Source organism: Marinobacter sp. F4218 (assembly GCF_019443085.1).
Lineage (GTDB): Bacteria > Pseudomonadota > Gammaproteobacteria > Pseudomonadales > Oleiphilaceae > Marinobacter > Marinobacter albus.
The window spans coordinates 114318-229660 of sequence record NZ_JAHZIL010000002.1 but is presented as its reverse complement, the minus strand read 5'-3'; the positions used below and the strand labels follow the sequence as shown (position 1 = coordinate 229660).

Sequence of the window (115343 nt, the reverse complement as noted above, 5' to 3'; positions counted from 1 at the left end):
GACCAGATTAATGTCCTGCTCCTTGCCGAGGTCCAGATCGCCGCGATTACCACCGGTAAGCCCTGGCACACCACGCATGATAATCCCCTGGCGCGCCTTGTTGCTGGTATCTTCCAGGGCGAGCCAGGAAGGTGCGTTAGTCAGGGAATAATCGAGAATTGTTTCGCCGCCGTAGGCACCGAAATTGTAGTAGTACTCCACCCCCAGATACGCGGTAGATGGAGGAATGCCCAGGATTGTAGGCTGGTCGGCGGGCTTCTCGGTTTTGCACGCGACTAGTCCGAGGGCAATCAGCATCACAAGGCTAAGGCGGTTGGCGGAAACAATGCGTGAGGTAAAATCGGCGCGCATGAAAAAGTCCGTTGAAACGTTGTTGTTATGGCAGTGCCTGGGCTTTCGCACAAAAGCCGGATTACACACCGTTACAGAACAACGCCATGGTAGCCAATTTAGAGTAGCTGCGATCTGCGCGAGTTCTCAGATTCATCTGCCAACGGGAGTCCCTCCCCGCCCGACCACGGAATGAACGTTATCAGGACTGACTAGTTTTCCAGCCCGTGATCCTTAAGGAGAGCCAACAAGCCGGGCTCATCAAGAATCGGGACGTCGAGCTGTTCCGCTTTTGCAAGCTTGGAGCCCGCTGCCTCGCCAGCCACCACGCAGGCTGTCTTTTTGGACACGCTGCCGGCCACCTTGGCACCAAGACTTTCCAGCTTTTCCCTGGCTTCGTCCCTGGTCATTTCCGAGAGAGTCCCGGTCAGCACCCAGGTCTGCCCCTCCAACGGCTTGTCGCCTTCCGTCACCTCTTCCTGCTGCCACACGACCCCTGCGTCCTTCAGCGCGGCCAGCGTCTCCTGATTATGGGGCTGATTGAAGAAACTTCGGATGTGGCCGGCAACAATCGGCCCTACATCTGGCACCTGTTGCAGGGAATCCTCGTCTGCGGCAGCAATGGCCTCCAGACTACCGAAATGGGAGGCCAGGGATTTCGCGGTCGCCTCGCCGACCTCCCGTATACCCAGTGCATAGAGAAAACGCCAGAGCACTGGCGTACGGGACTTATCAATCGCGGCAATCAGGTTACTCGCTGATTTGTCGCCCATTCGCTCGAGACCTGTCAGGTCCTGCTTTTTCAACCGGTACAGGTCCGCGACCGTCTCCACAAGCTCGTGACCAACCAGAATGTCGATCCATTTATCCCCGAGGCCTTCAATGTCCAGCGCCTTTCTGGACGCGTAATGGCGGATCGCCTCCTTTCGCTGAGCCGGGCAGTAAAGTCCCCCGGAGCATCGGGCAACGGCTTCACCGTCAATCTGAATGACATCGGAATTACACACCGGACAGTGTTCCGGCAACTCTACTTCCCGAGCGTCGGCCGGTCGCTTCTCCGGGACCACCTTCACCACCTGGGGAATGACATCGCCTGCCCGACGGATGAATACGGTATCGCCGATACGGGCATCCAGCCGTCGGATTTCATCCATATTGTGCAAGGTGGCATTGCTTACGGTAACCCCACCAACGAAAACCGGCTTCAGACGTGCGACAGGGGTGACCGCCCCGGTCCGCCCGACCTGAAACTCCACGTCCTCAATGACGGTCAGCTCTTCCTGGGCAGGAAACTTATGCGCGATCGCCCAACGGGGTGCCCGCGACACAAACCCCAGCCTGTTCTGCTGTTCCAGGCTATTGACCTTGAAAACAATACCGTCGATTTCGTAGGGCAGAGAGTCCCGTTTTTCCATCAGCTCCCGGTAGGCCGCCAGACACTCCTCAACCCCTGAGGCCATGCGCATTTCCGGATTGATGCGGAATCCCCAGCTTTTGACCTGCTGCAGGCCCGCCCAGTGATTGTCGGGCAACAAGGTTTCGTCCGTCACAGCCACACTGTAGGCGCACATCTCCAGCGGGCGCTTGGCAGTAACCGTGGATTTTTTCTGACGCAGGCTTCCCGCGGCCGCATTTCGAGGATTCACGAACGTTTTTTCGCCCCGCTCGGACAACCGCCGATTAAGCTCCTCGAAACCAGCTTTAGGCATATACACTTCGCCTCTCACTTCAACCAGCTCTGGTATGTCATCGCCACGGAGTTTGAGCGGCACGGAAGGAATGGTCCGGATATTGGCTGTTATATCTTCCCCGGCATAGCCGTCGCCGCGGGTGGCCGCCGTCCGCAGAGCCCCATACTCGTAATGCAGGCTGACCGCCAGTCCATCCAGCTTGGGTTCGCAGACATACTGGATGTCCTCATCGGTTCCCAAGCGTTCGCGAACCCGACGGTCAAAGTCACGCAGCTCCTCTTCACTGAATGCATTATCCAGCGACAGCATCGGAATCCGGTGAACCACTTCGTCGAAACTGGTTTCAACGCTGCTGCCAACCCGCCGGGTTGGTGAGTCGTCGGAGGCCAGTCCCGGATAATTGGTTTCCAGTGCCTGGAGTTCCCGAAACAGCCGGTCATATTCCGCGTCGGGGATACGGGGATCATCGAGCACGTAATAGTGGTAGTTGTGATCCTCAATCAAAGACCGGAGTTCTTCGACACGCTGAACAATCTCGGGCGTGGCTTTGCTCATGGATATGCGCTCTCACCTGTCAAAAAAATGCCCGGAACAATCCGGGCATCGTTCGTCGATTTCTCGCTCTGGCGTCACACCCGCTGCGACCGCTGTTTGCGGTCAAATTCCCGGATACGTTGACGGCAATGCTCAATGGTTTGCGGGGTCATCACACTGCGACGCTCGTCTTTCAGTTCACCCCCCAGGTTTCGTACCACACATTGGGCGGTTTCGAGCATGAACTCAAAGGCCTGAAGCGCATTCGACGGGCCCGGCAGACTCATGAAGAAGCTGATACCCGGCGTCGTCAATCGGGGCATATCTGCCGGCTTGAACGTCCCCGGTTCAACAGCATTGGCAACACTGAACTGAACGGGACTGGTGGTATCTGCCGCTTCATGTCGGTGATAAATATCCATATCACCGTACTGAAGGCCGCAGGCTTCAAACAACTTCTTCAGGGCTACTCCGCTGAAATCCTCACCAGTGCGGGCAAGTACGTTGATCACAACCACTTCTCGAGCCTCCGGCCGGTTCGCGCCGGCAAGTGGCTGCCCCCCCTTAGGTTCGAAAGGATCACGGCGCGCCGTGTCTTCCTCAACTTCAGTGGTTACTGTTGGCGGCACCGCGCTCTCAGCAGGATCATCAGGCACCTCGACCGTGTCCTCATAGGTATCCGGAATATCACTGGCAGAAACCGTCCGGCGCTCTCCAAGAATACCGTCACCGGCCCCCTGATCCTCATCGGACGCCGTCCAGCCGGAGTCGGGCTCAGGGTACGCGTCATCGTGGGCCGAGAAACCCGATTCCCAGGGTGCCTCCTCCGATTCTGGCGCCGGCTCAGCAGGCCCTTCCGGCTGCTTCGGGCTGTGGTTGGCTGCCGTAACCGGGCGCGTCGGCTTGGGTTTCGGCGTTCCGAAACGGTCGGACCTTTCCCGCTTTACGTACCCCCGCTCTACCAGAGTGTCACGGGAGATTGTCCGGGCTCCGCCATTCGGCAGCTCCGGGTTGTAGTGGTCATCCAGTGGCGATTCCTTAAGTTCATCCGCCCCCATACCGGATGAGATAGCCATGGATTCCTTACGGGCACGACGGACACGGCGGATCCCGTCAATGACAATACCAATGATAACGAGGGTACCGATGGCGATTAACCATTCCCTAAGTGACATAGTCCTGCTGTCCTGTTTGCGGATCGGGTAACAGTGTTACTCTAAGAAAAGCCCGTAATGAATACAACGCGCAGCCGGGCCAGATGGCGTTATTGTCATCCTTGATGCTTTTATGCGCAGCACAAATACTCAGGCCTCCGCCAGCGCTGCAGCCTCCTCCACATCTACCGATACGAGGCGGGAACAGCCCGGCTCGTGCATAGTAACCCCCATAAGTTGATCGGCCAGTTCCATGGCGATCTTGTTGTGGGTAATGTAGATGAATTGAACCTGTTTCGACATTTCCTTGACCATGTTGGCATAACGCCCAACGTTGGCGTCATCCAGCGGCGCATCTACCTCGTCCAGCATACAGAACGGGGCGGGATTGAGCTGGAAAATGGAAAAGACCAGGGCAATGGCGGTCAACGCCTTCTCTCCACCGGAAAGCAGATGGATCGTGCTGTTTTTCTTGCCCGGCGGACGGGCCATGATCGCAACACCCGTTTCCAGCAAATCCTCTCCGGTCAGCTCAAGGTAAGCATTACCGCCTCCGAATACCTTCGGAAAGAGGGCCTGTAGGCCTCCGTTAACCTGGTCGAAGGTTTCCTTGAAGCGCTGACGGGTTTCCCGGTCAATCTTGCGGATCGCATTGTCCAGGGTCTCCAGCGCTTCCATCAGGTCGTCATTCTGACTGTCCAGGTAAGTTTTTCGTTCACTCTGAACCTGGTATTCCTCAATCGCGGCCAGGTTTATAGCGCCAAGCCTCTGAATCCGGCTGCCTATTTTTTCCAGCTCGTCCGCCCAGTCCTTTTCGTTTGCACCTTCCGGCAACTGCTCCAGGACTTCCTGGAGCTTAACGTCCAGCTCCTGGAGCTGCTCGATGTGATTGCCAGATCGAATTTCCAGCGCCTGGGACTCCATTTTGAGCTTTTCCAGTTTTGACCGTACTTCCTGTATCTCGTGGTCAATCCGGCTGCGGCCCTGCTCTTTCTCCCGCACCTCGCGATCAATCTCTTCGAGCGCGTCCCGGGCCGCGCCGAGCTTGTCCTCCTCCGCCAGGCGCCGGTCCAACAGACCTTCGAGCTGCATCTGGAGGTCTTCGATGGGTTCTTCCGCACTTTCCCGGGATTCCCGCAGAATCTCCAGGCGCTCCTCAATCCTTTCTTTCTGCAACTGCATGCGCTCGATAGTCTGTTTTAGACCATCCCGCTGACTGTTCAAGGACTGCAACTGGAGCTGTAACTGGTGGGCATGATCCCGATCATGGCGGGCATCGTGCCTGAGGCGATCAAGGTTTTCCCGCAGGCCGTCCCGCTGTTCCAGCAGCTGTTCCTTCTCCTCATCGCTGTCTTCGGTGGAGGCCAGCGCCTGCTGCCACTCTTCCCGGGCTTCCCGCAAGCTCTCTTCCTGGCTCTCGAGGTTGAGAGAAACGTCCGACAGATCTTCACGAATACTCTGCAAGCGGGCATTAATCTGTTCCGCCCGCGCCCTGAGCCCGCTGATTCTCGAAGACAACCCGCTCAGCTCCCGCTCGGCATCACTGAGACTTGCCTGAGCATCATCGCGGGCCGACTCGGCCCGTTCAACCCGCTCCTGGAGACCGTCCAGCCGTTCGCTGGCCAGGGCCAGGGACTCTTCAGCCCGGGCAAGCTGCGAGTCCAATTCACTCACCTTTTTCTGGCGTTCGATAACACCAACCTGACCAGCATCGGAATCAGGCATCAGCACCCAGTCACGGGACACCCAGACCCCGTCCGGCGTGATAACGCTTTCGCACTCCTCCAGTTCTGAGCGCATGCCCAGCGCATCCGAGAGAGTCTCAACCGCACGGATACCCGCCATGAGAGCCGCCACGGCCGGAACGCCAGATACCTTGGCTGCCAGGCCACTGCTCGTGGAGACGCTGACCGGTTCACCGCCGGCATCAACCAGGGCCAGACCTTTCGGTGCAGAACCCATGGCCCCTGAAAGATGATCGATTCCCGGCAACGACAGACCGTGTGTGAATCGTCCAATCACCTGCTCCACGGCAAATTCCCAGCCGTTCTCAATGCGTAACTGGCTGGCGACACGAGGTGTATCCGTCAACCCATGTTCGGACAACCAGCTCTGTAGCGCATCGTCCTGACCGCCAAGCTGTTCATCCAGCAGGGCCTGCTGCGACTCCAGTGATGCCCGAAGGCTTTGAACCCGCTGGCGCTCCTCACCTGCAGCCTGTTCCGCCTCACGCTGCTCCTGTCTCGCTTCGTACAAGTCTTCCTGGATGCTCGCAATACGCTCCGACGCTTCCTCCCTCTGCAACTCCAGGGTTTCCTGCTGTTCCTGCAGTTCCTCAAGTTCAGCCCGGTCCATCTGGCCATCCAGCAACGCCTGTTCATCCTCCAGCTTTCGATAGCGGCCCCGAAGCTGTTCGATAGCATCTTCCAGCGACCGGATGCGGGATTGGGACAACTCGGCCTGACGCCGCGCATCCGAAGACCGGCTGCTGAAATCTTCCCATTTCTGCTGCCACTCACTCATGGCCTCTTCCGCCATTTGCAGTTTTTCGCCGGATTCCTCCGATCGCAATGCCAGCGCTTCCTGCTCCGGTTCCATCATGTTGAGCTCTTCCTGGATCCCGGACAGCTTGTCCTCGTCCTGCTCAAGTTCCCGGGCCAGTTCGCGTTGATTGGCCATGGCCTGATCAAGCTCGGCGGCAGTCTGGCGACTTCGCTCGCGCTGGTGCTCCAGGCTCTGTTCTATTCGGGCAATGTCCGCGCCCGCTTCGTAGTAACGGGCCTGGGCCTTATTGAAATGCTCGGTCCGGTCAAGGTGATTCTCTCGCAGGGACTCCAGCGAGGTCTCGAGATTCACCCGCTCGGTCAGCCGTTTTTCAAGCTCCAGCTCTGTGTCCCGGATTCTGGCCCGCCACGTTTGCAGGTCATTATCGAGCGATTGCCAGCGCAGAACCGTGAGTTCCGCTTTCTTCTGACGTTCCTCATGCTTGTACGCCTTATATTTCTCAGCGGCGGCTGCCTGGCGCTCAAGGTGCTGAAGTTGCCGGCCCAGCTCATCGCGAAGGTCCGTAAGGCGTTCGAGGTTCTCCTGGGTACGGCGGATCCGGTTTTCGGTTTCCCGGCGGCGCTCCTTGTACTTTGAAATACCGGCCGCTTCTTCAATGTAAATCCGAAGCTCTTCTGGCTTTGCCTCGATCAGCCGGGAAATCATGCCCTGCTCAATGATGGCGTAGCTGCGGGGCCCGAGACCGGTGCCGAGGAAAAGATCCGTGATATCCCGACGGCGGCACTTGGACCCGTTCAGGAAATACTCCGACTGCCCTTCTCGGGAGACCCTACGGCGCACGGAGATCTCATTAAAACGAACAAATTCGCCGGGCGCGGATCCGTCGCTGTTATCGAAAACCAGCTCGATCGAGGCCTGACCGACCGGTTTCCGAGCGCTGGACCCGTTGAAAATAACGTCAGTCATGGATTCGCCGCGCAGGTATTTTGCGGAGCTTTCGCCCATAACCCAGCGAACGGCGTCAATGATATTGGATTTGCCACAACCGTTGGGACCGACGACCGCAGTCATGTTGGAAGGGAACGGCACGGTTGTCGGATCAACGAACGATTTGAAACCGGATAATTTGATGGACTTCAGGCGCATATCAGGCGCTCGCCTCCTCCCTGAGAATGGTCAAAACCTGTTGCCGCTGATGCTCGCCAAACGCCTGGATCACCGATTGCAGTCGAGCCGAATCGTCACTGACTGCAGCGTCGGCAAGTTGCCTGAAAAACGTCGCGGTTTCAGCAATTTCATCCCGGAAATTTTCGAGCGCAACGAAATAGGTCCGACTGATGGCCGGCCGGAAATTTTCGAGAGTTTCTTCCAGAAACGGGTTATCGACCAGACCGTAGGCATAGCGCATGACTCCGAAGCCTGCATCAATTACCTTTTCGGCGGCATCTGCGCCGGTGGAATTGAGCGCATCAATGACGGCCTGGAGCTCCTTCACCTGGCCCATGACACCCCCGAGATCGGCACCTGACCATCGCTCAAGGACCTTTCGTCCGAGCATGCATAGCAGATCAATGTAGATGTCGTAGAGGCTGTTGACGCTTTCTGGTGTCAGCTTGGAGACAACAGCGCCGCGCCGGGGAAATATCTCAATCAGGTGCCGCCGCTCAAGAATCAGCAGCGCTTCACGAACAGAGCCACGGCTGACATTGAGCTCGCCGGCCACCTTGAGTTCCTGAATTCGTTCACCAGGCTTCAGATCCCGGGTAACGATCCGCTGGCCAAGGTGCTGGGCAATTTGTTCAGACAGACTTTCCGGGGCCTGAAACCTCATAAATCGGGTCGCTCACTTCTGCAGACGGCGTAGGTACAAGCGCAAGAGTTTACCACAGGCATCCGTCAGCCCAATCCCTTTCCCGACATTTGCGCACGCTATCGCAAGTGGGCGGCAAATGCCTGCCGCTAAATTGACAGAGAGCACGCTCGCCCGGCCTTTGTTTTCACGTTATTTACAGACCAAAACGGGAGGCAATTGTTTTTTATATCTTTTTATAGGACGGCACGTTTAGTGCTTAATTGCGTGGGGTGCACGGTAACGCCCTAAATCTTAACGACAGAGTGAGCTTAGTGAAACACATTCCTTCCCTTCAACGACCTGTCTCGCAGCCCCGTAAACTTGCCGCGCTTCGGCAGGCCCGGGAGGATTGGCACAATCCTTCGGATGTTCTCACGAGACTCGCCCGCCGTCTGTCTACAACACTCTCGCTCGAGACCCAGCTTGGCATTCTGGCAGAGGAACTGGCAGATATCGTGCCTTTCGATTCTCTCCACTACCGGCACCGAATTGCCCGTGAGGACTTCGTCTTCGCCACTGGCCTGGGCGGGCAGCACCGGTGCGAATACCGGCTGAATCTGGAAGGCGTTTCCTACGGCGTGCTCACCCTGTATCGCCGGAAGAAGTTCGCTGACGAGGAACTGGAGGGCGTCGAAACCATTCTGGGCACCGCAATCTGCCCTCTGCGCAATGCCTGCCAGTACATCACCATCGAAAAGGCCTCCCTGACTGACGCGCTGACCGGAATCCCCAATAAGCGGGCGCTGGACGAAGCCCTGCTCCGTTCAAGCCAGCTGTCCGACAGACACAGTGACGAGTACTCGCTCGTCCTCTGCGATCTGGATCACTTCAAGTCGGTCAACGACAACCATGGCCACGTGGTGGGCGATCACCTGTTGCAGATGGCCGCGGAGTGTCTCGAACGGTCAGTTCGAACCTCTGACAGCGTCTACCGTTTCGGCGGGGAGGAGTTTGCGGTCCTGCTCCCCCATACCGGAGAGCAAGGTGCGAAAGATGTGGCAGAGAGGATCAGGGAAGCAATCACCGGGATTGTTGTTGATTGCGGGGATGCGAAGCTTTCCGTAACTACAAGCTGTGGCGTTGCCATGCACCTCAAGGGGGAAGCGCCCGGGCAATGGCTGGCCCGGGCAGATGACGCGCTCTATCAGGCGAAACGTCAGGGTCGAAATTGCACGCAAGTCTTCGCTGCCATCCGTTAGAAACTACTTTCGCGGCCCTCTCTTCTTGCCAGCGGCATCCTTTCCGGATGCTTTCGGCGGGCCAGAATCGCTGACCTGCCAGCGGCTACCACTGCGTTTCTGGCTCCGGCCGGGGCTTTTCCTGCGCTGACGATCCTGCGCAGCCTTCTCGTTTGGTGTCTTCTGGGGAATCTCGACCGGGGCCAGATCCACAGTCCGGCTGAGGATATCGACAGCTTTCTGGTCAAGCTCTTCCCACTTACCCAGGGTCAACCGACTGGGCAGAAAAATCGGGCCGTAACGCACGCGCTTCAGGCGACTGACCCGCACGCCCTGGGACTCCCAAAGTCGGCGAACCTCCCGATTACGCCCTTCAAGAAGAGTCACGTGAAACCAGCGGTTCATGCCGCTACCACCCGCGGGACTGATGTCCGTGAATTTCGCCATGCCGTCTTCAAGGAGAACACCCTCCATCAGGCGCTCAAGCATGGCGTCATCGACTTCCCCGAAAATACGAACCGCGTACTCCCGGTCGATCTGGCGGGATGGATGCATCAGCCGGTTGGCCAGTTCACCGTCGGTGGTGAACATAACGAGTCCGGTGGTGTTGATATCCAGCCGGCCTATGGAAATCCAGCGATGGTCCTTCAGACGAGGCAGGCGGTCGAAAACCGTTGGCCGACCCTCCGGATCCTTACGCGTCGTCACCTCGCCTTCAGGCTTGTTGTATATCAACACCCGGCGAACAACCTCGGCTGCACCGGAGACATCCAGCCGCTTTCCATCCAGCTCAAACCGGTCTTCAGGCGTCGCCTTTTGTCCGGGCGAGACCGCGTGCCCATTAACCGTAAGGCGCCCCGCTTCCATCCAGCCTTCTATTTCACGCCGGGAACCGGCTCCCACGCGGGCCAGGAGTTTCTGTATGCGCTCCGGACCACCTTCGCTGGCTTTCTCCACGACCGGTCTGGCCGCCTTTTTCGGGCGTTCTGAACCCATTGATAAATCCTTAGTAACTGCCTGAGACCTTGATGGTTTCAGTGAAGTGTCTGCTCATCCGAGTCGCCGGAAGCCGGGGACTCGAATTCAATTTCCGCCTGCATATTCTTTTCAATCTCACGGCCGATCTCTTCCAGATCCCGCACTTCCGACAGTGGCGGCAACTGGTCCAGTCCAACGAGGTTGAAATAGTCCAGAAACTGTTTGGTTGTGGCGTACATGGCCGGGCGGCCCGGCACATCCCGATGCCCCACAACGCGCACCCACTCTCGCTCAAGAAGTGTTCGGATGATATTGCTGCTTACCGTGACACCCCGAATGTCCTCGATCTCGCCGCGCGTGATTGGTTGCCGGTACGCAATGAGCGCCAGGGTCTCTAACAGGGCGCGGGAGTAGCGCTGCGGTTTTTCCTCGAACAGCCGGCCGACCCAGGGGGCGTATTCCTCCCTAACCTGGAGGCGATAGCCACTGGCAACTTTTTTCAGCTCGAAGCCCCTGCCCTCGCAGGCGGACTCGAGAAGCATCATCACATGTTCCATAACCTGCCGGGCCGGACGCTCGTCCTCGGCAAACAGTTCGCGCAGCTGTTCGAGGGAAAGCGGCTTTCCGGCAGTCAGCAGCGCCGCTTCGGTGATGGCCTGAATACGTAAAAGATGCTCTTCATTCATAACGGTTATCCGCTTCCCCCACTGCTGTCGTTACCGGCCGGAGGCCACAATTAACTGACCGCCCGGGCCCGAACATGAATCGGCCCCAGAACTTCCGCCTGCACCACCTCTATCAACTGCTCCTTGACCAGCTCCAGGGCTGCCAGGAAGGTCACCACCACGCCCAGCTTGCCCTCCTCCGGCGTGAACAGACTTTCGAACGATACGAAATGATCGTCCTGAAGCGCTGACAGGATGGCCGACATCCGCTCACGGGTGGACAACCTCTCCCGCTCCACGTGGTGGCTCGTGAACAGGTCCGCGCGCTGCAAGACCCCCTGTAGCGCCAGCAGCATCTCCCGGAGATCCACATCCGGATGTGGCTGGCTGGAAGGCAGCTTGGGCAACGCCACGGAGGCCAAAAAGTTGTCCCGCTCCAGGCGGGGAATCTCGTCAATATCTTCGGCAGCTTTCTTGAACCGTTCGTACTGCTGCAACCGGCGAATCAATTCAGCCCGCGGATCAATTTCCTCCTCGTCGTCACTCTCCTGGCGCGGCAACAGCATGCGCGATTTGATCTCGGCCAGCGTCGCTGCCATCACCAGGTATTCAGCGGCGAGTTCAAAGCGCATGGCTTCAACCGCCCCGATGTAATCCATGTACTGACGGGTAATTTCACTGACATCAATGTCCAGAATGTTCATATTCTGGCGGCGGATGAGATAAAGCAACAGATCCAGGGGCCCCTCGAAGGCTTCGAGGAACACCGCCAGCGCATCGGGTGGGATGTAAAGATCCTTCGGCAGATCAACAACCGGTTTCCCCGAGACGCGGGCGAGGGCCGCCGAGTCTGCGGCTCCCTCCTCTGTACCTGGCACGGCCGTGCCGGTCGACTCATCCGTCATACGCTTCTCCTCGGAAACCGATCGCTGGCCTCACATCCACACTCTCTGAGCCAGACTAGCGGTAATGCAGCCCCATCGCAGCGCGCACTTCCTCCAGGGTATCCCGGGCCGCGTCACGCGCATGTTCCCGCCCTTCCTGCAGGATTGAATGGACCAGGTCGGGATTGCCCTCATACTCACGAGCACGCTCATGCAGGGGCCGCTGTTCCTCGACGATGGCATCAATAAGAGGCTTTTTACAGTCAAGGCAGCCAATCCCGGCACTCCGACAGCCGTGCTGCACCCAATCCTGGGTATCGGCATCGGAGTAGATCTTGTGCATGTCCCAGACCGGACACTTGTCGGGATCACCGGGATCGGTCCGGCGCACCCGCTGTGGATCCGTCTGCATGGTCCGGATTTTCTGGGCCACGCTGTCCGGTTCTTCACGCAGACCTATGTAGTTGTTGTAAGACTTGGACATCTTCTGGCCATCCAGACCCGGCATCTTGGACTCGGGCGTGAGCAGCGGCTGGGGTTCCGGCAGAATGACCTTACCGCCACCCTCGATGTAACCATACAGGCGCTCGCGGTCACCCAGAGAGATGTTTTGCTGCTCTTTCAGCAGCGCCCGGGCCGTCTCGAGAGCCTCAAGATCGCCCTCCTCCTGATATCGCTTCTTGAGGGTCCGGTAGAGCTTCGCGTTCTTCTTGCCCATCTTCACGATGGCGCCTTCGGCCTGCTCTTCGAAGCCGGGCTCACGACCGTAGAGGTGGTTGAAGCGACGGGCAATTTCCCGAGTGATCTCTACGTGGGACACCTGATCGGCGCCAACCGGCACCTTACCGGCGCGATACACCAGGATATCGGCGCTCTGCAGCAACGGATAACCCAGAAAACCGTAGGTCGCGAGGTCTTTTTCGCGGAGCTTCTCCTGCTGGTCCTTGAAGGTGGGCACCCGCTCCAGCCAGCCCAGCGGCGTAATCATCGACAGCAACAGGTGGAGCTCGGCATGCTCGGGCACCTGGGACTGGATAAACATGGTCGATGACCCGGGATTGACGCCGGCAGCAAGCCAGTCGATCACCATATCCCAGACGCTCTGCTCAATCCCGGAGGGATCGTCGTAATCAGTGGTGAGCGCGTGCCAATCGGCGACGAAGAAAAAGCACTCGAACTCGTGCTGGAGTTTCACCCAGTTTTTCAGCACACCGTGGTAGTGACCAAGGTGAAGCTTGCCGGTCGGACGCATGCCGGACAGAACCCTTTGCTGGGAATCTACAGAACTCAAAGCACGAACTCCTTATTTTGAATGGGAACCGCCATCATAGTTCAGGCGACCCGGCATTATAAATAAAAAACCCCCGCTCTGCAGGGCAGAAACGGGGGTTTCCTGAAAGAAGACCGACTTACCAGCCAGTTGCTTCCTTCAAAGCCTTGCCGATTTCGGCCAGGCTGCGCACGGTTTTAACACCGGCATCGTTCAGGGCGGCAAACTTCTCGTCGGCCGTGCCCTTACCACCAGAGATGATGGCGCCGGCGTGACCCATACGCTTGCCTGGAGGCGCAGTTACACCGGCGATGTAGGAAACCACCGGCTTCGTTACGTTCTCCTTGATGAAAGCGGCCGCTTCCTCTTCCGCGGTACCGCCGATCTCACCGATCATGACGATAGCTTCGGTCTGCGGATCGTCCTGCAACAGCTTCAGGATATCGATGAAGTTGGAGCCCGGGATCGGGTCGCCACCGATACCGATGCAGGTGGACTGACCATAACCGAAGTCTGTGGTCTGCTTGACCGCTTCGTAAGTCAGCGTACCGGAACGGGACACGATGCCCACTTTGCCCGGCTTGTGAATGTGACCGGGCATGATGCCGATCTTGCACTCACCCGGAGTGATCACACCCGGACAGTTCGGACCGATCATACGAACGCCTTTACGATCAACGTATTCTTTGGCGTACAGCATGTCGATGGTCGGGATGCCCTCGGTGATGCAGACAATCAGCTGGATGCCAGCGTCAGCAGCTTCGATGATCGCATCCTTACAGAACGGAGCCGGTACATAGATAACGGTAGCTTCTGCGCCGGTCTTCTCGACCGCCTCACGGACCGTGTTGAACACGGGCAGGCCCAAATGCTCGGTACCGCCCTTGCCCGGGCTTACGCCGCCAACCATCTTGGTGCCGTATTCAATCGCCTGCTCGGAGTGGAAGGTACCCTGTGCGCCGGTAAAGCCCTGGCAGATAACCTTGGTGTCTTTGTTGATCAGGATGCTCATTATTTACCCCCTGCGGCTTTAACGACTTGCTCTGCGGCGTTAGCCAGGCTGGTAGCCGCGATGATGTTCAGGCCACTTTCCTGGAGTACCTGCGTGCCCTTCTCGGCGTTGTTGCCTTCAAGACGAACAACAACCGGCACTTTGACACCCACTTCCTTGACCGCACCGATGATGCCCTCTGCGATCATGTCGCAGCGAACGATGCCGCCGAAGATATTAACCAGAACGGCCTGTACGTTGTCGTCAGACAGGATGATCTTGAACGCTTCGGATACGCGCTCTTTGGTCGCACCGCCGCCAACGTCCAGGAAGTTGGCAGGCTGGCCGCCGGACAGCTTGATGATGTCCATGGTACCCATGGCAAGGCCCGCACCGTTGACCATGCAGCCGATGTTACCTTCCAGTGCCACGTAGTTGAGTTCCCACCTGGCGGCTTCGGCTTCCCGGGAATCTTCCTGGGACGGATCGTGCATTTCATGGATTTTCTTCTGACGGTACAGCGCATTGCCGTCTACGCCGATCTTGGCGTCGAGGCAGTGCAAATCACCGGCCGGGGTAATAACCAGCGGGTTGATCTCGAGCAGAGCCAGGTCGCGCTCCTCGAAAAGCTTCGCCAGACCCAGGAAGATCTTGGTGAACTGACCGATCTGCTTGCCTTCGAGCCCCAGTTTGAATGCCAGCTCACGGCCCTGGTACGGCTGTGCGCCAACCAGCGGATCGATTTCGGCCTTGAGGATCTTTTCCGGCGTTTCTTCGGCAACCTGCTCAATCTCGACCCCACCTTCAGTGGAAGCCATGAACACGATGCGACGGGTGCCACGATCGACAACGGCGCCCAGGTAAAGCTCCTGGTCGATGTCAGTGAGGGATTCAACCAGAATCTTGCTGACCGGCTGGCCGTGCTCGTCGGTCTGGTAGGTTACCAGGTTCTTGCCCAGCCACTTCTCGGCAAACTCACGAATCTCGTCTTTGCTTTTGACCAGCTTTACGCCGCCAGCCTTACCACGTCCACCCGCGTGAACCTGTGCTTTGACTACCCATGCGTCACCGCCGATTTCGGTAGCGGCCGCTACGGCCTCTTGAGGGGTATCACAGGCAACGCCCTCGGATACTGGCAGGCCATACTCAGCGAAAAGCTGTTTGCCCTGATATTCATGCAAATTCATAGTTAATGTCCCGCTTATTGATGGAGGATAACCACATACGGAAATGAACCCGCGCAAGTCCCTGTCGGGAGCTGCTGTTGCGAATTCGATTTGGCGGATCGGGGATCACCTCAACCCGCCTTGAGCGCAACCGGAAACCAGCCGTTTTATGGCAGTGGGGCGCCGTCATTGGCGCCCCTGTTTCCTGGCTTGCGTTACTTCTTTTTGCGGCGGTTGGCGACGTGAATCGCGCCACCGGCAACGGCCAGGGCCGCCTCGTGCACGGACTCGGACAGAGTCGGATGCGCAAAGCAGGTCAAGGCCAGATCTTCGGCGCTGGAGCCAAACTCCATGGCAATCACGCCCTGAGCGACAATCTCTGACGCCTGGGGACCGACCACATGAAAACCGAGAATACGGTCTGTTTTCGCGTCAGCGATGATCTTGACCAGTCCAGAAGCCGAGTTGGCAGCCATGGCCCGACCGTTCGCAGCAAACGGGAAGGTGCCGACGTTGTAGTCCTCACCTTCGGCCTTGAGCTGTTCTTCGGTCATGCCTACCCAAGCCACTTCCGGCGCAGTGTAGATGACGTTCGGAATGCAATCGTAATTGACCTGAGGCTTGTGCCCGGCAATACGCTCCGCAACCATCACGCCCTCTTCAGAGGCCTTGTGTGCCAGCATCGGGCCACGAACAACGTCACCGACCGCCCAGACGCCCGGCGCTTCGGTCTTGCAGTTGTCATCGACAAAGATGAAACCACGCTCATCCATCTGAACGCCCGCGTCCTCGGACAGCAGGTTGTCGGTGTAGGGACGACGACCAACCGCGACAATCAACTTGTCAAACTTGGCCTCGTGCTTCCCCTTGGAATCTTCGTAGGTCACGTTTACCAGCTTACGCTTGACCTCGGCACCCGTCATCCGGGCACCCATGACGATGTCCAGCCCCTGCTTCTTGAACTGCTTCATCGCGTCCTTGGCGACCTGCTGATCAACGGCAGGCAGGAAGGTGTCCTGGGCTTCCAGGACCGTTACCTCGGAACCCAGGCGCGCCCAGACACTGCCCAGTTCCAGGCCGATCACGCCAGCACCAATCACACCCAGGCGCTTCGGCACTTCGGTAAATTCCAGCGCGCCCTCGGAGTCGACGATGTACTCGCCGTCGAACGGCGCAGGCGGAATCTGGATCGGCTTGGAGCCGGATGCCAGGATGACGTTCTCGGCCTCATAAGTCGTGGCCTTGCCATCCTTGTCGGTAACCTCAACCTTGCGGTTGGCCAGCAGTTTGCCGTGACCGTGGATGGACGTAACGCCATTGGCCTTGAACAGACCGGCAATACCGCCGGTAAGCTGCTTAACGATGCCGCTCTTGCGCTCCATCATCTTCGCGATGTCCATTTTGACATCCTTGGCGATGATGCCCTGCATCTCGTAATCGTGGGTGGTCTCCTCAAACTTGTGAGAAATCTCCAGCAGCGCCTTCGAGGGAATACAGCCCACGTTCAGACAGGTGCCACCAAGCACCTGGCTCTTGCCATCGGTCGATGTCCATGATTCAACACAAGCTGTTTTCAGGCCCAGCTGAGCGGCCTTGATGGCGGCCACATAACCACCCGGGCCCGCGCCAATGACAATTACGTCGTACTTATCAGACATATTTGATCCCGTTTTCTGATTCGTTAAGTGTCAGCTCAGACGTCCAGCAGAATACGCGCCGGGTCCTCAAGCATTTCCTTAATAGCTACAAGGAACTGCACCGCTTCCTTACCATCGATCATCCGGTGGTCATAGGACAGCGCCAGATACATCATCGGCAGGATTTCCACCTTGCCATTGACCGCCATCGGGCGTTCCTGGATCTTGTGCATGCCCAGAATCGCCGTCTGCGGCGGATTCAGGATAGGCGTTGAAATCAGGGAGCCAAAAATACCGCCATTGGTGATCGTGAAGGTACCGCCGGTCATCTCTTCAATGCCCAGCTTGCCCTCTTTCGCCTTGGTGCCGTACTCAACAATCTTCTTCTCGATATCTGCGAGTCCCATGGCGTCGGAGTCGCGGAGAACCGGAACCACCAGCCCTCGGTCCGTGGATACTGCGACACCGATATCCTGGTATCCGTGGTAGACCATATCGTTGCCGTCGATAGAGGCGTTCACGGCCGGGAAACGCTTAAGAGCCTCGGTTGCGGCCTTGGTAAAGAAGGACATGAAGCCAAGCTTGATGCCATGGCGCTTTTCGAAGCTTTCCTTATACTGCTTGCGCAACTCCATGATCGGCGCCATGTTCACCTCGTTAAAGGTGGTCAGCATGGCAGCGCTTTGCTGGGCATTCACCAGACGCTTGGCAATGCTTGCACGCAGACGGGTCATCGGTACGCGCTTCTCAGGACGCTCACCAGAGGCCACGTTTACTTCGGGCATCTGCGCAGCCGGCTGCGGTGCAGCAGAACCGCCAGACGGCTTGTTGTCGACGTGGTTCTGCACGTCTTCCTTGGTGACCCGACCGTCTTTCCCGGTGCCCTTGATGGCATTGGGATCGATATTGTTTTCCTCAGCCAGCTTGCGTGCCGCGGGGCTCAGGATCGCATCACCGGACGCCGCTGCTTCAGCTTTCGGGGCTTCGGCTGCTGGTGCTTCTTCCTTTTTGGTCTCGGCAGGCTTGGACTCGCCCGCAGCCCCTTCCTTGAATTTGCCGATGACTTCACCGCTCTCGACTGTATCGCCTTCGCCCTTGACGATCTCCTCGATCACGCCGTCTGCCGGGGCAACAACTTCCAGTACAACCTTATCGGTTTCAATATCGACAATCAGTTCATCACGTGAACAGGCTTCGCCCGGCTGCTTGTGCCAGGTCGCAACGGTACCTTCTGCGACCGACTCCGGGAAAACGGGGGCTTTAATCTCAGTTGACATTACGGATCCTTAGTTCGGTAGCTCGTCAGATTTCAAACGCGTCGTTTACCAGCTTCTTCTGCTCTTCGATGTGGACAGACATGTGTCCACAAGCGGGAGCAGCCGAGGCATCGCGACCAGCATACTGGAGGTACAGTTTTGGATTCAGGCGCTGAAGCGCATTTCTCATGTGATGCTGGCTTGGATACCAGGCACCCTGGTTCATGGGCTCTTCCTGGCACCACACCACATTTTTGAGTTTGGTGTACTGGCCGATAAGTGCGTCCAGATCGTCCCCGGGGAACGGATACAGCTGCTCGATGCGCAGAATGGCCACATCCTCTCGCTCATCCGTTTTCTTCTTCTCCAGCAGGTCGAAGTACACCTTGCCACTGCACATGATCAGGCGGGTGACCTTCTTGGGATCGGAAGGTTCCTTCTCCGGCAGTACCGTCTGGAATGTGCCCGAGGTCAGGTCATCAAGATCGGACGTCGCCTCTTTGTGACGCAGCAGACTCTTCGGAGTGATCGCCACCAGTGGCTTGCGCAGCGGGCGCTTCACCTGACGACGCAGCATATGGAAAACCTGGGACGGCGTCGTGGGTACGCACACCTGAATATTGTGCTCGGCGCACAATTGCAGGAAACGCTCCAGACGGGCCGAACTGTGCTCCGGTCCCTGCCCTTCGTAGCCGTGAGGCAGCAGCAGAGTCAGACCACACAGACGACCCCACTTATGTTCGCCACTGGTCAGGAACTGATCGATAACGACCTGGGCACCGTTGGCGAAATCACCGAACTGGGCTTCCCAGACAATGAGGCCGCTCGGAGCCGTGGTGGCATACCCGTACTCGAACGCCATTACCGCTTCTTCGGACAGCAGCGAATCGTAGATTTCAAATTTCGGCTGGTCGTCGGACAGTTCCTCAAGAGCAATGTGCGTCGAGCCGCCCTTCTGGTTATGCAGCACCGCGTGGCGATGGGAGAACGTACCCCGCCCAACGTCCTGTCCGGTAATCCGGATCGGATGGCCTTCGTCCAGCAAAGTGGCGTACGCCATGACTTCACCGTAGCCCCAGTTGATCGGCAGAGCCCCGGCCGTCATCTTCTCTCGATCAGAGACGATCTTGGAAACCTGCCGCTGAATGCTGAACCCTTCCGGAACAGAGGTCAGCTTCTTGCCGAGCCTCTGGATCGTTTTCAGGCTGACGCTGGACTTACACTTGGCTGTCCACTCGTGACCCAGGTACGGCGTCCAGTCAACGTAGAGCTCCTTGTTCGGCTCCTTGACCAGGGATTTGACCACGTGCTCGCCGTCATCCAGCGCGTCACGGTAATCGTTTTCCATCTGCTTGCCTTCTTCCTCGGTGATCACACCGGCGGCAACCAGTTGCTCGGCATACAGGTTTCGGGTGGTCTTGAGCTTGCGGATTTTTTCGTACATCACCGGCTGGGTTGCTGCCGGCTCATCCGCCTCGTTGTGGCCGCGGCGGCGGTAGCACACCAGGTCAATAACCACGTCGTTCTTGAATTCGTTGCGATAGTCCATCGCCATCTGGGTGGCGAACATCACCGCGTCCGGATCGTCGGCGTTAACGTGCAGGATCGGCGCCTGGACCATCTTGGCCACGTCGGTGCAATACTCGGTGGAGCGAGCGTCTTCCTGTTTGCTGGTGGTGAAACCAACCTGGTTATTGATGACGATATGGATGGTGCCGCCTACACCGTAGCCCCGGGTCTGGGACATCTGGAAGGTTTCCATCACCACACCCTGCCCGGCGAACGCTGCGTCACCGTGCATGATGATCGGCACGACTTGGGTACCATCGTTGTCATTCCGGCGGGTCTGACGGGCACGAACCGACCCCTCAACCACCGGCGACACGATTTCGAGGTGTGACGGGTTGAATGCCATGGCCAGGTGCACTTCACCGCCCGGCGTCATCACGTTCGAAGAGAAACCCTGATGATATTTCACGTCACCGGACCCGGAATCGGCCAGCTTCTTGCCTTCAAATTCGTCAAACAGTTCTTTGGGGTTCTTGCCGAGCGTATTCACCAGCACGTTGAGGCGACCACGGTGCGCCATACCCAGAACGATTTCCTTGGCGCCATAATAGCCGGCACGCTGAATCAGCTCATCCAGACAGGGGATCAGACTCTCAGCACCCTCGAGACCAAAACGCTTGACGCCCGGATAGCGCGAACCCAGGTACTTCTCCAGACCTTCTGCAGCAGTCAGACGCTCAAGGATATGCTTGCGGGTTTTCGCCTCATAGTCCGGGCGGGAGCGGACGGGCTCCATACGTTGCTGAAACCACCGCTTGATTCGAGTATCGACGACGTGCATGTACTCAGCACCGATGCTCTCGCAATAGGTGCGGCGCAAACCGTCAACGATGTCTCCGAGCTTCATCGCCTCGGAGCCAAAATTCAGGGACCCGGTCTGGAACTCGAGATCATTGTCTGAATCCGAAAGCTCATGAAACGCGGGATCCAGATCTTCTACCTGTGGACGTTGCCAGACACCAAGCGGATCCAGCTTCGCTTCCTGGTGACCACGGAAACGGTAAGCGTTGATCAACTGAAGAACACGAATCTGCTTCTTGTCGGCGTCAGTCGTCACACTGGCGGGAACCCCACCACTGGCCAGAAAACGCTGATTACGGGAGATATGTTCAAACTGTTGGCGGATGGAAGAATGGTCAACATCACGACCGTGATAGCCGTCTACACTGGGAAGCTTGTCGAAATAGCTCCGCCACTCTTCGGGGACGGCATTGGGGTCTGTCAGGTAGGTTTCAAAAAGCTGTTCAACATAGGCAAGATTTCCACCCTGCAGGTGGGAAGTCTGCCATAACTGCTCCATGATGCTTTCGTGCATTTTGAATAGCTCACCTTGGGCTGGTGCGGGGGAGCCCGATATGGTCGGCCAGGGGTAATTCTCAGTCAATACGGGTTTTTACGGGATCGACTATGGCCACCACACCCGACGTGGATGTTTTCCTTTCCCCGGTGGTTGTTTACTCAGCAAACCATGAGACAACCTTCTAAGCTCTCGTCACGGCATGCGTAGTGTGCACCCGGGTAAGACTTTTGAATATAAGCCTTTGGTTGAAGGCCCTGCGCCGTTGCAGGGCCTTCGAGGTGCATAACCTGGTCAGAACAGTATAGCGTTTTCGCTCAAACCTGCTGTTTATGTAGCCCGTTGCAGCAGGAGATTCCGAATGTGGCCGATCGCCCTTGTGGGGTTCAGGCCTTTTGGACAGACGCTTACGCAGTTCATTATACCCCGGCAGCGGAATACGCTGAACGGATCATCCAGGTTTGCCAGACGCTCGGCCTGGGCGGTATCCCGGCTGTCAGCAAGGAAGCGATAGGCCTGCAGCAGGCCGGCAGGACCGATAAACTTGTCCGGATTCCACCAGAAAGACGGGCAGGACGTCGAACAGCAGGCACAGAGAATACACTCGTACAGGCCATCCAGCTTTTCCCGGTCTTCAGGTGATTGCAGCCGCTCGATCGCCGGTGCGGGCTTGTTGTTCACCAGGTAAGGCATGACTTTCTCATACTGCTGGTAGAACAGACTCAAATCCACAACCAGATCCCGAATAACCGGCAAACCCGGCAGCGGACGCAGGACCAGCTTGTCACCCTTGACCACTTGGGACACCGGCGTAATACAGGCCAGGCCATTTTTGCCGTTCATGTTCATGCCGTCAGAGCCACAAACACCCTCACGGCAGGACCGACGGTAGGCAACGGACGGATCCTTCTCCTTCATCAGGTTCAGGACGTCCAGGACCATCAGATCCTTGCCTTCCGGAAGCTCAACATCAACGTCCTGCATGTAAGGGGCGTTATCGGTTTCCGGGTTATAACGATAAAGGCTTACCAACATTGTCTGCGTCCCCCTTAGTAAGTCCGGATCTTCGGCTGGAAGGTGTCAACGGTCTTGGGCGCGAAGTTAACAGCACGCTTGCCAACACGCTTGTCCAGCGGGAAATAGAGAGAGTGCTTGAGCCAGTTTTCGTCATCACGCTCGGTGAAGTCGTTACGGGCGTGGGCACCGCGGCTTTCCTTGCGCTCATACGCGGAAATCGCGGTAGCCAGAGCAACCTCGTACAGGTTATCCAATTCGAGCGCCTCAATACGTGCGGTGTTGAAGGCGCTGCTGGTGTCGGCCAACTTGGTGTTGCGAACGCGCTCTCCAATGGCCTCCAGCTTCTTGAGACCTTCTTCCATGCTGTCGCCATCCCGGAATACACCGAAGTAGAGCTGCATGCAGCTCTGAAGATCCTTCCGAACCTCGGCCACACTCTCGCCCTCAGAGGCACTGTTTAGACGATCCAGACGCGCCATGGCACGCTTGATATCCTCTTCGCTGGCATCGTCCACTTCGAAACCGCCCCGCAGCTGCTCTTCGATGTGCAGGCCGGCCGCGCGGCCGAAGACAACCAGGTCAAGGAGCGAGTTACCGCCCAGACGGTTGGCACCGTGAACGGACACGCAGGCCGCCTCACCACAGGCAAACAGACCCGGGATCGGCTTGTCATTTCCACTCTCGTCCTGGGTCAGCGCCTGACCACCGACGTTGGTCGGAATCCCGCCCATCATGTAGTGGCAGGTCGGAACCACGGGAATCGGCTCTTTTACCGGATCCACGTGCGCAAAGGTGCGCGACAGCTCACAGATGCCCGGCAGACGCAGGTTCAGAGTTTCTTCGCCAAGGTGATCCAGCTTCAGCAGAACGTGATCCTTGTCGGGACCGCAACCACGACCTTCCAGAATCTCGATAACCATGGAGCGAGCCACAACATCACGGCCGGCGAGATCTTTGGCGTTGGGCGCGTAGCGCTCCATGAAACGCTCGCCCTCGGCGTTGATGAGGTAACCGCCCTCACCCCGACAGCCTTCTGTAACCAGCGTACCAGCGCCGTGGATACCGGTGGGATGGAACTGCCACATTTCCATGTCCTGCATCGGGAACCCGGCACGCAGGGCCATACCGATGCCATCACCGGTGTTGATCAGGGCGTTGGTTGTGGATGAATAAATGCGACCAGCACCACCAGTGGCAAGGACGGTGGCCTTGCACTTGATATAGGCCACTTCGCCGGTCTCAATTTCGATGGCCACGACACCAACGACTTCGTCCTTGCTGTTTTTGACCAGATCGACGGCATACCATTCATTCAGGAAGGTGGTACCTCCCTTGAGGTTTGCCTGGTAAAGGGTGTGCAGCAGTGCGTGACCGGTGCGGTCAGCAGCAGCGCAGGTACGGGCCGCCTGCGTCGGATTGTCCGGCCCCTTGGACTGACCACCAAACGGGCGCTGGTAGATGCGACCCTGCTCGGTGCGGGAGAACGGCAGCCCCATGTGCTCGAGCTCAAACACCGCTTGCGGGCCAACGGAACACATATACTCGATCGCGTCCTGGTCACCAATGTAGTCAGACCCCTTGACGGTGTCGTACATGTGCCAGCGCCAATCATCGTTCGGATCCGCACTGGCGATCGCACAGGTGATGCCACCCTGCGCAGAGACAGTGTGGGAACGGGTCGGAAAAACTTTAGTGATACAAGCAGTATTGACGCCGGATTCGGTCAACTGCAGGGCGGCACGCATACCGGCACCGCCACCACCGATAACAATCGCGTCATAAGACATAGTCTTGATGTTAGCCATCGATTAAAGCCCCCAAAGAATCTGAATACCCCAGACGACATAGACGAACATGGTCACACCACACGCCGCCTGCACGATAAACCTGGGCCCCATGGCCTTGATGTAGTCAGTGGTTACCGTCCAGAGACCCACCCAAGCGTGCGCACCAATTGAAAGAAGCGCCATCAGGGTGAAAATGCGGAACCAGGTCTGACCAAACAGAGCAGACCAGGTTTCATAGTCGACATCAGTGGTCAACATGAACCCGAGTAGAAAAATTGTATACAAAGCAAGTACGTAGGCGGTTACCCGCTGGATCAGCCAGTCAAAAACACCGCTGCGACCCAGATTCGTGACGCTGTTTACGCTGCCCATACCCAGACTCCTGCCAGAACGATGAGAATGACGGAAACCACAATCGTGATCTTTGCGGCGAGGCGGCCGCTTTCCAGCTCTTCACCAATGCCCATATCCATGAGCAGGTGCTTGATACCTGCAACCAGGTGGTACAACAGAGCAGACAAGATGCCCCAGATAATCAGCTTGGCAAAAAAGCTGTCCAGCAGTTCATTCACACGGCTGAAGCCCGCTTCCCCGGACAGGGAAAGCTGAAGTCCGTAAAGCATGAACGCAACACCAACAAAAATGATGATGCCACTGATGCGATGCAGAATGGACGTGATGGCTGGCAGCGGAAAATGAAACTTGCCGAGATCGAGATTTACTGGTCGTTTGCTATTCACAGCGCTCTCACACTCTCTCTTGATTCCGCGATACCGGAACACCGGCTGCGGATAGTTGGTATGTAAGGATCAGCGTGCTGATACGAGACCGGCACACGATTGGCTCAGGAGGAAGGACTATACGCTCGAAACCCTGCACACAGGTGGCACAGGAGAAAGGTATATCCCCGATTCCGGGCTACGGATTATAAGGAGTACCCCCGGCAATTACAAACGCGCAACGTGGCTCGACCCACGGAATTCAGGGGCTTGGGACATCTATAAGGACTATTGACAACAGCTATTCCGGCCTGTCTTCACGGTTATTCGGGATATCACTGATTTACAGAGACCCTCAAAAACTGGGTTTTCCGGACTCTTCCATTGACAAAAAAAGCCAACGCCCTATATTTTGCCGCCAGTTTTGCGATAATACGCGCCTTCTAGCGCATCTATAAATGCAGATAAAGCTGACAAGCTGACATATAGGAGAGCACCATGACCGACAGGAAAGCCACGCTCTCGGTGGGTGATAAGTCCATTGAGTTACCTGTATATTCCGGCACCGTCGGCCCTGACGTTATCGACGTACGAGGCCTGGTCCAGGAAGGCGTTTTTACGTACGACCCAGGGTTCGTATCCACAGCAGCCTGCGAATCGGCCATTACCTACATTGATGGTGCAAACGGCGTTCTCCTGCACCGCGGCTACCCGATTGAACAGCTTGCCGAGCACTCCGACTACCTTGAAGTCTGTTACCTGCTGCTGAAAGGCGAGCTGCCGACTCCCGAAGAAAACAAGCAGTTCCACGACACCATCAAGAACCACACGATGCTGCACGACCAGATGCGGAACTTCTTTCAAGGTTTCCGTCGTGACGCACACCCCATGGCCATAATGTGCGGCGTGGTCGGTGCCCTGTCCGCCTTCTACCACGATCAGATGGACGTCACCAGCGAGCATCAAAGGGACATTACTGCACATCGCCTGATTGCCAAGATGCCGACGATCGCAGCCTGGTGCTACAAGTACAGCATTGGCCAGCCGTTTATGTATCCACGGAATGATCTGTCGTACTCTGAAAACTTCCTTCAGATGATGTTTGGCGTGCCCTGCGAGGAATACAAGCCAAACCCGATCCTGGCCAAGGCCATGGACAAGATTTTCATCCTTCACGCTGACCACGAGCAGAACGCATCGACGTCCACAGTTCGCCTGGCCGGCTCTACCGGCGCCAATCCGTACGCATGCATTGCATCCGGCATTGCCGCACTCTGGGGCCCGGCACACGGCGGTGCAAACGAAGCGGTTCTGGATATGCTCGCGGAGATTGGAGACGAATCCAACATTGAAAAGTTCATTGCCAAGGCCAAGGACAAGGACGATCCGTTCCGCCTGATGGGCTTCGGCCACAGGGTTTACAAGAACTTCGACCCGCGCGCCAAGGTGATGGCCGAGACGGCTCACGAGGTTCTGACCGAGCTAGGCCTGGAAAACGATCCGCTTCTGAGGATCGCCCAGCGTCTTGAGAAGATTGCCCTCGAAGACGAGTACTTCGTGCAGCGCAAACTGTACCCGAACGTGGACTTCTATTCCGGCCTGATTCTTAAAGCCATTGGAATCCCGACCTCCATGTTCACCGTAATCTTCGCCCTGTCTCGCACCATCGGCTGGTTCTCCCACTGGAACGAGATGGTTAGCGGCAATTACCGCATTGGCCGTCCGCGCCAGCTTTACACCGGCTCCGACGCACGGGACTACCCGAAGAAGTAAGCCCGGTGCACGATCGACAGAGCAATCTCAAAAAGGCCGCTGAATTCAGCGGCCTTTTTTCGTGGTACCCCCTACACTAAAGTTCTACCCGAGCAGACAGCGCGGCTGTGATAACTTCGAATCACAATAACCGAATCACGACTTCAGGAGTCCACTATGACAACCACTGCAACTTTTATTGGCCTTGGGGTAATGGGTTACCCGATGGCCGGGCACCTCGCCAGAGCCGGCATCACTGTCAAAGTCTGGAACCGGACACATGCCAAGGCCGAGCAATGGGCACAGGAATACCCCGGTACAGCCTACAAGACAATTGCCGAAGCAGTGGAAGACGCAGATTTTGTCATGACCTGCGTGGGCGCTGACAAGGATCTGATTGAGGTCTTTGAAGGGGATGGGGGCATCATTGCCAACGCGCCGCAGGGTGCCATCCTGGTTGATCACACCACTGCATCGGCCGGCATTGCGGAACGACTGGCGGAGGCTGCCGGACACAGGAAGCAAGGGTTCATTGATGCCCCGGTATCCGGCGGCCAACAGGGTGCGGAGAACGGCAAGCTGACGGTAATGTGCGGTGGCACCGAGACCGATTTCGAAAAGGCCCTGCCGCTGATGGATCATTACGCCCGTGCCATCAATCTGCTGGGCCCTGCTGGCAGCGGCCAGAAAACCAAGATGGTCAATCAGATTGCTATTGCCGGGCTGGTTCAGGGCCTCTCAGAAGCGCTGCATTTTGCCGAGCAGGCAAAGCTGGATGTCCGCAAAGTGGTGGATGTAATTTCAAAAGGAGCGGCACAATCCTGGCAGATGGAAAACCGCTCAGGCACGATGATCGACGGAGAGTTTAATCATGGCTTTGCGGTCGACTGGATGCGCAAGGATCTCGGCATCTGCCTGGAAGAAGCCCGAAAGGTCAACGCCTCATTGCCCGTCACAGCCCTTGTTGACCAGTTTTACGGCGATGTTCAGGAAATGGGCGGACGCCGCTGGGACACGTCGTCGCTGATTCAAAGACTGCGAAAATTCCGCTAATATCGACAAAAAAGGGGGCAAATGCCCCCTTTTCCCGACAATTGCACCCTATTTCTCTTTGGGCTGCCACTTGCCGTTAACGTACCATGCCGACCACCCTGTCGCCTTGCCATCCTTTTCCGACATGACGTACTGCTCTTTGGTTTTGCGGCTGTAGCGAATAACCGTCGGATTGCCCTCCGGATCCGCCTCCGGCGCATCCATAAGAAAATCATATTTCGGATCGATTTCCTTCCGGTGCGGCTTTATCTCTTTTACCAGCGGCGGGCGAGTCTCCCGGTTCTTCGGGAATTTGCTGGCCGCCAGGAACAGACCGGACGCCCCATCACGCAACACGTACGTGTCGTCGACTTTCTGGCACTGCAACTCAGGCATCGGGACCGGATCCATTTTGGGCGGTGCCGGCTCGCCATTCTTGAGCAACTTGCGGGTATTCTTGCACTCAGTGTTGATGCATCCGAAATACTTGCCGAAACGCCCGGTTTTGAGCTGCATCTCGGAACCGCACTTATCACACTCAAGCGTGGGACCATCATAGCCCTTGATACGGAACGTGCCCTGCTCCACTTCGTAGCCCGAACAGTCCGGATTATTACCGCAGACATGCAGTTTCCGCTTCTCATCAATCAGATAGCTGTCCATTGCCGTCCCACACTTGGGGCAACGACGCTTCTTCCGCAACAGCCGGGTTTCGCCCTCGCCTTCGACGTCGTCGTCAGCACTGACGACTTCATCTCCCGAGACCAGATTGATTGTAGTCTTGCATCGCTCCTTCGGCGGCAACGAATACCCCGAGCACCCCAGGAAAACGCCGGTACTGGCCACCCGAATCTGCATGTTTCGACCGCAGCTTGGGCACGGAATGTCCGTTTCCGTTGGCGTATTGGCACGCATGCCATCGCCCTCGGAACCTTCGGCTGTTTCGAGCTGCTGGCGGAATCGACCGTAGAAATCATTGAGGACTTTTTTCCACTCAACATCGCCCTCGGCAATTTCGTCCAGTTCATCTTCCATTCTGGCCGTGAAATCAAAATCCATAAGATTCGGAAACGACTCGGACAAGCGCTCCGTGACGATCTCACCCATTTTCTCGGCGTAGAAACGTCGGTTCTGGAGCCTCACATAGCCACGGTCCTGAATGGTGGAAATGATCGACGCATAGGTCGACGGCCGGCCAATACCCTGTTTTTCAAGCTCCTTGACCAAGCTTGCCTCAGTGTAGCGCGGTGCCGGCTTGGTGAAATGCTGACTGGGATCCAGCTGCTTCATCTCCAGCACTTCGTCGACCTGAATGTCGGGCAAAGCCACGTCTTCGTCTTTCTTGGCCGCCTGCGGGGCTGCCTTCAGGAAACCATCGAACTTGATGATCCGGCCACGCGTGCGCAGCTCGTAATCGCCATTGGCCACCACAATCGAGGTGCTCAGGAACTCTGCATCGGACATCTGGCAGGCAATGAACTGCCGCCATATCAGGTCATAGAGCTTCTCAGCGTCTTTCTCAAGCCCGCCAATGTCAGAGGGGCGGCGACTGACTTCTGTCGGGCGGATGGCCTCGTGGGCCTCCTGAGCGCCCTCCTTGCTGCCATACACCCGCGGGTTCTCGGGCAGATAACGCTCCCCGAACTGCTTTTTGATGTAATCCCGGCAACCGGCAACGGCGTCCTGGCTCAGATTCGTGGAATCCGTACGCATGTAGGTAATGAAACCGGCTTCGTACAGGCGCTGCGCTAGCATCATGGTCTTTTTGACGCTGAACCCCATACGGTTGCTCGCTGCCTGCTGGAGCGTAGAGGTAATAAAGGGTGCGGAAGGCCTTGATTTGGTCGGCTTGTCCTCGCGCTTGGCAACCTTGAAGGTGCCACCTTTGAGGCGCTCAACGTGTTCGTTGCTCTGCTTTTCGTTAACCGGCCGATAGGGTTTGTCGGCATGCCGGGTAACTTCGAACCGTACCGGCTGCTCAGCCTGCTTTGATGCGAGGCTCGCGTGCAGCTGCCAGAATTCTTCCGGTACAAACTTCCGGATCTCGCGTTCCCGCTCAACGATCAGACGCACTGCGACTGACTGAACCCGGCCGGCCGACAGGCCTCGGGCAATTTTGGCCCAGAGCAACGGCGAGACCATATAGCCGACAACGCGATCAAGGAATCGACGCGCCTGCTGAGCATTCACCCGATTGTTATCCAGCGAGCCCGGATCATTGAACGCTTCCTGGATGGCGCGCTTGGTAATCTCGTTGAAGACCACCCGACGGTACTTCTCCGGTTCGCCTCCAATCGTTTGCTGGAGGTGCCAGGCAATCGCCTCCCCTTCGCGGTCCAAATCCGTCGCGAGATAGATGTGATCGGCGGATTTCGCCAAGCGCTTGAGTTCGCTGACGACCTTTTCCTTACCGGGGAGTATCTCGTATCGGGCGTCCCAGTTCTTGTCGGGATCGACCCCCATTCGCGCCACCAGTTGCTCTCTGGCCTTGCGTTTTTTATGGGCGGCTTTTTCTTCCGGATTCATCTTGCGGGTGAGTGCCGCCTGTCTGGCACGTTCTTTGGGATCGGACTGGGACCCGCTGCCACTGACTGGAAGATCACGGATGTGCCCTACACTGGACTTTACGATGAAATCGGAGCCCAGGTATTTGTTGATGGTCTTCGCTTTCGCTGGTGACTCGACAATTACGAGACTTTTACCCATATCGGAGATCTGTATCCTTGGCGATAAATCGGTCAATAAATCAGCAAACCGTAAACTCGCTGTAAAATCAGTCGGCTAGAAAACAAACACATGCCGCCATTTTGTATAGGCTCACTGTTTTACAGGGTCAAGAATAGCAAGACAACCCATTCTTTGGTTTCTGCCCTGCTTTTTTATAAAACCGGAACTGCCGTAAGCCCACCGGAAACAGAAAGGCCCGGCGTGCTGCCGGGCCTTCTGCGAGTGCGTTACCAATCCTCCTCAGAGAATCAGAGACGCTCCCATACGGTCGCAATACCCTGACCAAGACCGATACACATGGTGGAAACACCAAGCTTACCGCCTTTGGCCTGCATTACGTTCAGCAGGGTTGTGGAAATACGTGCGCCAGAACAGCCCAGTGGATGGCCCAGGGCAATAGCGCCGCCGTTCAGGTTCACTTTCTCTTCCATCACACCCAGCAGTTTCAGGTCCTTCAGAACCGGAAGCGACTGGCCAGCGAACGCTTCGTTCAGTTCCCAGAAGTCGATGTCTTCGACTTTCAGGCCTGCGCGCTTCAGCGCCTTCTTCGTCGCCGGTACCGGGCCGTAACCCATGATCGCGGGATCACAACCGGCAACCGCCATGCTGCGAATCTTCGCGATTGGCTTGAGCCCGAGGGCCTCGGCACGCTCTGCCGACATCAGCACCATCGCAGCGGCGCCGTCAGTCAGCTGGGACGAAGTACCCGCAGTTACGGTACCGTTCTTCGGATCGAAGGCCGGACGCAACTGACCCAGGGACTCAACGGTGGTTTCCGGGCGAATGGTTTCGTCCTGTTCGATCAGCACCTTGAAGCCATTTTCGTCGTGGCCCTCGATGGGGACGATTTCGTTCTTGAAGCGGCCTTCAACAGTCGCTTCGTGGGCCAGGCGATGAGAACGGGCGCCAAATTCGTCCTGCTGCTCACGGGTAATGCCATGCATCTTGGCCAGCATTTCTGCAGTCAGGCCCATCATGTTGGATGCCTTGGCAGAGTACTTTGATGCTGCCGGGTTGTGGTCAAAGCCTTCGGTCATGGGTACGTGCCCCATGTGCTCGACGCCACCCACCAGGAACATGTCACCGTTGCCGGTCTGAATTGCCTGGGCCGCGGTATGGATGGCCGACATGGCGGAACCACACAGACGGTTAACGGTCTGGGCTGCAGACTCGTGAGGGATACGGGTCAGCAGGGAAATCTGCCGGGCCACGTTAAAGCCCTGCTCCTTGGTCTGGTTCACACAGCCCCAGATCACATCTTCAACTTCTTTCGGGTCGAGCTTCGGGTTGCGCTCGAACAGTGCTTCAATCAGCGCAGCCGACAGGGTCTCTGCGCGCACGTTCCGGAAGCAACCATTCTTGGCACGACCCATCGGAGTCCGCACGCAATCGACGACGACAACGTCTCTCGGATTAAGGCTCATAGATCTTTCTCCGTTCGGAAATCTCGTTCAGGGTTAGCCAAAGAACTTTTTGCCAGTCTTGGCCATTTCACGCAGCTTTTCGGTCGGGTGGTACAGAGGACCGAGGTCTGCATACTTGTCTGCCAGCTCGACGAACTTGTCTACACCCATGTCGTCGATATAGCGCAGGGCACCACCACGGAACGGCGGGAAGCCGATACCGAAGATCAGGCCCATATCCGCGTCCGCCGGATCCTCAACGATGCCGTCTTCCAGGCAGCGCACGGTTTCCAGGCACAGCGGAATCATCATCCGGGCAATGATGTCTTCCTCATCAAAGTCCTTCTGACCCTGAACCACAGGCTCAATCAGCTTGTAGGTTTCTTCGTCTACAACCTTCTTGGGCTTGCCTTTCTTGTCGGTTTCGTACTTGTAGAAACCCTTGTCGTTCTTCTGGCCATAACGCTCGTTCTCGTACATCACATCAATTGCGGACTTGTTCTCGTCCTTCATGCGATCCGGGAAGCCTTCAGCCATTACTTCGTTAGCATGCTTGGCAGTGTCCATGCCGACCACGTCCAGCAGGTATGCCGGCCCCATCGGCCAGCCAAACTTTTCCATAACCCTGTCGACTTTCTGGAAGTCGGCACCGTCACGAACCAGGCCGGCAAAACCACCGAAGTACGGGAACAGTACACGGTTTACCAGGAAGCCCGGGCAGTCGTTGACGACGATCGGAGTCTTGCCCATGGCCTTGGCATAGGCGACGGTGGTCGCAATGGCACGATCACTGGTCTTCTTGCCGCGAATAACCTCAACCAGCGGCATCATATGCACCGGGTTGAAGAAGTGCATGCCACAGAAGTTTTCCGGACGCTTCAGGTTCTTGGCCAGCAGGTCGATGGAAATGGTGGAGGTGTTGGAGGTCAGGATCGCGTCCTCGCGAACCGCATCTTCGGTCTCGCGCAGAACCGCATCCTTTACCTTCGGGTTCTCGACAACGGCCTCAACCACCAGGTCAACGTTCTTGAAGTCGCCATAGTTCAGAGTTGGCGTGATGCTGTTCAGCACGTCCGCCATCTTGCTGGCATCCATCTTACCCTTGGATACTCGCTTGGCGAGAAGCTTCTTGGCCTCTTCCAGGCCAAGCTTGATGCCGTCCTGGTTGATGTCCTTCATGATGATCGGGGTGCCCTTGAGCGCCGACTGGAAAGCGACGCCGCCGCCCATGATGCCTGCACCCAGTACTGCCGCCAGGTTGACATCATTGGCTTCTTTTTCCCACGCCTTGGCTTTCTTCTTGAGTTCCTGATCATTCAGGAACAGGCCAACCAGGCATGCAGCCACGTTGGTCTTGGCCATCTTGGCAAAGCCTTTGGCTTCGACCTCGATGGCCTTGTCGCGAGTCAGGCCCGCATGCTTCTGCATGACCTTGATGGCCTCAACCGGAGCCGGGTAGTTCTTACCGGCCTTGCCAGCGACAAACGCCTTGGAGATCTCGAACGCCATCATACTTTCCATAGCGTTCAGCTTGATCTTGCCTTTCTTTTCGTCCCGACGGGCCTGGTTGTCGAGCTTGCCTTCGTTGCACTGATTAATGATCGCAACGGCAGCGTCGACCAGCTTGTCGGATTCAACAACCGCGTCAACTGCGCCAACTTTGAGGGCCGCGTCAGCGCGGTTTTCGGTGCCACCGCTGATCCATTCAACCGCATTATCAACGCCAACCAGACGGGACAGACGGACGGTACCACCAAAGCCAGGGAAAATGCCCAGCTTGACTTCCGGCAGTCCAACTTTCGCCTTCTTGTCCATGACGCGGTAATCGGTGGCCAGGCACATTTCAAAACCGCCGCCCAGTGCCATGCCGTTAATGGCCGTCACGGTCGGGAACGGAAGGTCTTCGACCTGATTGAAAACTTCGTTGGCCTTCAGGTTGTTGGCTACCAGATCCTCTTCCGAGCCGGCAAACAGCTCGGTGAATTCGGTAATGTCGGCGCCAACAATAAAGCTGTCCTTAGAGCTGGTGATTACCAGTCCCTTGAGGTTCTTCTGCGCTTTGATTGCGTCAGTAGCGGCACCCAGCTCTTCGATAGTGAGACGGTTGAACTTGTTTACTGACTCGCCCTGCAAGTCAAAGTTCAACTGAGCGATCCCGCCTTCGATCTCTTTAACCGTGATGGCTTTACCTTCGTAAATCATCAACTGATCTCCAGTCTGTGTTTGGAACTGCTTCCAGCCACCCGACCGTCCCTCAACCCGGCGATCGTAATGGCTGTTTGTGCAGCGAGATTTCGGTCACTGCCCGATCATTCGATCCAAAATTCATACAGTCGTTTGAATCGTGAGGGCACACGATGAAAAAAAAACGGACGTTTGTCAATTTGTTTCTTGTTGGAGAGGCAGAAAAGTCTCTGCGACACGGGCAGACCCGGGTACACGCTTACACTTTTCTGTTAGTTTACGCGTGTAGGAAACACGGCCAAGAGGATTCAGGAACCCTATCTATGAAATTTCATACTTGTTTACAGTCGTCGCCCGCAAGGCGGCCAAAACCGCTTGATTGGCCAGCAAACTTACTTTAACTTCGATCTACGACTTTGGTCCACAATAATAAAACAGCATTACGGAGACTCATCCGATGAAAGACTCTCGCCTGCGGGTTCGCTCCCTGGTAACCGCCCTGATTCTGCTCGCAATTACCTCACTGGGAGTCCGCGCCCAGGAAACTGCCGGCGGATTTCTCTCGGACTTGCACGAATTCCGCGTCAACAATTATATGGCCCTTGACGCCTACTACCGGTTCAGCGCAAACGGAGACACCGAGACGTTGAACGAAATCGTTGTCGGCATTAATTCTGCCAACGACGCCATGAACACGATCATCGAGAGTACCACCGGTGTGTTGTCGGCCGAGCAGATCGAAGGGTTGAACCAGGAATTTGACAAGTTCAAGAGCCTGATGCGCAGCAACATCAATGACGTGCGCAAAACCGGATACCCGGACCTCCGACTCGTTTCCGACATGGCCAACCAGGCATTGACCATGAACAACATGGCCACGGACCTCTACCAGGTTGCCCAGGAAAGCGGGCAGACCGAAACCAGTCCACGTATCGAAGCAGCCCGCTCAGCCGCCGTCAAGATGGCCCAGATGATGGCGAAATATTCGGTTCGGACAAACTCGTCGGTATCCCAGACCTTTCAGGGCTCCGCCACCGAAAAGCCGTTGGACGAGCAGGCCCGCGAGTTTGATCAACTGCTTGCGACCGTCATGCGCGGAGATTCAGGGGCGGAACTAAAGGACGTGATGAATGACGTGTCCTCGAAGTGGGAGTTTATTCGCGGGTCCTACATAAACTACAACGAGAAGAACGTCGGGTTCGTAATCGATCGATACTCCAAGGGTATTCTCAAAGGCCTTTCCACCACGATTGAATTGCTGCAAAGCAACGCCTGACCGTAGCCTTTCTGCTCCTCTGGCGGGCGTAATTGCCCGTCAGAATTCAATTTTCTCCCCCATATATTGATGCGCATCAGTTACCCGCTACACTTTTCGGAATAGATTCGACGTACTATTCTGAACTTATGCCCGCGCACGAAAAGGAGTGATGCGATGTCCGCCTACAAGAAAATGCTTGTTGCCATTGATCTGACCGAAGAAGCTCCACAGGTGTTGAACAAAGCCAAGGCCGTATGTGAGGCCCATGGTGCCGAATTGATGCTTATTCACGTGGTGGAGCCGGTCGGTTACGCGTACGGCGGCGACATCCCTATGGATCTGACGGAACTCCAGGACCAGCTTGATAAAGCGGCGCACGAGCAGCTCGCAAGCTTTGGCGACCAACATGGCATCCCCAAGAGCAACCAAATCGTCACCGTAGGCCGGCCGGAATCCGAAATTCACCGACTCGCGAAGGAACAACAGGTGGACCTGGTGATTGTTGGGAGTCACGGCCGAAAGGGCTTTCAACTTCTGCTGGGATCGACCGCTAACGGGGTTTTGCACGGCACTGAATGCGACGTTCTTGCGGTACGAATCAACTAATTCCTGCCAGAGCCCGGGAGAAACGTCCCGGGCTCCAGCTCGTTATCGATCAAAGCCGTAATCGCTACTGCACTTCCCCACCCATCTTGGCTTCAAGTTTTCGTAGCTGACTCTCCAGCGAAAAACTCACACTCGACGCCATCGAGAAGAAGTTCAGCAGTGCCTTCAGATTGCTGTCGCCTTTGCAGACCGAGTGAATTCTCTGCCACAAGGCCTGATTGACCAATTGAAGGCGCTGGTTTCGCTCAACCAACCCTTTGAGCTCCCAATCTGGCTCCTGGTGGTTGCGCTTGGCGAAATATTGCTGCAACAGGTAATGGGATACGCTGCGCATGATAAATTCGTCGCTGTTGGCAAACGGCAGGTGGTGGACCGCCATCGGCTTCAGCTCGGCCAGGACCGGGCAGCCACTGGTTGCCATTTTGAGCCCCAGGAGCGATCTGAGTGCCTCCTCCAGAGCGGTCTGTTTTACGTAGCTGCGACGCTCGTCCTCAACGGTTACCTCAACTTTCTGATAGGCATCGTCAGCCTGAAACGCCTCCACAACCGGTAGAATTTCCGTCGCCGCGGGACAATGCTCCGTTTCACTGGCCTTCAAAGGACAGTTAGAACACTGGCAGTGCTCCAGCTTGACCCAAGAGGGCTGCTTTCCCGACGCCGTAGCCGGCTGGTCGGTCACTTTGAATTCAACGTTACGGCCGCCCTGAAACCTGAAACTGTAATTTACATTCATTGACTCGCCTGTTCCTCCAGCTCCATCCACCGCTCAATCACCTGCTCCAGACGGGCTTCCGTGTCCGTCAACTCTTCAAGAGTGGCCGAGACTTCGTTCGGTGGGCCTGAATAAAAGTCCGAATCCGCAATTGTACTCTGCAGCCTGGCAATTTCCTGTTCCAATGCCTCAATTTTTCCAGGCAATTCATCCAGTTCAAGTTTTAGCTTGTAACTGAGTTTTGCCGATTTGGTTTTTGTCGATTGCCCCTCAGGCTTGGCGGTCGACTTCGCGGCCTTACCCCCAGACCCGGACTGTTTATCCTGTTTGTCCAGCCGATTGCCACTGGCCTCGGACGGAAATCGGCCACCCTGTCGGCGCCAGTCACTGTAGCCACCAACGTACTCCCGAACTTGGCCGGTGCCATCCAGAAATACGGTTTCCGTCACCACATTGTCCAGGAATTCGCGGTCATGACTGATGACAATGACCGTTCCCTTGAACTCCGCCAACTGCTCTTCCAGCAACTCCAGGGTTTCCACATCGAGATCGTTGGTCGGCTCATCCAGAACCAGGATGTTCGCGGGCTTGCTGAACAGCTTGGCCAACAGGAGCCGCGCCCTCTCGCCACCGGAGAAAACCCTCACCGGCGAGCGTGCGCGCTCAGGGGTAAACAGGAATTCCTGTAGATAACCCAGAACGTGCTTGCTCTGGCCATTGATCTCTATGAACTCGCGGCCCTCCGACAGATTATCGAGGGCATTTTTAGACAGGTCCAATTCGCCTCGAAGCTGGTCGAAGTATGCCACCTCGAGGTTGGTTCCGAGGCGCACCGAACCTTCCGTTGGCTCCAGATCCCCGAGCAGCAGGCGCACGAGCGTGGTTTTTCCGGTTCCGTTTTCACCAACCAGTCCGATCTTGTCGCCACGGAACACCGTGAGGTTCAGCCCCCGGATAATGTCGGCGCGATCTGCGTAGCCGAACCCTGCATCCCGGGTTTCGACCACCAGCTTGCCTGATCGCGCCGCATCCTCAACAGCGAAGCTGGCTGTACCGCCGCGAACCCTGCGCTGGCGATGCTCCTCACGCATTGCCTTGAGGGCCCGAACACGCCCCATGTTACGGGTCCTCCGGGCCTTGATGCCCTGGCGGATCCAGGCCTCTTCCTGTTTCAGCCGCTTATCGAAGAGAGCATTCTGCCTTTCCTCCTCTTCGAGTGCCTTTTCCTTCAACTGAAGGTACTTGTCGTAGGTTGCCGCAAAGCTGACAAGCCGCCCCCGGTCCAGCTCAACGATGCGGGTAGCCATGCGGCGGATGAATGCCCGGTCGTGGCTGACGAACAGCATGGCGCCTCGAAACTGCCCAAGGGCCTCCTCAAGCCAGGCAATTGCCGGGACATCAAGATGGTTGGTGGGCTCATCCAACAGAAGGATATCGGGATCACCGACCAGCGCCCGAGCCAACAGCACGCGACGTTGCCAGCCGCCGGAGAGCGTATCGAGCCGGCGCTCCGGGTCAATGCCGTACTGAGCCAGAATGGTGGTAACTTTCTGATCCAGGCGCCATCCATCCAGCGACTCCAATCGCTCCTGTACCTTCATCATCCGGTCGAGGCTGGCTTCATCGCCCTGCTGCGACAGACGGTGGAACTCTGCCAGCAGATCCCCGGTTTCAGGGAAGGCACCGGCAACGACGTCATAAGCTGTTCGCGCGTCCTCAGTCGGAAGGTTCTGGGGAAGAACGGCCAGTACCGCTCCGTCCTCCAGGCGCACCACGCCGCCGTCAGGAACAACCTCGCCACTGACGATCTTCAGCAGGGTCGACTTGCCCTCCCCGTTCCGTCCCAGCAGACACACCCGCTCACCGGCTTCAACAACAAGCGATGCCTGATCAAGCAATGGCTGCATGCCATAGGCCAGGGACACTGAATCCAACGTTAACAATGGCACGTTCGGTTTTACTCCGTTTTGGTGATTTTGACCGGATCGCCCACCCTGATGCGGCCTATCGACTCATGAATTGCGTTCATTCCAAAGATGACGCCGTCTTCGGTGCGCCTGTATCTCGACAGGGTTCGTAGCGGCTGAACAGACGCATCCTTGGTGCCCGCATCCGGATCAACGGTCGTCATTACACAGCGTGAACAAGGCTTGACGAGATCGAACGCGTTATCACCCACGTTCAGGGCGCGCCAATGATCTTCAGCCCAGGGCCCGGCACCTTCAACGACAATGTTTGGCCGGAACCGTCGCATCTCAACCGGCTCATCTAGACGGCCGTTCAGTTCTTCTAGGGAGGCGAGATTGGTAATCAACAGCGGAAAGCCGTCGGCGAAACTGACACGACGCAAGTCCTGTAAACGGGCGGCATCGACCCTCCGAAAAGATTCGTCAGGCATGTAAACAAATCTCAGGGATTTGCCACAAAAGCGACTGAGTGCTTCACTGGCTTCTGCCTGTCCGACCAGCGCCTGAGTCCAGTCCCGCCAGACCAGCGCTCTCAGGGTTTCCTCCGAGACCCTCAGCGCATACCTGCCCTGCTCCGGGATCTCCACTTCGACGTTCCCCTGAACAAGGTAGACTCGAATTCGTGCGAGTTCGGGATGATTGCGCTGAGTCACGAAATGCCGATCATCATCGATGATCATCCATCTTCGGTCCCCGACCGGACCAAAATCGTCCAGCGCGAATTCCCCAACTGCAATCCCTGCAAGGGACTTGACCGGATAAATCCACAGCGAATGGACATTCATGTAGGTACGCCTCCGGTTCTGTCGCAGCTCAGAGATAGAGCTGCCGATTATACCTGAGCAGGCCGGGCCACGCCGAGTTTGAGAGTACCAGAAACGAAAAAACCCGGTTTCTTTCGAAACCGGGTTTTGAAATCTGGAGCGGGAAACGAGATTCGAACTCGCGACCCCAACCTTGGCAAGGTTGTGCTCTACCAACTGAGCTATTCCCGCAATGCTGAACGGTTGATACCGACAACGGAGGCGTATTCTACGGATCAGGCGGCGGCCGTCAACCTCTTTTTCCCAACTTTTTTATTGTTCTTTTCGTCTCGCCAACTAACTGTTTATAAGGTAACCAGTATTGCCCTGATGGACCGTTGGGTCAGCCCTGATTTCCGGCATCCTCTGCCTGCCCCGCGACTTTACCATCGGAACAGTTCAGGAATTCAGAGCTTTAAAGCCACACCTTGTCGGGATAGTACTTGAACACCAATTGCCCGCCTTTGAGGCTATCGACTACCCGCTCGATTACCTGATTATCAGCGGCCGGACACCCATGGCTCCGGCCAATTCTGCCGTACCTGCTCAGCCAGGTTTCATTCACGTATTCAGCACCATGGATAATGATAGCCAGTCGATCGGGCATCGCGACGCCTGCCGACACAGCACAACGGGAGGCACTCAAGGCCGTTTGAAGCACTATTCCGTCCAGCATGGGCGCGGCCGCGGCTAAACGTCCCAGAAGACCATGGTCCAGAGAACCGGCATGTGAGGCGAATGAAAGACCGGCGCAAAGTGCCATCGCAAGAACAGGGCGTAGACATCGTCCCAAAAAGAGCAGCAGTTTCCTCAAGTAAGACGCGGGAGCAAAGGCGTCAGACCCCGACACCCAAGGCCAGATCGACGATCCTGTCGACGGCCTTTTGAAGCGAATCCTCTTCACCCTCCGGTAGACCAAGAAGGATGTCGTATCCCATACCCAGGGCTACGTTGACGATCAGGGCGGCATCTCGTTGAGGCAGGGGCGAATCCAGCCGCGCAAGCAGGCGCTCCAGCCCGGCCATCCATGCCTGCCGATAGCTGCGCGCGAGCTTTGCAAGTCGCTCATCCCGAAGGGCCTCAAGCAGAAAAACCTGTTCGGCGAGAATACGCTCACGGCCTTCCGAAAACTGACTTTCAAGGTAGGCCGACGCAATGGCCGAGAGACGCCGAGCAAGGTGCCAGCGATCCGGACTTGTTCGTAACAGCTGCTCGGGCGGCAGGCTATCAAGAACCAGATTGATCGTATCGTAAAAGGCCTGAAGGTCACCGCTGGCCTTTTCCGCAAAGAACAGAAAGGCATCGCTGATGAGCTCACCGATGTCCCGGAAATAATACGTGGTCGCTGCCAGGGGGACATTGGCCTCCTTCGCAACGGAGCGATGCTTGATGCCACGGATACCATCCCGGGCCGCAATCCTCAACGTCGCCTCAAGGATTTCCCGCCTGCGTACTTCGCTTTTTGCCCGGGTAACCCGACGCCCCCGATAGCCCGGAGACTGCTCACTGACATTCTGACCTGACCCGATATCACAAACTCCTGCAAGGCTCGACTGTTCCTCTGCCATTTGCTGTTCCATCAATCCCTTTTCCCGGTTTATCACCAAGTATGACCGAAGCAAAGGGGCCAAACATTGATAGGTTCTGCACTTTTTGATTAGTCGAAGGGCTGGCTCATTGGCCAAATCTGCGACCGCCAGCAAGATACGCTTCTTCTTCATCCGTGGAGTTTCGGCCCAAGGCCTTATTTCGGTGAGGAAAACGCGCGAAACGCTTGATAATGTCGTGGTGGTCCCGAGCCGACTGTGCAAAGCTTTCCAGGAAATCACCCAGGATGCCCGACTCTGACGCCGCCAGCTGTTCATAGCACTCCACAGACGTCCGCTGATCCTCAAGGCGCTCAGAATGCTGCAGAGGCATGTACAGAAAGGCTCTCTGAACCGGAGCAAGGGCGACATCCTGCCCTTTTCTCATCGCCTGCCTGCACAATTTCCGCGCCTGGACGTCCTGGTCAAACGCCATGGCCGCGCCCCTGAAAATATTCCGGGAGAACTGATCGAGCAGAATTATCTCAGCCAGAATTCCACCCGGTTCACGCCGCCAGTGATCGAGACCCTGCTCCGAGGCAAACAGGACCATGGATAGAAACCGCCTTCGAATTTCCTGGTCGAATCTTCGATCAGACCTGAACCACCGGTTACGATGATCGCGGTCGGGCAGCCCCTCGCCATCAAGTTCTCCAAACCAGAAATCCAGAATCTCTTTCCAATCGAACATTACCCGGTACCCTGCTATTTTAAAGGTCTGCGCACGCCGCTCGCGGGTGAGCGGTGAAGGTGTACGACAGGCCGCTTAACCACGATGACTCAGGAGAGCTGATGAGCAACCGCATTATTCTGTTAGCACACGGAAGCAGTGACAAGCGCTGGTGTGAGACCTTTGAACATCTTGCCACGCCGACCCTGGAAGCGGTATCAGACTCACGCATCGCCTACATGGAATTGGCCGAACCCTCGCTGGATGACATTGTGGCAGAGGGTGTGGCAGAGGGTGCATACCGCTTCACTATCGTGCCGCTCTTTCTCGCGGCCGGCCGGCACCTTCGCAAAGACGTGCCGGCCATGATCAAAACTCTTGAGGAAAGGTATCAGGTCCGTATTGAACTGGCTCCACCGGTTGGTGAGAACCCGCAGCTGGGTGAAGCCATCAAAGGCGTGGTTCTGCACCAGTTGGCCGAAACAGACGAGTGAGGCGGGTGACACCCAGGGAGCGCCCACCAGCACCAGCGGCAACCAGCAAGGAGGACGAGACCGATGAATAAACGCATTCTGATTACCGGAGGCACAGGCTTCATAGGCAGGGTTCTGTGTCAGGAGCTGCTCGGGCGCGGTTACGAACTGACCGTGTTCAGCCGCCAGACCCCGGAAGATGTATTGGCCACCTGCGGTCGCGTTGAAGCAACGCGGGATCTCAATCAGCTCCGGTCGCACCCGGGCTTCGATGCCGTGATCAATCTCGCTGGCGAGGGGATTGCGGATAAGCGATGGTCAGAACAGCGAAAACGGCAATTGAGGGACAGCCGGATTGGCGTTACGGAAGTTCTTGTGGACGTAATCCGCAGCTGGGAAACGCTACCCGATGTCCTGGTCTCGGGTTCGGCTGTGGGTTTTTACGGGGATCAGGGGGCTTCGGTGGTTACCGAAGAAACGTCTCCCCATGACGAATTCACCCATCGGCTGTGTCGGGACTGGGAAAACGCCGCACTGGCCTTGAATGACCAGAAGGTCCGGATCTGTTTATCCAGAACCGGTGTCGTGGCAGGACCGGGCGGCGGCTTCCTCGCCCGAATGGTTCCGCCTTTCCGGCTTGGCCTTGGTGGCAGGCTGGGAAGCGGGCAACAATTCATGCCCTGGGTACACCGACAGGATGTTGTCGGCGCTTTGATCTGGATGCTTGAAAACGAGGAGGCCGCCGGGCCTTATAATGTTGTCAGTCCGGAGCCGGTTACTAACGCCGAATTTACCCGGTGTCTTGGTAGGGTTCTACATCGACCGACGCTCTTCCCCGCCCCAGCCCCGGTTTTACGCGTGGCTCTGGGCGAAATGGCCCGCCTCTTACTGACAGGCCAACAGGCGATCCCGGCCAAGCTGACCGGACAGGGTTTTCAATTCCGCTACCCGGAACTTGAACCGGCCCTGTCAAATTGCGTGCAATAATCCGGACAGGACATTTCACCTCGAAATTTTCTAAAAAAAGGCGTTGACACTATCGGGAGGCTTACTTAATATACGCGCCACCTCGACGAGGCAAGGTTTTGAAAACGTTGCGTCCCCTTCGTCTAGTGGCCTAGGACTCCGCCCTTTCACGGCGGCAACAGGGGTTCGAACCCCCTAGGGGACGCCATTTCTTCTCCTTGGCAGGAAGGCTTTTCCGTCTACCGTCAGACCGGTTTACCACCCTGCTTTCCCTTTTCTTTTGGCCCTCGGCCATGTGCTTTCTGGTCCTTCATCACGAAGAGCCCAACACCTACGAAAAAACCCAGAACCAGCAGCACCGCAACAATACCCGCGATAACGACAGCATCCATATACATTTTGCGTTCTCCAACTAATCAGTTACTTGACTAGGTTCAGATTACGCCCGCTTGGAATCAGGGGTATTGATCCACATCAACCGAAAGGTTTCGTCGAGCCGTTTTAAAATACTGAACCCGGACACATTTCTCTCGATTTTTCCTGTATTTGCAGAGCAACGGAGAGGAACTGCTGCTATAGTCGGAAAGGTAAACATACCTCCGTTCCCCTAAACCAGACTGGGTGGCAGAAGTTCACGGCATGCCAAAACTGTCTACGCGGCTCCAACGTTTCCGAAAAGGCTCCCCCCTATCCTTCAGGCTGCTAGCGTGGATAATTCTGTTCAGCTCAGTTTTTACCCTGATCGCCTCGGGCATCCAGATATACTCCGACTACCGCAAAGACCTTTCCCAGATCGATAACCGCATGAAGGTTGTTGAGTCAGGCTACGCCTCCAGCCTGGCCAGAAGCCTCTGGGCCCTGGACCAGAAACTGCTGCAAACACAGATGGAAGGAATACTCAGCCTCCCGGACATCGTGCACCTGAGGCTAAAGATAGAACCGGATTCAGAGCTGGTGATGGGCGATATAGACCGTGGTGCGCAAACCAGATCCCACAGCTTCAGCCTGGTCCATCAGGGCGACGAAATGTTCAAGCTGGGCGAGCTCACTGTGACAGCGGACCTCGGTCGGGTCTATGAAGAGATGGAACGGAAGGTCGGCATCATTCTGGCGACCCAGTTTCTGAAGACCTTTTTTGTATCGATCCTGATTATCCTGATTTTCCAGCACTTCGTTACGCGACACTTGTCTTCAATGGCGGATTACGCCCGTGATTTTTCGCTGACCAACCTCTCACGCCCCCTGGTCCTAGATCGCCCGGACACTCCGTCAAACCGGAACGACGAGCTCGGACGGGTAACTGAGGCCATCAATCAGATGCGGGAACGGCTGAATGACGATCTCGAGCGCCAGGAGCGGGACGCCGCTGAGATCCACAAGTTTTCCAAGGCGATTGAACAGAGCCCCTCCTCGGTGCTGATCTGTGATCGCCAGTGGCGAATCGAATTCGCCAACCAGAAATTCACGCAACTGACCGGCTATGACGCCAAGTCGATCCTCGGCAATCACCCCGGGTCACTGGGCGAGGGAAATGTCGAGAACCGCGAGAGTCGGCACCTGTGGCAATCGATCCGGCTCCAGGTGCAGCGCGTCGGCGTTTGGCAGGGGGAAGTAAACAGTGTCAGGAAAAACGGCGAGCGGTTCTGGGAGCAGTTGATTGTCACTCCCATCAAGGATGCCTCCGGCCAGGCCACCGGCTACCTGATTCTGGGTGAGGACATCAGTATCCGTAAACGCTATGAGCAACAACTTTTGCGTCAGGCGAACTACGACATCCTGACGGGCCTCCCCAATCGAATGCTTGCCCTGGACCGACTCAAGCTCGCGTTGGCCCAGGCACGACGTGAGAATACCCTGGTGGGGGTAATGTTCCTGGATCTGGACAATTTCAAGCACATCAACGACACCCTGGGCCACGATGCCGGCGACAATCTGCTGGTTGAGGCCGCGCGCCGGATTTCAAGCTGTCTGCGGGGTACCAGCACGGTTGCCCGGTTGGGTGGCGACGAGTTCCTGGTTATCCTGCCCGGTCTGAACGGGGCTGATGCCTCCTATCAGGTCGCCGATCGAATCCTGAAAACTTTCTCGCCTCCTTACATCCTGAATGGCCAGGAGGTGTTCGTCACCACCAGTATCGGCATCGCCATCTTCCCAACTGACTCCGACAACAGCGGGACCCTCCTCCAGCACGCGGACGCGGCCATGTATCAGGCCAAGCACAAGGGCAAGAGTTCATACGCCCATTTTGCCCCCGAAATGACCGAGGTATCCCACGAACGGCTGCAAATGGAATCTCGCATGAGACGGGCCCTGGAGCTTAACGAGTTCGAACTGAACTTCCAGCCCATTGTCCACACAGATTCCGGTAATTTGTGTTCTGTCGAAGCCCTGCTGCGCTGGAACAATCCAACCATGGGCACGGTCATGCCTGACCGGTTCATTCCATTGGCTGAGGAAACCGGGCTTATCATTCCCATCGGCGAATGGGTTTTGGAAGAGGCGTGTAAAACGGCTGTTTCCTGGAAGGAAATCACAGGCCGGGATGTGGGAATTTCCGTCAACGTTTCGCCCCGCCAATTCCGGGATCCGGGCTTCACCGATATTGTCATGAGGGCCTTGTCCAACAGTGGGCTTCCCGCCAACCAGCTCGAGCTGGAAATAACCGAGCGCCTGATCCTCGACAACTCCATTGAGACCGCTGAAATACTACGCCAGCTTGACCGGGCCGGCATTCGTCTGTCTGTGGATGATTTCGGCACCGGTTATTCGGCGCTCAGTTACCTGAAGAGTTACCCTTTTGACACCCTGAAAATCGACAAATCCTTCGTGCAGGATGTCATGAAGGAACCCGAGGATGCCTCGCTGGTTCGCGCTATTATAAACATGGCCCACAGCCTCGGGCTGCGCGTGATAGCCGAAGGTGTCGAGGAAGAAGCCCAAACGCACTTCCTTAAACAGGAAGGCTGTGACTTTTCCCAAGGCTACTTCTACAGTCGCCCCCTGCCCGCGCGTGACTTTGAAAGCTGGCTCAAAACCAACCAGCGCGTACAGATCTGAACAGCAGGACCACCGGAACCATGGAAGCCAATATACTCGTCGTCAATTGCGGCAGTTCCTCACTGAAGCTTGCGGTGTTCGACCGCCTCCACAACAAGCTGGTTTCAGCTCTGGCCGAACGACTGAACACGGACGATGCCTTCGTAAACATCGCCGATGCCGACGAGCCAATCTCGTTGCCGGCAGGCGCTTCACATGAAACCGCTCTGCGGGCATTGATTGACGCTCTGAGGGATCGAGGAATTCTGGCTCAGGATCCGGCGGCAATTGGTCACCGTGTCGTTCACGGTGGCGAAACCTTTCGAGGAGCGGCACTACTGGATGACGACGCCATTGCGGCCATCGGGGAATGCGCAGGCCTGGCCCCCCTGCACAACCCGGTTAACCTGGCTGGTATCGCAGCGACGCGCACCCTTTATCCGAACGTTCCCCAGGTCGCCGTCTTCGATACCGCGTTTCATCAAACCCTGCCGCCCCGGGCTTTCCTCTATGCTTTGCCGGAAGCCTACTACCGTGACTGGGCGGTTCGCCGATACGGTTTCCATGGCACCAGTCACTATTTTATGTCCCGGGAAGCCGCTCGACTCCTGGGACTTACTCCCGCGACCACATCAATCATCTCTGCACACCTTGGCAATGGCTGCAGTATCAGCGCCATCCGGGACGGCATCAGTGTTGATACCAGTATGGGTCTGACGCCGCTGGAGGGCCTCGTCATGGGCACGCGTAGCGGGGACGTCGATCCCGGATTGTTTGATTACCTGGCAGGAAAAGGCGTCTCTGCGGCCGAACTTCACGAGGTCCTGAATAAACAGAGCGGTCTGCTCGGGTTGTCAGGTCAATCAAACGACATGAGATCCCTTTGCGAACTTGCCGAGCACGGACACAAGCCCTCGGAACTGGCGATCGACGTTTTCTGTTTCCGGCTAGCCAAATACATAGGCGCCATGATGGCCTCATTGACAGCGCTTGATGCCTTGGTATTTACCGGTGGTATTGGCGAAAACAGCTCGCAGGTAAGGCAACAGACGTTGAGCCACCTTCGGCTTCTGGGATTCGAGCTCGACCCGGAACTGAATCAATCCAACGGCCTTTACAGCGACGGTCGGATCGACAGTGCGGAATCCCGCTTCCCGGTACTGGTCATCCCCACCAACGAAGAGTTGGTGATCGCCCGAGAAGCACTTCGCCTCGCTGAAAAGTCTCAACCGGTGTGACGCCCCACCGATCAGGAATCTGATATGGCAAAAAGTCTCTTTATCGCACCAACCACCATGAACTCGGGCCTAACCTCTGTCTGTTTGGGCTTGCTCCGCGCCCTGGAACGGGTCGGCGTCAGTGTTGGTTTTTACAAACCTTTCCATCAATCAGTCCACCACGGGGAATCCATCCATAACGACGGCAAGGACACCTCGGTTGAATTTGTCAGGGCTCGCAGCAATCTCGAACCACCGGAACCCATCAATCTGAAACAGGCCCAGCACCTGATCAACCGGGGCAAATCTGACCAATTGATGGAAACCATCGTGGGTGAATACCAGAAAGTCGCCAGAGACTTTGATGTCGTAGTCATTGAGGGCCTGGTCCCGGACCGCAGCGAAGCCTACATTGCCCGGCTGAACGTCGAGGTTGCACGAAATCTGGGCTCCGAGGTAATCCTGGTGAGCACACCAGAGGATAGCGATGCCGAGGCGCTGGACGAAGAACTCGACTTTTCGGCAAGACTCTTTGCCGCCCCCTCCGACCCAGACGTCATCGCGGTAATCCTCAACAAGGTAGGCGAGCCCGAGCAGTCGGGGCTTTCGCTGCAACGTTCATCCACGCCGACGACCGGGATGGCGGACTACCGTAAGGAGTGCAAGGTGTTCAGTGAGAATCGCTTTCGGCTTCTGGCGGAGATTCCCTGGCAGCCCGAACTGTTGGCGCCCCGGGTATCTGATATAGCGCGCGAACTGGACATCCAGGTCCTCAACGAGGGGCAGATGCAGAGCCGTCGTGTCCAGAACGTCTCGGTCTGCGCCAGGACAATCCGAAACATGACTGAGACACTCAGACCAGGGACACTTCTAGTCACCCCCGGAGACCGCGAGGACATTGTTGTTACCACGGCCGTTGCGGCCCTGAATGGTGTCCCGCTGGCAGGCCTCATGTTGACGGGCGGTCTTATGCCGGACTCGCGAGTTATCGAACTGTGCCGGCGGGCTCTGGACACCGGATTGCCGGTTCTGGGTTCGGATAACAACACCTATGAAACCGCACATATGCTGGCGAATCTCTCGGCAGCCATCCCGGTCGACGACCCGGACCGCATCGAGAAAGCCATGGAGATGGTCGCCACTCGAATCGATACCGACTGGCTCCAGAATCACCTGAAGGTCCAGCGTCAGAGCCGGCTATCACCCCCGGCATTCCGCCATCATTTGTCCGAACGCGCTCGCGCTGCCAACAAACGAATCGTTCTGCCGGAAGGCAGCGAACCGCGCACCATTCAGGCGGCGATCATATGCCACCAACGCGGGCTGGCCCGTTGCGTCCTGATTGGCGAAGCCTCCGAGATTCGCAACGTCGCAGTGTCCCACGGCTTAACACTGCCAGAGGACATGGAGATCATTGACCCGGCCGAGGTACGCAGTGCGTATGTCGCCCCCATGGTGGAGCTCCGCAAGCATAAGGGACTGGCTCCAGACATGGCCGAAGCTATGCTCGAGGACAACGTGGTGCTCGGTACGATGATGGTGGCCCAGGACGAGGCTGACGGCCTGGTCTCCGGTGCGATCCATACCACCGCCAACACCGTCAGACCTGCCCTGCAGCTGATCAAGACCCATGAACACGCCCGGGTGGTGTCTTCGGTTTTCTTTATGCTGTTGCCGGACCAGGTTGTCGTCTATGGCGACTGCGCCATCAACCCCGATCCCAATGCCGAGGAGCTGGCGGATATTGCCATTCAGAGTGCGGAATCGGCGGAAGCCTTCGGCATCGAACCGGTGGTGGCCATGATCAGCTACAGTACAGGCGAGTCCGGAACCGGACAGGATGTCGACAAGGTACGCGAAGCGACCCGTATTGCCCGGGAGCGCCGCCCGGACCTGCTCATCGACGGGCCACTGCAATACGATGCCGCTGCCATCGAGAGCGTTGCCAAAAGCAAGGCCCCGGACAGCGAGGTGGCGGGAAAAGCGACGGTCTTTGTATTTCCGGACCTGAATACTGGCAACACGACTTACAAAGCGGTTCAGCGCAGCGCCAATGTCGTCAGCATTGGCCCCATGCTTCAGGGCCTCAGGAAACCCGTTAACGATTTGTCCCGCGGTGCCTTGGTGGAGGATATCGTATTCACCATCGCACTGACCGCAGTCCAGGCACAGCAGGTCGCCGCTGTGAAATCGAAATGAACAGGGCCGGGTAATCCGGCCCTGAATTACCGCTTGAGGCTCTTCTGGCGGGTTTTCTTGATCCGCCGCCCCTTCTTGAGGTCGTTATCTTTCTTGACCTTCTGCCGGGGCGTAAGCCTGTCGACCTTGCCCGCGAACGGGTTCTCGCCCGACTTGAACTCGAACCGGATGGGGGAGCCCGTTACGTTGAGAACCTTGCGAAAGGTATTTTCCAGATAGCGTTTGTAAGCCCCTGGCAGGGCATCAACCTGGTTACCATGCACAACGATGACCGGCGGATTTGAGCCGCCCTGGTGCGCAAAACGAAGCTTGATTCTGCGCCCGTGAACCATGGGTGGTTGATGCTGGGCCACGGCGTCCTGAAGAATTGCCGTCAGTCGGTTGGTCGGCCATTTGGCCATGGCGGACTCGAAACAGGCCTGCACAGAGTCGTACATAACCCCGACCCCGGAGCCATGAAGCGCTGAAATGTAGTGTTTGTCGGCGTAATCCAGAAAGTCCAGGCGGCGCTGGACCTGCTCCTTGACCCGGGCACGGTCTTCCGGATCCATCCCATCCCATTTATTGACAGCGATGACCAGCGAGCGGCCGGCGTCCAGAACAAAACCGATGAGGTGAAGGTCCTGGTCCACCAACCCTTCCCGGGCATCTATGACCAGGATAACAACATGCGCATCGTCTATGGCCTGCAGGGTTTTGATGATCGAAAATTTCTCGACCGTTTCCCGAACATTTTTCCGCCGACGGACGCCGGCGGTGTCAATCAGGGTATATTCGTGCCCCTGTCGCTCATAGGGAATGTAGACGCTGTCCCGGGTAGTACCCGGCATGTCATACACCACGACCCGGTCCTCGCCCAGCATGCGATTGACCAGGGTCGATTTACCCACATTAGGACGACCTACGACGCCAATCCGGATGCCGGGGTACCGATCCGCCCGATCCGCCTCCTCTCGCTCTTCCTCTGACGGCAGCAGCAGTTCGAGCATGGAACGGATCCCCCGATTGTGGGAGGCCGCAATCAGAAAGGTGGAGTCGAAGCCAAGGCTGTAGAAATCCGCTGCCGCGATGTCGGGGTCCTGGCCGTCTGTTTTGTTAACCACCAGGTGAGCCTGTTTGCCCGAGCGCCGGAGGTGATTCGCTATGGATTCATCACCCGCCGTCAGGCCGGAGCGGCCATCCACCAGGAACAGCACAATGTCGGCTTCTTCCACCGCCTGCAGAGACTGTCTGGCCATCTCTGCATCCAGCCCCTGTTCGTCGCCGGTCAAACCACCGGTATCGATAACAATAAACCGCTGGCCCTCGTAGTTGCCCTCGCCATACTTCCGGTCACGGGTCAGTCCCGGAAAATCCGCGACCAGGGCGTCCCGGGACCGGGTCATCTGGTTAAACAGGGTTGACTTGCCAACATTCGGGCGGCCGACAAGGGCAATTACTGGGGTCATAATAAATCGCTATGCAAAAAGGAAAACAGCCCGGCATCTGTACCGGGCTGCAAGGTATTCATTCGATGGGCCGGATCCTGAGAACCGCCATGTCTCCGCTGTTACCGAAGACGAGCAGGTTACCATTGCTCAGCCGCTGTGCCGGTACGCGTATACCCTCATCATCGAATTCGAACTGCCCCTGGAAGCTGCCATCTTCCCGGGAGAGGATGTGCAGGTAACCCTCGAAATCGGCAGTAACAAGGTAATCTTCCACCACCATGGGCTGGGTCAGCTGCCGCCAGGATAACCGATCCTGAACCCAGAGTTCCCTGCGGTCAGAGCCTCGCAACGCCACGATATCGCCGTTGGCGGATGCCAGATAGATTTCACCATCGCCAATCATCGGCGAATACAGGCTGGACGCCTTGCGGCTCCAGATCTCCTGCCCGGTGCGGATGTCCACCAGCGCCAGCTTGCCCTGGTAACCCACAACCAGCACTGCAGAATCGAGGACCAGAGGCTGGCCGGTAATATCGACCAGACGCTCCAGTTCCGTTCGTCCCTGGGGCTGCCCTACTTCGTATTGCCACAGCGGCTGGCCGGACTCTGCACTCAGCGCAATGAGCTTACCATTGGCGAAGGATGCAAGGACCACGTCTCCCCCCACCAGAGGCGCAGCCGCAGCGCGAATCGAGAGAACCGGAACGACGCCGTCGTATTGCCAGAGTTTCTCACCGCTCTCGGCGTCAAATCCCAGCACCCGCCCATCGGTGGTCTGCGCAACCACCAGTTGGCCATTGGACTGGGGGGCAGCCAGGACTTCAGTTGGCAAGGCCGCACGCCACAGTTCTGTGCCGTCTTCCCGCGACAGTGCCAACAAATCGGCCTCTCGTGTCGCAAGGTAAAGCCGTTGACCGTCTCCGCCGACGCCGGCGAAGATCCGATCACTGAGTTCGGTCTGCCAGATCACCTTGCCATTTTCAGACTGGACCGCATAAACCTCACCATCCGCGGAGGCCGCATAGAGAAGATCACCGGCATTCAGAGGCGCCAGGTAGAGGAAGTCTTCGTCATGACCGTCTCCCACAGACATGCTCCAGACCTGCTTGAACTCTACCGAGCTTTCAATTTCCGGCAACGGAGCGGGTTGTTCAAAGGTGTCAGTGGAACTGCAACCGGCGAGCCCCATGACCGCGAGCAAGCCGCTCACAAGTCCGGCACGCACAAACCTGTTGCGATGGCGTCGCATCAGGCGTCCTCCCCGACACCGAGATCAGACAACTTGAGCTGCAAGACGCCGCTTCGACCCTGCTGACTTTGCTCTCGCGCTGTCAGATAAGCTTCACGTGCGCCCTCTTTATCGCCCTGGGCCAACAGGATATCTCCCCGAAGCTCCGAGAGAATTGCATCGAAAGCATCCGAATTTGATGCAGAGTCGATGGTGGCGAGCGCGTCCTCGTATTTTTTGGCATCAAACTGGGCGCGCGCCAGGCGGCTTCGAACGACCAGCGCCAAAGCCTCGTGCTCCCCGCTCTGCTCCAGCGCCCAAGAGAGGGAGTCAATCGCCGCCGCCGCATCGTCATCCATTAACTGCTGCTTGGCCAGGATCAGGTTACCGTAAACTGCGTAGGCACTGCCGGCATAATCTTCCCGCAGTGTTTTCGCCACAAAGGCAACGGTGTCTCCGCTGTTTTCATCTGCCTGTTCACTGAAGGCATTCAGGAGGTTGGCGAACTGGTTCGCGGCTTCGGTGCGCTGCTGCGCTTGGTGGTTTTGCCAGGCCTGCCAGCCAAAAACGATGGCCAGGGCAGCACCGATACCGATTAGCAGAGAGCTGCCATTTTTCTTCCACCAGTCCTTAATCGCCTGGACCTGTTCTTCCTCGGTGCGCAGTTCAGCCATGTTGACTCCTGTAGTCGGATGCTTTGCTTTTGTTAAAGTTAGGTTCAGTTCTTAAGCGCTTCAGCCAGTGCCAGTGAAAGCTCCTTCCAGGTGAGCTCTCGCTGAGGCTCATCTGAGCGCAGGGGTTTGAGCCCGGCGGTGCCGTTTGCCACCTCATTCTCTCCGAGAATAACGGCGTAGCGGGCTCCGCTCTTATCGGCCTTTTTCATCTGGCTTTTAAAACTGCCGCCGCCGCAATGGGACACCACCACGGCTTCCGGCAACGCGACACGCAGCTCCTCCGCCAGAGCCAATGCGGGTGCCATGGCGCCCTCACCCATCGCCGTTACGTAGACGTCGGCATCGCTGTTTACATGCGCCGGAACGAGATCCAGGGTCTCAAGCAGCAGAATAAGCCGCTCCAGCCCCATGGCAAAGCCAACGGCCCGGGTTGGCTTGCCGCCGAGCTGCTCCACCAGTCCATCGTAACGCCCGCCGGCACAGACAGTACCCTGGGCGCCCAGGCTGTCGGTGATCCACTCGAACACGGTTTTGCCATAGTAATCAAGGCCGCGTACCAGCGCCGGGTTCACCGTATAGGCAATACCAGCGGCATCCAGCAGTTCACGCAACCTGTCGAAGTGAGCGCGGGATTCCTCGTCCAGATAGCTGTCAAGTTTCGGGGCGCCAGCCAGAATCTCCCGGGTCGACGGGTCCTTGCTATCGAGGATGCGCAGCGGATTGCTCTGCAACCGGCGCTGGCTGTCCGCATCCAGATCAGACTTGTACTGATTAAGGTACTCAACCAGAGCCTGACGGTAGACCTTGCGGGCTTCCGACGTGCCAATGGAATTGATCTCCAGACGGGTATGCCCGGCAAGGCCCAGCTCTTTCCAGAGCCGGGCGGTAAGGACCAGCAACTCCGCATCAATATCCGGCCCCGCCATGCCAAAACATTCCACGCCTATCTGGTGAAACTGGCGATAGCGGCCCTTCTGCGGACGCTCATGGCGAAACATCGGACCCGTGTACCATAAACGGCGGGTCTGATTGAACAGCAGACCGTGCTCTTCTGCAGCACGAACACATCCGGCCGTCCCCTCGGGTCTCAGGGTCAGGCTGTCGCCGTTACGGTCGTCGAAGGTATACATTTCCTTTTCGACGATGTCCGTAACCTCGCCGATGGAGCGCTTGAACAGTTCGGTCTGCTCGACGATAGGCATCCGGATTTCCTGGTACCCGTATTGGGAGAGCACCTTTCGTACGGTGTCTTCAACAAACTGCCAGACGGGCGTCTGTTCGGGCAGGATATCGTTCATCCCGCGAATTGCCTGAATCTTAGCCAAGTTAAACCCTTAAACGTATTTCGGAGTAATGATGTCGGAAAATCAGACGGGATCAGCTGCCCGAGCGGGCGATGATGGCGTCTTCCTCTTCCTTGCGCCGAGCAACTTCATCGCGAATCAGGCGTTCGAGGTCGTCGGTCAGCGTCGCGTTATCAAGCTTCTGGTTCGGTTTCCCTGCCATATAGAACAGGTTCTTCGGGCTTCCACCGGTCAGACCAATATCCGCTTCTTTGGCCTCACCCGGCCCGTTCACTATGCAACCAATGATGGCAACATCCATCGCCGTATTCACATCTTCCAGGCGAGCCTCGAGGTCATTCATGGTCTGGATGACATCGAAGTTCTGGCGGGAGCAGCTCGGACACGCGATGAAGTTAATGCCGCGGCTGCGCAGGCGAAGACTTTTCAGGATGTCATAACCAACCTTGATTTCCTGGACCGGGTCAGCCGCCAGGGAAACACGAATGGTGTCGCCGATACCGTCCATGAGCAGCATCCCCAGACCAATGGACGACTTCACGGTTCCGGAACGGAAGCCGCCGGCCTCAGTGATGCCCAGATGTAATGGCTGCTCAATCTGGGCCGCTATCTTACGGTAGGCCGCAACGGTCATGAACACTTCCGAAGCCTTGAGGCTTACCTTGAAGTCCTGGAAATCATGGCGGTCAAGAATGTCGATGTGACGCATCGCGGACTCGACCAGCGCATCCGGTGTTGGCTCTCCGTATTTCCGCTGGAGTTCCTTTTCCAGGGAACCGGCATTCACACCAATCCGGATCGGAATATTCCGGTCGCGGGCGGCACTGATGACCGCACTGACCCGATCTTCCCGGCCAATATTCCCGGGATTGATCCGAAGGCAGTCAACCCCGAGTTCTGCCACTCGTAGCGCAATTTTGTGGTCGAAATGAATATCCGCAACCAGGGGAACGGAAACCCGATCCCGGATTTTTCCGAAGGCTTCCGCGGCATCCATGCTCGGGACCGACACTCGAACGATATCGGCGCCAGCGTCCTGGAGCGCCCGAATCTGTCCGACGGTGGCATCCACATCACAGGTGTTGGTGTTGGTCATGCTTTGAACCGCAATCGGCGCATCGCCACCAACAGGTACGTTGCCCACCATGATCTGGCGGGATTTGCGTCTAACGATTGGGGACTCGTGTTTCATGCGTTACTGACCGATTTCAAGTGGTTTCAAGTTTCAGATCGTCAGGGTAAATTCTGACCGATTATTTACGACAGGATAACCGCCCATGTCCACGGGCTCGCCTTGGAAACTGATCGAGCCAACGGCATCGACTGCGCCGATTACGACCCTGAGCGGCACCTCACCGGACACATCAATCTGGTCGCCACTCCGCTGCAATGAATTGACCAGGCGATTTCCGGCAGCATCGCTGACCTGTACCCAGCAATCACCGGTGAAGGTAATCTGCAACCTTCCGGTATCGGTCACTACCACCGGCTCAGCCGGATCCTCCAGTAGGGGGTCCGTCGTTTGGGTGACCACGGGGGCGGACTCAATCGGGTCCACCGTCTGGTCACTGGTCACTGAATCCTCGGCCATTGGCTCGAGCGGTTCGGTGACCTGGGTCCCAGCCACCTCGTCCGTAACCTGCGCCGCGCCGTTCGAATCATCCGTCGCATTCTCCGGCTCGGGCTCGGAAGCAGGCTCTGCCGCCTCCTCTGTCTCCATGCCGGCGGCACCATCAATCTCGGGAGCAGCTGACTCCGTCTCGTTCCCGGATCCATTGTATGCAGGCTCTTCCTGACCGGCCTTTTCCGCTACTCCGGATGGTGACACGGTTTCAGGCTGCGGCAATACGAAGGCGAATACCAGATAGCCGGCAAGCCCCGCAACACACAACAACAGAGCCAGTTTGGCAACTCGACGTTTTCTCCGGCGCCGCCGCTCAATATCGACCAGTGGATTGGCCTCGAACTCCTGCTCACGCTCCTGGCGCATTGGCTCGAGTTCCCGGTCAAGATCGGCTATTACGTCGCTGGCTTCCAGCCCGACTTGCTTGGCATAAGCCCTGACGTACCCTTTCAGGAAGAGTTCACTGTCAATCTTCTTGTAGTCCCCTGCCTCGATTGCCTGAATAACAGCCGGCCTCAGATGCTGGGCCTTGGCAACGTCGTCGGCACTCAGGCCTCTCTGTTCACGTGCACGCTGCAGTTGCTGCCCTACAGGATCACTGCTCGTTGGCTGGGGGGTTTCTTCACTAGTCATTAGAAATCAGCACCTTATATTGTTGGTATTCGACTGACTCCGGGAAATTATTCTTAAGCTGCAGTGCCAGGCTGGCTTCCTGGTTGCGGTTATCCAGATGACGGGCGATCCGGATGCCCGTCAACAAACTTTCAGGTGAGTGACGAAGACGGTCGTTTCTCTGCATCATTGAGGCAAGTCGGGTATAATAGCGCGCGGCTGCATCGTAATCTCCCTGATCTGCCAACACGCGCGATAGCGCCAGCAAGGAGCGGGCGTCGCCCCTGGACAACTCCACAGCGCGGCGATATGAGTTCGCTGCATTATCGAGTTCGTCCAGGCGTTCCTGGGTCATCCCCAGGTTGAAAAAGACTGAGCCCCTCTCCTTGTATTCGGTGTCCCGTGACGCTGCCCGAAACTGGTCCCGTGCCTCCTCGATACGACCCTGTCCGTAAAGAAACGCGCCATAGTAAACGCGGGCACGGGTGTACCCCTGATCTGTCGCGATGGCCTGCTTAAAACTGGACTCGGCAAGCTCGGCTTCGCCCTCGGCGTTGTATACGAGGCCCATTGCGGCCTTCGCTGCAGGGCTGTCGGCGTCCAGATCGAGTGCACGGTCAAGATGATGACGGGCGCGGTCGAGGTTACCCTGACCAATATAGGCAGTGGCCAGCTGAACGTAATCCTCCACCGCTTCCTGGCGGTCCGCCTCACGGGAGAAGCGACTGTCGGTGGTCGTGACGCAACCTGTGACAAACAACGCGGCTAACATCAGCGCCGCGACAGAAAAACGCCAGCTCGTCGATCTATAGGTCACAGTTTCGCATTCCTCGCTTCAACTCGTTGTCGGTGCCTTATCAGGGATTAACCTGCTGGACCTCGATGTATCGTTTGCTTCGACGGGTACGATCCTCAACCCTGCCCACCAACTGGCCGCATGCCGCATCGATGTCATCGCCACGGGTCGTTCTGATGGTAGCTATGTATCCGGCTTCATTAAGAACCGCCTGGAACCGGCGGGTTGCATTCATGCTCGGCCGACGGAAATCGCTTTCCGGAAAAGGATTGAAGGGTATCAGATTGATCTTGCAGGGAAGATCCCGAAGCAGCACCGCAAGTTCACGGGCGTGTTCCGGTTGATCGTTCATTCCCTCAATCACGGTGTATTCGATGGTGGCCTTGCGCTTGTCTGGTAACCGGGCGAAGTATCGCTTGGTGGCCGCAAGCAGCTCCGAAATCGGATACTTTTTATTGAGCGGTACCAACTTGTTACGGAGTTCATCATTCGGGGCATGCAGGGAAATAGCCAGTGAAACATCGGTAACTTCCGCCAGGCGATCAAGTGCCGGAACGACCCCGGATGTGCTCAGGGTGACCCTGCGCTTCGAGATGCCGTAAGCCAGATCCTCCATCATGAGATTCATGGCATCGACAACGTTGTCAAAATTCAGGAGGGGCTCACCCATCCCCATCATGACCACATTGGTAATGGGACGATCCGGGCCCGGCTCAAATGGCATGAAGGCCTTGCGCGCAACCCACACCTGGCCGATTACCTCGGCTGCGGTCAGATTACGGTTGAAGCCCCGTTTACCGGTCGAGCAGAAGGTACAGTCCAGGCTGCACCCGATCTGCGAGGAGACACAGAGCGTTCCACGCTCGCCATCGGGAATCAGTACTGTCTCAACACTGTTGCCGTTGTCCATGCGCATTACCCACTTGCGGGTACCGTCCTTGGACGTCTCGTCATAGACCACTTCAGGGCCACGAATTTCAGCAACCTGCTTGAGTTTTTCCCGGAGCGCCTTGCTCATATTGGTCATTTGATCGAAGTCATCAGCCCCACGCTGATGAATCCACTGCAAAACCTGAGTGGCACGAAAACGCTTTTCCCCCAGGGTCTCGAAGAAAGCCTCAAGCTTGGCTTTCGGCATCCCCAGAAGATTGGTTTTTTCAGCGGCCGCTGTCATTTTATAACCTCGATCAGATAACCAATTCGGGGGCAGGCCAACAACGACCGCCCCCGATCAACAGGATCAACCGCGCGGGCAGATCTCGTTGTCATTGAAAAAGTACGCGATTTCACGCTCAGCTGACGCCGCAGAGTCAGAGCCGTGAACGGCATTTGCGTCGATAGAGGAGGCAAAGTCCGCGCGAATGGTGCCCGCGTCTGCTTCCTTCGGGTTAGTTGCACCCATCAGATCACGGTTCTTGAGGATTGCGCCCTCGCCTTCCAACACCTGAACAACCACGGGACCGGAAGTCATGAACGCCACCAGGTCATTGAAGAAGGGGCGTTCTTTGTGTTCGGCATAAAAACCTTCAGCCTGTTGCTGGGTCAGGTGCATCATCTTGGCAGCGACGATGTTCAATCCAGCCTTTTCAAAACGGCTGTAAATTTCGCCGATCACGTTCTTGGCAACTGCGTCGGGCTTGATAATTGAGAGCGTGCGCTCATTCGCCATGGTGTTTCTCCACTAGGGTTCAGGTTAAAATTCCGGCCTGCGATTATACGCAGTCCAAGGGCAACTGCCTACCGCACTGCACGCAGTCGGCTAACAACATCAACTATTTGCGAACTGGCAAAAGCCACTTCCTCGGCCGTGGTAAACCGGCCGAAAGAAAAACGCAGCGCCCTGTGGGCCTGCTCGTCGCTCAAACCAATTCCACGCAGGACAAACGATGGTTCGATCGTGGCCGAAGCACAGGCTGATCCCGACGACACGGCCAGATCCCTTAGACCCAGCATCAGGGACTCCGCCTCGACTCCGTCAAAGGAAAGATTCACGATGCCTGGCACGCGAAACTCGGCGCTACCGTTCAGACTGACACCATCCAGACCTTCGAGGCCGCCAAGGAAAGAGGTCCGCAGGCGTTCCAGCTCTTCCACATCCGACTCAAGGCGCTCCTGGGCAATGGAGAATGCCTTACCCATGCCCACTATCTGATGCGTCGGCAAAGTCCCGGAGCGCATGCCACGCTCGTGTCCACCGCCATGAATCTGAGCTTCGATACGCACATCCGGTGAACGTCTCACATAAAGCGCCCCGACACCCTTTGGACCGTAGACTTTGTGCCCGGACAACGACATCAGATCGACCGGCATTGCCGTAACATCGACTGGCATTTTGCCGGCTGCCTGAGCTGCATCGACGTGAAAGAGCACACCCCGTTCACGAAGTTCGCGACCAATGGCGGCAACATCGGTCACACATCCCAGCTCGTTGTTGACCAGCATGAGACTGACCAGAACCGTATTGTCCCGCAAGGCATCGGTCACCTGATCCGGATGAATTCGACCAACCCGGTCCGGTGTCAGCCAGGTCACGTCCACGCCATGCTGTTCAAGCCATTTACAGGTATCCAGCACGGCTTTGTGCTCGATGGATGAGGTCACGATGTGGACGTCAGTTCGTCCGGCAACCGCACCCTTGATGGCAAGATTGTCCGACTCAGTGGCGCCGGAGGTCCAGACAATCTCTCTGGGATCAGCGTGGATCAGTTGGGCAACTTCACGACGCGCCGCCTCAACGGCAGCCTCCGCCCTCCAGCCAAAGGCGTGTGATCGTGATGCCGGGTTCCCAAAGATCCCATCAGGCGTCAGGTATTTAACCATTTCTTCGGCGACAGACGGATCAACGGGCGTCGTCGCCGCATAATCCAGATATACGGGCTTTTTCATGGTATCAAGGAGTATTATTTCAGGCCGGCGCCTGGTCAGACAGGCGTTCGGTATTAATCGTTTCAGAGCCGTTGTCAGACTGACGGCGGTTCTGCCGGTCCGCAACCTGGCGGATTTCATGCTTCTTCATCAGGTCGCCGAGGCTGATTTCACTCAGGAACTGATGAATCTGGTCACTCAGATCAGACCAAAGGTGGTGGGTCAGACACTTCTCGCCTTTCTGACAGTCCCCTTTGTTGCCACATCTCGTGGTGTCCAGAGACTCGCTAACGGCATCCACAACTTCCGCTATGAACACCTGCCCGGCCTCGCGGCTCAGACGATAACCACCGCCGGGACCACGAATACTGACCACCAGATTCTGTCGGCGCAGACGGGAGAAGAGCTGTTCCAGGTAGGAAAGTGAGATTTCCTGACGGGCTGAAATATCGGCAAGACTCACCGGCCCCTGGTCTCCGTGCAGAGCCAGGTCCAGCATTGCCGTGACGGCATAGCGGCCTTTGGTGGTCAGCTTCATGGCATCAGCCCCGTGATGGGATTGAATCTCGAAATACAGCAGCGAGTATGAATTGACCCACTAATTCAGTCAAGTATTCACCCCCGGGGCTCCTCGCTCTCATCACGAACGCAATCAAAATCTTCTTCCTGCAGCGGCGGCAATTCACCGTTCTGGTATTCGATGTTTACCTTGCGCAGGGCCTTGCACATGTTCTCAATGCGGTCGTCCACTGCGTGCATGTGGTCCAGGAGGGAGCGCACGGCGCGCGCAACGGGATCGGGCATCTCTTCCGTAACACCATAGGCATCGAAGCCCATGCGCTCTTCCATTTCCTTGCGGCGCACATCATCATCTTCACTCGGGCGCTTGACGATGATTCGCCCGGGAATGCCGACAACAGTGGCCCCGGCCGGTACCGCCTTGGTTACCACCGAATTGGAACCGACCTTGGCGCCCGCTCCCACTTCAAATGGTCCGAGAATCTTGGCGCCGGCACCCACGACCACTCCGTCGCAAATGGTCGGGTGCCGTTTACCCTTATTCCAGCTCGTGCCACCCAGAGTAACCCCCTGGTACAGGGTCACATCGTCTCCGATAACGGTCGTCTCACCAATAACGACCCCCATGCCGTGATCAATAAAGAACCTTCTGCCAATGGTCGCCCCCGGATGGATTTCGACTCCGGTCAGCCAGCGGGCGATCGTGGAAATTGTGCGGGCAATCCACTTGAGACCGAATCGCCAGAGTCTGTGAGCAAGCCGGTGAAACAGGAGGGCATGAAGGCCTGGATAGTTGGTCAGCACCTCGAAAGTGTTCCGGGCCGCCGGGTCCCGATGAAAAACGCTGTTGATGTCTTCCCTTAAACGCTCAAACATGGCCATTATCCTGCCCCGTCGCCTTCGAATCGGCCTCGGTTATTTTACTGTCAGCCTTGGCGCCAGCAGCTTTCTGCACTGACGTCAGTATGCCTCTGAGTATATTGATTTCCATCTGGTCCAGTCTCGCGCGCTGGAACAGTCGCCGCAAGCGCGTCATAAGCTGGCGTGGATTTTCCCTTCGGTGAAAATCCACATCCACCAGTACCTGCTCAAGATGGCCCAAAAAGCCTTCCACGTCGTTGACGGGTGCGGGAGGAACATCCCATCCCGGATCGCCAGGCGCCGTCATGGGTTTTAAGTATGGGCTTCCCTCACCACCTTCAAGGCCACGCAGAAAATGCATCCTTAATTCGTAGCACATGACCTGGACGGCCATCGCCAGATTCAGAGAGCTGTAATCCGGATTGGACGGTATATGAATGTGGTAATGACAGCGTTGCAGTTCCTCGTTACTCAGGCCATGATTCTCCCGACCAAATACCAGCGCGACTGGGCCGTTGGTCGCATTTTCCGAGGCCGCCACAGCTGCTTCCGGAGGCGCAATAACCGGCCAGGGCACTTTCCGCCCCCGGGCACTGGTTCCCATTACCAGAACGCAGTCCGCAAGCGCCTCGTCCAGGGACGAAACAACGTTTGCCCGATCCAGCACATCAGAAGCGCCCGAGGAACGGGCGTAAGACGCCTCGTCCGGGAAAGAGTTCGGGTTGACCAGCCACAGATTCCCGAGGCCCATATTTTTCATGGCACGAGCCACCGCACCAATGTTGCCTGAGTGAGAGGTCTCGACCAGAACGATTCGGATCTGATCCTGAAATGAGTCAGTGCCCTCCAGGGGAAGTGCCGGCTTGTGCATTGAGTATGGGTCCAGACTGATTTAATTGAGGCGGGCATGATAGCAGAAAACCAACGCGTCCCGCCCGTCCGGAGATGCCGTAATCCTTTGGTATCCGTGCTATTGCTAAGTCAAAAAACATACAAGCGCCCTGATCTTTTGCTATGATACCCGGCCTTCACACACCCGGATAATGAACACTCAGATGCAACCAGCTATTAAAATGGCCCTGCGCGTCGCGCGTCAGGGGTCCGATTATCTGAAAGCCCATTTCGAGCGCCAGGAGCCCGCCGGTAAGGACGACGAAGAACGCCGCCGTCAGCTGGATCGGGTCGAGGAGTCAATTTACGACAACTTTGCGGAGCAACTCGAAAAGGCCTACAAGGACCATAGCATCGCCCCTCTGAACGAAGCGAATGCAGGAACCAGCGAGAGAAGCTGGCACGTTTTCCCGGTTCTTGGTCGCGAAAACTTCCTGAGGGGCATCCCGGAGTTTGCCCTCGCCCTGGCCCAGAAAAAGAACAACCGCACCGAAAACCTTCTGGTGATCAACCCGGTAACCGGCGAAGAATACTCCGCCAGCCGCGGACACGGGGCGGCACTGAACAGCCGTCGGGTTCGGACGTCCGACATCAAGCACGCCAACAAGGCTGCAATTGCCACTAACCTGCTGGATCAGGCGCGCAGAAGCGAAGACACTCAACTGTGGGGCGAAATGGCCTCCGTCCTTGCCCGTGAATCTGCGATGTTCCGCACTTCTGGCTGTGTGGTTCTGGATATTGCCCGCGTATCTGCCGGCAACCTGGACGCAGCCGTCATCTTCCGCCCGGAGATGGTAGATCTGGATCTAGGCGTAACGATGGCCATGGAATCAGGCGCCCTGACCGGCGACTTCTCCGGCAACCCCTCAACTGGCAGTGCCCGCCAATTGGTAGTGGCCAATCCCAAGCTGTTCCGGGAAGTCCTGAAATCACTTCACCCGTTCCGGGGGCGTCTGCCCCGCTGATCGACCAGCAAGCAGCCATAAAAAAACCGCCTTCCCAAGGGAATGGCGGTTTTTTTGTTTCCGGTGAACCAGTTACATCCGGTTCAGCCACTCTGGGGGTTGTTCCTCTTCTTCTGCATCAGCGGCTCCCTCTTTCGCCGGGAGCATCAGGTCTTCCCGTGATACACCAAACGCAATCAGCAGGTTCGCAGACACATAAATGGAGGAGTAGGTACCAACAATCACACCGATAATCAACGCCAGCGCGAAGTTATTGATGGCCTCACCGCCAAACAGGTACAACGCAAACAGAACGACGAGAGTCGTACCGGAGGTATTGATTGTTCTGCTGATGGTCTGGTGGATCGAGGTATTGATCACGTGCCAGGAATCACCCACCCGCATTTTTCGGAAGTTTTCCCGAATCCTGTCGGCCACAACAATGGTGTCGTTCAGGGAGTAACCGATCACCGCCAGCAACGCCGCCAGTACCGTCAGATCGAAGGTCCACTGGAACAGGGCAAACACACCCAGAACAATGATCACGTCGTGCGCCAGTGGCAGGACAGAGGCAATACCGAACTTGAACTGGAAGCGCATACCGACGTAGATCAGCACTACCGCCAGCGCAAGCAGAAGCCCGAGGCCACTGTCTTCCCTCAACTCCTCGCCAACCTGAGAGCCGATGAACTCGGAGCTGATAAGCTCGAGATTTGCGCCTCCAGCGGTCAGCGCGTCAGTCACCTCGCCCCCCAGTTCGTCATTACCAGCCTCGGCGAGTCGAACCAGAACCGTAGTGTCGGCACCAAAGTTCTGTACTACGAACTGCTCGTAGCCTGCCTCATTCAGCGTGGAACGAATTTCATCCAGTTGCGGCGCCTCGGCATACTCGAATTCCACTGACGTGCCGCCGGTGAAATCCATACCCAGGTTCAGGCCCCGAACTGCCAGCAACACGACGGAGGCAACCAGCAGCGTGATCGAGAGAACGGAAGCGAGCTTCCGGAACCCCATGAAATCAAATGGTTTATTCTCTTGCTCAGACATTTGCCAGCTTTCCTCCGATCGACAACTTCTCGATCTTTCGACCGCCATATACAAAATTCACGATGCTGCGACTGACCATAAGGCCGGAGAACATCGAGGTCAGGATACCCAGACACAGGGTAACGGCGAACCCTTTTACCGGGCCGGAACCCATGGCAAACAGGATTACCGCGACGAGCAGGGTCGTAATATTGGCATCGAAAATGGACACGAAGGCCCGGGAATACCCGGCACTGATGGCCGACTGGGGCGGAACCCCTGCCTTGAGCTCCTCCCGTATGCGTTCAAATATCAGGACGTTGGCATCGACCGCCATACCCACCGTGAGTACGATACCAGCGATGCCCGGAAGCGTGAGCGTTGCCGACAGGATGGACATGCAGGCAATGAGCAGCATCAGGTTGAGGGTGAGCGCCACGTTGGCGACCAGACCGAACCCCCGGTAGTAAACCAGCATGTATAGGAGCACCAGCCCGAAGCCGAGTGCTACGGACATCACGCCAGCATCAATGTTTTTCTGGCCGAGGCTCGGCCCAATTGTGCGTTCCTGCACAAAATACATCGGTGCGGCCAGCGCGCCTGCGCGCAGCAATAGGGCCAGCTCTGCGGCTTCCGGAATGGAATCCAGGCCGGTGATACGGAAACTGCTTCCGAGTGCTGACTGGATCGTGGCCAGGCTGATGATGCCCTTCTCCACAACCCGTTTGTCGACAGACGTCATTTCACCGTCGACCATCCGGTTTTCCGTTTCCGTGCGGAATTCAATGAATAGCACAGCCATGCGGCGCCCGATCGCGTTCCGGGTCGCACGGTTCATCTGGTCTCCACCGACAGAATCCATCGTGATGTTGACCTGAGGCTGACCATTCTCGTCAAACGCCTGCTGGGCGTTCGCGACATTATTACCGGTTGTGATGACGTCACGCTCAAGACGCGCGGTGCGCCGGGGGTTGTCGCGGAAGCCAAATTCCTCGACCTCACTGGCCGATGCGTCCTGACGCGCCTCCAGGCGAAACTCGAGATTTGCAGTCGCGCCCAACACTCGCTTGGCCTGGGCTGTATCCTGAACCCCTGGCAACTCAACGATAATCCGGTCGGCGCCCTGGCGCTGAACAAGCGGCTCGGCAACGCCAAGCTCATTGACGCGGTTGCGGATCGTGGTGAGGTTCTGCTCGAGGGCATATTCCTGGATGGATTTCACCTCGGCCTCTGACAGCGACAATACGATCTGACGCTCGCCGTCCACGGTTCTCTCATCCATCAGAAACTGGTTGTACTGGTCACGGATCAGGTCAAATGCCTCGGCACGGGGTTGTTCGTCGCGGAAGGTAAGAACGATCTGCCGCTGACCCTCTACGTCACCGCCGCGATAGCGGATCCGCTCTTCCCGAAGATCACCCTTGATCTGGCTGGAAAGGGCTTCCAATCGCGTGTTCAAAGCCGTTTCCATATCCACCTCCAGCAGGAAGTGGACGCCACCGCGCAAATCGAGGCCCAGTTTCATCGGACCGGCGCCAAGACTTTTCAGCCACTCCGGGGTCGAAGGTGCCATGTTCAGTGCAACCAGATAGTCGTTGCTCAGTGCCGACTGAACAATCGGACGGGCCTGAAGCTGATCCTCGCCACTGGTAAGACGAATCAATGCATCCCGGTCCTGAAGCGTACTGCTTTTTACCTCAATGCCCTCCGATTCCAGCGCTTTGACCGCGCGATCGAGAACGGTTGAGTTGACCTCGGTACTGCTGCGAGCACCGGTGATCTGGATGGCGTAATCGTCAGGAAAAAGGTTGGGCAAGGCGTAGATAAATCCGATCACGAGCGCGACCAGGATGACCAGGTTTTTCCAAAGCGGATACTTGTTCAGCATGGGATCCCTTTTAGCCGACCCGAAGGTCGGCATGGTGTTTCAGCCAGAAAAAATCAGTCCGTCAGGTTACGGACTCCGGCTCAGATGTCCTTCAAGGTGCCTTTCGGCAGAGCAGCGGCAACGGCTACTTTCTGCACCTTGATTTCTACGTTGTCGGCGATCTCTACCACGATGAAATCGTCGGTTACCTTGGTGATTTTGCCGGCAACACCACCGGACGTAACAATTTCATCACCCTTGTTCAGGCCGGACATCAGTGCCTTGTGCTCTTTGGCACGCTTTGACTGCGGACGCCAGATCAGGAAATAGAAAATCAGGATGAAGCCGGCGAAGAAAATCACCTGACCCATGACACCCATACCCTGCGCTCCCGGGTCCTGGGCCATGGCCAGTGCAGGCATAAGTGCCAGAAGGCCGGCTACGAGCAATTTGATTGATTTCATTGAGTATCTCCGTTGGTTTTTAAGAAATTCAGTCGGCACCGAGCGGCGGCACTGTTTCGCCGCGCAGTGCATAGAAGTCGGTTACAAAGTCGGACAATGTACCTGCTTCAATGGCCCCACGCAATCCAGCCATGAGGTTCTGATAGAACCTCAGGTTATGAATCGTATTCAACTGCGATCCGAGCATTTCTCCACACTTATCCAAATGATAGAGATAACTCCTAGAAAAGTTCTTACAGGTATAGCAGTCACAGCACTCGTCCAACGGGGCCGTGTCGTGACGATGCCGGGCATTGCGGATCTTGACGATCCCAGTGGAGGTGAACAGGTAACCGTTCCGGGCGTTCCGGGTCGGCATGACGCAATCGAACATGTCCACGCCCCGACGAACCGCTTCGACCAGGTCTTCCGGCCGTCCAACACCCATCAGGTAGCGAGGTTTGTCCTCTGGCATTTTCGGCGGAAGATGATCCAGAATCCGGATCATGTCTTCTTTCGGCTCCCCGACAGACAGACCACCAATGGCATAACCGTCAAAGCCGATATTGGTCAACCCCTCCAGGGACTGGTCGCGCAGGCCCTCGTACATGCCACCCTGAACAATACCAAACAACGCCGCCGGGTTCCCCTCATGGGCCAGCTTGCTGCGCTCGGCCCAGCGCAGGGAAAGCTCCATCGAGTCCTTGGCCTGGCGTTCGGTCGCCGGGTAAGGCGTGCATTCGTCGAAGATCATCACGATGTCGGAGCCAAGGTCACGCTGGACCTGAATGGCAATTTCCGGTGACAGCTTTACCGACGAACCATCAACCGGTGACCGGAAAGTCACCCCTTCTTCCGTAATTTTCCGCATGTCGCCAAGACTGAACACCTGGAAACCACCGGAATCGGTGAGGATGGGACCGTTCCATTGGGTAAAATCGTGAAGGTCACCGTGGGCCTTGATTACCTCTGTCCCGGGACGCAGCATCAGGTGAAACGTGTTACCGAGAATGATTTCGGCGCCGATTTCGTGGATGTCCCGGGGCAGCATGCCCTTCACCGTGCCATAGGTGCCTACCGGCATAAACGCTGGAGTCTCGACCGTGCCACGGGGAAAAGTAAGCCGGCCACGACGCGCCCGGCCATCTTCTCCAAGCTTTTCAAAGGACATGAAACAGGACTGGCTCAAAGTGACTCCCCGGTATTATCTGAGGTTGAATTGTAGGTGGTGTCGGAAGCACCGAGCAGCATACCCCGGCTTGGCTCCTGACAGGTGATAAACATGGCATCGCCATAGCTGAAGAAACGGTACCGCTCCCCGACAGCCTCTGCATAGGCATCCATAACATTACGGAAACCGGCAAAGGCACTGACCAGCATGATCAGGGTCGATTCGGGCAAATGGAAATTGGTCACGAGGACATCCACGGTCTGGAACCGGTAACCCGGACTGATGAAGATATCAGTTTCACCCTGGAACGCCCGCAGACGCCCTCCCCGGCTGGCCGACTCAAGGGAGCGGACGGACGTTGTTCCCACCGCAACGACCCGGCCACCCCGGGCCCTCGTCCGCTCTACAGCGTTCACAGTTGCCTGGGGAACCTGGACCACTTCGCTGTGCATCACATGATCATCAATCCGGTCCACACGCACGGGCTGAAAGGTACCTGCACCCACATGCAGCGTGACAAACGCAGTCTCAATCCCCTTGGCGCGAATCGTTTCAAGCAGCGCGTCATCGAAATGCAGGCCGGCCGTGGGTGCCGCAACGGCGCCTGCCTCCCGGGCATAGACGGTCTGGTAGCGTTCACGATCCGTGGATTCGTCCGGACGATCGACGTACGGCGGCAGCGGCATGTGACCGATGCGTTCGAGGACCTCAAGCACGGACTCCGACGTCTCGCAGACGAGCTGGAACAGTGCCTCGTTACGACCGACCATACGCATGAAGGTGCCGTCCTCAAGGATCACCGCCTGGCCTTCCTTCAGCGCCTTGGAAGCGCGCACATGCGCAATGATCTCGTGGTCGCCGGTGACCCGTTCGACGAGTATTTCGACCTGCCCGCCGGTTTCTTTCTTTCCGAACAGGCGCGCCGGGATCACCCGGGTGTCGTTGAACACCAGCAGGTCACCCGGTTGAAGCAGCTCGGGCAGGTCGGTGAACTGCCTGTGTGCAGTCTCACCGGACAATCCGTCCAAGCATAACAGGCGTGACGCAGTGCGCTCCCTGAGCGGATACCGGGCGATCAGCTCGTCCGGCAAATCAAAGTGGAAATCAGAGACGTTCATAGAAAGGAATGTCGAGGCGCGACAGCAGTTGTGAAAAAGAATGCGGAATTTACCACGGAATGCGTCTCGCCTGAACAACCAGAACGTTTATTCTGGTTTCGGACTGCGTCCCGCGGTGCCGATATACAGGTAATTGCTGCGCAAATTCCGGTACGAGCCCGGCGGCGTGATGTTCTGCACGGAGATCACCAACCCGGGCTTGCTGGCGGAAGTGAACCGGGTTGCCAGCCCGAGGTAGTTACCATCTCGTTCCCGGGTAACGGTTTCCTTCTGCCAGTCACTTCCCACACATTCCTCAACAAAAGCCAGGCTGTTCTGATACCTTTGCTCGGCAACCTCCTCCACGGGCGTATTGGCGGAACAGACGTACGCACTGTCGCCACCCGCCCACAACCAGACCTCGCAATGCCCTTTCACCAACTCCTCCCTGGCCCTGAACAGCGTGAACGAGTCAAAATCATTGCGCGCCCCCCGATAACTCGCAAAGCCGTTATCAAAATCCGCAATGATTGATTGCAGGCTTTCACACGGATCGGAAACCCCCAGAGATAAACGCGAATCGCTTGCACAACCGGTCATACCCAATGACACGGTAACGTATAGCCATCTTGGGAGAATCGCGTTCATTTTTGCTCCGCCGCATGGGGCAGGGTTTTCCTCAGCGCTTTCACGACAACCTTGCCAAAATCCCTGGCCGCCGCATCGAGGGAATCGGGATTAACCGTGTTTGAATAAAGCTGCCAGACGGGATTGCCGGAAACCGAATCGAAGAGCGTGGATTTCAGTACGTAGTTTGTGGTTTCTTCAAAGGACGGTGGCACCACCGTGGTGTCCATGTAAGTGGTGGATGCCAGCGGACCGATTGAAGTGACGATCGGCTGATAAACCACCTGCTCAGGCACGTAACGGGATTCACGGTTCTTCCGGATCAGCGAAACCACCAGAACACCGTCGTACCCACCCTCTCTCGCATCCTCCGCGACCAGTTTCTGAAGTTCGCTGGGGTTCTCCCAGGGGACGGCGGCATTCGGCTCCTGGAACCGGCTGGCCTCAAACTCACTCTTATTCATCTCTGCCACCAACTCGGACTCGACCGCGGCTCGAACCCGCTCCTTTTGGGTGACCGCAAACACAAGAATCCGCTTGTAGGTCTTATCGACTTCGGGGACGGCTTCTATGCGCTGAACCTCGGTGATTGAACCGGCGCAACCCGCCAAAAGCGCGACAATAAAAAGGTAGGCAATTTTCAACATGTCGGTCCCTCTCAAGTGTTCGCTGCTTTCCCTACAACACACGTCTGTTAAAGATAGATCAATTCAAAAGCTACGCAATTGATTTTACGATCCAAAACCGACGATGAGAGTGCTGACAGAGGAAAAATCGGGGCAGAGGCAACCCATTCGAAGAGCACAACAATACTGGGACTGGAGCACAACAGGCTCGAGAGGTCCGGGGGTTCCCGGAGAATGGTAGCGGCGGGCGGACTCGAACCGCCACGGGTTTTACCCCAACGGATTTTGAATCCGTCGTGTCTACCAATTTCACCACGCCGCCATCAAAGAGAGAGGCGATTATACTGAGCTCGCTCGCGAAATCAATAACGCCAGCGGACAGATCCGCCCACTGGTTCAATTATTTACAGTCTGTCGAACAGGGACAGCCGGGAAACCTGAGCGAAGGACTGCTGGGCCGCTTGCAGGACAAAGCTCTGGAAGCTCAGGTTGCTGATGGCCTCAGCGTAGTCCACATCCTGCAGCTCTGACCGGATCTGGTTGGTGTACACTGACGAATCCTCAAGAAAATTCTTGGTCGACTCCACCGCATTCATCCGCCCACCGAGTTCCGTTTGCTTGAGGACGATACTTTCCTGCGCGTTATCAAGATTGTTCAGGGAATCGGCAATTAATGTATCAAACTGGGCGGCGCTCTTGGCCGTGTCCTTGCCCAGCGAGTCCAGGCCGGCAATCAGGTTCTCAATGGTCTTGAAGACCGATTGTTTGTCACTGATGGCAAGCGTGAATTCATCACCGGCAGCCGCATCGCTCACCGTAACGCTGATACCGGCCACCTCGAATTCCTCACCGATGACGGCGGGCGACGGAGTTGTTGCCAACACGGTTGCAGGCACGGTATTCCGGTTTTCGGCGATGACTTCCCCCGCCCCGTTGACCGTCAGCTGGATGTCATTGGGGACGGCCCCACCGAACGCGTTCTGCAGGGCATCGCCGTCCGCCAACTCAACACCCGAAATGTATGAGCCCGGGCTATTGCCAGCCGCCTCTACGCCGGTGATGGCCTTCGGCACGGTTACGAAAATCCCCTTACCGTGATCGCTGATCGGCACCGTGACACCGTCATCAATTTCCAGAACACGCTGACCCTCATCACCCTGATACTGCCAGCTGCCATCCGCAGCCTGGACAAATGCCTGCTTTGTGCCTTGAAAACCACTGAAAATGTACTCGCCGGAAGGGTCGCGGGTGTTCGCGACATCGGCCAACTGATCCAGACGCTCCTTGAGCTCAGAGGAAATGGACTGACGGTCATTTGCAGAGAGCGAGCCATTGCCCGCCTGGACGGTCAGCTCCCGCACCCGCTGAATGATATCGATGGAACTTTCCAGCGTGCTCTCTTCCTGGTTCAACCGGTTGTCCGCGAGGTTTACGTTGCGCTGATAGGTTTCTACCCGCGACAGCTCCTGATCAAGCTTCAGAATCCTGGCTGCCGCCACAGGATCATCCGACGGTTGGTTGACCCGTTTTCCGGTGGAGATCTGCTGTTGAGTGTTGTTCAGGCTGCTGTTCAGCTCCTGAAGGCGACTGATCCCGCCGGAAAAAATCTGCTGTGATGAAATTCGCATCATCTCACGTCACCTCACGCTGCCTTAAAGACCGTTACCCGTTCCATTACCGGAAACTCTGTAACAGCGTATTGAACAAATCCTGCGCCACCGACATCACCTGTGCGGACGCGTTGTAGGCGGCCTGGTACTGGATCAGCCTGCCCGCTTCTTCGTCCAGATTGACGCCAGACACGGATTCCCGCTGATTGGTCGACTGCTCCAGGAGAGTCTTGCCGGCATCCATGTCGAGCTGGCTCTGGCGCGTTTTAACGCCAATATCCTCCACCAGGCCCGCATAACCTTCGGCAAAACTCTGGCTGCCGTTGTTCAGGGTGTTGGCGGTTCCAAGGGCCGCCAGAAACTCAGCATTTCGGTTGTCGGATACACCATTGCTGTTATACCCGATCACGAAGCTGTCACCGGGCGCGGGTTCACCGTTGACCTCAAACTGGAAACCCCGGTACCCGGGATCGGACGGGTCCTCCGGGAAGAGTTTGTTCGACACACCGGGGGTAAAAGTGTTCACCGGAGGAACGGCGCTCGCATCGCCCGCTTCCAGAATGGCGCCACTGGAGGCGTCGTAGACGTCATAAACCAGGGTTCCGCCGTCATCCCGAAACCGGATTTCCAGCGGGGGCGACAACTGGCCTTGCTGGGAAAACGCCGGCAACACCGAACTGGTGAAAGGGTTCCGCACGTTGAGCATGGTGCCCTGATCAATCGCACCGGTGCCTATGTTCTGGTCGCCGGCCTCGGCCCGGATCGGACTCGCGAAGGCCAGATCCTCCTCCCGGGCAACTTCAAGGCCAATGCTTTCTGCCGCGTTCCTGGTGGGCTGGATCAGGTACTTGTCACCGGGATTGAACGTGCCCCCTTCGACGCGGATATTAAAGCCAGGCATGGAGATCTCGGATTGCACCGGGTCCGGCAAGCGGCCCTGATTGACGGTCTCCCCGGTGGCCTTGTCGATCAATTCAAAACTGCGACCATCACCACTGAACTGCAGCGTGTAGGTTCCGGCTGCCAGCGCCGCGCTGTCAGTGATCTCCACCGCCAACCGTCCGGTCTGGGGAGACTGATTGTTGGCATTGGCGACGACCCGGCTGCGCTGGGCCTCCAGCGAGTTGATGTCGGTGAAGAACAGGCCACCGAGATCGCCCTCCAGATCCATGCCGATTTCATGCTGATGGTTCATCGTGGCCGACAGGGCGATGGCAATTCGCCCCAGCTCGTCGAACGCCGGTTTCAGCGCTTCATTATCGAACCGGCGCAGGCCGCCAAGTTTGCCGCCGGTGATCTGCTCATCAATATTGAGGGTGCGACCACCGTTGGAGAGCGTGAATGACAGCCTTGTCGGGTCCTCGGCACTTTCCTCGGTCCCGAACTGGGCGGCGTTGCTGCCGACCACCAAAGACAGGCCATTAGTCAGCGAAACATTGACCTGACTGCCCTCACCCTCGGTGACTTTGATGTTTACCAGCTCCGAAAGCTGCCTGAGTTTCTCGTCGCGCTTATCGAGCAGTTCATTGGGCATCTGGCCCTGTGCGATGCCGGGTGATTCCGAAATGGCAAGGTTCAGTTCGGCAATGCTTTTGAGCAGGGTGTTGGCATCCTTGACCCCCTGTTCCATCTGGGTTTTGACCGATTCCCGCTGCTGAATGAACTCCTGATTCAGTGCCTGGAACCGATTGACGATTTGCTGGGCCTCGCTGAGCACCAACTGGCGTTGCGGGAGCGAAGTCGGATCTTCCGCGGCGTTCTGAAGGGCGGCAAAAAAGTTGTTCAGTGCATTGCTCAGACCCGTGGACTCGCCACCGAGCAGGTTGTCCAGCCTTGTCAGCTCAGAGTTCAGGGTTTCCTGCTCACTGAACAGGGTACTGTCCTCCCTGACCTGCTGGACCAGGTATTCATCCGCCAAACGACGGATATCAGAGATACTGACGCCGCTGCCAATGGTGCCTGCTCCGGTTCGCTGGCCTTCCAGGGTCTCAAAAAGTACTTCCTGGCGGCTATAGCCCGGCGTATTCGCGTTGGTGATGTTGTTGCCGGTAGTATTCAGAGCCGACTGATGGCTCAGGATGCCGGTCAGGCCAATGCCGATAAGTCCCGCCATATCAGTTACTCCTTCATCCCTTCACTGCCCATGGACAGCGTCATCAGTGAATCACGGCTCATAATCCGTCGGATCTTTTCACCGTAGTTGGGGTCGGTTGCGTAACCGGCTTCCTGAAGCTTGTCTGCAAACAGATCAGGCTGATCCGCGACCGAGAGCACGTCCCGGTAGCGGGGGTTGGACTCAAGGAAAGACACGTAGTCACGGAAACTCGCTTCGTAATCCGCGTACGCCCTGAAATCCGCCTGCTCTTTCAGCGGCAGCCCCTCACGATATTCCGTGGTGGTGATCGTTACCGCATCGCCCTGCCAGCGGCTGTCGGCCTTGATGCCAAACAGGTTGAAACTCGGCCTGCTGTTCTCGCCCCTGATCATGTGTCGCCCCCACCCGGTTTCCAGCGCGGCCTGGGCGACCATCAGCTTCGGATCGATTCCGGAATCACGGGCGATGCGCTCGGCCACCGGGAGGAGTTCACGGACAAAGTGCTCCGGAGAATCGAACCGCTCGGGCAACGCCCCGGCATCGGTCGCCGATTCCGGTTTGGCATTCCGGACAACCGTCTCAACCTTCTCGAGCTGCTCCGGCAGGCGTGTGGACAGAGCCGGCAGACTGCGATCGTAATCGGCGAGACTCGCCCTGTGTCCGGCAAGCTTGCCGCCCCGATTATCCAGACCCGGAACCTGCTGACCCAGTTGACGCACCAGTGCTTCGGCAAGTCCGGTTCCCTGCCCCTTCGCCATGGTCAGGCTCAACTGGCTGTCAAACATGTCCCGGTAAAATTCGGATTGGCTGCTATTGAGGTAATTCCCCTCGGCAAAGACGTCTCCGGCCTTGCGCATGGATTTCAGCATTTCGGACAGAAACAGGCTTTCAAACTGGCGCGCCACTTCCTCAAGTGCGGCCCGCTTGTCGGTACGGGCCTGGGATTTCAGGGCATTCAATCCACTGAAATCGGTATAAACCTGAGCCTGTTTAACCTGATAGTCCTGCATCACGACACCTAGATCACAATCAGCTCGGCGCGCAGGGCGCCGGCCTGTTTGAGCGCTTCGAGCACCGCCATGACGTCACCCGGTGCCGCCCCGACCTGGTTTACTGCCTGGACGATGTCGTTCAGCGTGACCGCCGGTCCGAACTTGAACATCCGCGCCGGCTCCTCGGTAATGGCAATCTGGCTATCCTGCTCAAGCGCCGTTTCGCCCTCGGCAAACGGATTGGGCTGGACGACGTTCGGATTCTCCTGAATGGTGACCGTCAGGTTGCCATGGGTTACTGCGGCCGGGCTGACCTGAACGTTCTGGCCGACAACAATGGTGCCGGTCCGGCTGTTGATAACAACCTTGGCCGCATCCTGTGCCGGATCGACGTTAATGTTCTCGAGGATCGAGAGGAAGCTCACGCGCTGGGACGGGTCCCTCGGGGCACGGACCGAAATGGACGTGGCGTCATGGGCATACGCCATGTCCGGACCAAGGTGGCCATTGACGGCCTCCACCACCCGACGGGCCGTGGTGAAGTCCGGACGCAGCAGATGGAACGTGATGGTATCGCCCTTGGAGAACGGTGAGACCACCTCTCGCTCGATGGTCGCACCGTTTGGAATACGGCCCACGCTGGGAACATTCACGGTGATACGTGAACCGTCCTGTCCCTGGGCACCAAAACCACCAACCACAAGGCTACCCTGGGCGATGGCGTAGATATTGTCGTCGGCGCCTTTCAGCGGTGTCATCAGCAGTGTGCCACCGCGCAGGCTATCGGCGTTGCCGATGGACGAGACGGTAATGTCCAGCTCCTGCCCGGGCTTGGCGAAGGGCGGCAGAGTCGCACTGACGGTAACCGCAGCCACGTTTGCCAGATTGGGATTCACGCCCTCGGGGAGAGTAACGCCAAACTGGTTCATCATGTTCCGGAAGGTCTGATTGGTGAAGGGTGCTTTGTCACCGGTACCATCAAGCCCCACCACCAGGCCATAACCCACCAGCTGGTTGTTACGCACACCCTTGATGCGGGCCAGATCCTTCAGGCGATCCGCCAGTACCGGCCCGGCAAAGAGGGACAGCATCAACGTGGCAGCCAGGACTTTTTTCAGGTTCATAAGGGCCACCACTCACTGTTGAAGAAGCGGGCCAGCCAGCCCATCTGGTTCGCCTGGTCGAAATCGCCGGTGCCGCCATAGGCGATTCGCGCGTCCGCGATCCGCGTTGACGCAACCGTGTTGTCCGGCTGGATGTCTTCCGGCCGCACCAGCCCGGTCAGGCGGATGTATTCGTCTCCGTTGGTCAGGGACAGCCACTTTTCACCGCGGATACGAAGCACACCGTTCGGCAGAACCTCGGTAACGGTAACGGTGATGTTACCCGCCAGGCTGTTGCTCTGGTCGGCTTCTGCCGCGCCCTCGAAGTCCCGCTCGTGATTCAGTGCGGTGTCCAGCCCGATATTGCTCTTACCGAAGATGGTCGGCTCCGGTAGGCGAATCTCGTTTTCCTTGCTGATGCTGGTTTCGGCGTTCTTGCTCGCCCGGGTCGATTCCTCAAGCGTGATCGTCAGCACGTCGCCGACGTTCAGCGCCGTGGTATCGCCATAGAAATTGTAGTTCCGGGAGCTCTGGAAAATTGCGCCGGACTCCGGATCCCGCTGCATCATTGCCTGCGCACGAACCGGCGCGAACTCGGGATCGTCCGGCACTGCCCGGGGCCGGCTCATGGCCGTACACCCCTGCAGCACAATCAGCGCACCGACCAGGGTCAGTGTCGGTGCCCCTTTGAACATGCGGGTTGGAATGATGCGTTTCATGGCTTAACCGATATTGTTGGTAATGAACTGCAGCATCTGGTCCGTGGTGGACACCACCTTCGAGTTCATCTCGTAGGCGCGCTGGGTCGTGATCATATTCACCAGCTCTTCCACCACTTCCACGTTGGAGGCCTCTATGGAGCCCTGCTCGATGGTGCCAAGCCCGGCGAGTCCCGGCTCACCCTCGGCGGGATCGCCGCTGGCATTGGTCGCCTTGAACAGGTTGTTGCCGATCGCCTGGAGCCCTTGCGGGTTTATGAAGTCCACCAACGTGATCTGCCCAAGGTTGACGGGAGTAGACTGGTCGTCGGTCACGGCGGTTACCGTACCGTCCTTGCCGATCGTAATGTTGGTGGCGTTCTCCGGGACCGTTATGGCAGGCTCCAGCGCGTAGCCGTCCGGGTTCACGACATCGCCGTTGGCATTGAGCTGGAACTGGCCGTCCCGAGTGTAGGCGACCTGTCCGTCCGGCAACTGCACCTGCAGAAAGCCACGCCCATTCACCGCCATGTCCAGGGGCTGCTCGGTGACCTGAAGGTTGCCCTGTGAAAACTGTTTTGCCGTTCCGACGACCCGAACACCGGTGCCTAACTGAAGACCGGAGGGCAACTCGGAATTCTGGGAGCTCAGGCCGCCGGGTTGGCGATTGATCTGGTACAGCAGATCCTGGAAGACCGCCCGGTCCCGTTTGAAGCCAGTGGTGTTCACGTTTGCCAGGTTGTTGGAAATGGTGGACATGTTGGTGTCCTGTGCGCTCAACCCGGTTTTGCTGACCCAAAGTGCTGGATGCATGACTCTTACTCCTTGCCGGGGGATGATTGGGCGGCCATTTTTTGCCGCTTTCAGCCCGTCAGGCCAATGTATTCAGTTGTTATCAGAGGTTCTGCAACAGGCGTGCCGCCGCTTCGGAATTTTCATTGGCCGTGGTCATGACCTTCACCTGCATCTCGTACTGCCTTGACAGCTGCAGGTTGGAAATCATTTCCTCAACGGCGTTCACATTGGAGCTTTCCAGGAAGCCGGTTGCGACCCGGAGGTTGCCATCCGGCGGTTCCACGCCGTCTATGGCCTGGTCCGGCTTTCGACGCATGAAGCCGTCAAGCCCCTTCTCCAGGGAATCGGAGGGCGGATTAACCAGTTTCAGTCGGTCAACTTCAACAAGCTCATCCGGGGCGCCACCTACCGGCACCACCGAAACGGTGCCATCGGCACCGATCTGGACATTGTCGAAGGGCGGCAACGCCACGGGGCCACCGTTACCCAGAACGAGTTCGCCGCCGGGCAGGCGCATGAGGCCATTCACATCAATCTGGAGGCTTCCGGTACGGGTAAACACCTCTTCGCCGCGATCATTCTGGATAGCCAGCCAGCCGTCCCCTTCCATTGCCACGTCGAGTTTCCGACCGGTTTCCATGAGCGCACCGGCCGACAGGTCACTACCCGGGCGCTCGGTCATGGCGTACGCCCGGGTAGGATGATGTTCCCCGAAGACGGCCACGCTGCGGGCCTGAGCGAAGTCTTTCTTGAAGCCGGTGGTGCTGACGTTAGCCAGGTTGTTGGCATGGGCACGCTGGGCCAGCATATTCTGCTTGGCGCCTGACATACCGATGTAGAGGGCTTTGTCCATGGGAAAACTCCTGCCGGAATTTTGACTGTTTCCAGTATTCCTGCAGGAGTTGTGCCATGTTTATTGCGCTAGCGGTTAGCGGAGATTGATGATGGTCTGGGTGACCGCATCGGAGGTTTCAATTGTCTTGGCGTTGGCCTGGTAATTACGCTGGGCAATGATCAGACTGACCAGTTCCGCCGAAAGATCCACGTTCGATTCTTCCACCGAGCTTGCGGTGATGGAACCGAGAGTACCCGTGTCCGGAGCACCGATAATCGGCTGGCCCGATTCAAAGGTTTCTACCCAGGTGGTTTCCCCAACCGGCGACAATCCATTCGTGTTATTGAAGGCTGCGAGGGCAACCTGGCCCAGAGCCTTGGATTGGCCATTGGTATAGCGGGCAAAGAGAACCCCCTGATCGGAGACATCCAGTCCCGATAACCGGCCGGTGGTATAACCGTTCTGCTGCTGGTCGTTCACACCGAAGGCGGCGCCGTACTGGGTGGTACCTCCCAGATTAACCACAAACGCGGACGAAGTCGGTGGCTCCGGAATGGGGGTGACCACCTGGGTGCCCGGCCCCGGAGGACCATCGGCACCATTGGGCTGGCCGTTCTGGTCTTTCGGGATCCAGTCGCTCACCACGATCTCACCGGCCGGGTCGCCATTCACGGATTGCAGATTGCCATCCTGATCAAAGCGCGCGGTGTAAGGTGTGGTATCGGTACCGGCAATCATTTCACCGTCAATCTGCAGATAAACAGACCACTCACTGATACCCACGCCGCTGCCCGGTGCCGGCTCCTTAACGAAAAACTGGGTAATCTCGTGAGAGTTACCGAGGCTGTCGTAGATCGTCGCGGACGTTGCATGGTTGTATGTGCGCTGATCCAGCGGATTGAACTCGTTGGTTATCCGGATCGGCGAGCCATTGAACGCCGTCTCGAAGCTGCCATCTGCCGGATCATCAACGCTGGCAACCATTCGGTCCGCGGTCACGTTCACGTCGCCGAGTACCTGGGTCGGTCCGACTGTCGTGGTGCCATCGCTGTAGGTGTAGTCGAGCGTCTCTCCCTGGTTGTGAATGACACGCAGCACATCGGTGCCGGAGCCATCGTCCACGACCGAGGCAGAGATCGCGGTTTCACTGGAGTTGTTGATCGCGTCGGCCAGATCCTGCAGGGAAGAAATGCTGCTGGTGTCGAGGGTCAGCGGGCTGCCGTTGATGTTCAGATTGAACGAGAAGGTGCCACCCGTGATAAAGGCGTCGGTCAGGCCGTTAAGCTGCGCGGTGGTTGTTGCCGAAGCATTGAAACCCGGTACGCCATTGAGCGTTTGGGCAGCCTCACGCGCCGATGCAGCCGGGTCGATTGTCACGGCATAGTCTGGCGAGCCATCGGTGTACTGAACCGAGAAACTCTCGCCCTGGATGCCCGCAACGCTCAGTGGTCCGATATCCCGCACCCGGTTTTCCAGCACCGGCTCTCGGGAATCCAGGTTCAGGTCCGTCGTCAGGTTGGTGGTTCGTCTGGGCGCCAGGTTGTCCGTCTCAATCTGAAGGTCGCTCCGGATGCCCGACAGGTTGCCATCACCATCTGCGGTGTAACCCTGAACACGCATGTTCTGGTTATTGGTCACGTAACCGTTCTTGTCGATACCAAACTGGCCCGCCCGGGAGTAGCGGATCTCACCGCCATTGTTGAGGATGAAGAAACCATCGCCACTGATGGCCATGTCCAGCCCGTTGTCGGTGAAGCTGATATTGCCCTGCCCGAACGACTGCTTGACGTCTTGAACCCGAACACCGTCGCCAATCGGGTTGGTGCCTGCACTCAGAAAGCCGCTGGCGTAGAGATCACCAAATTGAACACTGCTGCTCTTGAAGCCAACCGTACTGGCGTTCGCGATGTTGTTGCCGGTGACATCCAGATCCACCGATGCCGCCCGAAGACCACTAAGCCCTGTATTAAATGCCATAAATCACCTCTTGGTCTGACACCGGTATCAGTTGATTTGTTTTACATCCGACAGGGCGATGGAGCCCATGCCGGCCAGATTCAATGTAATCGAACCGTTCTGGCCCAGTGAAACACTGTCCACATTAGCGCTGACCATAGTGCCCAGCTGTTGCGTGCCCTCCGGGTACGAAGCCTCCGCGACAATGCGGTACGGGCCCGGCGGCAATGGATTGCCGTTGCCATCCTGACCATCCCAGCTGAAGGACTTCACGCCGGCCGGGCTGCTGCCCAGATCAATCTGACGGACCAGTTCGCCGGCCTGATTCTGCACCGACAGCCGGAGCCCGCCCGTGGAAGCCGGAACAGCAATTGTGCCCCTGATTTCACCATCTGCTCCCAGAATGCCGACGCTGGACGGCGCCAGAACGGTCTTTCCGACCATGGCAGATGCCTGAAGGGCCTGGGTCGAGCGAAATTGACCAACGACGTCGTCGACGGTGCCCGACAATTTCTGCATCTCTTCGAGTGAGCTGAACTGGGCGAGCTGGGATATAAATTCGCCGTTATCCTGAGGTTCCAGCGGATTTTGATTCTTCAACTGGGCCAGCATCAGTTCCATGAACTCGTTCCGACCCAATTCGCTGTTGCCTTCAGCGCCACGCTGCTGTTTCAGCTGGTACTGGCTCAGAACATCCGAAGCGTCGGTTGCATTAATTGCGCTCATTGCGTGCTCCTCTCCGGATTACTGCTGACCAAGGGTCAGGATTCGCTGCATCATGGATTTAGCGGTATTCATGATGTCCACGTTCATCTGGTAACTGCGGGAAGAGGACATCATGTCGGCCATCTCTTCCACCACGTTCACGTTCGGATAGAACACGTAGCCATCTTCATTCGCTGCCGGGTGCTCCGGCTGATACCGCATCTGGAGGTCAGCCTGGCTCTCGACAATGCCCTCAACGCGAACCCCTGCCCCGGCACCCTGCTCGCTGGTAAAGGCAAGGCCCTGACTGACCGGATTGAGCAGGGACTGCTGAATGGCGGCAAACACCGGCTTTCTGGCCCGATAGGTCGTCTCAGTACTGGAACTGGCCGTTTCTGCGTTGGCGATATTGGATGCCGTGGTATTCAGCCGCAGGGATTGCGCGGTCATGCCGGAACCGGCGATGTCAAAAATGCTGCCCAATGACATGGAAACTCTCCTTTGCTACTCGCGTCGCTGCGGCTTATTCGCCCTTGAGGGCCTTGGTCAGGCCGGAAAATTTACTGCTCAGAAACTGGAAGCTCGCCTGGTAATCCATGGCATTGCGCATGAACCGGGTCTGCTCCTGCTGTGCGTCCACTGTATTTCCGTCCACAGACGGCTGATGTGGTGTTCGATACAGCAATTCACTGTCGGACGCACCGCTTGATGTATCCATGTGGCCAGCGTCGGTTTTCGCCATCTCGAATCCGGAGGCGGCCTGCTGGGCCCGCTGCATCACCGCCCGGAAGTCGACATCACGAGCCTTGAATCCCGGGGTATCAGCGTTTGCCATGTTGTTCGCCAGTACTTCCGCCCGCTTGACCCGGGCCTCCAGTGCGTACTGGTGGATCCCAAGCGCTTTATCAAACGAAATCGACATATTGCCTCCCAAAACTGCACCCGCATGCCGGCGCTCTTTGCCGGATTTGCTCTCTAACGGGATTAAAGCAAGGCCAATGCCAAAGTTCTTGAATCTCTCTGAATCGCGCTCTGTGGGGGCTTCGGGAGTATTGCGAAAGGTGTTAAAAAGGGGGCGGAATCCGTGGAACAGGTAAAAAGCGGCAAGCGGTTTCCCCTCCCCCGAGCCGGTAGTAAGGCCCGCGGGAAGGGGAACCGTGGCATTCAGGAAGGCCAGTTCTGGACATAGTCGTGCATTTCCGGACGGGGCACCCGCGGCTTTTCCGACGACACCGTTCCGACATAGAGAAAGCCAACGATCGACTCTTCTTCTGTTAGTCCAAGGCCGTCATGTACCGCCGTATGATAGGCAACACTGCCAGTGCGCCACATCACACCGAATCCGGCGTCCTGCAGAGCCAGCTCCAGAAAGCTCATCCCGGCTGCCGCCGACATGATCTGTTCGACTTCCGGAACCTTGGGGTGCACCTTCGGAGACGCAATGCCGACAATGACCATCGGCGCCCGGAGCGGTGCCCGACGCAACTTGTCGATCTCCTGCTCGTCGCTGTTGTTGGCGCAGGTCGAAGCGAACAGGTCACCCAATGCGTTCAGGCCCTCCCCTTGTATGATAAGGTAGCGCCAGGGGCGCAGCAGGGCATGATCCGGGGCGCGAGCGGCACAGGCAAAGGCGCGGGCCAGAGTATCGGAGTCCGGGGCCGGCGACTCAAGCCTGGGTTCTGATGCCCGGTTGAGCAGAAACTCACTGACTGCAGTCATATCTTCTCGCTATCAGATGGATGGTCGACGGGAGGATCTATGGACGTTTACGTCGATTCAGTTAATTGTGGGTTATACGTAATACTGTTAACCTTTAGTCGTAGTCCGGTCTACCTAACAATTATAAACGACTTGGTAGCAGCACCATGAGTGACCAACGAACTTTTAGCAACTTTTCAGAATTCTACCCTTACTATCTCGAAGAGCACAGCGATGCCACCTGCCGTCGGCTGCACTTCGCGGGCAGCCTGCTGGTGCTGATTGTCGCAGCCTGGGCCATTACCTCCGGCAAACTGGCCTGGCTACTGCTGCTCCCCGTCATCGGGTACGGATTCGCCTGGGTGGGCCATTTCCAATTCGAAAAGAACCGGCCGGCAACCTTTAAATACCCGGTCTACAGCCTGATGGGCGACTGGGTCATGTTCCGAGATATGCTCATTGGCCGGATCCGTTTCTAATATGATGAGTGCACCGGCAGATCTGCGTAATGCCAGCACTAGCGCTGGCAAGGCATTGTCCGTTGATCACCCCAACAGCCCCATTGCCATTCCACCAATGCCGGATTACAGCGGCCGTATACTGGCGTACACCACAACCGCGGCCATAATTGTGGCCGGCGTCCTCCAGGGTACCTTCCATCAGTGGCTGCTTTGGCTTGTGGCCGGCGCACTCACCTGGCCCCACATTGCCCACGCACTAACCCGGCGCACCTTCCTCCGTAATTCGCCCCGTATCCGTCAAAAGATGCTGATCTTTGACTGCATGGTTGGCGGAGGGTTTATCGGTTGCATCGGTCTGGTCGCTATTCCATCGGTCTCTGTGGTGCTGATGCTGATGTTCAGCTGCCTGATCGTTGGAGGTATCCGACAATGGCTGTTGGGAACCGTTTTCATGGCTGCTACCGTCGCCGCGTCTGTCGCTGTCGTAGGTCCCGCGGAAACGCTCCGCGCGCCCTTGCTGACCAGCATCCTGTCTGTCTCCTCGACCGGTCTCTACATCTGCGTTACCGCCTACTACTCCCATCAGCAGGCTCAAGCCCTCATGCTCGCGAAAACGCAGATCCAGAACCAGCGGGAACAGTCCATCGCACTCTCCCACAAGCTCTCCAAGTATCTGTCACCGCAGGTCTGGCAATCGATCTTTACCGGCGAACGGGATGTGCGCCTTGAAACCCAACGCAAGAAACTGGCGGTGTTCTTCTCCGACATCAAGGGCTTCACCGAGCTGTCGGAGGAAATGGAACCTGAGGCGCTGACCGAGCTGCTTAATCACTACTTCAACGAGATGTCGGAAGTCGCGCTGAAATACGGCGGCACCATCGACAAATTTGTGGGCGATTCGATCATGGTGTTCTTCGGCGACCCCACCAGCCGGGGCCAGCGCGAGGACGCGTTTGCCTGTGTCTCGATGGCGATCGAGATGCGCAAACACATGAAGATCATGCGCCAGAAATGGCGCAGCCAGGGTATTAAAACCCCGCTGGAAATCCGAATGGGCATCAGCACCGGCTACACAACCGTGGGCAACTTCGGGGCCGAGAACCGCATGGACTATACAATCATCGGCAAGGAAGTGAACCTTGCCAGCCGACTGGAGTCTCTGGCCGAGGCCGGAGAGATTCTCGTGTCCTACGAGACTTTCTCGCTGATCAAGGACAAGATCATGTGCCGGGACAAGGGCGAAATCACCGTCAAGGGTTTCGGCAAGCCGGTGCCCATCTACGAAGTGGTTGATTTCCGTCGGGACATGGGCCCCAACCGCAGTTTTCTCGAACACGAACACAGCGGTTTTGCCATGTACCTCGACTCTGACAAGATCACCGAGAAAGAACGTGAGTCCATCCTCGCCGCTCTTGAAGACGCAGCGGATCGCCTCCGGCAGGAAGAGGACGCCTCCTGAAGCGGAGGCGATTCTGCCCAGGGCTGCCTACTGACGAACCAGCCTGGGAGTGGGCGTGCAGTCCGGTTCAGTACTGCGCCACGGGTTGATGTCGAGCCCGCCACGTCGCGTGTAGCGTGCGCAGACCGTTAACTTTTCAGGCTGACACCTCGCCATCAGGTCGGTAAATACGGTCTCCACGCAATGTTCGTGAAAATCCTGTTTCTGGCGGAATCCCACCACGTATTTCAGCAGCGCCCCGCGATCAATCCGTGGTCCCGTATAGGTCATCAGGAGCGTGGCCCAGTCAGGTTGGCCAGTGACCGGACAATTACTCTTCAGCAAATGCGAACACAGACTCTCTGTAACTACCTCCACCCCGGCAGCAAGCACCTCGGGCGAATACTCGTAGGTAGGATCAGTAACCGGCTCGTCATCAATCAGTTCATGGCCGACTGGACGCCCGACCGCTTCTGCGGATGCATCGACGCTTTTCATTTCCACCTGAACCGCGGCGCCACAGGCACTGGACAAGTCCTCGGCCATGGTTTCGGCGACCTGCTCCATTGACGAGAAAACGGCCTGATTGAACGAATTCAGGTACAGCTTGAGAGACTTGGACTCCACAATCGACGGCGATGCTGCTGGAAATCGTATCTCGGCCCACGCCACCGCTGGCACCCCACTGTGGCGCAACCAGGAAACCTCCCAGGCCTGCCACAGGTCTTCACCGAACCAGGGCCACCGGCCGTCACTCAAACCCAGCCTGCGGCGGTTTTCATCCCGGGCGACCGGAAAAAGCAGGGCCGGATCGTAGTGGTCGGGGTACTCGCTGGCTTTGCCCAGCGGTGCATCATGTAACGCCATAAGGAGTCCTGAAGTCAGTGCCGTATGCCCTTTCCGCGTGACAGCATTTTCAAGGCAATGAGTGCGAGCACGGAAATGAAAACCAGAATCATACCAAGAGACACGAACGGATTAACGTCTGAAACGCCCAGAATGCCAAACCGGAAACCGTTCACCATGTACAGGATAGGGTTCGCCATGGACACCGCTTGCCAGAAATCCGGCAAGAGATCGATGCTGTAGAATACCCCGCCCAGATAAGTGAGTGGCGTCAGCACGAACGTCGGGACGATGGAGATGTCGTCAAACTTGGTTGCCAGCATGGCATTGATGAACCCGCCCAGGGCGAACAGTGCGGATGTCAGGAACACAGTCACAACCATCATGGGCAGACTGTGAATCGACAGATTCGTAAAGGCCAGGGACAATAATGTGACGATCAGCCCGATTCCCAAACCTCGCGCCATGCCGCCACAAACGTATCCCGCGAGGATGACCCAGTTGGGAACGGGCGACACCAGCAATTCCTCGATACTGCGCTGGAACTTCATCGAGAAAAACGACGACACCACGTTGGCGTAGGAGTTGGTGATAACGGCCATCATGATCAGGCCCGGGACAATAAATGCCATGTAGTCAAAGCCACCCATCTGGCCAATCCGGGAGCCGATCAGATTCCCGAAAATTATGAAATAGAGCGTCATGGTGACCGCGGGCGGAAGCAGTGTCTGCGCCCAGATCCGGGTGAATCGCCGAATCTCACGAACCACGATGGTGTTAAACGCGGTTATCAGAGCCTGAGTCCTCATGCCACGCCCTCCAGGCCTTTTCGGGACTCCACGGCGTTCTCTTCCACCATGCGAATAAACAGCTCTTCAAGCCGATTGGCCTTGGTTCTCATGCTTACCACCTTGATGCCACGCTGCTCGAGCTGTACGAACACCTGATTCAGGCCCTGACCTTTTTCAACGTCCACCTCCAGGGCACCCTCACCGTCAAGTCGGGTGGCAAATCCATCCAGCTCCGGTGCCGCTGGCAGCGCAAGCTCGGTGTCCAGCACGAACGTCTCCACGCTCAATTCCTGGAGCAGGTCACGTTTGCTGGTGTTCTTGAGTATCTTGCCATGGTCGATAATCGCAATATTCCGGCAGAGCGCTTCTGCTTCTTCCAGATAATGGGTGGTCAGGATAATGGTCGTGCCCTGACGGTTCATTTCCTCAAGGAACGTCCACATCGAGCGCCGGAGTTCAATATCCACCCCCGCCGTCGGTTCGTCCAGAATCAGGAGTCTGGGCTCATGGACAAGCGCACGGGCAATCATCAGCCGCCGCTTCATGCCTCCGGATAGCATCCTTGCGGGTGTGTCACGCTTGTCCCAGAGGCCCAGCTTCTTGAGGTACTTCTCAGCAGACACCGACGCCTGTTTAAGAGGAATGCCATAGTAACCAGCCTGGGTGGTCACTATGTCGAAGACCTTTTCAAACTGGTTAAAATTGAATTCCTGGGGCACCACACCAAGGTTGAGCTTGGCATCGGAAAGCTGGGTATCAATGTCATTGCCGAACACCCTCACCTTTCCTGCCGTCTTGTTGACCAGCGAGCAAACGATGCCCAACGTCGTTGATTTGCCAGCGCCGTTGGGGCCCAGCAACGCGAAAAAATCGCCTTCTGCAACGTGAAGGTCTATCCCCTTGAGCGCCTCGAAGCCGTCACCATAGGTTTTGACCAGACCTTCGATTTCCAGAGCATGGGTCATAAACGATCCTGAATTCTTGGCAAGCCCGGGCTAACCGGGGGGCTCGCCGGGGCTGAAATTTAGATTGCTATTGATTGTGGCAACTGACGGTTTTTCAAGGTTCAAAGGGAGAATCGGAAGCCCGAAACAAAACCGGAAACTGCGACAGGTATCCCGATAACGGCGGGCTCTCGCCCCTATAATGCGGTTACAACAACTTACAAACATACCGCCGATCCTCGAACAAGGAGCGGCTGAAGCGAAGGGAATGTACGACAAACCATGAGATCCGTTCACCCGATCCGACTGTCACTCACCCTGATAGCCTCTCTTGCCGCCGCCGGCTGCCTCCATGACAGCAGCACCGGCGGCAATGACACCAGCGTGGGCCGACTCAATTACAACGGTTTTAGCGGCATGACTTACCAGACTGCCAGCCAGAGCGGGACCACCAACGCTCAAGGTGAATTCCGCTACTACCCCGGTGAAACCCTGAGCCTGCGTGTGGGTGATCTGCCGATAGTCGAAGGTGTCCCGGCAAGGAAATACGTAACGCCCCTGGAATTCTTCCCGGATCTTCGGGCGGAACTGGCCAATCCCGCCTTCGATGATGAGGGGCTGAGCACCCATACCATCACGGAGCAGCAACTGATCGACGACATTTCCCTGAACAACATTACACGCTTCCTGATTGCTCTTAACTGGACCGAAAACGTTCGGGAAGGCGAAGGCATAGAAATTCGGGATCGTGTCATCGAACAGCTGAATGCAGCCCTCCCCGGACTCACGGCGCCCATTGACTTTACCGTGAGCGAGGCAGAATTCACCGCACGCGGCACGACGCCGTCTCCCGCCAATCAGCTACTTGCCGCTATCTGCTTCTACCCGAAGGATGACGAGCTGTGCCAGGAGCCCCCCACGCCTGCAGAAATTGCCGCGGCACCGGCACGCCCCGACAATGAAGCCGACAGAGACCCGGACACCGAGTACCGGGAAGACCTCCAGGCCAAGAGAGATCGCATTCTAGGAGCGGTTCGCTCTCTTGAGGACATAGACGCAAACGATGCCCAGACCTATCTGACCCGGGAGCTGAAAGCCATCACAACGGCAGTTTCAAACCGGTTCTACCTTGACGAAGACGTAGCCAGTCACCCCGCCAGTGATACCGGGATAAAAACGGTGAGCATTAAGAAGATCGGAGCTGCGCCGGAACTTGCCGATATTGATGCCATCAGCACGCGTCCGGCCGATGTAATGATCAACGCCACCAGTTGGCAGGAGGCCGAAGTCGAGTATTTTGTTGCGGGCGAAACCGGAGGCGAAGCCGAGTTGGTCATGAGCTTTCGCCCGAGCGACACTTACCGGTGGGTGCGCAAGCAATTAAGGGTGATTATCCGCTGATCAGTCGCGAAAGGTTCCAGCGGGATTCGCCGCCGGTCACATCGTAACCAGTGGGGTCCAAACCTGCCGTGCCGTGGGGCAGACACTCCCGGACATTAATGGCTTCGTCCGCCTCCCGGGACTCGTTGAACCGCGCAAGATCGATCACCTTCGCCGACTTCAGGGGCTGATGATCAGCGTCGGTCATTACCATGACACGGGGCCATAGACGACGCTCGGGTGAATGGGACATGACAATGCCCCGCTGGCCATCAGTCAACTCAACCAGGCTTCCAGTGGGGTATATCCCGATGGCCTGGATAAAGGATTCGACCAGATCTTCCTGAAACTCGATGTTTCTCATGTCATAGAGAAGCGCTACGGCCTTATCAGGCGTCATCGGAGACGACGCGTCCCTCGGACCAATCAGCGACTCGAAGAACTCCGCAATACCTGCAACCTTGGCTAGCAGAGGAATCCGGTCACCCCGGATGCCCTCCGGAAAACCAGAACCATTGTGTCGTTCGCGATGCCCTTGCACCACACTCAGGACCGCTCGGGAGAGCCCGCTGTCGGAGAGCATTTCAACGCCCTTGGAGACGTATTCACGGTACTGACTGTATTCTTCGGAACTCAACTGCCCTTCACGGTTCAGCAATTCTCTCGGTATTGCACATTTACCGACCTGGGAAAGCAGACAACCCAACCCGAGATGATTCAGCAGGCCTTCGTTCAATCCAAGGTGACGACCGCAGACCAGCGCCCACACGGAAGTATTCAGGGCATGGCGGTAAATGTAATCGTCATGCTGGCGGGTCCGGCTCAGCCACAGCAGGGCGTCAGGTTGGCGAATAACACTGCTGACCATCCGGCTCGTGATCTCGGCAATGGGCTTGAGATCCACAACGCTTTCGTGACGCACAGTCTCAAACAGGCGATGAAGCGCCATCTCTGCATCGTCCAGCAGATGACGCGAAACCTTAATTTCTTTTTTCAGGGTGGTTTCCGTCTCGTAGGAAACCGGCTCTCGGATGTTGATCGGAGGCAGTTGCAGAACTTCCCGACCGTTGCCACGTCTGGTGGAGCTACGATTGAAGGTCGGCTTCATGCTTTCGGTGAGGTCACCGGAAATTCGAACTTCGGCAACATCAATCATCACCCACTTGCAGTGGGACGTCAGCGCACGAACATCATCTTGAGAGCGGATGTGGAATCCCTGGATGGGAAAGGGGGTCTGGTGCCACGGCCGATCCAGATCGGACACAAACATGCCCACCTCCAGATCGTGCACTGCAATTTTTCGCTGCTGGACGCCCACAAGCCACCTCTACAAATAAACTTATCGATGAATACCATTCTGCCGGAGTCGCGAAAAGAGTCCATAACAGTTTGGTAGCGCAAAGTAACCTGAGGGCAACAAATGGTAACGCTAATATTCAGGAGGAAACAAAGTGTAGCAACGTGAAAACGATCACACTAAAACGTCAAAACGTGTCACTGCACGTCACATACGGAATCGTCAAATTCCGGCATTTTTGCCCGAAGCGAGCCCCGGGGCGCCTTCCGGGCATACACCGTGTAAGGCACCGTAGAGGCACGCAAGTAATCCACATTACGTGAATTGTCACCCTCCCCCTGCGTGGGCGACACAGGCCTGCAGGAAACAAGAAGCTGCAGCTTTTCTCCAACCGTCACGATACGTGCCCCTGGATTTGACGGATCCACTGTCATGCAAGGGTGCTCACCCGCCACTGGAGCTCCCTCTGGAGCGCGTACGTCCCTGCCCTGCTCACCGCAGGCTCTGATACCTCTACCACAACCAGTTGCCTCCGGGTCGGAGTCGTCCCGCAAGCGCCAAACGCGATCGCTGCATTGCGTTTCCACGCGTACCGGAGTCGCCTTATCACTGACCAACCACCAATCCGGGTAATCGGCTGTTTGCCAGGAAACTCGTATCTGGCGAGGTTCCCCCGCTGAATTTTCGGCCGGAAACATTGCGTAATGTGAGTAGTAGGATGCACAGCCGTGCAGAATCAAGGGCAAAAACAGAAGAAGGAAGAAGCGCTTCATATCAGTGTTGGTTATGCTCAAATTGAAGTCCGAATCCATCGCGGGTCCTGCGAACGACGATCATATCAAGAACGGGGGCAGGCACCGGCAACCCCTGAACCTGCACCGTCACGGTGTCACCAAGCTCGGGTTCGAAGGGAGTCGCGTCCACTACAATGAACACGCCTCCATCGGATATGTCCCGGGTCGAGAAGACAAACTCTCCCAATTCCGGGTGCATGACCTTTACCTTTGCGCTCATCGCGGTGCGAATGTGTTCTCTTCGATCGTTCCCTGCCATCACGCGGTTTCCACTACTTTTTACATAGTTTTTATAGTCTTCCGAAGGATACCACCATTTTCACCCAAATATGCCAAAGGTGATATTGACTCGCCGCTTAATACAAATGAGAATGGTTGGCGTTTTTAAATGCCTGTGACTAGCATCACGGGATCTGACTTCGAAACTTGGTGAAAAGGATAACGATATGCGACTGAAACTGGCCGCAACCGCAACGATTGCCCTGGCTCTGCTTCCGATGAGTGCATCCGCAGACGGAGAGGTCAACATTTACTCCTACCGGCAGGCCTATTTGCTCAAGCCCTTGCTGAATGCCTTTAAACAGGAGACCGGAATCGATACCAACGTCGTTTTCGCCAAGAAAGGCCTGGCTGAGCGACTGGAACGGGAGGGTCGTAACAGCCCGGCAGACATCGTTATGACCGTCGACATCTCGCGCATCAACGAACTGGTGGAGCGCGACCTGGTTCAGACCGTCGACAGCGAGGTGCTAAACAAGAACGTTCCTGAAAATCTCCGCCATCCCGAAGGCAAATGGTTTGCACTGACCACCCGGGGCCGACTGATCTTTACGTCAAAGGACCGGGTCGAGGAAGGTGAAATCACCACCTATGAAGAGCTGGCAGACGACAAATGGGACGACCGCATCTGTACCCGCAGCGGCAAACACCCGTACAACATCGCCCTGATTTCCTCCATGATTGCCCATCACGGGGAAGCAGAGACTGAAGCTTGGCTCGAAGGCGTCAAGGACAACCTGGCCCGCAAGCCCCAAGGTGGCGACCGTGACCAGATCAAGGCCATTGCCGAAGGTGTTTGCGACGTATCCATTGGTAACAGCTACTACTACGGCAACATGCTCCAGGACGAAAACCAGCGCGCGATTGCAGAGCAGGTTCGCCTGGTATTCCCCAATGCTGATGGTCGTGGGACGCACATCAACATCAGCGGCATTTCCCTGACCAAGAGCGCCCCGAACCGTGACAACGCCATCAAACTGATGGAATTCCTGTCCTCGGCCGAGGCGCAGCGCATCTATGCCGAGGCGAACACCGAATATCCGGCAAACCCCGACGTTGATCCTTCCGGTCTGGTTGCCGAATGGGGTGCGATCAATCCGGACAAACTGTCCCTGCAGGAAATCGCAAATCACCGGAATGCGGCAGTCAAGCTGGTTGACCGCGTCGATTACGACGGCGAGTAATGCCCGAGGGCCGAGGTGACACCCACCTTCGGCCCGACTTTCGCTCGCCAACGTCTGTTGAAGATGACCGGGGCAATTGCAGGCGGGCGATGAGCTGTCTACAATCGGCATCCTTTCTCATTTCGATTCAACGACAGGAACGCTATGACCGAGGCCGTTACCAGCGTTGCCCCAGGGCTTGCCGAGCCCTTGCTGGCGAAACGAACCTCAAGGCGGTGGCTGGTAACCGCTGCCCTCACCACAGCCATAGTGGTGCTTCCGGTACTCTCCGTTGTCTTTCTCGCTTTTTTCCCAGAAGAGAACATCTGGCCTCACCTGCTCGAGACGACACTTCCCCGGTACCTGACCACCACACTCCAACTGATGCTTGGAGTAGGCGCGCTGACACTGGTCATCGGACTTTCGACCGCCTGGGCTGTCACCATGTGCGAATTTCCGGGCAGGCGTTTTTTCGAGTGGGCAATGCTGCTCCCGTTCGCCGTCCCTGCTTACGTGATCGCCTATGTCTACACCAGCCTTCTTGATTATGCCGGGCCGGTGCAAAGAGCTCTGAGGGGATGGTTTGGCTGGGAAAATGCCAGCGATTACTGGTTCCCCGAAATCCGCAGCCTGGAAGGTGCCACGCTGATGATCGGGCTGGTGCTCTACCCCTACGTTTATTTGCTTGCCCGAGCCGCTTTTCTGGAGCAGTCGCCCTCGCTGTTTGCAGTCAGCCGCAGCCTCGGCCATTCGGCTCTGAGCACTTTTTTTCGCGTGGTTTTGCCCATCGCCCGGCCTGCGGTTGCAGTTGGCCTCTCGCTGGTGCTGATGGAAACCCTCAACGACTTCGGGACCGTCGACTTTTTTGCCGTACAGACACTCACAGCAGGTCTGTTTGACACCTGGATGAACCTGGGGAATCTGGGCGGGGCTGCCCAGATTGCGACCACGATGCTCATATTCGTCGTTATCCTCGTTACCCTCGAACGCTATTCACGGCGTCGGCAACAACAGTTTGCAGCCCGGGACAACCGGGACCCGATCCGCAGATTCAGCATGTCATTCCCCAGACAGTTGGTGTGCGTGGCGGTGTGTGCCGTTCCAGTGACCTTCGGCTTCCTCATCCCCGGATTCACACTGGGTCTCTACGCATGGGAGTACTTCGGCGAAAGCTGGAATCCGGATTTTATACAGAACACCTTTAACAGCCTTTTTCTATCCAGCACCGCAGCACTGACTACTTTGCTGATCGGTATCACCCTGGCCTACAGCCGCAGACTCCACAACACCCGCGGAATGCAGATCCTCATGAGGCTATCAAGCCTTGGCTATGCCATGCCCGGGGCAGTCCTGGCCGTGGGTGTTATCGTTCCACTCGCCGGCTTCGACAACTGGTTCGATAGCCTGATGCGGGAGGTTTTCGGTCTCAGCACGGGTCTGCTTCTCAGCGGCTCCGCCTTTGCCCTGGTGTTTGCCTATACGGTGCGGTTCCTTGCGGTTTCCGCAGGCAGCGTGGAGAGTGCGCTTCAGAAGATCACGCCGAGCATGGATATGGCATCGCGCTCTCTTGGGCATACGCCGGGTGGAACCCTGGTCCGCGTGCACCTGCCGATGCTGCGCGGAACCCTGCTGACCGCCGCGCTGGTGGTGTTCGTCGACTGCATGAAGGAGCTGCCGGCAACACTCATTCTGAGGCCGTTCAATTTTGAAACCCTGGCGACCTACGTCTACCAGTTTGCTTCAGACGAACGTCTCTATCACAGCGCCCTACCGGCACTGATCATTGTTCTGGCGGGGATCGTTCCGATTATTCTGATGAGCCGCTCAATCTCCAACACCCGGACGATAGGTTGAACAGACTCCGTCTTCCAGATTACAGGCTCACCCGAGAGTGGGCGTCCTTGACGACAAACCGCCCCTGGAACACGGCCACGGGTTGATTGTTTGGCTCCGTGGTGGGAACGCCGCAAAACACCTCGGCGGTGAGGTCCAGACGCCCTTTGCCATGTCGCGCCAGACTCTTCCGGAATTTGGCCGGAATCTCGCCCCCGGGTAACCGGCAAATCACATAGAAGTCCTGCTCAACCGGCTCCAGATAATCAATCGTGCCGCTCTGCACGACCACGGCACCCCTGAGCCCAAGGTCCGCCAGCGCCAGCTCTGTGAGCCCCCAGGCTGCGGTAACCGCCGCAGAGTAGACACTGCCCCCGAAGCCGGTTCCCTGGTGATTGCGATTCTGTTCCAGGGGCGCGCTAAGAAGCAGCGCGTGACCGTCCCAGGATATCAACTGGATTCCCAACGCTTTGGACAGCGGAATTTCTTCATTGATGCGTTTCTGGAAAAGCGCCAACTGGGTCATATCATCCTCCTGATTACCCTCCAGTTTAGGCCTCTCCCTTGTGTTTCCCTATGCGACTTATGTCGGCTTCAGACAGCAACAGGCCCGGCGGTGCCGGGCCTGTTTATCATCTGCGAATCGACGGCCAGTTTTACTGCCAGATAACCGCCTGACGCTGCGCGTACCAGTTATCCACCTTCTCCTGATAGGCGTCTTCCACCACATTGCGCTTGAGCTTGAGGGTCGGCGTCAGGAAGCTGTTCTCGATGGACCACTCATCGCTCACTACCGTGATAAAGGCAAGCTGCTCGTGAGGATCGACTGTCTTGTTTACCTCCTGGATCAGGTTCTTGAAGCTGGCTTCAAGCTCCTTGCGGAAGGTTTCATCGGCCGTCTTCGGACGAATTTCCTCGCCGAGCATGACCAGCGCGTGAGGCTGGGTCTGGTTGGCACCCGACACGCAAACCATCTCAATGGCGTCGTGGGACATGAGGCGATTCTCAATCGGCGCCGGCGCAATGTACTTGCCCTTGCTGGTCTTGAAGATCTCCTTGATTCGGCCTGTCAGCTTGAGGCGACCCATCTCGTCAATCTCACCCTTATCGCCAGTTTTCAGGAAACCGTCTTCGGTAAAGGCCTCGCGGGTTTTCTCCTCGTCCTTGTAATACCCCATCATGGTCGCCGGACTCTTGACCAGGACCTCGCCCTGCTCGCTGATCCTCACCTCCACGCCCGGGAGCGCTTCACCAACATAACCGGTCCGTGAACGACCCGGCTTGTTCATGTGGGAGTATGCAAAGTTCTCGGACATGCCGTACCCCTCCAGCAGTTCCAGCCCGAGGTTGCGATACCAGTCCAGAACATCGCTCGATAGCGGCGCAGAGCCACTGCCTGCGAGCTTGACCTTGCTCAGACCCAGGCCCTTCAGAATCTTCTTCTTGATCAGCTTGTTGACCACCGGAATCTTCATCAACCGTTCCAGCTTCTGCTTCGGCAGTTTCTGAAGCACACCATGCTGGAATTTCACCCACAGGCGCGGAACAGAAAGGAACAGGGTCGGCTGCGCCCGCTGCAGGTCCTGGACAAAGGTGTCCAGAGACTCGGCAAAATACAGCTCGAAGCCGGTATAAAGCGAGCCCAGCTCGACAAACGTACGCTCGAATACATGGGCCAGCGGCAGGTACGACAGCATACGCTCTTCCGAACCGACGCCCAGCACCTGGGTTCCGCCAGCGGCGGCGAAGGCCATGTTACGGAAGCTCAGCATCACGCCTTTCGGCCGACCGGTACTCCCGGAGGTATACACAATGGTCGCCAGTTCGTCAGGATCCCGCTGCACCTGCCCTTCCAGCGGCGGGTACTTGGCCACGATGTCATCCCAGGTTTCGAAATCGTTGGGCGGACTGAGGGGATAGGATATGCATCGGACAGACTCCGGCACACCGCCTTTCATCATGTCCCAGTCGTCGAGTTTACCCACGAACAGGACATCGCATTCGGCATGATTGAGGATGTAATTAACGGTATCTGAATTCAGGGTTGGATAGAGCGGGACGGAAATGTGACCGGCCATCCAGATGGCCCAGTCGGTCATGATCCATTGCGCACAGTTTTTGGAAATCAGGCCAATCCGGCTTTTTTCCGGCAGGTTAAGCGATTTGAGATAGGCAGCCACGCGCCGTGCCTCGTCAACCGCCCTGCCCCACGTGTATTCCACGACCTTGCCATCGCCGATGGGCTGGGTCATGTAAAGGGAGTTCGCCTTGGTGGTTTCCCAATGGTAAACCATGTCCAGCGGAAGCTTGTTAGTTGTGTCCATGAATCTTCCTTGCATTCGTTATTCGAATTATTCGGTCTTATTATTAGACTTTCGTAGGGTATTTCAACACACTATCGGCAGTCAAAATGTGACACAAGCAAAACTATTCCACTTCTCAACTTTCCCGGGCGACGAACGCGTCTCAGCCAACAATCCTACCCCGAATCCCCCGGGCCTGTGGTAAACTTGCGCCCCTTCGTATTTCTGAACGTCGAATACTCATCAAAACCAGACACTGACTCGGAGACAGGCACATGGCCAAGAGAACTCTGCGCACCCTGATTGGTGCAACACTGCTGGCAGCGGCGGGCCTGGGACAGGCTCAGGAAGTACGCACGGTTGCTATCACGCAGATCGTCGAACATCCGGCACTGGATGCGGTTTACCAGGGCGTGAAAGACGAACTTGCCGAGCAGGGCTATACGGAAGGTGAGAACCTGACCGTCATGCACGAAAGCGCTCAGGGAAATTCCGCCATTGCCTCTCAGATCGCCCGGAAATTTGTCGGCGAAAGCCCCGACGTGATCGTAGCCATTGCAACGCCGTCTGCCCAGACCGTTGCGGCCGCTGCCCGAAACATCCCGGTCATTTTCTCAGCCGTGACTGACCCGGTTGGCGCAAAGCTGGTATCCAGTCTCGAGGCGCCGGGTGCGAACATTTCCGGCGTCAGCGACATGCTGCCCATCAAGAAACACCTCGACATGCTTCAGCGGGTCATGCCCGATGCCAAACGCATCGGCACGGTGTACAACCCCGGCGAAGCCAATGCCGTATCCCTCGTCAATCTGCTTGAGGAGCAACTGGCAGCCCGCGATATGAAGCTGGTCAAGGCCGCGGCCACCAAGACTTCCGAAGTGCTGGGCGCCTCCCGCTCACTGGTGGGGGAAGTAGACGCGATCTACCTGACCACGGACAACACCGTAATCAGTGCCGCAGAGGCTGTTATTTCAGTGGGTGAGCGCGCCGGTATACCTGTTTTTGCAGCGGACACCGCCACCGTTGGGCGCGGGGCCGTCGCAGCGCTCGGTTTCGACTACTACAATCACGGCCGCCAGACCGGCGCGATGGTTGCCAGGGTATTGAGCGGAACCAATCCCGGCGACATGCCCGTGGAAACCATGGACACTCTGGATCTGTTTGTGAACCCGGCCGCAGCCAAGCGCATGGGCATCACCCTCTCTGAGGACCTGATCGAAGACGCCAAAGAAGTCGTCAAAAGCGACAAGTAACGCCTGACCAAGACGGGCGGACCCCACAAGGGCCCGCCCGTTTTCTTTCACAGTGAATATTACCCATGCTCAGTGAAATCGCATTTTATGGCGCCATTGAAACTGGCCTGATCTACGGCCTGGTTGCCTTTGGCATTTACATCTCTTTCAGGGTGCTGGACTTCCCGGATCTGACCGTTGACGGCAGCTTCCCGCTGGGTGCGGCCGTCGCTGCCGTGCTGATCATTGGCGGCTGGAACCCCTGGATTGCGACCGGTGCTGCCGTTCTTGCCGGCATGGCCGCAGGCGCGGTCACTGCGCTGCTCAACGTGAAGCTGAAGATTCTCAATCTGCTGGCCTCAATTCTCACCATGATCGCGCTCTACTCCGTGAACCTGCGCATCATGGGCCGGCCAAATGTCGCGCTGCTCACCGAAGAGACGGTGCTCACTCCCTGGTACAATCTGGATCTGGCGTACCATCAGGTACCGGTCCTGCTGTTCATTGTTGTCGCCGTCGTGGCCCTGATCCTGCTGTGGCGCTTCATGAAATCTGAAACCGGTCTAGCCATGCGGGCCACCGGCGCCAACCCCCGAATGGCAAGAGCCCAGGGCATTGCGACGGGAGCCATGATCGTGCTCGGCGTCGCCCTGTCCAACGGCCTTGTTGGCCTGGCCGGCGCGCTGTTTGCCCAGAGCCAGGGTGCAGCCGACGTGACCATGGGTGTTGGCGTCATCGTGATTGGCCTCGCCTCCCTGATCGGGGGCGAGGCCGTGATCACGCCGTCGACCGTGGTGCGCGCCCTGCTCGCCTGCGTATTTGGCGCCATCATTTATCGGCTTGCCATTGCATTCGCCCTGAACGCCGATGTTCTGGGGCTCCAGGCACAGGACCTGAACCTGATCACCGCGGTATTGGTGACCCTGGCAATTGTCCTTCCCGGCGTTCGCAGTTCCGTGATCGGCAAGTTCACCCGCAGCAAGGCCTGAGGAGGCGACATGATCAGTGCAAGCGATCTTCGACTGACCTTTGGCAAGGGAACGCCTCTGGAGAACCCCGCACTCCGGGGCATGAGCCTGACGGTTAACCAGGGTGAATTCGTTACCGTCATTGGCAGTAATGGTGCCGGCAAGTCTACCTTCCTGAACGCCCTCTCGGGTGAGGTTCTGGTGGACAGTGGTGAGATCATCGTCGACAACGTCGATGTCACCAAACTACCGACCCACAAACGCGCGGGCCGTGTCGCCAGGGTATTCCAGGACCCTCTGGCCGGAACCTGCGAGGCCCTGTCCATTGAGGAAAACCTGGCACTGGCCATCAAACGAGGCCAGCGCCGCGGCCTGAGTGCGGCGGTCAAGCGGCAGTACCTGGACCAGTTTCGCGAGAGCCTGGCCTCACTGAAGCTGGGTCTGGAAAGCCGTTTGGGTGACAAGATGGGGCTACTCTCCGGCGGCCAACGCCAGGCCGTCAGCCTACTGATGGCGAGCCTGACGCCATCGAGCATCCTGCTCCTGGATGAACATACTGCCGCTCTCGACCCGAAAACTGCGGCATTTGTACTGGAATTGACTACCCAGATCATCGAAGAACAGAAACTGACGGCGCTGATGGTTACCCACAGCATGAAACAGGCTCTGGAAGTCGGTAGCCGCACCGTCATGCTCCACCAGGGTCAGGTGGTGTTCGATATTGCTGGCAAGGAACGGGAAGGTCTCGAGGTAAAGGATCTGCTCGGGTTGTTCGAGAAACAGCGTGGCTTGGAAGTGGACGACGACAGTCTACTGTTGGGCTAAGCCAGCAATACCCAATAAAAAGCGGGGCGAAGCCCCGCTTTTTATTGCACTTGATTGAAGCTCGATCAGTGACCGTAGATTCGCATCGCAGTGTTGCTTATCGCCAGGTTATCCAGTGCAAGGGAGCCAATCGATGTGCCGCCCACAATCACACCACCAATGCGAATATCCGCCTCGAAGGTGTTCAGATCCACCGCAAGACTATCCACACCAGCGCTGTTAGGCGCCTTATAGATATCCATATCCACTCTGGCAAAAAGATCCAGCGCCCGGGGCGCCCTCAGGTCATACCCGGAACCGGTCAGCTCAAAATCCCGAATTCCAAGGGCCAGAAATGGTACGTCGAAATCCATATCATCGATAGCAATGTCGGTGATGAAATTGAGTTCGTCGGTTGCTGTATCGACTGAAATCGTCCCCGAACCGATCAGCGCATCCATCCTGAAGTTATCCATGATTGTGGTGCTGTCCGTCTGACTGACCAGATTCCAGGCTCCAGTTCTCACGCCCAGATCGATGAAAGCAAGATCCTGTGGCTGGAAATTGATAATGGCGTCCCCATCAGACATGACATCAATATCAATGCGTATATTATCCAGCAAGGTGTTCGCTGCTCGACCTGTCAGATTCAAACGCATTTCGGAGAACAGATCGGTTCGGTTGGTGCCGCCGACGAAAATGTCATTGATCTCCAACGAGCCTTCATCAGTATAGATGAAGCGATCGATATTCAGTTTGGTTTCAAGTTCGATGGTGACACCGGCCTGACCGGTGATATTTCCCATCACGGAATCATCCAGCATCTGGATCTCCGCCATGGCTGCAGGTTGGACACCTGCAACGCACAGCGCTAGCAAGGTAGGTTTCAGGCCTTTCATCGTTCGTTCCTTTTATATTAGTTATCACTTCCTGTGGGCCACTGCATTGTTCGACACCACCCCCATACTCTAGCGACACGTTGTCTCGGGGTACGTGCAGGTGTCACAAATTGGTTGCTGTTTACAACCATATGAGGGCTAATCCGGATATTTTTTGAACACAACATGTAGTGTTCATGAATAGTCACGGGCAAGCTCTCGATTTACAGAGATTTTCAGACTTGCAACCAGCAGTCGATTGATTTTCTTTGCGCCATCCCTTCAATCAATAGTTGCGTTCTTGTTCACATACCACTATATCCTGTTATACTTTTCGAAAAATAAGCCTATATATAGGGTCAAAGACTTCCAAGGTCACTCGCCGCCAGGCGAAGCCCAAAACGGCTTCAAGCCAGGCCGACAACAACGATCCAAAGAAAGAACCGGAATATCCGGGTGCGTTAAAGCTTCCCAAGCTGCCACCACATGTAGTGGTCATCAACGCGCCGGGAGTCAAGACCGGGCATTAGGAAATTCAAGGGGTGCAGCGCTGTCATTAGGGATGGCGCTGTCAAAAGAAGACATACTGGGAATACCGAGGGTGGCAATGAACGCGAAGGCACAGGCAGTGGTTACTACAATTCCGATGCAGGAAGCTTCGCTCGACATCTGGAACAGCAAATATCAGCTGAAAACCAAGACTGGCGAGCCCGTCGACAAGGACATCAACGCTACGTACGAACGCGTAGCCAAGGCCCTGTCTGAAGTCGAAAACAAGTCCGTGCGCAACAAGCACATGAAGGACTTTATCTGGGCTTTGCAGCACGGCGCAATCCCCGCCGGCCGCATTACCTCGAATGCTGGAGCCGAAGCGCACAAGCCGGCAACCTCCACCATTAACTGCACCGTTTCCGGCACCGTTCAAGACTCCATGAACGACATCCTGGAAAAGAACCACGAAGCCGGCCTGACCCTCAAAGCCGGTTGCGGCATTGGTTATGAATTCTCTACCCTGCGCCCGAAGGGAGCCTACGTCGCCGGCGCCGGTGCCACCACCTCGGGCCCGCTGTCGTTCATGGATATCTTCGACCGCATGTGCTTCACCGTGTCCTCTGCCGGTGGTCGCCGCGGTGCCCAGATGGCCACCTTCGACGTGCACCATCCCGACGTAATTGACTTCATCCAGGCCAAGCGTGAAGACGGTCGCCTGCGCCAGTTCAACCTGTCGCTGCTGATCACCGAAGACTTCATCGAAGCCGTACGCAACGGGGACGACTGGCACCTGTCTTTCCCTGTTACCCAGAAGGAAGTTGAAGACGAAGAGCTTGACCTGAGCGATGAAAGCCAGTTCGTCTACCGTGACTTCCCGGTGCAGAAGGGCTACGTAATTAACGATGAGGGCAAAGTGGCCTGCCGCATCTACCGTACCCTGAAAGCCCAGTTCATCTGGGACACCATCATGACCAGCACCTATGACTACGCAGAGCCGGGCTTCATCCTGATCGACAAGGTCAACCAGATGAACAATAACTGGTTCTGTGAGGACATCCGCGCCACCAACCCCTGCGGCGAGCAACCCCTGCCCCCTTACGGCAGCTGTCTGCTGGGTTCCGTGAACCTGACCATGTTCGTGGATTACCCGTTCACCGACAAGGCCAGCTTCAACTACGAGAAGTACCGCAAAGTCGTGGCCATCTTCACCCGCATGCTCGATAACGTAGTGGAGATTAATGGCCTGCCCCTCGAAGAACAGCGCCATGAAATCACCTACAAGCGCCGACACGGCATGGGTATCCTGGGCCTGGGATCTACCCTCGCGATGCTGCGCATGCCTTATGGTTCTGAACAATCCGTTCAGTTTACCGAGGATGTCGTTCGCGAAATGGCGGTTGAAGGCTGGCGTCAGTCCCTGGCTCTCGCCGAAGAAAAAGGCGTAGCACCGATCATGGACGACGAGTTCGAGGTCACCCCGAAGATGCTGGGCAAATGCCCGCAGCTGTCCAAAGATGGCTACAAACTCGGCGACAAGCTCAAGGGCCGCGTACTGCACGCCAAGTACAGCAAGTACATGCAGCAGATTGCCGCCGTGGATCCGAAACTGGTAGAAGAGCTGGCGGAGAAAGGTGGACGCTTCACCCACCATACTTCCATTGCGCCAACCGGCACCATCAGCCTGTCACTGGCCAATAACGCCAGCAACGGCATCGAGCCGAGTTTCTCGCACCACTACGCCCGCAACATTATCCGGGAAGGCCGGAAGACCAAGGAAAAAGTTGACGTCTTCTCATTCGAGCTGCTGGCCTACCGCCATCTGGTCAATCCGGGCGCCATGCCGTTCTCCGATGATGAAGACAAGAAACTGCCGTCCTACTTCACCACATCGGACGATGTGACACCGGCACAGCATGTAGACATCCAGGCAGCCGCCCAGAAATGGGTAGATTCCTCGATTTCCAAAACGGCCAATGTTCCTACAGACTTTGATTACCGCGATTTCAAGGGTATTTACCTGTACGCCTACGACAAGGGGCTGAAGGGGTGCACCACGTTCCGCTTCAACCCGGAGGCGTTCCAGGGTGTACTGGTGAAGGAGAAAGATCTGGAGAACACGTTGTACGAGTTCACTCTGGACGACGGCAGCAAGGTGACGCTGAAGGGTAACGAACAGGTCGAGTACGATGGCGAAATCCACAACGCTGCCAACCTGTTTGACGCGCTCAAAGAAGGCACTTACGGCAAGTATTGATCCGGGAACCCGACACAGGACAACGAACATGACAGTCAAGATCAGCAACAAAATCGTCGGCTACCGCGTAAAGAAAGCCGACCCGGAAGCCACCTCGGAAGCAGCAGTGGCACCGAAGCCGGAAAACACACCCGTTCAGATGAACGAATACATCGAACGGCCCGATTTCCTGCTGGGCACCACCTACAAAATCAAGCCACCGGTGGCCGAGCACGCGATGTACATCACCATCAACGACATCCTGCTCAATGAAGGTACCGACCACGAAAGTCGGCAACCGTATGAAGTGTTCATCAATTCCAAATCGATGGAACACTTCCAGTGGGTGATCGCCCTCACCCGCGTCATCTCCGCCGTTTTCCGCAAGGGTGGCGACGTTACTTTTCTGGTGGAAGAGCTTCGCTCGGTCTATGACCCGAATGGCGGCTACTTCAAGAAAGGTGGCGTGTTCATGCCCTCGCTGGTTGCCGAAATTGGCGCGGTGATTGAGAAGCACCTGAAGGCCATCGGTCTGTTGGAAAGTGAGGAAATGAGCGAAACCACCAAGCGCATCCTCGCCGAAAAGCGTGCCGAGTTCGAAGCCAGCCACACCACGGCGACGAATGACGACAAGGCCAGCGATTACCCGGCCAATGCCACCATGTGCGGCAAGTGCAGCACCAAGGCGGTGATCGTGATGGACGGCTGCGCAACCTGTCTCTCCTGCGGCGACAGTAAGTGCGGCTGAACCTGATCGACGACTGAATCAAGAGCCCGGAGTGAGAACTCCGGGCTTTTTTGTTTGTGGCGATAACTCGGATTCCGCAGTTTCATTGGTGTCCGGTTAATCAATTAGTCCCGCTCTGAAGGACCAGTTTGTCGGCTGACCTTCTTCGCCGCTCAGGTGCGCGACCAAACGTCTACAATGATTGCAATGGGTTATCCCGTGAAGGAAAAGGACTGCATGGTCAAAGTCGCGATTGTCACAGGTGCCAGCCGCGGCATCGGTGCTGCCACCGCAAGGCAGTTGTCGGCCCGGGGCTACGCGCTTTGTATCAACTACCTTTCCAGCCAGACACTGGCCGAGGCTCTGGTGTCCGAGATCATTGGCGCTGGCGGTCAGGCCTTCGCCTGCCGGGGCGATGTCAGCAACGAGCAGGATGTGATCGCCCTCTTTGATGCCACTGAACAGGCCTACGGGCCGGTAACCGCGCTGGTGAACAACGTTGGCATCCTGTTTACCCAGTCCACGCTGGCCGATATGGAGGTAGAACGATTCAGCAAAGTGATGGCGACGAATGTAACCGGCTGCTTTCTGTGTTCCAGGGAGGCCATGCGACGGATGACCGACGGTGGCTCCATTGTGAACGTCTCCTCCCTGGCCTCGAAAACCGGCTCGCCTTTTGAATATATTGATTACGCAGCTTCGAAAGGCGCCGTGGATACCCTGACCAAGGGGTTGTCCGTGGAAGCGGCCACCCGTGGCATTCGGGTGAATGCCGTGCGGCCGGGGTTCATTCACACCGATATTCACGCCACGGGCGGCGAACCTGGTCGCGTGGAACGACTGGCACCGGGCATTCCCCTGAAACGTGGAGGCACTTCGGAAGAGGTCGCCAACGCAATTTGCTGGCTTTTATCGGATGAAGCATCCTATGTGACCGGATCATTTATCGATGTAGCCGGGGGACGATAAAGGGAACCGAATCGGATGAAAACCATTGGCCTGCTGGGCGGTATGAGCTGGGAATCTTCCCAGAGCTATTACCGAAGTATCAATCAACAAGTAAGAGCGCGACTTGGCGGCCTGCACTCCGCAAAAGTCATTTTATACAGCGTCGATTTCGCAGAGATCGAGGCACTTCAGCACCAGGGAAACTGGGATAGGATGGCAGAGATCCTCTCCGCGGCCGCCCGTTCACTTGAATGCGCAGGCGCGGATTTTCTGGTCATTGGCACGAACACCATGCACAAGGTGGCTCCGCAGATCGAAGGGTCGATACACATGCCGCTTCTCCATATCGCGGATGCAACAGCCAGGGTTTTACAGCGGGACGGAGTTACCCGGGTCGGCCTCCTCGGCACCCGGTTTACGATGGAGCAGGAATTTTACCAGGAACGCCTGGAAAAGGCGGACATTGAGGTTCTGATACCGGATGAGGTCCAGCGCGAAAGGGTTCACCAGGTCATTTACCAGGAATTATGCCAGGGCACGATCCGTTCCTCCTCCAGGACAAGTTACCTGGAAATCGTGGAATCCCTGTCCGCACGGGGCGCCCAAGCCGTCATTCTTGGATGTACCGAGATCGGCCTGCTGATTCAGCAATCGGATACGCCCGTTCCGCTTTACGACACCACGGTCATCCACGCCGAACAGGCGGTGGAGGAGGCCCTTCGGGCGTCACCAAATTAGGCCAGCCGGACGCCATTGAATGCACGCTCAGAGGTTCTGTTCCATACTGCCCTGCAACCGATTCTTTGCCGAGGGGCAGCGCCGCCAATGAGAACAATCGAGGACTTTCTGAAGCGCAGGTACTGGGGTTGGGGAAACCAGGCCAGCCCGGTTCCCACCCCAATGGTCGATGCTTTCACCACGTTCCTGGAGCAATATAGTGGAATCTGTGCCAGCCCTCCTCTGGAATTGCCAGACACTCAAGCCATTGAGCTTCCTGAGCCAAGATTTGTGCTTCCAGCGGCATTCGCCGAATGGCTGACCAGCGACAAGGAAATTCGTCTTCACCATTGCTTTGGCAAATCTTTCCGGGATTCCTGGCGAGCGACACACCTGCAGTTTGACAACCCTCCGGATTACGTTGCCTTTCCTGGCACCGACGGGCAACTGGCCGAGCTGTTCCGGTTCGCCAAACAGGAAGGGATTCATGTAATTCCCTATGGGGGCGGATCAAGTGTGGTAGGTGGAATTGAGCCTCCACCGAGGGATCAGAGCAACGGCGTGATCTCCGTAAACATGCTGAACTTCAACCAGGTACTGGAGGTAGACGAGGTTTCTCGATGTGCCCGCATCCAGGCCGGCACCTATGGCCCCGACCTCGAACGGCAGCTGAAGCCTTTTGGCCTGACCCTGAGGCATTTTCCCCAAAGCTTTGAATTCTCGACACTCGGGGGATGGATCGCCACCCGCGCGGGCGGGCACTACGCGACGCAATACACTCACATCGACGAGTTTGTTGAATCGATCCGCCTGGTCACTCCCGAAGGTACCATGCAAACCCGCCGCCTACCCGGCAGTGGTGCCGGCCCCAGCGAGGAACGACTAATCCTCGGCTCCGAGGGAACCCTGGGAATCATTACGGAAGCCTGGGTGCGCTTGCAGGCCATTCCACAGTACAAGGCCGCGACCACCATCGGATTCACCGACTACTCCCAGGGCGTGGAAGCCTGTCGACAGATAAGTCAGTCAGGCCTGCAGCCCAGCAATGCGCGCTACATCGGCAGGCAGGAAGCCATGTTCATGGGACTGGGTGATGGCAGCAAGGACATCCTGATCCTCGGATTTGAATCCAATGCATTTCCGGTGACAGACAGGCTGAAACAGGCAATATCACTGGCTCTTGAGTGTGGCGGTACAGACCTGTCACCACAGACCGGGAACCCCGATGCGAAGCAACGTGACACGGGCGCCGATAACTGGAAACAGGCGTTCATCACCGTGCCTTACCTGCGTGACGAACTGGTTCGCCGGGGCCTGATCGTCGAGACGTTGGAAACGGCAATCACCTGGGATAGGTTTGACCGGTTCCACCAGCGACTCCTTACCACTGCCAATGCGGCCATCCGGGACCAGTGCGGTAAAGGGTTTATTACCTGCCGCTTCACGCACCTTTATCCCGACGGACCCGCGCCCTACTACACCATCATGGCCCAGGGGAACGGCAAGGACGACCTGAAACGCTGGGATGCCATCAAGCGCGCGGTATCCGACGCTTTGATCGAGGAAGGCGGGACCATCACCCACCATCACGCCGTCGGACGGGACCACAAAATGCATTATCTCAGGCAGGCATCGCCTCTGTTTGTTTCGATGCTACGTAGCGCAAAAGGCTCCGTGGATCCCGACCATCTCCTCAACCCGGGCATTTTATTTGACTGATCGGGCGGGCAGTTCAGGTTCTGCCGCAAGTGCCCTGACCCGCTCAAAGTCCTCCTCACTGAACACGCCGTTCACGCCCGAGATGGCCGCGAGTTTCATACCGTGCCGAAGACCCAGCTTGTAGATTTCACGGACTTTTTCCCATTCGATGTCCCGGCCCAGGGTAAAATTCTCGAACCGACCTTCGAGGGCCAGTACGATCGTCTCCGCAAGGCACGCGTACGCAATGCCTCGTGGTAAGCCAATATCTTTCATATGAACATCGCCGGGAAGCTGGATCTCGCCGGATTCAATCACCAGGACATCCGGACGCTTCGCCACATCTTCAGCCGGGATGTCCAGCGGGCGCGCCACATCCGTAATTACGCATCCGGGTTTTACTTTCATGATATCCAGAATCCGTTTTCCGGCCCCGGAGGTGGCGGTAACAATCATGTCCATATCCGCCACATCCCGATCCGCAGAGCCCGCTACGTGTACCACGGCTCCCGGCGTCTCCTGCTCAATGCTCTCCTTCAATGCCAGCAACTTGGCTGGCTCAGGCGCAGCCAGATAGATTTCATCCACGGCCTTGGCCAACAGCCGGGCGCAAACAGAGCCAATGGCCCCCGTTGCTCCTACCACCATCGCTTTACCCGCCATTTTCCCACTCGGGCCAATGTGCACCCGGCCAATCCGTTTAACGGCGTCATGGGCGGCCCAGAGAGCCCCCGAGGCGCTGTAGCTGTTACCCGTGGTTATCGGTAACGGCGCGCGCTTGGCCACGGTAATTCCGGCATCACCCACGACCTTGGTGAAGGCCCCCAGCCCCATCACCTGAGCACCGAGTTTTTTCGCGAGCCGGGCGGCTGCGAGCAGTCGACTGTAGGTAAACTCTGGACCATGAGCCATGATTTCCCGGGGCGTCCCGCCAACCGTGATCAGCCAGCCCTCAACTTCGTCACCGGTTGGCGAGTGGATCCCGGAGACCTTGGAGTAAAGGAACGGCGGCGCATAGGCCACGGCTTTTTCAACCAGATTCATCACCAGGGGTGGCGAAATGTTTGCAATCCAGTCCAGCGGCGGAGTTTTCGTCAGATACTGCTGCGACAACGGGTGAATAACAAAGGCAAACCGGTTTACCCGGCGATAACCGTTCGGGTAAAGAATCCTGGGTTCGATTCCCAGGTTCTGGATGACATCGAGGTAGTCGTCGGGCCCCAACTGCTCAGGTGTTCGCGCCAGCGCCGCACTGATCATTGCTTCCATGACGTTCATCCCCACGGGCCGGCCCTCCAGCCAGGGGCTGTAATCCACCACCATCGCCACCCGGCGGGAGCGCAGCCAGTCCAGGGCAGTCTCCGTCACCCGGGAGGTGATAACGGTTTTGCCATCCAGCTGCTTCTGACTGAAATGTTCAAGATCGCCGATGGCGGCTACGATGACGTGCGCACTTTCAATCGCCTGATGGAGAGAGCCCTTAACCAGGCCTTCTCCCAGACGGTAAAGTGGATTACGCATTATTGTCTCCACGGCCTTGACCGCCGTGGGCCGAAACATCAACGGCGCGGTAATCGAGGTATAGGTCTCGAGCTGCTTCAGGGACGTGAGCATGCGGGGCACGCCAAAATCGTTATACGGATCGGCAAAAAATAGATTGTCCGTATGTTCTGACAATGATTTGGCTATTCGATAACTGGCCTGGCCGTTCATGAATAGCACCCGGGCATTGTCGAAGAAATGCCCTAGCTCAGACTGCGTGTGGCGAACAGCCCATTCCTGCAGGATGCCCCTGAGCCCTGCACCGGTCGTTACCGGCCGATCCGGTACCCAAGCTTCAAGTCTCGCTGTGTCCGGGTGCTGAAGTTTTTCCCGCCCAACCTCATAGTGATCATGAACCATGCTCAAACCGATCGCATCGGCTTGTTCACGAACCGATTCAAGTATCGATTCCGCCCGGGAGAGATTACCGTCGGCCCCCAGCCGGATAATACGGAAAGACTGTCCGAGAAACTCCGTTTCCAGATCGTAATCGTATTCGGAGGATCCCTGGCTGACGCTCACAACCGTCTTCATGGCTCATCCCTGTTCGGTGAGTGTTGTTATCCTTTTCAGCGTAAATCACACAAACCTTTTCCGCCTTAGCACAGGTCAAAGTTCAGCCATTCATTCAGGGTCTACACTGTACAGAGCCATCTTCCACAAGCCGTCAAACCGAAACCCGATATGGAGGAGCCAACATGAGCATTCAGGGTGAACTCGCTGCAACCATTGAGGATCTTATCCAGCCGGGTCAGGGAATTCTTGCCGCCGATGAGAGCCACCCCACCATTGCCAAACGGTTTACCGCAGTGGGCGTTGAATCCAGCGAAGAAAAACGCCGGGAATATCGAAGCCTGATCCTGTCCGCGCCCGGGCTCGGGGAATTCATCAGCGGCGTCATACTGTTCGAAGAAACTCTGGGCCAGAACAGCCTGGACGACATCCCGATCCCGCAATTACTGGAGAACCAGCGTATTGTCCCGGGTATCAAAGTGGATAAGGGCAAGAAACCGTTGATCAATGCACCGGGTGATGAAATCACCTTCGGACTGGATGGTCTGGATGATCGGCTGGAAATCTTCAAGAACCGGGGTGCGCGGTTCGCCAAGTGGCGGGATGTTTTCCATATCTCGGACACGCTACCTTCCCGGCAGGCTATGGAAGCCAACGCTGAGGTGCTGGCACGCTATGCCGCGCTCTGCCAGTCCATGGGAATTGTTCCGATTGTCGAGCCGGAAGTGCTGATCGACGGCGGCCACAGCATCGACCGGTGCGCAGAAGTCAGCAAAACGGTACTGAGGGAGGTCTTTATTGCACTCGCCCGGCACAGAGTCCAGTTGGAGCACATGATCCTGAAACCCAGCATGGTGACACCCGGGAAAGAGTCCGCCAAGGCAACGCCCGAAGAGGTTGCTGAAGCGACAATTTCGGTGTTCAGACAGGTGGTCCCGGCGGCGGTGCCAGGAATCAATTTCCTGTCTGGTGGCCAGACTCCGGAGGAGGCAACGCTGAATCTGAATGCAATGAACTGCCTTGGTAACCAACCCTGGGCGCTGAGCTTTTCCTACGGTCGGGCGCTACAGGAACCGGCCCAGAAAGCCTGGGCAGGTAGACTGGAGAACGGTCCTGCGGCCCAGGAGGCAATCCTGAAACGGGCGCGACTCAACGGCGCCGCCCGCGCTGGCACCTACAGTCCCGAGATGGAAGCGTGACTAGTCACAGCCCTCTGTGCAGTTTGCATCACTGTCAAACGACATGGTTTGGCCGCTCAGTGGCACGTACACAGGTACTTTGACCAAATCCCGGAACAGTGAGGTGCGCGTACCCTGTTTCAGCTCTCCCCCCGCCGTCGCTGGCTCGTTGGCGTGAGAGGCAATGACCGCCTTTGGTTCGATCAGATCGTTAATGACATAGGCGGCCTCTTTGGGACCGGTGGTGTAGGTGTCGCCGATATTCATGACCACCAGTTGGGCACCGTAGTGGTCTTTAACCACCAGTTCCTGCTCGGCGGTGATGCCGGTGTCCCCAGACAGGTAAACCACCAGGCCATTGGAAAAGGTCAGGACATAACCGGTGGGCGGTCCAACGCTGGCGCCCACACCCGCCTGCTTCAAATGCTCTGCCAGCGGCCCGGTAAGGAAACCGGGGGATACGCCATTGCTATGCACCGCAGGCACCGTGGTAATCGCCACGCCGCCCAGTTCACGTTCGGCACCAAAACGCACCAGCATGGAATTGGCAGCGTCACCGCCAGCCGCCTTCAATTTGGCCGCGAAGAACGCGGGCATTTCACTCCCGGTGACAATCTTGGCCTGCTTCTTCACCGCAATATCAACGCTGTTGGATTGTGGCAGAGTCGACACCGAGGTATCCGGTGAGGCGCAGGTTCCCGCGTTGGTCTTGGCGATGCGCTGATCACCGACATGATCCCCGTGCATGTGCGAGACCAGGATCACGTTGATATTACCGAGCCGCGGATCGTCCGGTCCGGCTACGGTGCGCCCGGCATCGTACAAAATCCGGGTGCCGTTGGGATCTTCAAAGACCAGTGCCCGGTCGCGGCTGCAGAATTCGCCATCGTGACTACCGAGCGGCGTTACCTTGACGTTACCCTCTGCGGCACCGGCACTTGAGACCAGTCCCATCGCCAGCAAACACCCACCGGCGACCCATGCAGGTGCCCATTGTTTCGTTCGTTCGAACATCGCTCGTTCCTCCCGGATGATTTCGCCTTCATAACGTACTTCGTTACGAATACATCGGCATTCTGTACCAGTGTAGTTGGTAATCAGGGAGCACCAGCGGAAGGGATTGCGGGCGAAAATGGATGCGTCAGGCCGCCCGCTCCTGACCGTTTTCGACGGGTGGCACTTCCTCGAGACTGGCCAGCATGGGGGCCACTTCGCGGATCTTGCGGGCCTTCGGCCAGACCCCTTCCGCTTCCGGAAAACCCTGACGAAGGAAATTCATCCACTGCTTGATGCGGCCGGTCACATAACGGTCCTCGAGCCAGCCCTGCAGCACTTCGGCGTATTCCCGGACCAGAGCTACCGCTTCCGGCCAGGTCATATCGGCAATCTCCTCACCCCGCTGACTGGCTTTGATCTTGCGGGCCAGGTCCGGGCGCGCGATCAGGCCACGCCCGATCATCACATCGGCGCAGCCGGAGACCTCGCGGCAGCGCCAGTAATCGGCCACCGTCCATATCTCGCCATTGGCAATAACATGGGCGGAGACCGCCTCGCGCACCTTGGCAATTTCCTCCCAGTATGCCGGCGGCTTGTATCCGTCTACCTTGCTACGGGCATGTATCACAATCTCCGACGCTCCGGCCGCCTCAAGAGCCTGGCCACAGGCAACCCCCATGGACCGATCGTCGTAGCCCAGGCGCATCTTGGCTGTCACCGGAATATGGTCCGGCACAGCCTTGCGCACTGCAGCAGTGATGCCGTGCATCAGTTCCGGCTCACGCATCAGCACGCAGCCACCCTTGTGCCGATTGACCGTCTTGGCCGGACAGCCAAAGTTGATATCCACCTGGGTCGCACCCAATTCCACTGCCCGGGCCCCATGCCGCCCCATCTGCTCCGGGTCAGACCCCAGAAGCTGAACGGCCACAGGCGTGCCCACTTCGGTCAGTGACCGGTTGTGTAGCTCTGGTGCGTACTTGTAGAAAACACGGGGGGGCAACATGCCATGAGTCACGCGAACAAACTCAGTGACACACCGGTCGATGCCGCCGACTTTCGTCAGGGTTTCGCGTATGGGTGCGTCAACCAGCCCTTCCATCGGGGCAAGGATTATTCGCATGTCGGCTCCGGGAGTGGTTAAAGATTAAGCGGGCCGGCATTGTAGTCAGTTTCTGAGGCAGATTGAAGCGCAAGGTTTCGGCCTTGCGGCGAAGTTACTGAGAGATGGCGTAGTTCACACAATAATCCGCCAGCACCTTGCTCTGTTTTTTCCACTGCTCAGACCAGGATCTCATCCACGGGGACATCACACAACTCCTTCGCTGAAGTGCATATCCCTAAGATAGTTGAGAAAACGGGTTGATGATAAATCAAAGAAAGAAAATACGTTTTAAGCTATTGGCTATCACAACCGTTCAATGGAGGCGAACTTGCCCTGATTGTCGAAAACAATGCGGAAGGAGCCGCGCACACCGTCGCGGAGATAGAAGCGGGACAGAATACGGGCCGGGAAACGGACTGAGCGTCCGTCCCGGGCCGTGGTGTGAACATCTCTGGCAACGCCCTGATAGAGTTTGAGCCACTCATCAGGGCTGATGCTCAGATCCACGATGATCTGCTGCATAGAGCTTAGTTGGCCAGTTCCAGCAACAGACGGTTCAGACGGGTCACATAGGCACCCGGATCCTGCAGTTGCTCGCCACTGGCCAGGGTGGCCTGATCAAGCAGTACTGCAGAGAGCTCGCCGAAGCGCTCTTCGCCCTTTTCGTTTTCCAGGCGCTGGACCAACGGGTGGTCCACGTTGATTTCAAAGATCGGCTTGCTGTCGGGAACCTTCTGGCCAGCCGCTTCCATGATCTTCTTCATCTGGGCACCCATGTCAAAGTCCCCGACAACCAGACAGGCTGGCGAATCGGTCAGACGGTTGGTAACCCGAACCTCCTGAACGCGATCATCCAGGGCGGTCTTGATACGCTCCAGCAGTTCCTTGTGCTCCTCGGCCGCCTCTTCCTTGTGCTTCTTGTCCTCTTCAGTTTCCACTTCGCCGAGATCCAGGTCACCGCGCGCGACGTCCTGGAACTGCTTGCCGTCGTACTCGTTCAGGTACCCCATCATCCACTCGTCGATACGATCCGAGAGAATCAGGACCTCAATACCCTTCTTGCGGAAAACTTCCAGGTGCGGGCTGCTCTTGGCCGCCATGAAGTTATCGGCCGTAATGTAGTAGATCTTCTTCTGACCGTCTTTCATCCGCTCGATGTACTGGTCCAGCGATACGTTCTGGGTGCTTTCCCCAGTGTGGGTGGACGCAAACCGCAGCAAGCCGGCAATCTTTTCGCGATTGCTGAAGTCTTCAGCCGGACCTTCTTTCAGCACGGTTCCGAACTCGCCCCAGAACTTCTGGTACTGGTCCGGGTCTTTCTTGGCCAGTTTGGACAGCATGTCCAGCACCCGCTTGGTCAGCGCGGAGCGAATACTTTCCACCGTGCTGTCATTCTGGAGAATTTCACGGGAGACGTTCAGGGACAGATCGTTTGAATCGATCACACCCTTGGCAAACCGCAGGTACAGCGGCAGGAACTGCTCGGCATCGTCCATAATGAAAACCCGCTGCACATAGAGCTTCAGACCACGCGGTGCTTCCCGGTTGTAAAGATCGAACGGAGCACGGGCCGGAATGTACAGGAGACTGGTGTAATCAAGCTTGCCTTCCACCTTGTTGTGGGACCAGGTCAGCGGATCCTCAAAGTCGTGGGCAATATGCTTGTAGAACTCCTTGTACTCTTCGTCCTTGATCTCGGTACGCGGCAGGGTCCAGAGAGCGGTAGCGTCGTTGACGGTTTCGTCTTTGCCCTTCTCTTCCTCGTCCTCGGATTCGGATTTCATGACCACCGGGAAGGAAATGTGATCCGAGTATTTCTTCACAAGATTGCGCAACCGGAAGCCGTCGGCAAATTCGGTGGCATCCTTTTTCAGGTGGATCACAATCTCGGTGCCGCGATTTTCCCGATTAACCTGCTCGATGGAAAATTCGCCGTCGCCTTTGGACTCCCAATGCACGCCCTCTTCCGCCGGAGCGCCTGCACGGCGAGTGAAGACATCAACCTTGTCGGCCACAATAAAGGAAGAGTAGAAACCAACACCGAACTGACCAATCAGTTTGCTGTCCTTCTTCTCGTCCCCGGAGAGCTGCTTGAGGAATTCCGCGGTACCTGAACGAGCAATGGTGCCGAGATTCTGGACGACGTCGTCGCGGGTCATGCCGATGCCGTTGTCCGTCAGCGTGATGGTGTTCGCCTCTTTGTCGTAGTCCAACCGGATTTTCAGCTCCGGATCGCCCTCGTACAGACTGTCGTCCTTCAAGGCGGCAAAGCGCAGTTTGTCCTCGGCGTCCGAGGCGTTCGAAATCAGCTCACGAAGGAAGATTTCCTTGTTGGAATAGAGGGAGTGGATCATCAGGTGAAGCAGCTGCTTCACTTCGGTCTGAAAACCCAGGGTCTCTTTTTGCGACTCAACCGTCATGGCGTCTAAATCTCCTGATTTTAACTCACAGTTCAGAGAAGGAAGTGCAGAGGTTTTTCCAAAACCGAGCGGAGCCGTGTCTGGCAGAGCCGAGCGCACAAGGGCGTATTCGCAGCGAGTTTCAGCAAAACCTCTGTGCTTGCTTCAGCACGGATTTTTTGTCTTGCTGCAAAAGTGGGGGCGTGCCAGAGCTTTTCAAGCCCCGGCCGCGTGGGGAAATCAGTCTTCCATGAGAAAGTGGGCGCGCGCCGTGGCAATAGGCTGGGAACGGGATTTCTGCCACGCGGTGACCATGACATTGGCAACACGATTGCCCTGGCGGGTGAGACGGCATTCTGCGTAGGTTTCGCGGTTCAGGCCGGCCCGCAGGTAATCCAGCGAAAAATCCACGATGCGGGGCATACGCATGCTGTCCTGTGACATCATCAGGTAGATCGCAGCCGACAGTTCCATAAATCCACCGATCACACCACCATGTATCGCCGGCAGAATCGGGTTACCCAGGTTTTCCTCCTTTTTCGGCAGGCGGAAGATCAGGTCATCGCCAAACTGGTCACACTCCAGCCCGATGAAGGTGGCGTACGGAATGCTTTGCAGCAGGCGGGAAAAATCGCCGGATTCCCGCGTGTAGCGGTAGATTTCGGGATCGGTCATTCGCCACCTCCGGTGATCAGATCACGGTAGTGCTTGGGCGAGGCCTCCTTTCCGATACGCATGAAGGTGCCGACGCAGTTGGCGATGGTCTCCCCACCTTTCTGGTAGGCCTCGCAGCGGGTGAAGATGATATTGCGGGTGACCTTGTAGGTTTCCGCTCGGGCATAGACCGGCTTGTGGGGCTCTGCCGGTCGCATGTAATCCACCCGAAGGTCCAGTGTCGGGCATAGCTCGAAGTCATCCAGCGCGCAGAGAATGACCGACCCTGACGCCGTGTCCATGAGCGTGGTGATCGCGCCACCGTGGATGACGCCGGTATCGGGGTTCCCGATGATCCGGTCGCTATAGGGCAGGCACAGGGTGAGGCTCCCTTCCCTGGCCTCGATTACCGACAGGCCCAACTCCTGGGCCTGCTTGAGGGTATCAATGAACCGGGTAACCCGGTTTAGGCGGATAGCATCGTTCATTCAGGACAAACCTGTGAGTCAAGAATTGGACTTTTCATTTTTCTCGGACTTACCCGGCACCGGTTCCTCGAACACTTTGCCC

101 protein-coding genes and 3 tRNA genes (2 of these 104 cut by a window edge) are annotated in these 115343 nt (G+C 57.1%); 26 read left to right on the top strand and 78 right to left on the bottom strand.

Annotation, left to right across the window (positions count from 1 at the left end; translation table 11 throughout):
* From K0B93_RS01445 to K0B93_RS01425, 5 genes are all read right to left on the bottom strand, one after another.
* On the bottom strand, positions 1 to 351 hold the beginning of the coding sequence (locus tag K0B93_RS01445) for a hypothetical protein (protein WP_219865491.1). It extends 2367 nt beyond the left edge of the window; the window shows 351 of its 2718 coding nt (coding positions 1-351); it begins with the start codon at positions 349 to 351; the stop codon falls past the left edge of the window.
* Positions 352 to 542: 191 nt separating this feature from the next.
* Entirely contained in the window at positions 543 to 2576 is a 2034-nt protein-coding gene (ligA, locus tag K0B93_RS01440; protein WP_219865490.1) for an NAD-dependent DNA ligase LigA, read from the bottom strand.
* Between the two features lie 74 nt (positions 2577 to 2650).
* A complete protein-coding gene (gene zipA / locus K0B93_RS01435; protein ID WP_219865489.1) occupies positions 2651 to 3730 on the bottom strand; it encodes a cell division protein ZipA in 1080 nt (359 codons plus the stop codon).
* A 129-nt stretch (positions 3731 to 3859) separates the two neighbouring features.
* Entirely contained in the window at positions 3860 to 7360 is a 3501-nt protein-coding gene (smc, locus tag K0B93_RS01430) for a chromosome segregation protein SMC (RefSeq protein ID WP_219865488.1), read from the bottom strand.
* Between the two features lies 1 nt (position 7361).
* Complete coding sequence (locus K0B93_RS01425; RefSeq protein ID WP_219865487.1) at positions 7362 to 8045, bottom strand: GntR family transcriptional regulator; 684 nt, start codon at positions 8043 to 8045, stop codon at positions 7362 to 7364.
* A 293-nt stretch (positions 8046 to 8338) separates the two neighbouring features.
* On the opposite strand from K0B93_RS01425, the gene K0B93_RS01420 reads away from it, so the two are divergent.
* A complete protein-coding gene (locus tag K0B93_RS01420; protein ID WP_219865486.1) occupies positions 8339 to 9265 on the top strand; it encodes a GGDEF domain-containing protein in 927 nt (308 codons plus the stop codon).
* Between the two features lie 3 nt (positions 9266 to 9268).
* Here the strand turns inward: K0B93_RS01420 and rluB are convergent, their stop codons facing one another.
* The 13 genes from rluB to sdhC all read right to left on the bottom strand — a co-directional run bounded on the left by rluB (position 9269) and on the right by sdhC (position 24501).
* The gene (gene rluB / locus K0B93_RS01415) at positions 9269 to 10240 is read right to left on the bottom strand and encodes a 23S rRNA pseudouridine(2605) synthase RluB (protein ID WP_219865485.1); all 972 of its coding nucleotides are present in this window, start codon (positions 10238 to 10240) and stop codon (positions 9269 to 9271) included.
* A 38-nt stretch (positions 10241 to 10278) separates the two neighbouring features.
* Positions 10279 to 10908, bottom strand: coding sequence for an SMC-Scp complex subunit ScpB (gene scpB, locus K0B93_RS01410; RefSeq protein ID WP_219865484.1), 630 nt, complete (start codon positions 10906 to 10908; stop codon positions 10279 to 10281).
* Positions 10909 to 10958: 50 nt separating this feature from the next.
* Positions 10959 to 11792, bottom strand: a complete 834-nt coding sequence (locus tag K0B93_RS01405) for a segregation and condensation protein A (protein WP_219865483.1) — start codon at positions 11790 to 11792, stop codon at positions 10959 to 10961.
* 55 nt (positions 11793 to 11847) lie between these two features.
* On the bottom strand, positions 11848 to 13062 hold the full coding sequence (locus K0B93_RS01400) for a tryptophan--tRNA ligase (protein ID WP_219865482.1): 1215 nt from the start codon (positions 13060 to 13062) through the stop codon (positions 11848 to 11850).
* 118 nt (positions 13063 to 13180) lie between these two features.
* Positions 13181 to 14053 carry a succinate--CoA ligase subunit alpha gene (sucD, locus tag K0B93_RS01395; protein WP_219865481.1) on the bottom strand — a complete coding sequence of 291 codons (873 nt, stop codon included), beginning with the start codon at positions 14051 to 14053 and terminating at the stop codon, positions 13181 to 13183.
* A complete protein-coding gene (gene sucC / locus K0B93_RS01390; protein ID WP_219865480.1) occupies positions 14053 to 15219 on the bottom strand; it encodes an ADP-forming succinate--CoA ligase subunit beta in 1167 nt (388 codons plus the stop codon). Before sucC ends, sucD begins: the two co-directional genes overlap by 1 nt.
* Positions 15220 to 15413: 194 nt before the next feature.
* The gene (gene lpdA, locus K0B93_RS01385; protein ID WP_219865479.1) at positions 15414 to 16856 is read right to left on the bottom strand and encodes a dihydrolipoyl dehydrogenase; all 1443 of its coding nucleotides are present in this window, start codon (positions 16854 to 16856) and stop codon (positions 15414 to 15416) included.
* A 35-nt stretch (positions 16857 to 16891) separates the two neighbouring features.
* Positions 16892 to 18112, bottom strand: a complete 1221-nt coding sequence (odhB, locus tag K0B93_RS01380; RefSeq protein WP_219865478.1) for a 2-oxoglutarate dehydrogenase complex dihydrolipoyllysine-residue succinyltransferase — start codon at positions 18110 to 18112, stop codon at positions 16892 to 16894.
* Between the two features lie 25 nt (positions 18113 to 18137).
* Complete coding sequence (locus K0B93_RS01375) at positions 18138 to 20975, bottom strand: 2-oxoglutarate dehydrogenase E1 component (RefSeq protein WP_219865477.1); 2838 nt, start codon at positions 20973 to 20975, stop codon at positions 18138 to 18140.
* Positions 20976 to 21287: 312 nt separating this feature from the next.
* On the bottom strand, positions 21288 to 21992 hold the full coding sequence (locus K0B93_RS01370; protein WP_219865476.1) for a succinate dehydrogenase iron-sulfur subunit: 705 nt from the start codon (positions 21990 to 21992) through the stop codon (positions 21288 to 21290).
* Positions 21993 to 22006: 14 nt separating this feature from the next.
* Positions 22007 to 23779: a succinate dehydrogenase flavoprotein subunit gene (gene sdhA, locus K0B93_RS01365; RefSeq protein ID WP_219865475.1), complete on the bottom strand. Its 1773-nt coding sequence runs from the start codon at positions 23777 to 23779 to the stop codon at positions 22007 to 22009.
* A gap of 3 nt (positions 23780 to 23782) precedes the next feature.
* Complete coding sequence (gene sdhD / locus K0B93_RS01360; protein ID WP_219865474.1) at positions 23783 to 24133, bottom strand: succinate dehydrogenase, hydrophobic membrane anchor protein; 351 nt, start codon at positions 24131 to 24133, stop codon at positions 23783 to 23785.
* Positions 24121 to 24501, bottom strand: coding sequence for a succinate dehydrogenase, cytochrome b556 subunit (gene sdhC / locus K0B93_RS01355; protein ID WP_219865473.1), 381 nt, complete (start codon positions 24499 to 24501; stop codon positions 24121 to 24123). The genes sdhD and sdhC overlap by 13 nt, the downstream gene beginning before the upstream one ends.
* A gap of 477 nt (positions 24502 to 24978) precedes the next feature.
* On the opposite strand from sdhC, the gene gltA reads away from it, so the two are divergent.
* Positions 24979 to 26253, top strand: a complete 1275-nt coding sequence (gene gltA, locus K0B93_RS01350) for a citrate synthase (RefSeq protein WP_219865472.1) — start codon at positions 24979 to 24981, stop codon at positions 26251 to 26253.
* Positions 26254 to 26409: 156 nt separating this feature from the next.
* On the top strand, positions 26410 to 27285 hold the full coding sequence (locus tag K0B93_RS01345) for an NAD(P)-dependent oxidoreductase (protein WP_219865471.1): 876 nt from the start codon (positions 26410 to 26412) through the stop codon (positions 27283 to 27285).
* Between the two features lie 48 nt (positions 27286 to 27333).
* Here the strand turns inward: K0B93_RS01345 and topA are convergent, their stop codons facing one another.
* The 3 genes from topA to fadB form a co-directional block, all read right to left on the bottom strand.
* Complete coding sequence (gene topA / locus K0B93_RS01340) at positions 27334 to 29970, bottom strand: type I DNA topoisomerase (RefSeq protein ID WP_219865470.1); 2637 nt, start codon at positions 29968 to 29970, stop codon at positions 27334 to 27336.
* A 269-nt stretch (positions 29971 to 30239) separates the two neighbouring features.
* Positions 30240 to 31415 carry an acetyl-CoA C-acyltransferase FadA gene (gene fadA / locus K0B93_RS01335; protein ID WP_219865469.1) on the bottom strand — a complete coding sequence of 392 codons (1176 nt, stop codon included), beginning with the start codon at positions 31413 to 31415 and terminating at the stop codon, positions 30240 to 30242.
* A gap of 33 nt (positions 31416 to 31448) precedes the next feature.
* A complete protein-coding gene (gene fadB, locus K0B93_RS01330) occupies positions 31449 to 33596 on the bottom strand; it encodes a fatty acid oxidation complex subunit alpha FadB (RefSeq protein WP_219865468.1) in 2148 nt (715 codons plus the stop codon).
* A 439-nt stretch (positions 33597 to 34035) separates the two neighbouring features.
* Between fadB and K0B93_RS01325 the strand changes: the two genes are divergently transcribed.
* Positions 34036 to 34854, top strand: coding sequence for a hypothetical protein (locus K0B93_RS01325; RefSeq protein ID WP_219865467.1), 819 nt, complete (start codon positions 34036 to 34038; stop codon positions 34852 to 34854).
* 156 nt (positions 34855 to 35010) lie between these two features.
* The gene (locus tag K0B93_RS01320) at positions 35011 to 35442 is read left to right on the top strand and encodes a universal stress protein (protein WP_219865466.1); all 432 of its coding nucleotides are present in this window, start codon (positions 35011 to 35013) and stop codon (positions 35440 to 35442) included.
* Positions 35443 to 35506: 64 nt separating this feature from the next.
* On the opposite strand, the gene K0B93_RS01315 is transcribed toward K0B93_RS01320, so the two are convergent.
* The 7 genes from K0B93_RS01315 to K0B93_RS01285 all read right to left on the bottom strand — a co-directional run bounded on the left by K0B93_RS01315 (position 35507) and on the right by K0B93_RS01285 (position 41201).
* Positions 35507 to 36175 (bottom strand): DUF6901 family protein, encoded by a 669-nt coding sequence (locus tag K0B93_RS01315; RefSeq protein WP_219865465.1) that lies wholly within the window; start codon positions 36173 to 36175, stop codon positions 35507 to 35509.
* Positions 36172 to 38103 carry an ATP-binding cassette domain-containing protein gene (locus K0B93_RS01310; protein WP_324123938.1) on the bottom strand — a complete coding sequence of 644 codons (1932 nt, stop codon included), beginning with the start codon at positions 38101 to 38103 and terminating at the stop codon, positions 36172 to 36174. The genes K0B93_RS01315 and K0B93_RS01310 overlap by 4 nt, the downstream gene beginning before the upstream one ends.
* Before the next feature lie 8 nt (positions 38104 to 38111).
* Positions 38112 to 38906, bottom strand: coding sequence for an MOSC domain-containing protein (locus tag K0B93_RS01305; protein ID WP_219865464.1), 795 nt, complete (start codon positions 38904 to 38906; stop codon positions 38112 to 38114).
* Between the two features lie 134 nt (positions 38907 to 39040).
* A tRNA-Gly gene (locus K0B93_RS01300) sits at positions 39041 to 39116 on the bottom strand.
* A gap of 223 nt (positions 39117 to 39339) precedes the next feature.
* Positions 39340 to 39531, bottom strand: coding sequence for a murein L,D-transpeptidase catalytic domain-containing protein (locus K0B93_RS19160; RefSeq protein WP_228743153.1), 192 nt, complete (start codon positions 39529 to 39531; stop codon positions 39340 to 39342).
* A gap of 229 nt (positions 39532 to 39760) precedes the next feature.
* Entirely contained in the window at positions 39761 to 40504 is a 744-nt protein-coding gene (locus K0B93_RS01290) for a TetR/AcrR family transcriptional regulator (RefSeq protein ID WP_228743151.1), read from the bottom strand.
* A gap of 94 nt (positions 40505 to 40598) precedes the next feature.
* Positions 40599 to 41201: a DUF924 family protein gene (locus K0B93_RS01285; RefSeq protein ID WP_219865462.1), complete on the bottom strand. Its 603-nt coding sequence runs from the start codon at positions 41199 to 41201 to the stop codon at positions 40599 to 40601.
* Between the two features lie 101 nt (positions 41202 to 41302).
* On the opposite strand from K0B93_RS01285, the gene K0B93_RS01280 reads away from it, so the two are divergent.
* The 3 genes from K0B93_RS01280 to K0B93_RS01270 all read left to right on the top strand — a co-directional run bounded on the left by K0B93_RS01280 (position 41303) and on the right by K0B93_RS01270 (position 42827).
* Positions 41303 to 41674 carry a sirohydrochlorin chelatase gene (locus K0B93_RS01280; RefSeq protein WP_219865461.1) on the top strand — a complete coding sequence of 124 codons (372 nt, stop codon included), beginning with the start codon at positions 41303 to 41305 and terminating at the stop codon, positions 41672 to 41674.
* A 63-nt stretch (positions 41675 to 41737) separates the two neighbouring features.
* Entirely contained in the window at positions 41738 to 42640 is a 903-nt protein-coding gene (locus tag K0B93_RS01275; protein WP_219865460.1) for a TIGR01777 family oxidoreductase, read from the top strand.
* 111 nt (positions 42641 to 42751) lie between these two features.
* Positions 42752 to 42827: transfer RNA gene (locus tag K0B93_RS01270), tRNA-Glu, on the top strand.
* 37 nt (positions 42828 to 42864) lie between these two features.
* On the opposite strand, the gene ccoM is transcribed toward K0B93_RS01270, so the two are convergent.
* Positions 42865 to 43017, bottom strand: a complete 153-nt coding sequence (gene ccoM / locus K0B93_RS01265) for a cytochrome c oxidase subunit CcoM (RefSeq protein WP_219865459.1) — start codon at positions 43015 to 43017, stop codon at positions 42865 to 42867.
* A 241-nt stretch (positions 43018 to 43258) separates the two neighbouring features.
* Between ccoM and K0B93_RS01260 the strand changes: the two genes are divergently transcribed.
* From K0B93_RS01260 to pta, 3 genes are read left to right on the top strand one after another with little or no spacing between them, the layout of a single operon-like run.
* Positions 43259 to 45676 (top strand): EAL domain-containing protein, encoded by a 2418-nt coding sequence (locus K0B93_RS01260; RefSeq protein WP_219865458.1) that lies wholly within the window; start codon positions 43259 to 43261, stop codon positions 45674 to 45676.
* A 20-nt stretch (positions 45677 to 45696) separates the two neighbouring features.
* Positions 45697 to 46893, top strand: coding sequence for an acetate/propionate family kinase (locus K0B93_RS01255; protein ID WP_219865457.1), 1197 nt, complete (start codon positions 45697 to 45699; stop codon positions 46891 to 46893).
* A gap of 24 nt (positions 46894 to 46917) precedes the next feature.
* Positions 46918 to 49071, top strand: a complete 2154-nt coding sequence (gene pta, locus K0B93_RS01250) for a phosphate acetyltransferase (RefSeq protein ID WP_219865456.1) — start codon at positions 46918 to 46920, stop codon at positions 49069 to 49071.
* 26 nt (positions 49072 to 49097) lie between these two features.
* Here the strand turns inward: pta and der are convergent, their stop codons facing one another.
* The 13 genes from der to trmJ form a co-directional block, all read right to left on the bottom strand.
* A complete protein-coding gene (gene der, locus K0B93_RS01245; RefSeq protein WP_219865455.1) occupies positions 49098 to 50519 on the bottom strand; it encodes a ribosome biogenesis GTPase Der in 1422 nt (473 codons plus the stop codon).
* A gap of 58 nt (positions 50520 to 50577) precedes the next feature.
* The gene (gene bamB / locus K0B93_RS01240) at positions 50578 to 51750 is read right to left on the bottom strand and encodes an outer membrane protein assembly factor BamB (protein WP_219865454.1); all 1173 of its coding nucleotides are present in this window, start codon (positions 51748 to 51750) and stop codon (positions 50578 to 50580) included.
* Positions 51750 to 52403 carry a YfgM family protein gene (locus K0B93_RS01235; protein WP_219865453.1) on the bottom strand — a complete coding sequence of 218 codons (654 nt, stop codon included), beginning with the start codon at positions 52401 to 52403 and terminating at the stop codon, positions 51750 to 51752. Before K0B93_RS01235 ends, bamB begins: the two co-directional genes overlap by 1 nt.
* A gap of 44 nt (positions 52404 to 52447) precedes the next feature.
* Positions 52448 to 53728, bottom strand: a complete 1281-nt coding sequence (gene hisS / locus K0B93_RS01230; protein ID WP_219865452.1) for a histidine--tRNA ligase — start codon at positions 53726 to 53728, stop codon at positions 52448 to 52450.
* Between the two features lie 52 nt (positions 53729 to 53780).
* The gene (gene ispG / locus K0B93_RS01225; RefSeq protein WP_219865451.1) at positions 53781 to 54899 is read right to left on the bottom strand and encodes a flavodoxin-dependent (E)-4-hydroxy-3-methylbut-2-enyl-diphosphate synthase; all 1119 of its coding nucleotides are present in this window, start codon (positions 54897 to 54899) and stop codon (positions 53781 to 53783) included.
* Between the two features lie 33 nt (positions 54900 to 54932).
* Complete coding sequence (locus K0B93_RS01220) at positions 54933 to 55964, bottom strand: RodZ domain-containing protein (protein ID WP_219865450.1); 1032 nt, start codon at positions 55962 to 55964, stop codon at positions 54933 to 54935.
* Complete coding sequence (gene pilW, locus K0B93_RS01215; RefSeq protein WP_219865930.1) at positions 55957 to 56715, bottom strand: type IV pilus biogenesis/stability protein PilW; 759 nt, start codon at positions 56713 to 56715, stop codon at positions 55957 to 55959. Before pilW ends, K0B93_RS01220 begins: the two co-directional genes overlap by 8 nt.
* An 85-nt stretch (positions 56716 to 56800) precedes the next feature.
* The gene (gene rlmN, locus K0B93_RS01210; RefSeq protein ID WP_219865449.1) at positions 56801 to 57913 is read right to left on the bottom strand and encodes a 23S rRNA (adenine(2503)-C(2))-methyltransferase RlmN; all 1113 of its coding nucleotides are present in this window, start codon (positions 57911 to 57913) and stop codon (positions 56801 to 56803) included.
* Between the two features lie 66 nt (positions 57914 to 57979).
* Positions 57980 to 58408: a nucleoside-diphosphate kinase gene (gene ndk / locus K0B93_RS01205; RefSeq protein WP_219865448.1), complete on the bottom strand. Its 429-nt coding sequence runs from the start codon at positions 58406 to 58408 to the stop codon at positions 57980 to 57982.
* Positions 58409 to 58476: 68 nt separating this feature from the next.
* Positions 58477 to 59625, bottom strand: coding sequence for an IscS subfamily cysteine desulfurase (locus tag K0B93_RS01200; RefSeq protein ID WP_219865447.1), 1149 nt, complete (start codon positions 59623 to 59625; stop codon positions 58477 to 58479).
* A 19-nt stretch (positions 59626 to 59644) separates the two neighbouring features.
* The gene (gene iscR / locus K0B93_RS01195) at positions 59645 to 60142 is read right to left on the bottom strand and encodes a Fe-S cluster assembly transcriptional regulator IscR (protein WP_219865446.1); all 498 of its coding nucleotides are present in this window, start codon (positions 60140 to 60142) and stop codon (positions 59645 to 59647) included.
* 77 nt (positions 60143 to 60219) lie between these two features.
* On the bottom strand, positions 60220 to 60999 hold the full coding sequence (cysE, locus tag K0B93_RS01190) for a serine O-acetyltransferase (RefSeq protein ID WP_219865445.1): 780 nt from the start codon (positions 60997 to 60999) through the stop codon (positions 60220 to 60222).
* On the bottom strand, positions 60992 to 61855 hold the full coding sequence (gene trmJ / locus K0B93_RS01185) for a tRNA (cytosine(32)/uridine(32)-2'-O)-methyltransferase TrmJ (RefSeq protein WP_219865444.1): 864 nt from the start codon (positions 61853 to 61855) through the stop codon (positions 60992 to 60994). The genes cysE and trmJ overlap by 8 nt, the downstream gene beginning before the upstream one ends.
* 184 nt (positions 61856 to 62039) lie before the next feature.
* On the opposite strand from trmJ, the gene K0B93_RS01180 reads away from it, so the two are divergent.
* Entirely contained in the window at positions 62040 to 62840 is an 801-nt protein-coding gene (locus tag K0B93_RS01180) for an inositol monophosphatase family protein (protein WP_219865443.1), read from the top strand.
* A 72-nt stretch (positions 62841 to 62912) separates the two neighbouring features.
* Here the strand turns inward: K0B93_RS01180 and secF are convergent, their stop codons facing one another.
* The 20 genes from secF to K0B93_RS01080 form a co-directional block, all read right to left on the bottom strand.
* The gene (gene secF, locus K0B93_RS01175; protein ID WP_219865442.1) at positions 62913 to 63866 is read right to left on the bottom strand and encodes a protein translocase subunit SecF; all 954 of its coding nucleotides are present in this window, start codon (positions 63864 to 63866) and stop codon (positions 62913 to 62915) included.
* A complete protein-coding gene (gene secD, locus K0B93_RS01170; protein WP_219865441.1) occupies positions 63859 to 65733 on the bottom strand; it encodes a protein translocase subunit SecD in 1875 nt (624 codons plus the stop codon). The genes secF and secD overlap by 8 nt, the downstream gene beginning before the upstream one ends.
* An 80-nt stretch (positions 65734 to 65813) precedes the next feature.
* Complete coding sequence (gene yajC, locus K0B93_RS01165; RefSeq protein WP_228743231.1) at positions 65814 to 66119, bottom strand: preprotein translocase subunit YajC; 306 nt, start codon at positions 66117 to 66119, stop codon at positions 65814 to 65816.
* Positions 66120 to 66204: 85 nt separating this feature from the next.
* On the bottom strand, positions 66205 to 67326 hold the full coding sequence (gene tgt / locus K0B93_RS01160) for a tRNA guanosine(34) transglycosylase Tgt (protein ID WP_219865929.1): 1122 nt from the start codon (positions 67324 to 67326) through the stop codon (positions 66205 to 66207).
* Between the two features lie 14 nt (positions 67327 to 67340).
* Positions 67341 to 68444 (bottom strand): tRNA preQ1(34) S-adenosylmethionine ribosyltransferase-isomerase QueA, encoded by a 1104-nt coding sequence (queA, locus tag K0B93_RS01155; protein ID WP_219865439.1) that lies wholly within the window; start codon positions 68442 to 68444, stop codon positions 67341 to 67343.
* Positions 68445 to 68531: 87 nt separating this feature from the next.
* On the bottom strand, positions 68532 to 69071 hold the full coding sequence (locus K0B93_RS01150; RefSeq protein ID WP_219865438.1) for a hypothetical protein: 540 nt from the start codon (positions 69069 to 69071) through the stop codon (positions 68532 to 68534).
* Positions 69068 to 69697 carry a hypothetical protein gene (locus tag K0B93_RS01145; protein ID WP_219865437.1) on the bottom strand — a complete coding sequence of 210 codons (630 nt, stop codon included), beginning with the start codon at positions 69695 to 69697 and terminating at the stop codon, positions 69068 to 69070. The genes K0B93_RS01150 and K0B93_RS01145 overlap by 4 nt, the downstream gene beginning before the upstream one ends.
* Before the next feature lie 214 nt (positions 69698 to 69911).
* Positions 69912 to 69998 (bottom strand) — tRNA-Leu (locus K0B93_RS01140).
* A gap of 82 nt (positions 69999 to 70080) precedes the next feature.
* Entirely contained in the window at positions 70081 to 71307 is a 1227-nt protein-coding gene (gene flgL / locus K0B93_RS01135) for a flagellar hook-associated protein FlgL (RefSeq protein ID WP_219865436.1), read from the bottom strand.
* A 43-nt stretch (positions 71308 to 71350) separates the two neighbouring features.
* Positions 71351 to 73399 (bottom strand): flagellar hook-associated protein FlgK, encoded by a 2049-nt coding sequence (gene flgK / locus K0B93_RS01130; RefSeq protein ID WP_219865435.1) that lies wholly within the window; start codon positions 73397 to 73399, stop codon positions 71351 to 71353.
* Positions 73400 to 73404: 5 nt separating this feature from the next.
* Entirely contained in the window at positions 73405 to 74391 is a 987-nt protein-coding gene (flgJ, locus tag K0B93_RS01125) for a flagellar assembly peptidoglycan hydrolase FlgJ (protein WP_219865434.1), read from the bottom strand.
* An 8-nt stretch (positions 74392 to 74399) separates the two neighbouring features.
* Positions 74400 to 75497 carry a flagellar basal body P-ring protein FlgI gene (locus K0B93_RS01120; RefSeq protein WP_219865433.1) on the bottom strand — a complete coding sequence of 366 codons (1098 nt, stop codon included), beginning with the start codon at positions 75495 to 75497 and terminating at the stop codon, positions 74400 to 74402.
* Entirely contained in the window at positions 75494 to 76195 is a 702-nt protein-coding gene (flgH, locus tag K0B93_RS01115; RefSeq protein WP_219865432.1) for a flagellar basal body L-ring protein FlgH, read from the bottom strand. Before flgH ends, K0B93_RS01120 begins: the two co-directional genes overlap by 4 nt.
* A gap of 3 nt (positions 76196 to 76198) precedes the next feature.
* On the bottom strand, positions 76199 to 76987 hold the full coding sequence (gene flgG, locus K0B93_RS01110; protein ID WP_219865431.1) for a flagellar basal-body rod protein FlgG: 789 nt from the start codon (positions 76985 to 76987) through the stop codon (positions 76199 to 76201).
* An 82-nt stretch (positions 76988 to 77069) separates the two neighbouring features.
* Entirely contained in the window at positions 77070 to 77822 is a 753-nt protein-coding gene (locus K0B93_RS01105) for a flagellar basal body rod protein FlgF (RefSeq protein ID WP_219865430.1), read from the bottom strand.
* A gap of 75 nt (positions 77823 to 77897) precedes the next feature.
* On the bottom strand, positions 77898 to 79781 hold the full coding sequence (locus K0B93_RS01100) for a flagellar hook protein FlgE (protein ID WP_219865429.1): 1884 nt from the start codon (positions 79779 to 79781) through the stop codon (positions 77898 to 77900).
* A gap of 27 nt (positions 79782 to 79808) precedes the next feature.
* Complete coding sequence (locus K0B93_RS01095; protein WP_219865428.1) at positions 79809 to 80486, bottom strand: flagellar hook assembly protein FlgD; 678 nt, start codon at positions 80484 to 80486, stop codon at positions 79809 to 79811.
* 18 nt (positions 80487 to 80504) lie between these two features.
* On the bottom strand, positions 80505 to 80954 hold the full coding sequence (gene flgC / locus K0B93_RS01090; protein WP_219865427.1) for a flagellar basal body rod protein FlgC: 450 nt from the start codon (positions 80952 to 80954) through the stop codon (positions 80505 to 80507).
* 34 nt (positions 80955 to 80988) lie between these two features.
* A complete protein-coding gene (flgB, locus tag K0B93_RS01085) occupies positions 80989 to 81387 on the bottom strand; it encodes a flagellar basal body rod protein FlgB (RefSeq protein ID WP_219865426.1) in 399 nt (132 codons plus the stop codon).
* 242 nt (positions 81388 to 81629) lie between these two features.
* The gene (locus K0B93_RS01080; protein ID WP_219865425.1) at positions 81630 to 82184 is read right to left on the bottom strand and encodes a nitroreductase family protein; all 555 of its coding nucleotides are present in this window, start codon (positions 82182 to 82184) and stop codon (positions 81630 to 81632) included.
* A 146-nt stretch (positions 82185 to 82330) separates the two neighbouring features.
* Between K0B93_RS01080 and K0B93_RS01075 the strand changes: the two genes are divergently transcribed.
* Both K0B93_RS01075 and K0B93_RS01070 read left to right on the top strand, forming a co-directional pair.
* Positions 82331 to 82642, top strand: a complete 312-nt coding sequence (locus K0B93_RS01075; protein WP_219865424.1) for an Mpo1-like protein — start codon at positions 82331 to 82333, stop codon at positions 82640 to 82642.
* A gap of 1 nt (position 82643) precedes the next feature.
* On the top strand, positions 82644 to 84083 hold the full coding sequence (locus tag K0B93_RS01070; RefSeq protein WP_219865423.1) for an adenylate/guanylate cyclase domain-containing protein: 1440 nt from the start codon (positions 82644 to 82646) through the stop codon (positions 84081 to 84083).
* Between the two features lie 27 nt (positions 84084 to 84110).
* On the opposite strand, the gene queF is transcribed toward K0B93_RS01070, so the two are convergent.
* Genes queF through K0B93_RS01055 form a run of 3 tightly spaced genes read right to left on the bottom strand, consistent with a single transcriptional unit; the run spans position 84111 to position 86664 of the window.
* Positions 84111 to 84929 carry an NADPH-dependent 7-cyano-7-deazaguanine reductase QueF gene (queF, locus tag K0B93_RS01065; RefSeq protein WP_219865422.1) on the bottom strand — a complete coding sequence of 273 codons (819 nt, stop codon included), beginning with the start codon at positions 84927 to 84929 and terminating at the stop codon, positions 84111 to 84113.
* 14 nt (positions 84930 to 84943) lie between these two features.
* The gene (locus K0B93_RS01060; RefSeq protein ID WP_219865421.1) at positions 84944 to 85717 is read right to left on the bottom strand and encodes an ABC transporter permease; all 774 of its coding nucleotides are present in this window, start codon (positions 85715 to 85717) and stop codon (positions 84944 to 84946) included.
* On the bottom strand, positions 85714 to 86664 hold the full coding sequence (locus K0B93_RS01055; protein WP_219865420.1) for an ABC transporter ATP-binding protein: 951 nt from the start codon (positions 86662 to 86664) through the stop codon (positions 85714 to 85716). The genes K0B93_RS01060 and K0B93_RS01055 overlap by 4 nt, the downstream gene beginning before the upstream one ends.
* Before the next feature lie 261 nt (positions 86665 to 86925).
* On the opposite strand from K0B93_RS01055, the gene K0B93_RS01050 reads away from it, so the two are divergent.
* Positions 86926 to 88044, top strand: coding sequence for an organic solvent ABC transporter permease (locus K0B93_RS01050; protein WP_219865419.1), 1119 nt, complete (start codon positions 86926 to 86928; stop codon positions 88042 to 88044).
* Here the strand turns inward: K0B93_RS01050 and K0B93_RS01045 are convergent.
* Together K0B93_RS01045 and K0B93_RS01040 are read right to left on the bottom strand one after the other, a co-directional pair.
* The gene (locus K0B93_RS01045) at positions 88034 to 89341 is read right to left on the bottom strand and encodes an HD-GYP domain-containing protein (protein WP_219865418.1); all 1308 of its coding nucleotides are present in this window, start codon (positions 89339 to 89341) and stop codon (positions 88034 to 88036) included. The genes K0B93_RS01050 and K0B93_RS01045 overlap by 11 nt on opposite strands.
* Before the next feature lie 753 nt (positions 89342 to 90094).
* Positions 90095 to 90373: a PilZ domain-containing protein gene (locus tag K0B93_RS01040; protein ID WP_219865417.1), complete on the bottom strand. Its 279-nt coding sequence runs from the start codon at positions 90371 to 90373 to the stop codon at positions 90095 to 90097.
* Between the two features lie 187 nt (positions 90374 to 90560).
* On the opposite strand from K0B93_RS01040, the gene K0B93_RS01035 reads away from it, so the two are divergent.
* On the top strand, positions 90561 to 91577 hold the full coding sequence (locus tag K0B93_RS01035; RefSeq protein WP_219865416.1) for a Fe(3+) ABC transporter substrate-binding protein: 1017 nt from the start codon (positions 90561 to 90563) through the stop codon (positions 91575 to 91577).
* Between the two features lie 144 nt (positions 91578 to 91721).
* Positions 91722 to 93410: an ABC transporter permease gene (locus K0B93_RS01030; RefSeq protein WP_219865415.1), complete on the top strand. Its 1689-nt coding sequence runs from the start codon at positions 91722 to 91724 to the stop codon at positions 93408 to 93410.
* A 19-nt stretch (positions 93411 to 93429) separates the two neighbouring features.
* Here K0B93_RS01030 and K0B93_RS01025 read toward each other — a convergent pair whose 3' ends face one another.
* Entirely contained in the window at positions 93430 to 93915 is a 486-nt protein-coding gene (locus K0B93_RS01025; protein WP_219865414.1) for a thioesterase domain-containing protein, read from the bottom strand.
* 130 nt (positions 93916 to 94045) lie between these two features.
* Positions 94046 to 95713: an AMP-binding protein gene (locus K0B93_RS01020; RefSeq protein ID WP_219865413.1), complete on the bottom strand. Its 1668-nt coding sequence runs from the start codon at positions 95711 to 95713 to the stop codon at positions 94046 to 94048.
* 254 nt (positions 95714 to 95967) lie between these two features.
* Between K0B93_RS01020 and K0B93_RS01015 the strand changes: the two genes are divergently transcribed.
* From K0B93_RS01015 to K0B93_RS01005, 3 genes are all read left to right on the top strand, one after another.
* Positions 95968 to 96942 carry an ABC transporter substrate-binding protein gene (locus K0B93_RS01015; RefSeq protein ID WP_219865412.1) on the top strand — a complete coding sequence of 325 codons (975 nt, stop codon included), beginning with the start codon at positions 95968 to 95970 and terminating at the stop codon, positions 96940 to 96942.
* 65 nt (positions 96943 to 97007) lie between these two features.
* Positions 97008 to 97910 (top strand): ABC transporter permease, encoded by a 903-nt coding sequence (locus tag K0B93_RS01010; RefSeq protein WP_219865411.1) that lies wholly within the window; start codon positions 97008 to 97010, stop codon positions 97908 to 97910.
* 9 nt (positions 97911 to 97919) lie between these two features.
* Positions 97920 to 98714, top strand: a complete 795-nt coding sequence (locus K0B93_RS01005; protein WP_219865410.1) for an ABC transporter ATP-binding protein — start codon at positions 97920 to 97922, stop codon at positions 98712 to 98714.
* Between the two features lie 65 nt (positions 98715 to 98779).
* On the opposite strand, the gene K0B93_RS01000 is transcribed toward K0B93_RS01005, so the two are convergent.
* Entirely contained in the window at positions 98780 to 99592 is an 813-nt protein-coding gene (locus tag K0B93_RS01000) for a DUF6160 family protein (protein WP_219865409.1), read from the bottom strand.
* Between the two features lie 586 nt (positions 99593 to 100178).
* On the opposite strand from K0B93_RS01000, the gene K0B93_RS00995 reads away from it, so the two are divergent.
* From K0B93_RS00995 to K0B93_RS00975, 5 genes are all read left to right on the top strand, one after another.
* Entirely contained in the window at positions 100179 to 102317 is a 2139-nt protein-coding gene (locus K0B93_RS00995; protein ID WP_219865408.1) for an adenosylcobalamin-dependent ribonucleoside-diphosphate reductase, read from the top strand.
* A 28-nt stretch (positions 102318 to 102345) separates the two neighbouring features.
* On the top strand, positions 102346 to 103044 hold the full coding sequence (locus K0B93_RS00990) for an NrdJb (RefSeq protein ID WP_219865407.1): 699 nt from the start codon (positions 102346 to 102348) through the stop codon (positions 103042 to 103044).
* Positions 103045 to 103260: 216 nt separating this feature from the next.
* Entirely contained in the window at positions 103261 to 103992 is a 732-nt protein-coding gene (locus tag K0B93_RS00985; RefSeq protein ID WP_219865406.1) for an SDR family oxidoreductase, read from the top strand.
* 15 nt (positions 103993 to 104007) lie between these two features.
* Positions 104008 to 104709 (top strand): aspartate/glutamate racemase family protein, encoded by a 702-nt coding sequence (locus tag K0B93_RS00980; RefSeq protein ID WP_219865405.1) that lies wholly within the window; start codon positions 104008 to 104010, stop codon positions 104707 to 104709.
* An 87-nt stretch (positions 104710 to 104796) separates the two neighbouring features.
* The gene (locus tag K0B93_RS00975; protein ID WP_219865404.1) at positions 104797 to 106407 is read left to right on the top strand and encodes an FAD-binding oxidoreductase; all 1611 of its coding nucleotides are present in this window, start codon (positions 104797 to 104799) and stop codon (positions 106405 to 106407) included.
* On the opposite strand, the gene K0B93_RS00970 is transcribed toward K0B93_RS00975, so the two are convergent.
* Entirely contained in the window at positions 106396 to 108462 is a 2067-nt protein-coding gene (locus tag K0B93_RS00970) for a dehydrogenase (RefSeq protein WP_219865403.1), read from the bottom strand. The two genes, K0B93_RS00975 and K0B93_RS00970, sit on opposite strands and share 12 nt — an antisense overlap.
* 164 nt (positions 108463 to 108626) lie before the next feature.
* On the opposite strand from K0B93_RS00970, the gene K0B93_RS00965 reads away from it, so the two are divergent.
* Complete coding sequence (locus K0B93_RS00965; RefSeq protein ID WP_219865402.1) at positions 108627 to 109640, top strand: class I fructose-bisphosphate aldolase; 1014 nt, start codon at positions 108627 to 108629, stop codon at positions 109638 to 109640.
* On the opposite strand, the gene K0B93_RS00960 is transcribed toward K0B93_RS00965, so the two are convergent.
* The 7 genes from K0B93_RS00960 to K0B93_RS00930 form a co-directional block, all read right to left on the bottom strand.
* Entirely contained in the window at positions 109641 to 110573 is a 933-nt protein-coding gene (locus K0B93_RS00960) for an MBL fold metallo-hydrolase (RefSeq protein WP_228743227.1), read from the bottom strand. It lies immediately after the preceding gene.
* A gap of 187 nt (positions 110574 to 110760) precedes the next feature.
* The gene (locus K0B93_RS00955) at positions 110761 to 111738 is read right to left on the bottom strand and encodes a tRNA dihydrouridine synthase (protein WP_219865400.1); all 978 of its coding nucleotides are present in this window, start codon (positions 111736 to 111738) and stop codon (positions 110761 to 110763) included.
* Between the two features lie 285 nt (positions 111739 to 112023).
* On the bottom strand, positions 112024 to 112242 hold the full coding sequence (locus K0B93_RS00950; protein WP_219865399.1) for a DUF2835 domain-containing protein: 219 nt from the start codon (positions 112240 to 112242) through the stop codon (positions 112024 to 112026).
* 5 nt (positions 112243 to 112247) lie between these two features.
* Complete coding sequence (gene htpG, locus K0B93_RS00945) at positions 112248 to 114140, bottom strand: molecular chaperone HtpG (protein WP_219865398.1); 1893 nt, start codon at positions 114138 to 114140, stop codon at positions 112248 to 112250.
* Positions 114141 to 114359: 219 nt separating this feature from the next.
* On the bottom strand, positions 114360 to 114794 hold the full coding sequence (locus K0B93_RS00940) for a PaaI family thioesterase (protein WP_219865397.1): 435 nt from the start codon (positions 114792 to 114794) through the stop codon (positions 114360 to 114362).
* Entirely contained in the window at positions 114791 to 115261 is a 471-nt protein-coding gene (locus K0B93_RS00935) for a PaaI family thioesterase (RefSeq protein ID WP_219865396.1), read from the bottom strand. The genes K0B93_RS00940 and K0B93_RS00935 overlap by 4 nt, the downstream gene beginning before the upstream one ends.
* Before the next feature lie 18 nt (positions 115262 to 115279).
* Positions 115280 to 115343 carry the final stretch of a DUF599 domain-containing protein gene (locus K0B93_RS00930; RefSeq protein ID WP_219865395.1) on the bottom strand. The gene runs 677 nt beyond the window's last position, so only the last 64 of its 741 coding nucleotides appear in the window; its start codon lies off the right edge, out of view; the stop codon is at positions 115280 to 115282.

What these genes read in the sequence shown, in the direction of transcription:
- ligA (WP_219865490.1), bottom strand. Translation starts at nt 2,576, where the DNA reads ATGAGCAAAGCCACGCCCGAGATTGTTCAGCGTGTCGAAGAACTCCGG.
- zipA (WP_219865489.1), bottom strand. Translation starts at nt 3,730, where the DNA reads ATGTCACTTAGGGAATGGTTAATCGCCATCGGTACCCTCGTTATCATT.
- smc (WP_219865488.1), bottom strand. Translation starts at nt 7,360, where the DNA reads ATGCGCCTGAAGTCCATCAAATTATCCGGTTTCAAATCGTTCGTTGAT.
- K0B93_RS01425 (WP_219865487.1), bottom strand. Translation starts at nt 8,045, where the DNA reads ATGAGGTTTCAGGCCCCGGAAAGTCTGTCTGAACAAATTGCCCAGCAC.
- rluB (WP_219865485.1), bottom strand. Translation starts at nt 10,240, where the DNA reads ATGGGTTCAGAACGCCCGAAAAAGGCGGCCAGACCGGTCGTGGAGAAA.
- scpB (WP_219865484.1), bottom strand. Translation starts at nt 10,908, where the DNA reads ATGAATGAAGAGCATCTTTTACGTATTCAGGCCATCACCGAAGCGGCG.
- K0B93_RS01405 (WP_219865483.1), bottom strand. Translation starts at nt 11,792, where the DNA reads ATGACGGATGAGTCGACCGGCACGGCCGTGCCAGGTACAGAGGAGGGA.
- sucD (WP_219865481.1), bottom strand. Translation starts at nt 14,053, where the DNA reads ATGAGCATCCTGATCAACAAAGACACCAAGGTTATCTGCCAGGGCTTT.
- sucC (WP_219865480.1), bottom strand. Translation starts at nt 15,219, where the DNA reads ATGAATTTGCATGAATATCAGGGCAAACAGCTTTTCGCTGAGTATGGC.
- lpdA (WP_219865479.1), bottom strand. Translation starts at nt 16,856, where the DNA reads ATGTCTGATAAGTACGACGTAATTGTCATTGGCGCGGGCCCGGGTGGT.
- odhB (WP_219865478.1), bottom strand. Translation starts at nt 18,112, where the DNA reads ATGTCAACTGAGATTAAAGCCCCCGTTTTCCCGGAGTCGGTCGCAGAA.
- K0B93_RS01375 (WP_219865477.1), bottom strand. Translation starts at nt 20,975, where the DNA reads ATGCACGAAAGCATCATGGAGCAGTTATGGCAGACTTCCCACCTGCAG.
- K0B93_RS01370 (WP_219865476.1), bottom strand. Translation starts at nt 21,992, where the DNA reads ATGTTGGTAAGCCTTTATCGTTATAACCCGGAAACCGATAACGCCCCT.
- sdhA (WP_219865475.1), bottom strand. Translation starts at nt 23,779, where the DNA reads ATGGCTAACATCAAGACTATGTCTTATGACGCGATTGTTATCGGTGGT.
- sdhD (WP_219865474.1), bottom strand. Translation starts at nt 24,133, where the DNA reads ATGGGCAGCGTAAACAGCGTCACGAATCTGGGTCGCAGCGGTGTTTTT.
- gltA (WP_219865472.1), top strand. Translation starts at nt 24,979, where the DNA reads ATGACCGACAGGAAAGCCACGCTCTCGGTGGGTGATAAGTCCATTGAG.
- K0B93_RS01345 (WP_219865471.1), top strand. Translation starts at nt 26,410, where the DNA reads ATGACAACCACTGCAACTTTTATTGGCCTTGGGGTAATGGGTTACCCG.
- topA (WP_219865470.1), bottom strand. Translation starts at nt 29,970, where the DNA reads ATGGGTAAAAGTCTCGTAATTGTCGAGTCACCAGCGAAAGCGAAGACC.
- fadA (WP_219865469.1), bottom strand. Translation starts at nt 31,415, where the DNA reads ATGAGCCTTAATCCGAGAGACGTTGTCGTCGTCGATTGCGTGCGGACT.
- fadB (WP_219865468.1), bottom strand. Translation starts at nt 33,596, where the DNA reads ATGATTTACGAAGGTAAAGCCATCACGGTTAAAGAGATCGAAGGCGGG.
- K0B93_RS01325 (WP_219865467.1), top strand. Translation starts at nt 34,036, where the DNA reads ATGAAAGACTCTCGCCTGCGGGTTCGCTCCCTGGTAACCGCCCTGATT.
- K0B93_RS01320 (WP_219865466.1), top strand. Translation starts at nt 35,011, where the DNA reads ATGTCCGCCTACAAGAAAATGCTTGTTGCCATTGATCTGACCGAAGAA.
- K0B93_RS01315 (WP_219865465.1), bottom strand. Translation starts at nt 36,175, where the DNA reads ATGAATGTAAATTACAGTTTCAGGTTTCAGGGCGGCCGTAACGTTGAA.
- K0B93_RS01305 (WP_219865464.1), bottom strand. Translation starts at nt 38,906, where the DNA reads ATGAATGTCCATTCGCTGTGGATTTATCCGGTCAAGTCCCTTGCAGGG.
- K0B93_RS19160 (WP_228743153.1), bottom strand. Translation starts at nt 39,531, where the DNA reads ATGCCCGATCGACTGGCTATCATTATCCATGGTGCTGAATACGTGAAT.
- K0B93_RS01290 (WP_228743151.1), bottom strand. Translation starts at nt 40,504, where the DNA reads ATGGAACAGCAAATGGCAGAGGAACAGTCGAGCCTTGCAGGAGTTTGT.
- K0B93_RS01285 (WP_219865462.1), bottom strand. Translation starts at nt 41,201, where the DNA reads ATGTTCGATTGGAAAGAGATTCTGGATTTCTGGTTTGGAGAACTTGAT.
- K0B93_RS01280 (WP_219865461.1), top strand. Translation starts at nt 41,303, where the DNA reads ATGAGCAACCGCATTATTCTGTTAGCACACGGAAGCAGTGACAAGCGC.
- K0B93_RS01275 (WP_219865460.1), top strand. Translation starts at nt 41,738, where the DNA reads ATGAATAAACGCATTCTGATTACCGGAGGCACAGGCTTCATAGGCAGG.
- ccoM (WP_219865459.1), bottom strand. Translation starts at nt 43,017, where the DNA reads ATGTATATGGATGCTGTCGTTATCGCGGGTATTGTTGCGGTGCTGCTG.
- K0B93_RS01260 (WP_219865458.1), top strand. Translation starts at nt 43,259, where the DNA reads ATGCCAAAACTGTCTACGCGGCTCCAACGTTTCCGAAAAGGCTCCCCC.
- K0B93_RS01255 (WP_219865457.1), top strand. Translation starts at nt 45,697, where the DNA reads ATGGAAGCCAATATACTCGTCGTCAATTGCGGCAGTTCCTCACTGAAG.
- pta (WP_219865456.1), top strand. Translation starts at nt 46,918, where the DNA reads ATGGCAAAAAGTCTCTTTATCGCACCAACCACCATGAACTCGGGCCTA.
- der (WP_219865455.1), bottom strand. Translation starts at nt 50,519, where the DNA reads ATGACCCCAGTAATTGCCCTTGTCGGCCGCCCGAATGTTGGCAAGTCA.
- bamB (WP_219865454.1), bottom strand. Translation starts at nt 51,750, where the DNA reads ATGCGACGCCATCGCAACAGGTTTGTGCGTGCCGGACTTGTGAGCGGC.
- K0B93_RS01235 (WP_219865453.1), bottom strand. Translation starts at nt 52,403, where the DNA reads ATGGCTGAACTGCGCACCGAGGAAGAACAGGTCCAGGCGATTAAGGAC.
- ispG (WP_219865451.1), bottom strand. Translation starts at nt 54,899, where the DNA reads ATGAAACACGAGTCCCCAATCGTTAGACGCAAATCCCGCCAGATCATG.
- K0B93_RS01220 (WP_219865450.1), bottom strand. Translation starts at nt 55,964, where the DNA reads ATGACTAGTGAAGAAACCCCCCAGCCAACGAGCAGTGATCCTGTAGGG.
- pilW (WP_219865930.1), bottom strand. Translation starts at nt 56,715, where the DNA reads ATGTTAGCCGCGTTGTTTGTCACAGGTTGCGTCACGACCACCGACAGT.
- rlmN (WP_219865449.1), bottom strand. Translation starts at nt 57,913, where the DNA reads ATGACAGCGGCCGCTGAAAAAACCAATCTTCTGGGGATGCCGAAAGCC.
- ndk (WP_219865448.1), bottom strand. Translation starts at nt 58,408, where the DNA reads ATGGCGAATGAGCGCACGCTCTCAATTATCAAGCCCGACGCAGTTGCC.
- K0B93_RS01200 (WP_219865447.1), bottom strand. Translation starts at nt 59,625, where the DNA reads ATGAAAAAGCCCGTATATCTGGATTATGCGGCGACGACGCCCGTTGAT.
- iscR (WP_219865446.1), bottom strand. Translation starts at nt 60,142, where the DNA reads ATGAAGCTGACCACCAAAGGCCGCTATGCCGTCACGGCAATGCTGGAC.
- cysE (WP_219865445.1), bottom strand. Translation starts at nt 60,999, where the DNA reads ATGTTTGAGCGTTTAAGGGAAGACATCAACAGCGTTTTTCATCGGGAC.
- trmJ (WP_219865444.1), bottom strand. Translation starts at nt 61,855, where the DNA reads ATGCACAAGCCGGCACTTCCCCTGGAGGGCACTGACTCATTTCAGGAT.
- K0B93_RS01180 (WP_219865443.1), top strand. Translation starts at nt 62,040, where the DNA reads ATGCAACCAGCTATTAAAATGGCCCTGCGCGTCGCGCGTCAGGGGTCC.
- secF (WP_219865442.1), bottom strand. Translation starts at nt 63,866, where the DNA reads ATGTCTGAGCAAGAGAATAAACCATTTGATTTCATGGGGTTCCGGAAG.
- secD (WP_219865441.1), bottom strand. Translation starts at nt 65,733, where the DNA reads ATGCTGAACAAGTATCCGCTTTGGAAAAACCTGGTCATCCTGGTCGCG.
- yajC (WP_228743231.1), bottom strand. Translation starts at nt 66,119, where the DNA reads ATGGCCCAGGACCCGGGAGCGCAGGGTATGGGTGTCATGGGTCAGGTG.
- tgt (WP_219865929.1), bottom strand. Translation starts at nt 67,326, where the DNA reads ATGTCCTTTGAAAAGCTTGGAGAAGATGGCCGGGCGCGTCGTGGCCGG.
- queA (WP_219865439.1), bottom strand. Translation starts at nt 68,444, where the DNA reads ATGAACGTCTCTGATTTCCACTTTGATTTGCCGGACGAGCTGATCGCC.
- K0B93_RS01150 (WP_219865438.1), bottom strand. Translation starts at nt 69,071, where the DNA reads ATGAACGCGATTCTCCCAAGATGGCTATACGTTACCGTGTCATTGGGT.
- K0B93_RS01145 (WP_219865437.1), bottom strand. Translation starts at nt 69,697, where the DNA reads ATGTTGAAAATTGCCTACCTTTTTATTGTCGCGCTTTTGGCGGGTTGC.
- flgL (WP_219865436.1), bottom strand. Translation starts at nt 71,307, where the DNA reads ATGATGCGAATTTCATCACAGCAGATTTTTTCCGGCGGGATCAGTCGC.
- flgK (WP_219865435.1), bottom strand. Translation starts at nt 73,399, where the DNA reads ATGGCGGGACTTATCGGCATTGGCCTGACCGGCATCCTGAGCCATCAG.
- flgJ (WP_219865434.1), bottom strand. Translation starts at nt 74,391, where the DNA reads ATGCAGGACTATCAGGTTAAACAGGCTCAGGTTTATACCGATTTCAGT.
- K0B93_RS01120 (WP_219865433.1), bottom strand. Translation starts at nt 75,497, where the DNA reads ATGAACCTGAAAAAAGTCCTGGCTGCCACGTTGATGCTGTCCCTCTTT.
- flgH (WP_219865432.1), bottom strand. Translation starts at nt 76,195, where the DNA reads ATGAAACGCATCATTCCAACCCGCATGTTCAAAGGGGCACCGACACTG.
- flgG (WP_219865431.1), bottom strand. Translation starts at nt 76,987, where the DNA reads ATGCATCCAGCACTTTGGGTCAGCAAAACCGGGTTGAGCGCACAGGAC.
- K0B93_RS01105 (WP_219865430.1), bottom strand. Translation starts at nt 77,822, where the DNA reads ATGGACAAAGCCCTCTACATCGGTATGTCAGGCGCCAAGCAGAATATG.
- K0B93_RS01100 (WP_219865429.1), bottom strand. Translation starts at nt 79,781, where the DNA reads ATGGCATTTAATACAGGGCTTAGTGGTCTTCGGGCGGCATCGGTGGAT.
- K0B93_RS01095 (WP_219865428.1), bottom strand. Translation starts at nt 80,486, where the DNA reads ATGAGCGCAATTAATGCAACCGACGCTTCGGATGTTCTGAGCCAGTAC.
- flgC (WP_219865427.1), bottom strand. Translation starts at nt 80,954, where the DNA reads ATGTCATTGGGCAGCATTTTTGACATCGCCGGTTCCGGCATGACCGCG.
- flgB (WP_219865426.1), bottom strand. Translation starts at nt 81,387, where the DNA reads ATGTCGATTTCGTTTGATAAAGCGCTTGGGATCCACCAGTACGCACTG.
- K0B93_RS01080 (WP_219865425.1), bottom strand. Translation starts at nt 82,184, where the DNA reads ATGACTGCAGTCAGTGAGTTTCTGCTCAACCGGGCATCAGAACCCAGG.
- K0B93_RS01075 (WP_219865424.1), top strand. Translation starts at nt 82,331, where the DNA reads ATGAGTGACCAACGAACTTTTAGCAACTTTTCAGAATTCTACCCTTAC.
- K0B93_RS01070 (WP_219865423.1), top strand. Translation starts at nt 82,644, where the DNA reads ATGATGAGTGCACCGGCAGATCTGCGTAATGCCAGCACTAGCGCTGGC.
- queF (WP_219865422.1), bottom strand. Translation starts at nt 84,929, where the DNA reads ATGGCGTTACATGATGCACCGCTGGGCAAAGCCAGCGAGTACCCCGAC.
- K0B93_RS01060 (WP_219865421.1), bottom strand. Translation starts at nt 85,717, where the DNA reads ATGAGGACTCAGGCTCTGATAACCGCGTTTAACACCATCGTGGTTCGT.
- K0B93_RS01055 (WP_219865420.1), bottom strand. Translation starts at nt 86,664, where the DNA reads ATGACCCATGCTCTGGAAATCGAAGGTCTGGTCAAAACCTATGGTGAC.
- K0B93_RS01050 (WP_219865419.1), top strand. Translation starts at nt 86,926, where the DNA reads ATGAGATCCGTTCACCCGATCCGACTGTCACTCACCCTGATAGCCTCT.
- K0B93_RS01040 (WP_219865417.1), bottom strand. Translation starts at nt 90,373, where the DNA reads ATGGCAGGGAACGATCGAAGAGAACACATTCGCACCGCGATGAGCGCA.
- K0B93_RS01035 (WP_219865416.1), top strand. Translation starts at nt 90,561, where the DNA reads ATGCGACTGAAACTGGCCGCAACCGCAACGATTGCCCTGGCTCTGCTT.
- K0B93_RS01030 (WP_219865415.1), top strand. Translation starts at nt 91,722, where the DNA reads ATGACCGAGGCCGTTACCAGCGTTGCCCCAGGGCTTGCCGAGCCCTTG.
- K0B93_RS01025 (WP_219865414.1), bottom strand. Translation starts at nt 93,915, where the DNA reads ATGACCCAGTTGGCGCTTTTCCAGAAACGCATCAATGAAGAAATTCCG.
- K0B93_RS01020 (WP_219865413.1), bottom strand. Translation starts at nt 95,713, where the DNA reads ATGGACACAACTAACAAGCTTCCGCTGGACATGGTTTACCATTGGGAA.
- K0B93_RS01015 (WP_219865412.1), top strand. Translation starts at nt 95,968, where the DNA reads ATGGCCAAGAGAACTCTGCGCACCCTGATTGGTGCAACACTGCTGGCA.
- K0B93_RS01010 (WP_219865411.1), top strand. Translation starts at nt 97,008, where the DNA reads ATGCTCAGTGAAATCGCATTTTATGGCGCCATTGAAACTGGCCTGATC.
- K0B93_RS01005 (WP_219865410.1), top strand. Translation starts at nt 97,920, where the DNA reads ATGATCAGTGCAAGCGATCTTCGACTGACCTTTGGCAAGGGAACGCCT.
- K0B93_RS01000 (WP_219865409.1), bottom strand. Translation starts at nt 99,592, where the DNA reads ATGAAAGGCCTGAAACCTACCTTGCTAGCGCTGTGCGTTGCAGGTGTC.
- K0B93_RS00995 (WP_219865408.1), top strand. Translation starts at nt 100,179, where the DNA reads ATGAACGCGAAGGCACAGGCAGTGGTTACTACAATTCCGATGCAGGAA.
- K0B93_RS00990 (WP_219865407.1), top strand. Translation starts at nt 102,346, where the DNA reads ATGACAGTCAAGATCAGCAACAAAATCGTCGGCTACCGCGTAAAGAAA.
- K0B93_RS00985 (WP_219865406.1), top strand. Translation starts at nt 103,261, where the DNA reads ATGGTCAAAGTCGCGATTGTCACAGGTGCCAGCCGCGGCATCGGTGCT.
- K0B93_RS00980 (WP_219865405.1), top strand. Translation starts at nt 104,008, where the DNA reads ATGAAAACCATTGGCCTGCTGGGCGGTATGAGCTGGGAATCTTCCCAG.
- K0B93_RS00975 (WP_219865404.1), top strand. Translation starts at nt 104,797, where the DNA reads ATGAGAACAATCGAGGACTTTCTGAAGCGCAGGTACTGGGGTTGGGGA.
- K0B93_RS00970 (WP_219865403.1), bottom strand. Translation starts at nt 108,462, where the DNA reads ATGAAGACGGTTGTGAGCGTCAGCCAGGGATCCTCCGAATACGATTAC.
- K0B93_RS00965 (WP_219865402.1), top strand. Translation starts at nt 108,627, where the DNA reads ATGAGCATTCAGGGTGAACTCGCTGCAACCATTGAGGATCTTATCCAG.
- K0B93_RS00960 (WP_228743227.1), bottom strand. Translation starts at nt 110,573, where the DNA reads ATGGGACTGGTCTCAAGTGCCGGTGCCGCAGAGGGTAACGTCAAGGTA.
- K0B93_RS00955 (WP_219865400.1), bottom strand. Translation starts at nt 111,738, where the DNA reads ATGCGAATAATCCTTGCCCCGATGGAAGGGCTGGTTGACGCACCCATA.
- K0B93_RS00950 (WP_219865399.1), bottom strand. Translation starts at nt 112,242, where the DNA reads ATGCAGCAGATCATCGTGGATCTGAGCATCAGCCCTGATGAGTGGCTC.
- htpG (WP_219865398.1), bottom strand. Translation starts at nt 114,140, where the DNA reads ATGACGGTTGAGTCGCAAAAAGAGACCCTGGGTTTTCAGACCGAAGTG.
- K0B93_RS00940 (WP_219865397.1), bottom strand. Translation starts at nt 114,794, where the DNA reads ATGACCGATCCCGAAATCTACCGCTACACGCGGGAATCCGGCGATTTT.
- K0B93_RS00935 (WP_219865396.1), bottom strand. Translation starts at nt 115,261, where the DNA reads ATGAACGATGCTATCCGCCTAAACCGGGTTACCCGGTTCATTGATACC.